This is a genomic window from Paracoccus sp. NFXS7 (assembly GCF_040148865.1).
Lineage (GTDB): Bacteria > Pseudomonadota > Alphaproteobacteria > Rhodobacterales > Rhodobacteraceae > Paracoccus > Paracoccus marcusii.
This window is the reverse complement of the sequence record NZ_JAKEKV010000003.1, coordinates 165,260-277,527: the sequence shown is the minus strand read 5'-3', so window position 1 is coordinate 277,527 and position 112,268 is coordinate 165,260. Positions and strand designations below refer to the sequence as shown.

The 112,268-nt window shown below is 68.4% G+C and carries 109 protein-coding genes, 1 tRNA gene and 1 pseudogene (2 of these 111 running past the window's edge); 64 read left to right on the top strand and 47 right to left on the bottom strand.

Going from position 1 to position 112,268, the window contains the following annotated elements; genetic code table 11:
* The 3 genes from LZ686_RS08220 to recO all read left to right on the top strand — a co-directional run.
* A protein-coding gene (locus tag LZ686_RS08220; RefSeq protein WP_349375472.1) for a DUF1491 family protein crosses the window boundary here: on the top strand, positions 1-21 show its 3' end. 315 nt of this gene lie to the left of the window's left edge; only the last 21 of its 336 coding nucleotides appear in the window; its start codon lies beyond the left edge, outside the window; the stop codon is at positions 19-21.
* Between the two features lie 40 nt (positions 22-61).
* A complete protein-coding gene (rarD, locus tag LZ686_RS08215; RefSeq protein WP_349547470.1) occupies positions 62-994 on the top strand; it encodes an EamA family transporter RarD in 933 nt (310 codons plus the stop codon).
* Positions 995-1,092: 98 nt separating this feature from the next.
* Entirely contained in the window at positions 1,093-1,836 is a 744-nt protein-coding gene (recO, locus tag LZ686_RS08210) for a DNA repair protein RecO (RefSeq protein WP_139599373.1), read from the top strand.
* Between the two features lie 3 nt (positions 1,837-1,839).
* On the opposite strand, the gene LZ686_RS08205 is transcribed toward recO, so the two are convergent.
* The gene (locus LZ686_RS08205) at positions 1,840-2,295 is read right to left on the bottom strand and encodes an META domain-containing protein (RefSeq protein WP_052714564.1); all 456 of its coding nucleotides are present in this window, start codon (positions 2,293-2,295) and stop codon (positions 1,840-1,842) included.
* A gap of 81 nt (positions 2,296-2,376) precedes the next feature.
* Positions 2,377-3,975: an acyl-CoA dehydrogenase family protein gene (locus LZ686_RS08200; protein ID WP_502921991.1), complete on the bottom strand. Its 1,599-nt coding sequence runs from the start codon at positions 3,973-3,975 to the stop codon at positions 2,377-2,379.
* 179 nt (positions 3,976-4,154) lie between these two features.
* Here LZ686_RS08200 and LZ686_RS08195 point away from each other — a divergent pair, with 179 nt between their 5' ends.
* The 4 genes from LZ686_RS08195 to rnr are packed head-to-tail and all read left to right on the top strand — an operon-like array spanning position 4,155 to position 8,731.
* Positions 4,155-4,922: a sulfite exporter TauE/SafE family protein gene (locus LZ686_RS08195; RefSeq protein WP_046000800.1), complete on the top strand. Its 768-nt coding sequence runs from the start codon at positions 4,155-4,157 to the stop codon at positions 4,920-4,922.
* On the top strand, positions 4,922-6,061 hold the full coding sequence (dapE, locus tag LZ686_RS08190) for a succinyl-diaminopimelate desuccinylase (protein ID WP_349547468.1): 1,140 nt from the start codon (positions 4,922-4,924) through the stop codon (positions 6,059-6,061). Before LZ686_RS08195 ends, dapE begins: the two co-directional genes overlap by 1 nt.
* Positions 6,058-6,477, top strand: coding sequence for a GNAT family N-acetyltransferase (locus LZ686_RS08185; protein ID WP_046000802.1), 420 nt, complete (start codon positions 6,058-6,060; stop codon positions 6,475-6,477). Before dapE ends, LZ686_RS08185 begins: the two co-directional genes overlap by 4 nt.
* 4 nt (positions 6,478-6,481) lie before the next feature.
* On the top strand, positions 6,482-8,731 hold the full coding sequence (gene rnr, locus LZ686_RS08180; RefSeq protein WP_349547467.1) for a ribonuclease R: 2,250 nt from the start codon (positions 6,482-6,484) through the stop codon (positions 8,729-8,731).
* Here the strand turns inward: rnr and LZ686_RS08175 are convergent, their stop codons facing one another.
* Both LZ686_RS08175 and LZ686_RS08170 read right to left on the bottom strand, forming a co-directional pair.
* Positions 8,732-10,057, bottom strand: coding sequence for an HlyD family type I secretion periplasmic adaptor subunit (locus LZ686_RS08175; protein ID WP_349547466.1), 1,326 nt, complete (start codon positions 10,055-10,057; stop codon positions 8,732-8,734). It abuts the gene before it with no gap.
* The gene (locus LZ686_RS08170) at positions 10,054-11,805 is read right to left on the bottom strand and encodes a type I secretion system permease/ATPase (RefSeq protein ID WP_349547465.1); all 1,752 of its coding nucleotides are present in this window, start codon (positions 11,803-11,805) and stop codon (positions 10,054-10,056) included. Before LZ686_RS08170 ends, LZ686_RS08175 begins: the two co-directional genes overlap by 4 nt.
* 123 nt (positions 11,806-11,928) lie before the next feature.
* Here LZ686_RS08170 and LZ686_RS08165 point away from each other — a divergent pair, with 123 nt between their 5' ends.
* Positions 11,929-12,717: an MlaA family lipoprotein gene (locus LZ686_RS08165; protein ID WP_349547464.1), complete on the top strand. Its 789-nt coding sequence runs from the start codon at positions 11,929-11,931 to the stop codon at positions 12,715-12,717.
* Positions 12,692-13,309, top strand: a complete 618-nt coding sequence (locus LZ686_RS08160) for an MlaC/ttg2D family ABC transporter substrate-binding protein (protein WP_052715217.1) — start codon at positions 12,692-12,694, stop codon at positions 13,307-13,309. Before LZ686_RS08165 ends, LZ686_RS08160 begins: the two co-directional genes overlap by 26 nt.
* A 63-nt stretch (positions 13,310-13,372) precedes the next feature.
* On the opposite strand, the gene LZ686_RS08155 is transcribed toward LZ686_RS08160, so the two are convergent.
* The 3 genes from LZ686_RS08155 to LZ686_RS08145 all read right to left on the bottom strand — a co-directional run bounded on the left by LZ686_RS08155 (position 13,373) and on the right by LZ686_RS08145 (position 18,480).
* The gene (locus LZ686_RS08155; RefSeq protein ID WP_273744308.1) at positions 13,373-15,652 is read right to left on the bottom strand and encodes a transglycosylase domain-containing protein; all 2,280 of its coding nucleotides are present in this window, start codon (positions 15,650-15,652) and stop codon (positions 13,373-13,375) included.
* Positions 15,653-15,826: 174 nt separating this feature from the next.
* The gene (locus LZ686_RS08150) at positions 15,827-17,233 is read right to left on the bottom strand and encodes an ammonium transporter (protein WP_045983649.1); all 1,407 of its coding nucleotides are present in this window, start codon (positions 17,231-17,233) and stop codon (positions 15,827-15,829) included.
* Positions 17,234-17,478: 245 nt separating this feature from the next.
* Complete coding sequence (locus LZ686_RS08145; RefSeq protein WP_349547463.1) at positions 17,479-18,480, bottom strand: polyprenyl synthetase family protein; 1,002 nt, start codon at positions 18,478-18,480, stop codon at positions 17,479-17,481.
* 74 nt (positions 18,481-18,554) lie between these two features.
* On the opposite strand from LZ686_RS08145, the gene LZ686_RS08140 reads away from it, so the two are divergent.
* From LZ686_RS08140 to LZ686_RS08130, 3 genes are read left to right on the top strand one after another with little or no spacing between them, the layout of a single operon-like run.
* Positions 18,555-18,764 (top strand): putative signal transducing protein, encoded by a 210-nt coding sequence (locus LZ686_RS08140; RefSeq protein ID WP_045983647.1) that lies wholly within the window; start codon positions 18,555-18,557, stop codon positions 18,762-18,764.
* Positions 18,757-19,515: a tRNA1(Val) (adenine(37)-N6)-methyltransferase gene (locus LZ686_RS08135; protein ID WP_349547462.1), complete on the top strand. Its 759-nt coding sequence runs from the start codon at positions 18,757-18,759 to the stop codon at positions 19,513-19,515. The genes LZ686_RS08140 and LZ686_RS08135 overlap by 8 nt, the downstream gene beginning before the upstream one ends.
* A 59-nt stretch (positions 19,516-19,574) precedes the next feature.
* Complete coding sequence (locus tag LZ686_RS08130; RefSeq protein ID WP_064503545.1) at positions 19,575-19,739, top strand: YdcH family protein; 165 nt, start codon at positions 19,575-19,577, stop codon at positions 19,737-19,739.
* 81 nt (positions 19,740-19,820) lie between these two features.
* On the opposite strand, the gene phbB is transcribed toward LZ686_RS08130, so the two are convergent.
* The 3 genes from phbB to LZ686_RS08115 form a co-directional block, all read right to left on the bottom strand.
* A complete protein-coding gene (gene phbB / locus LZ686_RS08125; protein WP_045983645.1) occupies positions 19,821-20,546 on the bottom strand; it encodes an acetoacetyl-CoA reductase in 726 nt (241 codons plus the stop codon).
* A gap of 83 nt (positions 20,547-20,629) precedes the next feature.
* The gene (locus LZ686_RS08120; protein WP_045999935.1) at positions 20,630-21,802 is read right to left on the bottom strand and encodes an acetyl-CoA C-acetyltransferase; all 1,173 of its coding nucleotides are present in this window, start codon (positions 21,800-21,802) and stop codon (positions 20,630-20,632) included.
* 129 nt (positions 21,803-21,931) lie between these two features.
* Complete coding sequence (locus LZ686_RS08115) at positions 21,932-22,732, bottom strand: EAL domain-containing protein (protein WP_045983643.1); 801 nt, start codon at positions 22,730-22,732, stop codon at positions 21,932-21,934.
* Between the two features lie 111 nt (positions 22,733-22,843).
* Here LZ686_RS08115 and LZ686_RS08110 point away from each other — a divergent pair, with 111 nt between their 5' ends.
* Positions 22,844-23,419, top strand: a complete 576-nt coding sequence (locus LZ686_RS08110) for a DNA-3-methyladenine glycosylase I (RefSeq protein WP_045983642.1) — start codon at positions 22,844-22,846, stop codon at positions 23,417-23,419.
* Here the strand turns inward: LZ686_RS08110 and LZ686_RS08105 are convergent.
* Positions 23,397-23,945, bottom strand: coding sequence for a TlpA disulfide reductase family protein (locus tag LZ686_RS08105; RefSeq protein ID WP_045983641.1), 549 nt, complete (start codon positions 23,943-23,945; stop codon positions 23,397-23,399). The two genes, LZ686_RS08110 and LZ686_RS08105, sit on opposite strands and share 23 nt — an antisense overlap.
* 23 nt (positions 23,946-23,968) lie before the next feature.
* Here LZ686_RS08105 and argH point away from each other — a divergent pair, with 23 nt between their 5' ends.
* From argH to LZ686_RS08085, 4 genes are all read left to right on the top strand, one after another.
* Entirely contained in the window at positions 23,969-25,369 is a 1,401-nt protein-coding gene (gene argH, locus LZ686_RS08100; RefSeq protein ID WP_349547461.1) for an argininosuccinate lyase, read from the top strand.
* Entirely contained in the window at positions 25,366-25,533 is a 168-nt protein-coding gene (locus tag LZ686_RS08095; RefSeq protein WP_164871393.1) for a hypothetical protein, read from the top strand. Before argH ends, LZ686_RS08095 begins: the two co-directional genes overlap by 4 nt.
* Positions 25,534-26,799 carry a diaminopimelate decarboxylase gene (lysA, locus tag LZ686_RS08090; protein WP_045983639.1) on the top strand — a complete coding sequence of 422 codons (1,266 nt, stop codon included), beginning with the start codon at positions 25,534-25,536 and terminating at the stop codon, positions 26,797-26,799.
* Positions 26,800-26,882: 83 nt separating this feature from the next.
* Complete coding sequence (locus LZ686_RS08085) at positions 26,883-29,342, top strand: DUF4175 domain-containing protein (protein ID WP_349547460.1); 2,460 nt, start codon at positions 26,883-26,885, stop codon at positions 29,340-29,342.
* A 4-nt stretch (positions 29,343-29,346) separates the two neighbouring features.
* Here LZ686_RS08085 and LZ686_RS08080 read toward each other — a convergent pair whose 3' ends face one another.
* Positions 29,347-30,174, bottom strand: a complete 828-nt coding sequence (locus tag LZ686_RS08080; RefSeq protein ID WP_349547459.1) for a zinc-ribbon domain-containing protein — start codon at positions 30,172-30,174, stop codon at positions 29,347-29,349.
* Positions 30,175-30,287: 113 nt separating this feature from the next.
* Between LZ686_RS08080 and LZ686_RS08075 the strand changes: the two genes are divergently transcribed.
* From LZ686_RS08075 to LZ686_RS08065, 3 genes are read left to right on the top strand one after another with little or no spacing between them, the layout of a single operon-like run.
* Positions 30,288-30,962 (top strand): cell division ATP-binding protein FtsE, encoded by a 675-nt coding sequence (locus LZ686_RS08075; protein ID WP_273744316.1) that lies wholly within the window; start codon positions 30,288-30,290, stop codon positions 30,960-30,962.
* Positions 30,962-31,873, top strand: a complete 912-nt coding sequence (locus LZ686_RS08070) for a cell division protein FtsX (protein ID WP_349547458.1) — start codon at positions 30,962-30,964, stop codon at positions 31,871-31,873. The genes LZ686_RS08075 and LZ686_RS08070 overlap by 1 nt, the downstream gene beginning before the upstream one ends.
* A complete protein-coding gene (locus LZ686_RS08065; RefSeq protein WP_349547457.1) occupies positions 31,870-32,682 on the top strand; it encodes a lysophospholipid acyltransferase family protein in 813 nt (270 codons plus the stop codon). Before LZ686_RS08070 ends, LZ686_RS08065 begins: the two co-directional genes overlap by 4 nt.
* On the opposite strand, the gene LZ686_RS08060 is transcribed toward LZ686_RS08065, so the two are convergent.
* The 3 genes from LZ686_RS08060 to LZ686_RS08050 all read right to left on the bottom strand — a co-directional run bounded on the left by LZ686_RS08060 (position 32,667) and on the right by LZ686_RS08050 (position 35,509).
* A complete protein-coding gene (locus tag LZ686_RS08060; protein WP_045999942.1) occupies positions 32,667-32,897 on the bottom strand; it encodes a hypothetical protein in 231 nt (76 codons plus the stop codon). The two genes, LZ686_RS08065 and LZ686_RS08060, sit on opposite strands and share 16 nt — an antisense overlap.
* 357 nt (positions 32,898-33,254) lie before the next feature.
* Positions 33,255-34,217, bottom strand: a complete 963-nt coding sequence (locus LZ686_RS08055; RefSeq protein WP_045982486.1) for an acetyl-CoA carboxylase carboxyltransferase subunit alpha — start codon at positions 34,215-34,217, stop codon at positions 33,255-33,257.
* A gap of 107 nt (positions 34,218-34,324) precedes the next feature.
* Positions 34,325-35,509, bottom strand: a complete 1,185-nt coding sequence (locus LZ686_RS08050) for a MalY/PatB family protein (RefSeq protein ID WP_339817921.1) — start codon at positions 35,507-35,509, stop codon at positions 34,325-34,327.
* Between the two features lie 78 nt (positions 35,510-35,587).
* Between LZ686_RS08050 and def (LZ686_RS08045) the strand changes: the two genes are divergently transcribed.
* The 4 genes from def (LZ686_RS08045) to LZ686_RS08030 all read left to right on the top strand — a co-directional run bounded on the left by def (LZ686_RS08045) (position 35,588) and on the right by LZ686_RS08030 (position 38,002).
* A complete protein-coding gene (gene def / locus LZ686_RS08045; protein ID WP_045999944.1) occupies positions 35,588-36,109 on the top strand; it encodes a peptide deformylase in 522 nt (173 codons plus the stop codon).
* Positions 36,102-36,617: a peptide deformylase gene (def, locus tag LZ686_RS08040; RefSeq protein WP_349547456.1), complete on the top strand. Its 516-nt coding sequence runs from the start codon at positions 36,102-36,104 to the stop codon at positions 36,615-36,617. Before def (LZ686_RS08045) ends, def (LZ686_RS08040) begins: the two co-directional genes overlap by 8 nt.
* Positions 36,618-36,619: 2 nt before the next feature.
* The gene (def, locus tag LZ686_RS08035; RefSeq protein WP_139599542.1) at positions 36,620-37,120 is read left to right on the top strand and encodes a peptide deformylase; all 501 of its coding nucleotides are present in this window, start codon (positions 36,620-36,622) and stop codon (positions 37,118-37,120) included.
* Positions 37,121-37,264: 144 nt separating this feature from the next.
* Positions 37,265-38,002 carry a calcium-binding protein gene (locus LZ686_RS08030; RefSeq protein WP_349547455.1) on the top strand — a complete coding sequence of 246 codons (738 nt, stop codon included), beginning with the start codon at positions 37,265-37,267 and terminating at the stop codon, positions 38,000-38,002.
* A gap of 48 nt (positions 38,003-38,050) precedes the next feature.
* On the opposite strand, the gene LZ686_RS08025 is transcribed toward LZ686_RS08030, so the two are convergent.
* Positions 38,051-38,719 carry a GntR family transcriptional regulator gene (locus LZ686_RS08025; protein WP_349547498.1) on the bottom strand — a complete coding sequence of 223 codons (669 nt, stop codon included), beginning with the start codon at positions 38,717-38,719 and terminating at the stop codon, positions 38,051-38,053.
* 171 nt (positions 38,720-38,890) lie between these two features.
* Here LZ686_RS08025 and LZ686_RS08020 point away from each other — a divergent pair, with 171 nt between their 5' ends.
* From LZ686_RS08020 to fmt, 8 genes are all read left to right on the top strand, one after another.
* Positions 38,891-39,802: a sugar phosphate isomerase/epimerase family protein gene (locus LZ686_RS08020; RefSeq protein ID WP_349547454.1), complete on the top strand. Its 912-nt coding sequence runs from the start codon at positions 38,891-38,893 to the stop codon at positions 39,800-39,802.
* Positions 39,799-41,505 carry a dihydroxyacetone kinase family protein gene (locus LZ686_RS08015; protein ID WP_349547453.1) on the top strand — a complete coding sequence of 569 codons (1,707 nt, stop codon included), beginning with the start codon at positions 39,799-39,801 and terminating at the stop codon, positions 41,503-41,505. Before LZ686_RS08020 ends, LZ686_RS08015 begins: the two co-directional genes overlap by 4 nt.
* A 58-nt stretch (positions 41,506-41,563) precedes the next feature.
* Complete coding sequence (locus tag LZ686_RS08010) at positions 41,564-42,622, top strand: 4-hydroxythreonine-4-phosphate dehydrogenase PdxA (protein WP_295168714.1); 1,059 nt, start codon at positions 41,564-41,566, stop codon at positions 42,620-42,622.
* A gap of 58 nt (positions 42,623-42,680) precedes the next feature.
* The gene (locus tag LZ686_RS08005; RefSeq protein WP_349547452.1) at positions 42,681-43,682 is read left to right on the top strand and encodes a tripartite tricarboxylate transporter substrate binding protein; all 1,002 of its coding nucleotides are present in this window, start codon (positions 42,681-42,683) and stop codon (positions 43,680-43,682) included.
* Positions 43,683-43,743: 61 nt separating this feature from the next.
* Positions 43,744-44,259, top strand: coding sequence for a tripartite tricarboxylate transporter TctB family protein (locus LZ686_RS08000; RefSeq protein WP_295168720.1), 516 nt, complete (start codon positions 43,744-43,746; stop codon positions 44,257-44,259).
* Between the two features lie 12 nt (positions 44,260-44,271).
* On the top strand, positions 44,272-45,780 hold the full coding sequence (locus LZ686_RS07995) for a tripartite tricarboxylate transporter permease (RefSeq protein ID WP_349547451.1): 1,509 nt from the start codon (positions 44,272-44,274) through the stop codon (positions 45,778-45,780).
* Positions 45,777-47,177: an SAF domain-containing protein gene (locus LZ686_RS07990; RefSeq protein WP_349547450.1), complete on the top strand. Its 1,401-nt coding sequence runs from the start codon at positions 45,777-45,779 to the stop codon at positions 47,175-47,177. The genes LZ686_RS07995 and LZ686_RS07990 overlap by 4 nt, the downstream gene beginning before the upstream one ends.
* Positions 47,178-47,230: 53 nt before the next feature.
* On the top strand, positions 47,231-48,124 hold the full coding sequence (gene fmt / locus LZ686_RS07985; protein ID WP_349547449.1) for a methionyl-tRNA formyltransferase: 894 nt from the start codon (positions 47,231-47,233) through the stop codon (positions 48,122-48,124).
* A 102-nt stretch (positions 48,125-48,226) separates the two neighbouring features.
* Here the strand turns inward: fmt and secA are convergent, their stop codons facing one another.
* On the bottom strand, positions 48,227-50,938 hold the full coding sequence (secA, locus tag LZ686_RS07980) for a preprotein translocase subunit SecA (RefSeq protein WP_349547448.1): 2,712 nt from the start codon (positions 50,936-50,938) through the stop codon (positions 48,227-48,229).
* A gap of 204 nt (positions 50,939-51,142) precedes the next feature.
* Here secA and LZ686_RS07975 point away from each other — a divergent pair, with 204 nt between their 5' ends.
* The 4 genes from LZ686_RS07975 to LZ686_RS07960 all read left to right on the top strand — a co-directional run bounded on the left by LZ686_RS07975 (position 51,143) and on the right by LZ686_RS07960 (position 53,868).
* On the top strand, positions 51,143-51,979 hold the full coding sequence (locus LZ686_RS07975; protein ID WP_045981740.1) for a peptidylprolyl isomerase: 837 nt from the start codon (positions 51,143-51,145) through the stop codon (positions 51,977-51,979).
* Positions 51,979-53,223: a bifunctional glutamate N-acetyltransferase/amino-acid acetyltransferase ArgJ gene (gene argJ, locus LZ686_RS07970; RefSeq protein WP_349547447.1), complete on the top strand. Its 1,245-nt coding sequence runs from the start codon at positions 51,979-51,981 to the stop codon at positions 53,221-53,223. The genes LZ686_RS07975 and argJ overlap by 1 nt, the downstream gene beginning before the upstream one ends.
* A complete protein-coding gene (locus LZ686_RS07965) occupies positions 53,220-53,618 on the top strand; it encodes a (deoxy)nucleoside triphosphate pyrophosphohydrolase (protein WP_127897813.1) in 399 nt (132 codons plus the stop codon). Before argJ ends, LZ686_RS07965 begins: the two co-directional genes overlap by 4 nt.
* A gap of 121 nt (positions 53,619-53,739) precedes the next feature.
* Positions 53,740-53,868, top strand: a complete 129-nt coding sequence (locus LZ686_RS07960) for a hypothetical protein (RefSeq protein WP_045981737.1) — start codon at positions 53,740-53,742, stop codon at positions 53,866-53,868.
* A gap of 162 nt (positions 53,869-54,030) precedes the next feature.
* Here the strand turns inward: LZ686_RS07960 and infB are convergent, their stop codons facing one another.
* From infB to pip, 6 genes are all read right to left on the bottom strand, one after another.
* Complete coding sequence (gene infB, locus LZ686_RS07955; RefSeq protein ID WP_148911454.1) at positions 54,031-56,586, bottom strand: translation initiation factor IF-2; 2,556 nt, start codon at positions 56,584-56,586, stop codon at positions 54,031-54,033.
* An 8-nt stretch (positions 56,587-56,594) separates the two neighbouring features.
* On the bottom strand, positions 56,595-57,218 hold the full coding sequence (locus LZ686_RS07950; protein WP_045981736.1) for an RNA-binding protein: 624 nt from the start codon (positions 57,216-57,218) through the stop codon (positions 56,595-56,597).
* Between the two features lie 22 nt (positions 57,219-57,240).
* Complete coding sequence (nusA, locus tag LZ686_RS07945) at positions 57,241-58,866, bottom strand: transcription termination factor NusA (RefSeq protein ID WP_045981735.1); 1,626 nt, start codon at positions 58,864-58,866, stop codon at positions 57,241-57,243.
* A 3-nt stretch (positions 58,867-58,869) separates the two neighbouring features.
* Complete coding sequence (gene rimP, locus LZ686_RS07940; protein ID WP_045999958.1) at positions 58,870-59,502, bottom strand: ribosome maturation factor RimP; 633 nt, start codon at positions 59,500-59,502, stop codon at positions 58,870-58,872.
* Positions 59,503-59,632: 130 nt separating this feature from the next.
* Positions 59,633-60,097, bottom strand: a complete 465-nt coding sequence (gene tspO / locus LZ686_RS07935) for a tryptophan-rich sensory protein TspO (RefSeq protein ID WP_341872756.1) — start codon at positions 60,095-60,097, stop codon at positions 59,633-59,635.
* On the bottom strand, positions 60,094-61,086 hold the full coding sequence (gene pip, locus LZ686_RS07930; RefSeq protein ID WP_045999959.1) for a prolyl aminopeptidase: 993 nt from the start codon (positions 61,084-61,086) through the stop codon (positions 60,094-60,096). Before pip ends, tspO begins: the two co-directional genes overlap by 4 nt.
* Before the next feature lie 51 nt (positions 61,087-61,137).
* On the opposite strand from pip, the gene ubiG reads away from it, so the two are divergent.
* Entirely contained in the window at positions 61,138-61,878 is a 741-nt protein-coding gene (ubiG, locus tag LZ686_RS07925) for a bifunctional 2-polyprenyl-6-hydroxyphenol methylase/3-demethylubiquinol 3-O-methyltransferase UbiG (RefSeq protein ID WP_273744334.1), read from the top strand.
* Between the two features lie 4 nt (positions 61,879-61,882).
* Here ubiG and LZ686_RS07920 read toward each other — a convergent pair whose 3' ends face one another.
* From LZ686_RS07920 to LZ686_RS07905, 4 genes are read right to left on the bottom strand one after another with little or no spacing between them, the layout of a single operon-like run.
* On the bottom strand, positions 61,883-62,371 hold the full coding sequence (locus LZ686_RS07920) for a MarR family winged helix-turn-helix transcriptional regulator (RefSeq protein ID WP_273744335.1): 489 nt from the start codon (positions 62,369-62,371) through the stop codon (positions 61,883-61,885).
* Complete coding sequence (locus LZ686_RS07915; RefSeq protein WP_349547497.1) at positions 62,346-63,215, bottom strand: carbon-nitrogen hydrolase family protein; 870 nt, start codon at positions 63,213-63,215, stop codon at positions 62,346-62,348. Before LZ686_RS07915 ends, LZ686_RS07920 begins: the two co-directional genes overlap by 26 nt.
* An 8-nt stretch (positions 63,216-63,223) precedes the next feature.
* Entirely contained in the window at positions 63,224-63,481 is a 258-nt protein-coding gene (grxC, locus tag LZ686_RS07910; protein ID WP_045981364.1) for a glutaredoxin 3, read from the bottom strand.
* 29 nt (positions 63,482-63,510) lie between these two features.
* Positions 63,511-64,245 carry a ComF family protein gene (locus tag LZ686_RS07905; protein WP_127897819.1) on the bottom strand — a complete coding sequence of 245 codons (735 nt, stop codon included), beginning with the start codon at positions 64,243-64,245 and terminating at the stop codon, positions 63,511-63,513.
* A 31-nt stretch (positions 64,246-64,276) separates the two neighbouring features.
* Between LZ686_RS07905 and LZ686_RS07900 the strand changes: the two genes are divergently transcribed.
* The 3 genes from LZ686_RS07900 to dalA all read left to right on the top strand — a co-directional run bounded on the left by LZ686_RS07900 (position 64,277) and on the right by dalA (position 66,743).
* On the top strand, positions 64,277-65,101 hold the full coding sequence (locus LZ686_RS07900) for a class I SAM-dependent methyltransferase (RefSeq protein ID WP_295166911.1): 825 nt from the start codon (positions 64,277-64,279) through the stop codon (positions 65,099-65,101).
* Entirely contained in the window at positions 65,098-66,138 is a 1,041-nt protein-coding gene (gene hemH / locus LZ686_RS07895) for a ferrochelatase (RefSeq protein WP_194886209.1), read from the top strand. Before LZ686_RS07900 ends, hemH begins: the two co-directional genes overlap by 4 nt.
* Positions 66,139-66,227: 89 nt before the next feature.
* Complete coding sequence (gene dalA / locus LZ686_RS07890) at positions 66,228-66,743, top strand: divisome-associated lipoprotein DalA (protein WP_045999965.1); 516 nt, start codon at positions 66,228-66,230, stop codon at positions 66,741-66,743.
* A 42-nt stretch (positions 66,744-66,785) separates the two neighbouring features.
* Here dalA and LZ686_RS07885 read toward each other — a convergent pair whose 3' ends face one another.
* The 6 genes from LZ686_RS07885 to hslO form a co-directional block, all read right to left on the bottom strand.
* Entirely contained in the window at positions 66,786-67,307 is a 522-nt protein-coding gene (locus tag LZ686_RS07885; RefSeq protein WP_045981359.1) for a L,D-transpeptidase family protein, read from the bottom strand.
* Positions 67,308-67,371: 64 nt separating this feature from the next.
* Positions 67,372-68,595, bottom strand: coding sequence for a class I SAM-dependent RNA methyltransferase (locus tag LZ686_RS07880; RefSeq protein ID WP_349547446.1), 1,224 nt, complete (start codon positions 68,593-68,595; stop codon positions 67,372-67,374).
* Positions 68,592-70,436, bottom strand: coding sequence for an ABC transporter ATP-binding protein (locus LZ686_RS07875; RefSeq protein WP_349547445.1), 1,845 nt, complete (start codon positions 70,434-70,436; stop codon positions 68,592-68,594). Before LZ686_RS07875 ends, LZ686_RS07880 begins: the two co-directional genes overlap by 4 nt.
* Entirely contained in the window at positions 70,433-71,578 is a 1,146-nt protein-coding gene (locus LZ686_RS07870) for a CCA tRNA nucleotidyltransferase (protein ID WP_349547444.1), read from the bottom strand. The genes LZ686_RS07875 and LZ686_RS07870 overlap by 4 nt, the downstream gene beginning before the upstream one ends.
* Positions 71,575-72,159 carry an NUDIX hydrolase gene (locus tag LZ686_RS07865; protein ID WP_349547443.1) on the bottom strand — a complete coding sequence of 195 codons (585 nt, stop codon included), beginning with the start codon at positions 72,157-72,159 and terminating at the stop codon, positions 71,575-71,577. The genes LZ686_RS07870 and LZ686_RS07865 overlap by 4 nt, the downstream gene beginning before the upstream one ends.
* Positions 72,156-73,184, bottom strand: a complete 1,029-nt coding sequence (hslO, locus tag LZ686_RS07860) for an Hsp33 family molecular chaperone HslO (RefSeq protein WP_349547442.1) — start codon at positions 73,182-73,184, stop codon at positions 72,156-72,158. The genes LZ686_RS07865 and hslO overlap by 4 nt, the downstream gene beginning before the upstream one ends.
* A 153-nt stretch (positions 73,185-73,337) precedes the next feature.
* Here hslO and LZ686_RS07855 point away from each other — a divergent pair, with 153 nt between their 5' ends.
* The gene (locus LZ686_RS07855) at positions 73,338-73,781 is read left to right on the top strand and encodes an NUDIX domain-containing protein (RefSeq protein ID WP_349547441.1); all 444 of its coding nucleotides are present in this window, start codon (positions 73,338-73,340) and stop codon (positions 73,779-73,781) included.
* Here the strand turns inward: LZ686_RS07855 and LZ686_RS07850 are convergent.
* Complete coding sequence (locus LZ686_RS07850; protein ID WP_045999970.1) at positions 73,778-75,064, bottom strand: PP2C family protein-serine/threonine phosphatase; 1,287 nt, start codon at positions 75,062-75,064, stop codon at positions 73,778-73,780. The genes LZ686_RS07855 and LZ686_RS07850 overlap by 4 nt on opposite strands.
* 122 nt (positions 75,065-75,186) lie before the next feature.
* Here LZ686_RS07850 and LZ686_RS07845 point away from each other — a divergent pair, with 122 nt between their 5' ends.
* A complete protein-coding gene (locus LZ686_RS07845; protein ID WP_252928448.1) occupies positions 75,187-75,546 on the top strand; it encodes an Hpt domain-containing protein in 360 nt (119 codons plus the stop codon).
* Here LZ686_RS07845 and ilvA read toward each other — a convergent pair whose 3' ends face one another.
* The gene (gene ilvA / locus LZ686_RS07840; RefSeq protein WP_045983339.1) at positions 75,547-76,788 is read right to left on the bottom strand and encodes a threonine ammonia-lyase IlvA; all 1,242 of its coding nucleotides are present in this window, start codon (positions 76,786-76,788) and stop codon (positions 75,547-75,549) included.
* 38 nt (positions 76,789-76,826) lie between these two features.
* Positions 76,827-77,555, bottom strand: a complete 729-nt coding sequence (locus tag LZ686_RS07835; protein ID WP_349547440.1) for a hypothetical protein — start codon at positions 77,553-77,555, stop codon at positions 76,827-76,829.
* 105 nt (positions 77,556-77,660) lie between these two features.
* Here LZ686_RS07835 and LZ686_RS07830 point away from each other — a divergent pair, with 105 nt between their 5' ends.
* Positions 77,661-78,890, top strand: a complete 1,230-nt coding sequence (locus LZ686_RS07830; RefSeq protein WP_148911464.1) for an argininosuccinate synthase — start codon at positions 77,661-77,663, stop codon at positions 78,888-78,890.
* The gene (mog, locus tag LZ686_RS07825; RefSeq protein ID WP_349547439.1) at positions 78,887-79,423 is read left to right on the top strand and encodes a molybdopterin adenylyltransferase; all 537 of its coding nucleotides are present in this window, start codon (positions 78,887-78,889) and stop codon (positions 79,421-79,423) included. The genes LZ686_RS07830 and mog overlap by 4 nt, the downstream gene beginning before the upstream one ends.
* A 77-nt stretch (positions 79,424-79,500) precedes the next feature.
* On the opposite strand, the gene LZ686_RS07820 is transcribed toward mog, so the two are convergent.
* Entirely contained in the window at positions 79,501-80,220 is a 720-nt protein-coding gene (locus LZ686_RS07820) for an LrgB family protein (RefSeq protein WP_045999975.1), read from the bottom strand.
* The gene (locus LZ686_RS07815; protein ID WP_148911467.1) at positions 80,213-80,593 is read right to left on the bottom strand and encodes a CidA/LrgA family protein; all 381 of its coding nucleotides are present in this window, start codon (positions 80,591-80,593) and stop codon (positions 80,213-80,215) included. The genes LZ686_RS07820 and LZ686_RS07815 overlap by 8 nt, the downstream gene beginning before the upstream one ends.
* Positions 80,594-80,749: 156 nt before the next feature.
* Between LZ686_RS07815 and LZ686_RS07810 the strand changes: the two genes are divergently transcribed.
* The 4 genes from LZ686_RS07810 (at position 80,750) to LZ686_RS07795 (ending at position 86,691) form a co-directional block, all read left to right on the top strand.
* A complete protein-coding gene (locus tag LZ686_RS07810; protein WP_349547438.1) occupies positions 80,750-84,199 on the top strand; it encodes a chromosome segregation SMC family protein in 3,450 nt (1,149 codons plus the stop codon).
* Between the two features lie 43 nt (positions 84,200-84,242).
* Positions 84,243-84,698, top strand: coding sequence for a RidA family protein (locus LZ686_RS07805; protein WP_045981051.1), 456 nt, complete (start codon positions 84,243-84,245; stop codon positions 84,696-84,698).
* Positions 84,698-85,447, top strand: coding sequence for a glycerophosphodiester phosphodiesterase family protein (locus LZ686_RS07800; RefSeq protein ID WP_349547437.1), 750 nt, complete (start codon positions 84,698-84,700; stop codon positions 85,445-85,447). The genes LZ686_RS07805 and LZ686_RS07800 overlap by 1 nt, the downstream gene beginning before the upstream one ends.
* 101 nt (positions 85,448-85,548) lie before the next feature.
* Positions 85,549-86,691, top strand: a complete 1,143-nt coding sequence (locus LZ686_RS07795; protein WP_349547436.1) for a GNAT family N-acetyltransferase — start codon at positions 85,549-85,551, stop codon at positions 86,689-86,691.
* 75 nt (positions 86,692-86,766) lie between these two features.
* On the opposite strand, the gene LZ686_RS07790 is transcribed toward LZ686_RS07795, so the two are convergent.
* Positions 86,767-87,252, bottom strand: coding sequence for a peroxiredoxin (locus LZ686_RS07790; protein ID WP_127897835.1), 486 nt, complete (start codon positions 87,250-87,252; stop codon positions 86,767-86,769).
* A gap of 74 nt (positions 87,253-87,326) precedes the next feature.
* On the opposite strand from LZ686_RS07790, the gene LZ686_RS07785 reads away from it, so the two are divergent.
* Both LZ686_RS07785 and rsmD read left to right on the top strand, forming a co-directional pair.
* Positions 87,327-88,529, top strand: a complete 1,203-nt coding sequence (locus tag LZ686_RS07785; RefSeq protein WP_349547435.1) for an NAD(P)/FAD-dependent oxidoreductase — start codon at positions 87,327-87,329, stop codon at positions 88,527-88,529.
* A 76-nt stretch (positions 88,530-88,605) separates the two neighbouring features.
* Positions 88,606-89,181: a 16S rRNA (guanine(966)-N(2))-methyltransferase RsmD gene (rsmD, locus tag LZ686_RS07780; protein ID WP_349547434.1), complete on the top strand. Its 576-nt coding sequence runs from the start codon at positions 88,606-88,608 to the stop codon at positions 89,179-89,181.
* Between the two features lie 150 nt (positions 89,182-89,331).
* On the opposite strand, the gene LZ686_RS07775 is transcribed toward rsmD, so the two are convergent.
* Positions 89,332-90,525 carry a pyridoxal-phosphate-dependent aminotransferase family protein gene (locus LZ686_RS07775; RefSeq protein ID WP_349547433.1) on the bottom strand — a complete coding sequence of 398 codons (1,194 nt, stop codon included), beginning with the start codon at positions 90,523-90,525 and terminating at the stop codon, positions 89,332-89,334.
* 297 nt (positions 90,526-90,822) lie between these two features.
* Between LZ686_RS07775 and LZ686_RS07770 the strand changes: the two genes are divergently transcribed.
* From LZ686_RS07770 to dinB, 3 genes are read left to right on the top strand one after another with little or no spacing between them, the layout of a single operon-like run.
* Positions 90,823-92,487 (top strand): ABC transporter ATP-binding protein, encoded by a 1,665-nt coding sequence (locus LZ686_RS07770; RefSeq protein ID WP_139598554.1) that lies wholly within the window; start codon positions 90,823-90,825, stop codon positions 92,485-92,487.
* Positions 92,484-93,203 (top strand): CAF17-like 4Fe-4S cluster assembly/insertion protein YgfZ, encoded by a 720-nt coding sequence (gene ygfZ / locus LZ686_RS07765; RefSeq protein WP_349547432.1) that lies wholly within the window; start codon positions 92,484-92,486, stop codon positions 93,201-93,203. The genes LZ686_RS07770 and ygfZ overlap by 4 nt, the downstream gene beginning before the upstream one ends.
* Positions 93,200-94,279 (top strand): DNA polymerase IV, encoded by a 1,080-nt coding sequence (dinB, locus tag LZ686_RS07760; RefSeq protein ID WP_349547431.1) that lies wholly within the window; start codon positions 93,200-93,202, stop codon positions 94,277-94,279. Before ygfZ ends, dinB begins: the two co-directional genes overlap by 4 nt.
* On the opposite strand, the gene LZ686_RS07755 is transcribed toward dinB, so the two are convergent.
* The 3 genes from LZ686_RS07755 to efp all read right to left on the bottom strand — a co-directional run bounded on the left by LZ686_RS07755 (position 94,276) and on the right by efp (position 96,331).
* Positions 94,276-94,641, bottom strand: coding sequence for a DoxX family protein (locus LZ686_RS07755; protein ID WP_045999986.1), 366 nt, complete (start codon positions 94,639-94,641; stop codon positions 94,276-94,278). The genes dinB and LZ686_RS07755 overlap by 4 nt on opposite strands.
* Positions 94,638-95,621 (bottom strand): MBL fold metallo-hydrolase, encoded by a 984-nt coding sequence (locus LZ686_RS07750; RefSeq protein ID WP_349547430.1) that lies wholly within the window; start codon positions 95,619-95,621, stop codon positions 94,638-94,640. The genes LZ686_RS07755 and LZ686_RS07750 overlap by 4 nt, the downstream gene beginning before the upstream one ends.
* Before the next feature lie 146 nt (positions 95,622-95,767).
* Positions 95,768-96,331 carry an elongation factor P gene (gene efp / locus LZ686_RS07745; RefSeq protein WP_042251708.1) on the bottom strand — a complete coding sequence of 188 codons (564 nt, stop codon included), beginning with the start codon at positions 96,329-96,331 and terminating at the stop codon, positions 95,768-95,770.
* Between the two features lie 372 nt (positions 96,332-96,703).
* Here efp and LZ686_RS07740 point away from each other — a divergent pair, with 372 nt between their 5' ends.
* Positions 96,704-97,030, top strand: coding sequence for a DUF6280 family protein (locus LZ686_RS07740; protein WP_042251710.1), 327 nt, complete (start codon positions 96,704-96,706; stop codon positions 97,028-97,030).
* A gap of 50 nt (positions 97,031-97,080) precedes the next feature.
* Here LZ686_RS07740 and LZ686_RS07735 read toward each other — a convergent pair whose 3' ends face one another.
* Positions 97,081-98,034, bottom strand: a complete 954-nt coding sequence (locus LZ686_RS07735) for a 1-phosphofructokinase family hexose kinase (RefSeq protein ID WP_045999988.1) — start codon at positions 98,032-98,034, stop codon at positions 97,081-97,083.
* A 1-nt stretch (position 98,035) separates the two neighbouring features.
* Positions 98,036-98,443 (bottom strand): metallopeptidase family protein, encoded by a 408-nt coding sequence (locus tag LZ686_RS07730; protein WP_045981063.1) that lies wholly within the window; start codon positions 98,441-98,443, stop codon positions 98,036-98,038.
* An 80-nt stretch (positions 98,444-98,523) separates the two neighbouring features.
* Between LZ686_RS07730 and gltX the strand changes: the two genes are divergently transcribed.
* The gene (gene gltX, locus LZ686_RS07725) at positions 98,524-99,846 is read left to right on the top strand and encodes a glutamate--tRNA ligase (RefSeq protein WP_349547429.1); all 1,323 of its coding nucleotides are present in this window, start codon (positions 98,524-98,526) and stop codon (positions 99,844-99,846) included.
* A gap of 654 nt (positions 99,847-100,500) precedes the next feature.
* The gene (locus tag LZ686_RS07720) at positions 100,501-101,289 is read left to right on the top strand and encodes a Hint domain-containing protein (protein ID WP_349547428.1); all 789 of its coding nucleotides are present in this window, start codon (positions 100,501-100,503) and stop codon (positions 101,287-101,289) included.
* An 81-nt stretch (positions 101,290-101,370) separates the two neighbouring features.
* Here LZ686_RS07720 and LZ686_RS07715 read toward each other — a convergent pair whose 3' ends face one another.
* Positions 101,371-104,130, bottom strand: coding sequence for a hypothetical protein (locus tag LZ686_RS07715; protein WP_349547427.1), 2,760 nt, complete (start codon positions 104,128-104,130; stop codon positions 101,371-101,373).
* A 273-nt stretch (positions 104,131-104,403) separates the two neighbouring features.
* Between LZ686_RS07715 and LZ686_RS07710 the strand changes: the two genes are divergently transcribed.
* The 3 genes and pseudogenes from LZ686_RS07710 to LZ686_RS07700 form a co-directional block, all read left to right on the top strand.
* The gene (locus tag LZ686_RS07710) at positions 104,404-104,652 is read left to right on the top strand and encodes a hypothetical protein (RefSeq protein WP_349547426.1); all 249 of its coding nucleotides are present in this window, start codon (positions 104,404-104,406) and stop codon (positions 104,650-104,652) included.
* A 170-nt stretch (positions 104,653-104,822) separates the two neighbouring features.
* Complete coding sequence (locus tag LZ686_RS07705) at positions 104,823-104,993, top strand: hypothetical protein (protein ID WP_217844894.1); 171 nt, start codon at positions 104,823-104,825, stop codon at positions 104,991-104,993.
* A gap of 1,159 nt (positions 104,994-106,152) precedes the next feature.
* Positions 106,153-106,599 (top strand): annotated as a pseudogene (locus LZ686_RS07700) (transposase); the annotation flags it as partial.
* A 327-nt stretch (positions 106,600-106,926) separates the two neighbouring features.
* Here LZ686_RS07700 and LZ686_RS07695 read toward each other — a convergent pair.
* Positions 106,927-107,003 (bottom strand) — tRNA-Arg (locus LZ686_RS07695).
* 110 nt (positions 107,004-107,113) lie between these two features.
* Between LZ686_RS07695 and LZ686_RS07690 the strand changes: the two genes are divergently transcribed.
* The 5 genes from LZ686_RS07690 to uvrC all read left to right on the top strand — a co-directional run.
* Positions 107,114-108,139 carry a LacI family DNA-binding transcriptional regulator gene (locus LZ686_RS07690; RefSeq protein WP_045981069.1) on the top strand — a complete coding sequence of 342 codons (1,026 nt, stop codon included), beginning with the start codon at positions 107,114-107,116 and terminating at the stop codon, positions 108,137-108,139.
* A 44-nt stretch (positions 108,140-108,183) separates the two neighbouring features.
* A complete protein-coding gene (locus LZ686_RS07685; protein WP_349547425.1) occupies positions 108,184-108,993 on the top strand; it encodes a S49 family peptidase in 810 nt (269 codons plus the stop codon).
* Between the two features lie 105 nt (positions 108,994-109,098).
* Positions 109,099-110,031 carry a calcium/sodium antiporter gene (locus tag LZ686_RS07680; protein WP_045981070.1) on the top strand — a complete coding sequence of 311 codons (933 nt, stop codon included), beginning with the start codon at positions 109,099-109,101 and terminating at the stop codon, positions 110,029-110,031.
* On the top strand, positions 110,028-110,807 hold the full coding sequence (locus LZ686_RS07675) for an SDR family oxidoreductase (RefSeq protein WP_349547424.1): 780 nt from the start codon (positions 110,028-110,030) through the stop codon (positions 110,805-110,807). The genes LZ686_RS07680 and LZ686_RS07675 overlap by 4 nt, the downstream gene beginning before the upstream one ends.
* 300 nt (positions 110,808-111,107) lie before the next feature.
* Positions 111,108-112,268 carry the 5' portion of an excinuclease ABC subunit UvrC gene (gene uvrC, locus LZ686_RS07670; protein WP_349547423.1) on the top strand. 690 nt of this gene lie beyond the right edge of the window, so 1,161 of the gene's 1,851 nt are visible here — the first part of the coding sequence; it begins with the start codon at positions 111,108-111,110; its stop codon lies off the right edge, out of view.

Here is a 112,268-nt window from a genome sequence, read left to right as displayed (position 1 = left end):
GATCGCGACGGGCTGTTCTGACCTCTGGCGGGGTCGCCGTTTGCAGAATATGCATCACGCCATGAGCAGCACCCCGCAAACCGATTCGCCCAAGGGCCTTGCCTATGCCGTCGCGGCCTATGGGCTGTGGGGGTTTCTGCCGATCTACATGAAGGCGCTGGCCCATCTGCCCGCGGCCGAGATCATCGCCCATCGCATCGTCTGGTCGCTGCCCATCGCGGCGGCCGTCCTGTTGTGGCAGGGCCGCGCGGCCGAGGTCGGCCAAGCCCTGCGCCAGCCGCGCCTGCTGGCGATGGCGGCGCTGACGGCGGTTCTGATCTCGGTCAACTGGATGATCTATGTCTGGGCGATCTCGAACGATCACGCGCTTGACGCGGCGCTTGGCTATTACATCAACCCGCTGTTCAGCGTGTTTTTGGGCGCGACCCTGCTGGGGGAACGGCTGACGCGGGGGCAGGTCGCGGCCATCGCGCTGGCGGCCACCGCGGTGATCGTGCTGACCGTGCAGGCGGGCAGCCTGCCGGTGGTGGCGATCGGCCTGACGCTGTCCTGGGGCCTCTATGCCTATTGCAAGAAAAGCCTGCCGCTTGGCCCCAACCAGGGCTTCACACTGGAGGTGCTGCTGCTGACCCCGCTGGCGGCGGGCTTCCTGATCTGGCAGACGCTGCAGGGCCAGTCGCATTTCACTGGCGCCGGCTGGGGCCAGGCGCTGTTGCTGCTGGGATGCGGGCCGGTCACGGCGATCCCGCTGCTGTTCTATGCCAACGGGGCCAAGCTGATCCGCCTGTCGACCATCGGCATCCTGCAATACATCGCGCCGACGATGATCTTTCTGTGCGCGGTGGTGCTGTTCGGCGAACCCTTCGACGGGGCCCGCCTGATCGCGTTCCCGATGATCTGGGCGGCGCTGGTCATCTATTCCGTGACGCTGGTCCGCCAGGCGGGCCAGAGACGCCGCGACCGTCGCGACCTGGCCGCCCGGCGCATGCAATAGGCACCCCATGCCGGCGGGGCGCGCGACCGTGGCCCGCGTGACGCCCTCTGGCCCCCGCAGGCCGGATCGCGCAAGCTGTGTCGGCGGACCCGGAGGCTGTGATGGAATGGCAGGCAGAAGGCACCGTGATCGGCCGCCGTCCCCATGGCGAGACGGCCGTCATCATCGACGTGCTGACCCTTGAACACGGGCGCCATGCTGGGGTCGTCCCCGGTGGGGCATCGCAGAAACGCGCCGCCATGCTGCAGCCCGGCGCGCGGCTGACCCTGCGCTGGCGCGCGCGCCAGTCGGACCAGCTGGGCAGCTTTGCCGCCGAGCCGCTGCGCATGCGGGCGGGGCTGATGGCCGATCCGACCGCGCTTGCCGGCCTGAACGCCGTCTGCGCGCTGCTGGTCTTTGCGCTGCCCGAACGCGATCCGCACCCGATGCTGGTCCAGCGGACCGAGGCGCTGCTGGATCAGATCGAGGCGGGTGCCGACTGGCCGCCCGCCTATCTGGCGTGGGAGATGCTTCTGCTGGACGAAATGGGGTTCGGCTTGGACCTTGCCAGCTGCGCGGTGACCGGCGCGACCGAGGGGCTAGCCTATGTCAGCCCAAGATCAGGCCGTGCGGTCAGCCGGCAGGGGGCGGGGGACTGGGCCGACCGCCTGCTGCCACTGCCGGCGGTCATGGGCGGGGCGGGCGACAATCGCGGCCGCGACCTGGCCCAGGGGCTGGCCATCACCGGGCATTTCCTTGAACGGCGGATGGCGCCCGACCTGGTCGGACGCCCCTTGCCCGCCGCGCGGGGGCGGCTTGTGCGGCGCCTGCTGCGGCCCGCCGCGGGGCCGCAGGACGGCTGAGGCCTACTGGTTGCCGCGGGCGGCCGACAGCGCGTCGGTGGCCTGTTCAGCGGGGCGGCCGCTTTCGAAGATCAGCCAGGTCGGGCCCTTGATGCGCAGAACGCCGCCATAGAACTCCATCGAATTGGCCTGCTGCAGCGCCTCGAAGAAGCGCTGTTCGACGGCCAGATCCTTGCAATCGGTGACACCGGTCGTCTGCAGCGGCTCGAAGGCGACGGCGGGCAGGGGGACGGTGTTCTTGGCCGCATAGCCGTTGCACGGCCCGCGACCGGACACGCCCTCGGGGCGGGTCGTCAGGGTGATGTTGCGCAGCGGCACGGTGCCGTTGCCGATGCCCACCAGCACATAGTCGTTGGCCGGGATGCCGCCCATCGGGTCGCCCGCCGGTTCCGAGCAGGCGGACAGGGTCAACGTGGCGATGGCGGCCAAGGCAAGGGCGGGGCGGATCGTCAGGGACATGGGCAGGCTCCTATGGGCGCAGACAAGCGGGGCTGAGGTGGTCTAGCGTCATTTTCGGCGCCGATCCAGCCCGCGCGCGCATCAGCCCAACAACCTGCGCGCGATCACCTGGGCCTGGATTTCTGCCGCGCCTTCGAAGATGTTCAGGATGCGGGCATCGCACAGCACCCGGCTGATCGGATATTCCAGCGCGAAACCGTTGCCACCGTGGATTTGCAGGGCATTGTCGGCCGCCGACCAGGCCACGCGGGCACCCAGCAGCTTGGCCATCCCGGCCTCGACATCGCAGCGGTGACCGTGATCTTTTTCCCACGCGCTGAAATAAGTCAGCTGCCGCGCGATCATGATTTCGACAGCCATCATCGCCAGCTTGTCGGCCACGCGGGGAAAGGCCGCCAGCGGCTTGCCGAACTGCCTGCGGTCCAGCGCATAGCGCAGCCCCAGGTCCAGCGCGTTCTGCGCCACCCCGATCGCGCGCGCGGCGGTCTGGATGCGGGCGGATTCGAACGTCTCCATCAGCTGCTTGAAGCCGCGGCCCGTCTCTCCGCCCAGAAGGTTCGCGCCGTCGACGCGGAACCCGTCAAAGGCAAGCTCGTATTCCTTCATCCCGCGATAGCCCAGGACCTCGATCTCTCCGCCGGTCATGCCGGGGGTGGGAAAGGGGTCGGCATCGGTGCCGGGGGTCTTTTCGGCGATGAACATCGACAACCCGCGATAGTCGTCGGTCGCGGGATCCGTGCGCGCCAGCAGGGTCATGATATGCGTGCGGGCGGCATGGGTGATCCAGGTCTTGTTCCCGGTCACCACCCAATCGTCGCCGTCCCGGACCGCGCGGGTGCGCAGGCTGCCCAGGTCGCTGCCGGTGTTGGGTTCGGTAAAGACCGCGGTGGGCAGCGTCTCGCCGCTGGCCAGGCGCGGCAGCCAGTGCGCCTTCTGCGCCTCGGTGCCGCCGCACAAGATCAGCTCGGCCGCGATCTCGCTGCGCGTGCCAAGAGAGCCCACGCCGATATAGCCGCGCGACAGCTCCTCGGACACGACGACCATCGCGGCCTTGGACAGGCCCAGGCCGCCGAATTCCTCGGGGATGGTCAGGCCGAAGACGCCCAGTTCGGCCAGTTCGCTGATGATCTCCATCGGGATCAGCTGATCCTGCAGGTGCCAGCCATGGGCATGGGGGGCGACCTTGTCGTCGCTCCACCGGCGGAACTGGTCGCGGATCATCTCCAGATCCTCGTCCAGGCCGCTGGCGCCAAAGATCGCGGCGCCAGCGTCGCGCGCCATCAGGGCGGCCAGTTCGGCCCGCGCCTCGGGCGTGTTGCCCGCCATCAGCGACAGCGCCTGTTCCGACGGCTGCCACGTCACGCCCAGATCGGACAGGCGCGCGAATTCGGTCTGGCTCATCGGTATGCCGCCCAGGATCTGGGTCAGGTATTCGCCCATGCCGATGCTGGTGATCAGCGCCTCGACGGGGCCGTCCACGCGCGCCGACCAGTCGGCCAGCTGGCGCAGCGACATGACATAGGTGGCCAGCCAGGACAGGGCATGCGCCGCATGCTGGTGCCGCTCCAGCGCGTCGGCGTCGACGCGGCCGTCCACCGTCACGCGGGCGCGCAGGGCCTCCTTGGCGCGGGCCAGCAGATCGTCCAGTTCGGACAGGACGGTCTGGGACTGATGGGTCATGTCTTTCATCGATTCATCCTTTCGCGGCATTGCAGCATGGGTAGCGCCTTCGCACCTGCAGCGCAACAATTTTGCGTCGAGTGACCGACTTGCGACCTAATGTGTCGCACTGGATTCGCGTGTCGCTGATCCGTCAAAGCGGCCTTTTCCTTTCCCGGCGTCGCGGTTAGCGTGCCCCCATGTTCGGACTGGAGCCTTGGCAATTCGTGGCGGCCTTCGGGGTTACCGCCTTCGCGGGCTTCGTGAAGGGGGCCCTGGGCTTTGCCATGCCGATGATCATGATCTCGGCCTTCGGGTCGATCATGCCGGCGCCGGTGGCCCTTGCGGCGATGATCCTGCCGACGCTGTTCACCAACATCCAGCAGGCCGTGCGCGACGGGCGGCCCGCCGCCGTGGCCTCGGCCGTCAAGTTCCGCCTGCACATCGCGATGGTCGGCATCTTCATCTGCGTCTCTGCCGGGTTCGCGGCGGTGATCCCGCAATGGGTGATGTACGCGCTGCTGGGCGTGCCCATCACGCTGTTCGCCCTGTGGCAGCTGTCGGGCCGCCCGCTGGTCCTGAACCTGCGCCACCGCAGGCGGGCCGAGGGGTGGTCGGGCGTCATCGGCGGACTGTACGGCGGCATCTCGGGCATCTGGGGGCCGCCGCTGATCGTCTATCTGCTGTCGGTGGGCACCGAAAAGCGCGAACAGGTGCGGGTGCAGGGCGTCGTGTTTTTGATCGGCGCGGTCGTCCTGACCGTGGCGCACCTGTTTTCCGGCCTGCTGAATGCATCGACCCTGCCCCTGTCCGCGGTCCTGTGCATCCCGGCCTTTGCGGGGATGATGGCGGGGTTTGCGCTGCAGGACCGGCTGGATGTCGAACAGTTCCGCCGCTGGACGCTGCTGCTGCTGATCCTGACCGGGCTGAACCTGATCCGCCGCGCCTTTGATCTCTGGAGCCTGTGATGCCTGACGCCGCCGACCTGACCGCCCGCCTGATCCGCTGCCCCTCGGTCACGCCCGAGGAGGGCGGCGCCCTGGTCCTGCTGCAGGAGGTGCTGGAGGAGGCGGGCTTCGACTGCCACCGCGTCGATCGCAACGGCACGCCGAACCTGTTCGCGCGATGGGGCGCCAAGGGGGCGCGGGCCATCGGCTTCAACGGGCATACCGACGTGGTGCCGCCGGGTGATCCGGCATCCTGGACGCATCCGCCGTTCTCCGGCCACTGGGACGCGGACGACGTGATCTGGGGCCGGGGTGCCACCGACATGAAATCCGGCGTCGCGGCCTTTGTCTGCGCCGCGGTGGATTTCGTGCGCCAGACGCCCCCGGACGGGGCCGTGATCCTGACCATCACCGGCGACGAGGAAGGCCCGTCCCGCGACGGTACCATCGCCCTGCTGGACTGGATGGCCGCGAACGACGAACGCATGGAAGCCTGCATCGTCGGAGAGCCGTCGAACCCCGAGGTGATGGGAGAGATGATGAAGATCGGCCGGCGTGGATCGGCCACCTACACCATCACCGCCAAGGGTCGTCAGGGGCATGCCGCCTATCCGCACAAGGCGCTGAACCCGTTGCACACGCTGACCCGCTATCTGGCCGACCTGACCGCCGAACCGCTGGACCAGGGGACGGATCATTTCGACCCCTCGGGGCTGCAGATCACCACGATCGACTGCGGCAACCCCGCGTCGAACGTGATCCCGGAAAAGGCGGTGGCGGTGGTCAACATCCGCTTCAACGACCTGCATACCGGGGCGGGCCTGCTGGACCGCCTGCGCGACCGCGCGGCGGCGGTGCAGGCGCAGACCGGCGTGATGCTGAGCGTCGAGGCCCAGATCTCGGGCGAGGCGTTCCTGACCGCGCCCGGCCCCTTCGTCGACATGGTGCGCGGCGTCGTCCAGCAGGAGACGAACCGGCAGCCGGTCCTGTCCACATCGGGCGGCACCTCGGACGCGCGCTTCGTCAAGGATCACTGCCCGGTGGTGGAATTCGGGCTGGTCGGTGCCCACATGCACCAGGTGGACGAACGTGTCCCCGCCCAGCAGGTTCGCCAGTTGCAGGTGATCTATCAGCGTATCCTGGAAAGGTTCTTTGCATGACCATCGTCGAGACGACCGACCTGGCCGCCTGCCACGCGCTGCGCCGCACCGTCTTCATCGAGGAGCAGAACGTCCCCGAGGCCGAGGAGATGGACGACCTGGACGGCGACGCCGTCCACCTGCTGGCGACCGATGCGGAGGACCGTCCGGTCGCGACCGCGCGCCTGCTGGTCAAGGACGACATCGGCAAGATCGGCCGCGTCTGCGTGCTGGCCGACCAGCGCGGCACCGGCATGGGGGCCGCCTTGATGCGGGCCGCCATCGACGCGCTGGCCGCGCGCGGCGTGCGCCAGGTGCGGCTGGGATCGCAGACCCATGCGATGGGTTTCTATGAAAAGCTGGGCTTTGTCGCCGAGGGCCCCGTCTATGACGACGCGGGCATCCCGCATCGCGACATGGCCCTGGACCTGAAGTGAGCCGATGACCCAGACCCAGATCCCCAGCAAGGCGCAAATCCTCGAATGGGTGTCCGACAATCCGGACGCCAATTCCAAGCGCGACATCGCCAAGGCCTTCGGCATCAAGGGCGCCGCGCGGATCGAGCTGAAGCGGCTGTTGAAGGAGCTGGAGGCCGAGGGCCATCTGGAGCGCCGCCGCCGCCATTACCTGGACGCCGAGACGCTGCCGCCGGTGACGGTCCTGGAACTGCTGGCGCCGGACGGGTCGGGCGATCTGTTCGCGCGACCGCTGGAATGGTCGGGGACCGGGCCGATGCCGCGGATCCTGTACGCGCCGCTGAAGGCCGATCCGGCCCTGGGCCGCGGCGACCGGTTCCTGGGCCGGCTGATGCCGGTTCTGGGCGAGGACTATCAGTACCGCGCCCGCCTGATCCGCCGCATCACGGCCAGCGCGAACCGCATCACCGGCATCTTCCGCAAGGACAGCGAGGGCGGCCGCATCCTGCCCATCGACAAGGGCCAGGACAAGGAATGGCGCGTCCGTGCCGACGCCACCCTGGACGCCGAGAACGGCGAACTGGTGCAGGGCGAACAGATCGGCCCACGCGGCCGCATGGGCCTGCCGCAGGCGCGCATCATCGAACGTCTGGGCGATCCGTCGGCGCCCCGCGCGGTCAGCCTGATCGCGATCCACCAGCACGGCATCCCCGACGAATTTCCGCAAAAGGCGCTGGACGAGGCCGAGGCCGCCAAGCCCGCGCCGCTGAAGGGGCGGGACGACCTGCGCCATCTGCCGCTGGTCACCATCGACCCGTCGGACGCGCGCGACCACGACGATGCGGTCGCGGCCTTCGTCGAGGAGGACGGCGGCGCGACGATCTGGGTCGCCATCGCCGACGTGGCCCATTACGTCCGCCCCGGCAGCGCGCTGGACCGCGAGGCCTGGGGGCGCGGCAACTCGACCTATTTCCCCGACCGCGTGGTGCCGATGCTGCCAGAGGCGCTGTCGGCGGACCTGTGTTCGCTGCACGAGGGCGTCGACCGACCCGTCCTCGCGGTCGAGATGCGGCTGGACGCGCAGGGCAACAAGACCGGCCACCGGTTCCACCGCGCCATGATGAACAGCCGCGCCAGCCTTGCCTATGAGCAGGCGCAGGCGGGCGCGGACGGGGTGCCCGACGCGCAGACCGCGCCGCTGATGGACGACGTGATCCGCCCGCTGTGGCATGCCTATGGCCTGCTGAAGGGCGCGCGCGAGCGCCGCCAGCCGCTGGAACTGGACCTGCCGGAACGCCGGATCGAGCTGTCGCCCGAGGGACGCGTCACGGCCGTGGCGTTCCGCGAACGCCTGGACGCGCACAAGCTGATCGAGGAGTTCATGGTCCTGGCCAACGTGGCCGCCTCCGAGGAGCTGACCCGTCACAAGCGCCCCCTGCTGTTCCGCGTCCACGAGGAGCCGAGCCTAGCCAAGATGGACGCGCTGCGCGAGGTGGCCCAGGCCTCGGGGTTCACGCTGGCCAAGGGGCAGGTGCTGCACACCAGCCACCTGAACCGCCTGCTGTCCCAGGCCGAGGGCAGCGATTTCGACGAACTGATCAACATCAGCACGCTGCGGTCGATGACCCAGGCCTATTACCACCCCGAGAATTTCGGCCATTTCGGCCTGTCGCTGAAAAGCTATGCGCATTTCACCTCGCCCATCCGGCGGTACGCCGACCTGGTGGTGCACCGGGCGCTGATCAGTGCGCATGGCTGGGGCAAGGACGGGCTGACCGAGGATCAGGTCGAACGCCTGCCCGAGACCGCGACCCATATCAGCGAGACCGAGCGGCGATCCATGGCCGCGGAACGCGACACGACCGACCGCTATCTGGCGGCGTTCCTGGCCGAACGCGTGGGCACCGAGATGACCGGCCGCATCAGCGGCATCCAGAAGTTCGGCGCCTTCGTCAAGCTGGACGAGACGGGGGCCGACGGGCTGCTGCCGATCCGCGCCATCGGGCAGGAGTATTTCCACTTCGACCCCGACCGCCAAATGCTGATCGGCAGCGACACGGGCCTGGAGATCGGCATCGGACAGCGGGTGACCGTGCGCCTGGCCGAGGCGCTGCCCCTGACCGGGGGGCTGCTGCTGGACCTGCTGGAGCTGGAGGGCGCGACCCTGCCGCGCGGTCCGTCCAAGGGACGCCGCGGCGGTGGACCGGGTCGCATGGCCGTCAAGTCGCGGCTGGCCGAGATCAAGCGCGCCACCAAGCGGCGGCGCAAGCGCTGATCAGCTTTCGCGGAACGCGCGATTGAAGTAGTCGGCCAGCGGCTTCATCAGGTAGGCCATCGGGCTGCGGTCGCCGGTCTGGATATAGACCTCGACCGGCATGCCGGGCACCAGCGCCAGCCCGCCCAGCTTGTCCAGCTGGTCGGGCGGGATCGAGACCTCGGCCCGGTAATAGGGGGTCCGCGTCGCCTCATCCATCAGGGCATCGGCGGAGATGCGGTCCAGCCGCCCGTCGATTTCCGGCGTGGTGCGCGACGAGAACGCGGAAAAGCGCAGGACGACCGGCTGGCCCAGCTGGATCTCGTCGATGTTGATCGTCGCCACGCGCGCGCCTATCACCAGCGGGCGGTCCTGCGGGATGATGTAGAGCAGCGGGTCGGCGGGCCGGATCACCGACCGCGGCGTGGTGACCTGCATGTTGTAGACGACGCCCGACACGGGGGCGCGGATCTCCAGCCGGTCCAGCTGTTCGGTCAGGCTGCGGCGGCGTTCGGCCAGCTCCAGCTCGCGATAGCCCAGATCGCCCAGTTCCGTCTCGGCCATCTCGCGGCGTTCGGCGGCCAGGCGCAGGCTCTGGATCTGCAGTTCGGTCTGGCGGATCGCGGCCGAGGCGCGGCTGGCCTGCAGCGACCCCAGTTCACCGTCGATGCGCGCGGCCTCGCGCTCGAGGGCCAGCACGCGGCTGGCCTGGGCCAGCCCCCGGTCCAGCAGGCTCTGCTGGTCGGTCAGCTCGCGCCCGATCAGGTCGCGCTGCGTGCCCAGGGCGGCGAACTGGGCGTCGATGCCATCGACCTCGGAATCGATCTGGTCGGATTGCTTGGCCAGCTGGTCCAGAGACTGGCGCAGCGTGTCCAGCCGCGTGCGGAACAGGCTGGTCTGTCCCGCGATCAGATCCTGCAGCGCCGGCGACGCGGTCGCGGCCTGCACCAGTTCGTCGGGAAAGGTGATCGTGTCGGCATCGGCGCGTTCGGCCTCCAGCCGGCCGCGGCGGGCCAGGATCTCGAAATACTGGCCCTCGACGATGGTGTGCTCGGTGCGCAGCAGCGTGCCGTCCAGCGTCAGCAGCAGATCGCCCGCGGCGACGGTGCTGCCCTCGGATGTGGCGATGTCCTGGACCACGCCGCCATCGGGATGCTGGACGATCTGGCGCTGCTGTTCGACCTCGACCTGGCCACCCGCCACGACCGCGCCCGAGATGCGCGTGGACATCGCCCAGACCGTGAAGCCGCCCACCAGCACCAGCACCGCCACCACGCCCGCGATGATCGGGCCGCGCACCGGCCAGCGCCGGTCGCCCGAGGCCGCGCGTGTCCGACCGCGGCTCATGCGACGCCCCCACCCTGGCCCGAGGTCTGGGCCTGACGGATCTGGGCCGAATTCTGCACCATCTGTTCCAGCACCTTGTCACGCGGGCCGAAGGCGCGGCGGACGCCGCCCTCCAGCACCAGCAGGTTTTCGCATTCGTTGATCGCGGCGGGACGGTGGGCCATGATGATGACCGCGCCGCCCTGCGACTTCAGCCGCCGGATCGCGGCATTCAGCGCCTCGGACCCCAGGTTGTCCAGGTTCGAGTTCGGCTCGTCCAGAACCAGCAGCACGGGGTCGGGATAAAGCGCGCGGGCCAGGCCGATGCGCTGAATCTGGCCGCCCGACAGACGGCCCGCCGTCTGGCTGATGCGCGTGTCGTATCCCTGCGGCAGGTCCAGGATCATCTGGTGCGCGGCGGCCGCCTGTGCGGCGCGCACCACCTGGTCGGGGTCGGGGCGGTCGGAAAGGCGGGCGATGTTTTCGGCGATCGTGCCGTCGAACAGCGTCACCTGCTGGGGCAGATAGCCGATCAGGCCGCCCAGCACGTCGGGGTGGTACTGGTCCAGCGTCGCGCCGCCCAGACGGATGCTGCCGCCGCCCACGCGCCACGCGCCGATCAGCGCCCGCGCCAGCGTCGACTTGCCCGCGCCCGACGGGCCGATGACCCCCAGGGCCGTGCCAGGCGCCACGCCGAAGCTGACGCCGCGCAGGGTGGCCTGCCCCTCTCCCGGCGGGGCGACCGAGAGGTTGCGCACCTCCAGCCGGGCCTCGGGGCGGGGAAGGGGGGTGCGGACTGGATCGGCCGGTTGGCGCGACAACAGGCCCGCCAAGCGGCCCCAACCGTCCTGCGCGGCCTGGACCGACGGCCAACCGCCGACCAACTGGTCCACCGGGGCCAGCGCGCGGCCCATCACGATGGAGCTGGCGATCATCGCGCCGGGCGTCAGTTCCTGGCGCAGCACCAGCCAGGCCCCCGCTGCCAGCATCGCGCTTTGCAGAAACAGCCGGAAGGTCCGCGAAAAGACGCTGAACCCCGCCGACAGGTCCCCGGCGCGAACCGCATTGTCCTGTGATTCAGACCGGGCCAGGCGCCAGCGGGCGAAGGTGGCGCCACGCATGCCCAGGGCGCCGATCACCTCGCCCTCGTCGCGATAGAGGTCCGCCATGCGCTGCGCCTGCGCGCCGGACTGGGCCGAACCCTGCAGCGGCGCGCGGGTCAGGACGCGGTTCAGGATTGTGGTGCCGACCAGAATCCCGCCGCCGACGGTCGCGACGATGCCCAGGACCGGGTGGAACAAGAAGACCGCCGCCAGGAACAGCGGTGCCCAGGGCAGGTCGAAGAAAGCCAGCATGACCGGCGACCCGATCAGCCGCTGGACGGAATCCAGGTCGCGCATCCCGCCCGCCGTGGCGGCCGATTCGTCGCCGCGCAATGCGCCCTCGCGCAGGGCGGCGTCGAAGACGCGACCCTCCATCCGGTCCTGGAACCGCGCGGCGATCCGCTGCATCACGCGGTTGCGGATGATGTCGATGGCACCCATCAGCGCGAAGAGGAAGATCACCAGCACGAACAGCGCGGTCAGCGTCTCGACGCTGCGCGAGGCCAGCACACGGTCATAGACCTGCAGCATGAACAGCGGCCCGGTCAGCATCAGCAGGTTCACGACAGCCGAGAAGACCCCCACCGACAGGAACAGCGGCCACCCCGTGGCGCGCGCCTGGCGCAGTTCCCGGGCCCCGTCCGTCAGGTTCGCAGCCTTGGCCATACGTCTTGCCCCGAAAATGCCGCGCCGATGGCGGGGCTTGCCTCGTTACCGCGGCGACCATATCACCACGCAGGGCTTATGCCAGCCTGCCGCGACCCTCGCATCGAAAGGTTAAGGATTCCCTTGCGCCCCAACAGCCCCCCCGTCATGGCCCTGCTGCTGACGGCGCTTGTCGCCGCCGGATGCGCGCAGGCGCCCGTCCAGAAGGACGGCATCACCATCAACGACCCGTTCGAGGCGCAGAACCGCCGCATGCATGCCTTCAACAAGGGGCTGGATGCGCGGGTGATCGGCCCGGTCGCGAACCGGCTGAAGGGCAGCGACGACGACGCGCCGCGCGATCCCAATGCGCCGATCGGGCTGTTGCAGATGGTCATCAATGCCGGGCGCAACCTGTCCTTGCCCGTCAAGGTCGTGAACGGGCTGCTGCAGGGCAAGCCCCGCGATGCGGGCGCGAACCTGACCCGGTTCGCGGTCAATTCGACGGTCGGGCTGGGCGGCGTCTTCGATCCGGCCGCCAACAGTTTCGGCGTGACGGAACGTGACACCGATTTCGGCCAGACGCTGGCGGTCTGGGGCGTCCCCGAAGGCGCCTATCTGGAACTGCCCGTGCTGGGCCCGTCGACGCAGCGCGATGCGGTGGGGCAGGTCGTCGATCTGCTGATCGATCCGCTGTACCACGTCTTTGACGGTCGGGATGCCGCGACGGTATTCGCCCTGCGGGTCGCGTCAAAAGCCGGTGATCGGGCGCGCTTTGGGGATACGGTGGATGGCATTCTGCAGGGCAGTGCGGATAGCTATGCGCAGACGCGGCTGATCTGGCTGATGAACCGCCGTTTTGACCTGGGAGAGACCGGTGACGATTACGACCCCTATGACGATGCGGATGTCATCGACCCCTATTCGGACTGACCGCCGGGGGCTGCTGGGCCTGATCGGATGCGCGTCGCTGACGGCGGTGCTGCCCTGGCGTCCCGCCCATGCGCTGGACGCGGATGGTGCACACGCGCTGATCGACCGGTCGCTGGCCGAGGTCTATCAGGTCATCAATTCGGGCCAGCCCGCCCCCCAGATGTATCAGCAGTTCGAGGCGATCTTTGCCCGCTATGCGGATGTGGATGTCATCGCGCGTTCGGCGCTTGGTCCGGCTGCGCGCCAGACCGATCCGGCGACCTTTGCAGAATACCGGCAAGCGTTCCAGGGCTATATCGGCCGCAAGTACGGCGCCCGGTTCCGAGAGTTCATCGGATCGCGGATCGAGGTGACGGGGTCGCGGCAGCTGAAAAGCTTTTATGCGGTGACGTCGGTGGCGTACCTGAACGGGCGCGCGCCGCTGGAGGTCGAATGGCATGTCTCGGACCGCTCGGGGCAGGATCTCTATTTCAACATCATCATCGAGGGCGTGAACATGCTGGCCAGCGAACGGGCCGAGATCGGCGCCATGCTGGCCCGTCGGCAGGGTGATGTCGCGGCGCTGGCCGCCGATCTGCGTCAGGCGGGCTGACCGCACCGGCCCTCGAAAAAGCCGCCCGGTCGCAGGACCGGGCGGCTTTTTCATGTCCGGGGGTCAGTTTCCGCCCAGGATCCCGTTCAGGGCGCGGGACAGGGCGTCGTCCGAATCGGCGCCCACGCTGCTGCCGGGCGTGACGGGGGCCCCGCCCTGGACCTCTCCGGGGGCGGTGATCACGCGGCCGCTGTTCTGCGCCTCGATCCCGTTCATCACCCCGGCCAGCGCCGCGGCCAGCGGATCGTCGGCCGAGCCGCTGGTCACCACCTGCGGGGTGGTGCCGCCGCTGGACATGATGATCCCGCTGCCGTCGGGCGACACGGTCGACAGGGGCAGCTCGGGCAGCCCGTCATGGATCTCCAGCATCACTGCCTGCCAGATCTCGGCCGGCAGACCGCCGCCGGTAACCCCGGTCAGGGGCGTGTTGTCGTCGTTGCCCATCCAGACGCCGGTCACGTACTGTTCGGTGAAGCCCACGAACCACGCGTCGCGATAGCTGCTGGTCGTGCCGGTCTTGCCCGCCACGGGACGGTCGCCCAGCTGTGCGCGCCCGCCGGTGCCGTTCGAGATCACCTGCTGCATCATGTAGATCAGCTGGCCCGCCGCGCGCTGGCTGATGACGCGTTCACCAAAGCCGCCGGTCTGGCCCATCAGTGGGCGGTCGTCGCCCTGCATTGCGACCTCGACCACGCCGTAGGGCGCGACCGACGTGCCGCCGTTCCGGATGCCGGCATAGGCGCCCGTCAGCTCCATCAGGGTCGCCTCGGATGCGCCCAGGCCCAGGGACGGGCTGGTGGTCAGGTTGCTGACGATGCCGAAATCGCGCGCCACGCGGATCACCTGATCGCGTCCGACGACCTCCTGCAGGCGGATGGTCGAGGTGTTCAGCGATTGCGCCAGGGACTGGGTCAGCGTGACCATGCCGCGATAGTTGCGGGTATAGTTCTGGGGCGACCAGTTGCGCCCGCCGGGAATGCGGATGGTCAGGGGGCCGTCCTCGATCCGGTCGCTTGGCGAATACCCGGCCTCCAGCGCGGCTGCATAGACGAAGGGCTTGAAGCTGGACCCGGTCTGGCGCTTGGCCTGGGTCGCGCGGTTGAAGACACCGTTCACGCGCGTGTCGCGCCCGCCGATGATGGCACGCACCGCGCCGTCGGCGGACATCACCACGACCGCGGCCTCGGCGGTCGAGCCGTCCTTGACCTTCTCGTCGAACACCTTCTGCAGGGCGCGTTCGGCTGCCCGCTGGATGCGCTGGTCAAGCGTGGTCGTGATGGTCACGTCCTCGGTCGTCTCGCTGGTCAGGAAGCCGGGGCCGGATTCCATCAGCCAATCCGCAAAGTAACCGCCCGCCCGGGCCGATGCCGCCTGCGACAGGGTCGCGGGGTTGGCGCGGGCCTGGGCCAGCTGCTGGTCGTCCAGATAGCCTTCCTGGCGCATCAGTCCCATGACGACGCTGGCGCGGGCCTGGGCGCGTTCCAGGCTGGCGGTCGGGGCATAGCGGCTGGGTGCGGGCAGCAGGCCCGCCAGCATCGCGGCCTCGGACACGTTCAGATCGGCCGCGGGCTTGTTGAAATAGACCTGGCTCGCGGCCTCGAACCCACGGGCGCCGCCGCCCAGATAGGAGCGGTTCATGTAGATCGAGAGGATCTCCTCCTTGCTGTACTTCGCCTCCATGGCGAAGGCATAGGGGATCTCCTTGATCTTGCGCCAGATGCCGCCCGACCGGCATTCGGCCTCGAACTCGGCCTCGTTGGCAAAGCGGGTGGGATCGAACGTGTCGCCCAGGCACAGCAGCTTGGCGACCTGCTGGGTGATGGTGGAACCGCCGTTCCCCTCCAGCGGGCCGCGGCCCTCGGCCATGTTGATGCGGATGGCGCTGGCGATGCCGCGCGGGCTGACGCCGAAATGGCGGAAGAACCGGCGGTCCTCGGACGACAGGACGGCCTGCTGCAGCACCTCTGGGATCTGGTCGCTGGTGACGGCGCCGTATGTCTCTCCGCGCCAGGCGAAGACGCGGCCGTCGCGGTCCAGCATGGTGACGCTGCCTCGGGCGCGACCGTCGAACAGGTCCTGCGCCTCGGGGAGGCTGACATAGAAATAGGCGCTGGCGGCGCCGATGATCAGCGCGACCGTCATGGCCAGGCGCCAGATCGACCCCCAGACGATGCGCCAGGCCAGCGTCACCAGACCGGCGATCCATCCCAGGATGCCGCCGCGCCGCGGCTTTCCGTGCCGCTTGACCTTGCGGGGCGTGGCCTTGGCCGGCGCGGGTTGGCTGCGCTTGTCGGCAACAGGGCTTTTGCCCGAACGGGGCGGGGTACCGGTAGGTCGTTTCATGCGTCGGGTGCCTGCGTGACTGCGTGGCCGGTTGGTCCGGCGGAATTGGCATCCAGCTTACAGCAAGTTTGCGTCGGGGGGAATTGGGCTGACCGAAGCGTGATTTTCCCCGCCTGCCGGTCATGCGAAAGGCCCGGCCGCAGGGGCCGGGCCTTTGCCGTGGGGCGGGCCCGATCAGTTGTAGGCGTTCTCGCCGTGGGTGGTCACGTCCAGGCCCTGGCGTTCGTCGCTGTCGCTGACGCGCAGGCCGATCAGCGCCTTGACGATATGGATCGCGATGAAGGACACGACCGCCGACCAGACGATGGCGATGATCACGCCCAGGGTCTGGTTCCAGACCTGCGCGCCCATCGCGTATTCGCCCACCGCGCCGGTGGAATAGTCGAACACGCCGCCGCCGCCCAGGGACGGGGCCGCGAAGACGCCCGTCAGGATCGCGCCGACGATGCCGCCGACGCCGTGGATGCCGAACACGTCCAGGCTGTCGTCGATGCCCATGCGGGGCTTGACCGAGATGACGAACCACATGCAGACCAGGCCGGCGATCAGGCCGATCGCGATGGCTCCCATGGGTCCGACGAAGCCCGCGGCGGGCGTCACGCCGACCAGGCCCGCGATGGCGCCCGAGATGCCGCCCAGCAGGCTGGGATGGCCGCGCATCATCCATTCGCCGAACGACCAGGCCAGCACGGCGGCGGCGGTGGCGACGGCGGTGTTGATCATCGCCAGCGCGGTTAGGCCGTTGGCCTCGAGGTTGGAGCCCGCGTTGAAGCCGAACCAGCCGACCCACAGGATGCAGCCGCCGACCAGCGTGAAGGTCAGGTTATGTGGCGCCAGCAGCTCCTTGCGATAGCCCAGGCGGGGTCCTGCGACCATGGCCGCGACCAGCGCCGCGACGCCTGCGTTGATGTGGATCACCGTGCCGCCGGCAAAGTCCAGCGCGCCGTGCCCGAACAGCAGACCCGAGGGCGCGTCATAGGCCGACGGGCCGCCCCACCACCAGACCATGTGGGCCATCGGGATGTAGGAGAAGCAGAACCAGATCACCACGAACAGGATCACCGCCGAGAACTTCAGCCGTTCGGCCGTGGCACCCACGATCAGCGCCGAGGCGATGCAGGCGAAGGCCATCTGGAAGATCACGAAGGCCAGTTCCGGGACGTACACGCCGGTCGAGAAGGTCTCGGCCAGGGCATCGGTGCCCACGCCCGCCAGGAACGCCTTGGACAGTCCGCCGATATAGGGGGTGAAGAAGGTCGCGTCCTCGGCGCTGCCGGCACCGGTGAAGGCCAGCGAATAGCCGAAGGCGACCCACAGGATCGCGATGATCGAAAAGATGGTCAGCACCTGCATCAGCACCGACAGCATGTTCTTGGCGCGCACCAGGCCGCCATAGAACAGCGCCAGGCCCGGCAGGGTCATGAAGATGACCAGGACGGCCGACATCATCAGCCAGGCGGCATCGCCCTTGTCGACGATGGGTGCCGCCGCCTCGACGACCGGGGCCGCGGCGTCCTGCGCGAAGGCTGGGACGGCGGACAGGGCCGCCGCCAAAAGACCATATGCGGAAAGCTTTCTCATACTTCTCTCATCCTTAACATCACCCCACGGGCCGCAGCTGCGGCGAACTTCGCCCCTTGGATTGGCAGAATGCAGCCGCTTGCACAGGCCGCAGGCACTGATTCAGGGCGTCCAGACCGGTCATGCTGGGAAAATGGGCTGTAATGCAGGGCGATGCCCGAAATTCAGGCGCGCCGCGTGCGGCCGCGGCAGCCCCGAAAGGGCCGCCGAAAACGCAGGGTGGGAGAGGACGAAAAGGGGGTCGGTCAGGCCACGCGGCTGACGACGAAATCCGCGAGGTCGGCCAGCATGTCGCGAATCGGATGCGCGGGCAGCACCTGCAGCGCCGCGCGGGCCCGTGCGGCATGGGCCAGCGCATCGGCGCGCGCGGCCTCCATCGCACCGTGACGGGCCAGCAGCGACAGCGCGTGCTCCAGGTCGCCGTCGCGCTGGTCGCCCGCCTCGATGGTGCGGGTCCAGAAGGCGCGTTCCTGGGCATCGGCCTTGGCGATGGCCTTGATGACCGGCAGGGTCAGCTTGCGTTCGCGGAAATCGTCGCCCACGTTCTTGCCGATCGTCTCGGTCGCGCCGCCGTAATCCAGCAGGTCGTCGACGATCTGGAAGCTGATGCCCAGGGCGTCGCCGTAATCGAACAGCGCCTGAACCTCATCGTCGGGCGCACCGGCGATGACGCCGCCCACCTCGGTCGCGGCGGAAAACAGCGCCGCCGTCTTGCCGCGCACCACCTGCAGATAGACGGATTCGTCGGTTGCCAGGTCCTGCGCCGCGGTCAGCTGCAGCACCTCGCCCTCGGCGATGGTGGCGCTGGCATTGGCCAGGATCTCCAGCGTGCGCAGGTTGCCGGGTTCGACCATCAGCTGAAAGCTGCGCGCGAACAGGTAATCTCCGACCAGCACGCTGGACTTGTTGTCCCACAGCAGGTTCGCCGTCGGGCGTCCGCGCCGCTGCGCGCTTTCGTCGACCACGTCGTCATGCAGCAGCGTGGCGGTGTGGATGAATTCGACCGTCGCGGCCAGGTGGACATGCCACGGGCCGGGATAGCCCAGCAGCTTGGCCGCGGCCAGCGTCAGCATCGGGCGCAGGCGCTTGCCGCCGGCCTCGATCAGATGCGCCGTCACCTCGGGGATGCGGGGGGCATGGCGGCTGGCCATGCGGTCGCGGATCAGCGCGTTGACCGCCTCCATTTCGGCGGTCAGGGCCTCGCTCAGCCGATCCAGCGGTTTGCGGACGTTGTCCTGCACAGTCATGCCATACCCCGTGTCTGCGACCGTGCATTGCCACGGCATCGACAAATGCGCAACCGCCGCTTAACGTCGCGCCCATGAAAGAGCTTTTCCGCAGCAACGATCCGGTCCGCATGTCCGCCGCCACCAGCCTGCTGGAATCCGAAGGGATCGCCACCTTTCCGATGGATCAGCACATGAGCGTGCTGGAGGGATCAATCGGCGTGCTGCCCGCGCGGCTGATGGTCGCGGACCGCGACGAATTCATGGCCCGCGCCATCCTGCGCGACAACGGGCTGGATGACTGACACCCGCATCGACGGATTCCTGGACGGGCGGCTGCGCATCAGTCAGCCCGCGCGCGGCTATCGCGCGGGGGCGGATGCGGTGATGCTGGCCGCGGCCTGTCCCGCGCGGCCGGGGCAGGCGGTGCTGGAACTGGGCTGCGGGGCGGGGGTGGCCAGCCTGTGCCTGGGCTGGCGGGTGCCGGACCTGGTGATCACCGGGCTGGAGCGGCAGCAGTCCTATGCGGACCTGGCCCGCGGCAATGCCTACGCGAACGGCATCGCGCTGACGGTCCTGACCGGCGATCTGACCGACCCGCCGCGGGATCTGCGCGACGCCTCCTTTGACCATGTGATGATGAACCCGCCCTATTTCCTGGGCGGCACGGCCGCGCCCGACGCGGGCCGCGCCCTGGCCAGACGCGAGGAGACGCCGCTGGCGCAGTGGATCGACGCGGGCCTCAGGCGGTTGCGGCCCGGCGGCTGGCTGACGGTGATCCAGCGGGCCGACCGCCTGGACGGGGTGATGGCCGCGCTTGGCGCGCGTGCCGGGGCGGTGACGATCCTGCCCATCGCCGCGCGGGCGGGCAGCCCCGCGGGGCGCGTCCTGGTCGCGGCGCGAAAGGGCGCGCGCGGTCCGCTGCGCCTGCTGGCACCCCTGATCACCCATGCCGCCCCCCGCCACGACCGCGATGCCGAGGATCTGACCCCCCTGGCTGCCCAGGTTCTGCGCGATGGTGCGCCGATCGCGATGGGAATTGCGAAAGCCGCGTGACAGAATCAACAAGCTGTGGTGCACTGGACTGGTTCGAGACAACTATAGAGGAGTACGCGATGACGGTTGCTTCCCATGTCGAGGAGCTTCGCAAGAAGCATCAGAACCTTTCGGTTGCCGTGGAGAGGGCCCAGAGGAGCCCCAGTGCCCGCGACCACGAAATCACCGCGATGAAGCGCGAGAAACTGCGTCTCAAGGAGCAGATCAACAGACTGGGTCACTGACCAGTCGCCGACCCGACACCAAACGGAAAAAGGCCCGCGCAGATCGCGCGGGCCTTGCCGTTCCAGCAGTGCGGTCCGACGTCAGACGAAGAACTGGCCGCCATTCGCGCTGATCGTGGACCCGGTGATGAAGCCCGCATCGTCCGCGGCCAGGAACACCACGGCGCGGGCGATCTCCTCGGGTTCGCCAAGGCGGCCGACGGGGATCTGCGGGATGATGCGTTCGTTCAGCACCTTTTCGTCGATGGCGCGCACCATCTCGGTGCCGATGTAACCGGGGCAGATGGCGTTGACGGTGATGCCCGCGCGCGCGCCCTCTTGGGCCAGCGCCTTGGTGAAGCCCAGGTCACCCGCCTTGGCCGCGGAATAGTTCGCCTGGCCCGCCTGACCCTTCTGCCCGTTGATCGAGCTGATGTTGATCACGCGGCCGAACTTGGCGTTGCGCATGCCGTTCCAGACGCCGTGGGTCATGTTGAAGACGCCGGTCAGGTTGGTGTCGATGACCTCTTTCCACTGCTGGGGGGTCATCTTGTGGAACATCGCGTCGCGGGTGATGCCGGCGTTGTTGACCAGCACGGCGATGGGGCCCAGTTCGGCCTCGACCTGCTTGATGCCTTCGGCGCAGGCGTCGTAATCGGCGACCGACCATTTGTAGGTCTTGATGCCGGTCTCCTCGGTGAAGGCGCGCGCGGCGTCGTCGTTGCCGGCGTAATTGGCCGCGACCGTATAGCCCGCATCCTTCAGCGCCTTCGAGATGGCGGCGCCGATGCCCCGCGATCCTCCGGTGACCAGTGCGACTTTCGACATGTTTCCCCCTCCTTCTTTAGGTTCTTGAAATATTGCTAATCAATGAAGTTTCGGCGCGCAAGATCATTGCGCGCCGAATTGGCTCAGCGTTCCAGGCACATGGCGACGCCCATGCCCCCGCCGATGCACAGCGTGGCCAGGCCCTTTTTCGCGTCGCGGCGGCGCATCTCGAACAGCAGTGTGTTCAGGACGCGCGCGCCCGAGGCGCCGATCGGGTGACCGATGGCGATGGCGCCGCCGTTGACGTTCACGATGGACGGATCCCATCCCATGTCCTTGTTCACCGCACAGGCCTGGGCGGCAAAGGCCTCGTTCGCCTCGACCAGGTCCAGATCGCCGACCGACCAGCCGGCCTTCTCCAGCGCGCGGCGGCTGGCCGGGATCGGGCCGGTGCCCATGATCGCCGGGTCCAGGCCCGCGGTGGCATAGCTTGCGATGCGCGCCAAGGGCGTCAGGCCGCGGCGCGCGGCCTCGTCCTCGGTCATCACCATGACCGCGGCCGCGCCGTCGTTCAGACCGGATGCATTGGCCGCGGTGACCGATCCGTCCTTGGTAAAGGCGGGGCGCAGCTTCTGCATCGCCTCGATCGTGGCGCCGTGGCGGATGTATTCGTCCTTGTCGACGACCGTCTCGCCCTTGCGGGTCTTGACGGTATAGCCGACGATCTCGTCGTCAAAGCGGCCTTCCTTCTGGGCGGCTTCGGCCTTGTTCTGAGAGGCCAGCGCGAATTCGTCCTGCTGGTCGCGGCTGATCTGCCACTTGGCGGCGACGTTCTCGGCCGTCTGACCCATGTGATAGTTGTTGAACGCGTCCCACAGTCCGTCGCGGATCATCGTGTCGATGAACTGCATGTCACCCATCTTCTGACCGGCGCGCAGATAGGCGGCATGCGCCGACAGGGACATGCTTTCCTGACCCCCGGCCAGCACCACGCGGGCGTCGCCCAAGATCACCTGCTGCGCGGCCAGCGCGACGGCGCGCAGGCCCGATCCGCAGACCTGGTTGATGCCCCAGGCCGAGGATTCCTGCGGCAGGCCGGCCTTGATATGCGCCTGGCGGGCGGGGTTCTGGCCCTGCGCGGCAGTCAGCACCTGGCCCAGGATCGTCTCGTCGACCTCGGCCGCGTCGATGCCGGCGCGGGCGACGACCTCGGCCAGGACGGCTGCGCCCAGGTCGTGGGCGGGGACATTTGCAAAGGCCCCCAGGAAACTTCCGACCGGGGTGCGGGCGGCGGAAACGATTACGGCTTTGGTCACAGCAGACTCCTTCGCATCAGTGCCGGACGAACCGGCCTGGGGTCAGGATGCTGTTTCGGGACGCTACGTCAAGTCGAAGCCTTGGGACTTTCGGATGATGGCCCCCGCCCGGATGGGCGGAAGTCGCCGTCAGCGGCTGGCCAAGGACGGGGGTTTCTTCCAGGGCGGGGCGATGGTCGGGGCCCCGAAATAGTAGCCCTGCAGGCAATCGATGCCGATATCGATCAGGAAGGCGGCCTCGTCCGCGGTCTCGACCGATTCCGCCACGGTGAACATGTCGAAATGATGCGCGATGGATTGCAGCGCGCGCGTCAGGACCTGATTGTCGGGCTTGGTCGCGATCTCGCGGATGAACTGGCCGTCGATCTTGATCATGTCGAAGCAGAAGTCGCGCAGATAGCGGAACGAGGTATAGCCCGCCCCGAAATCGTCCAGCGCCAGGCTGATGCCGTATCCCTGCACCTCGGCCATGAAGGTCTGCACCTCCTCGGGCATGCCCATGGCGCTGCTTTCGGTGATCTCCAGGATCAGGCGTTCGCCCAGGGTGGTGTCGTCGGACACCCCGCGGCGCAGGGTATTGATCCATTCGGGATAAAGGATCGAGCGTGCCGACATGTTGATCGACAGGCGCAGGCCCGGATCCTCGGCTAGGGTCTGCAGGCCCAGGGACAGCGACAGGCAGTCGATCTTGCGGCCCAGTTCAGTGACTTCGGCCTGGGGCATGAAATCGCGCAGGGGCACCAGGCGGCCGCTGTCGTCGATGATGCGGATCAGCCCCTCGTAAAAGGCGGGGGTCTTGGTGCGCTGCGCCTGGACGATGGGCTGGAAGGCCAGCGTCGCGCTGCCCTTTTCCACCGCCGACGTGACAGCCGCCAGGGTGATGCGGTCCTGATGGCGGATCGCGTCCTCTAGGGGCGAGCTGTTGTCCATAATTCTGTCGCTCACGGGCGGCCTCTTACCGAGTCGGGTCTGCTTGCAGTCTGCCCATATTGGCTTAACCTGCCGTGAATCGTGATCTCTTTCTCAGGTTTGGGTTAACAGATGATGGACCGTTGCGGATGGTGCGGCGATCTGCCGGTCTATGTCGCCTATCACGACACCGAATGGGGCGTGCCCGAACACGACCCGCGCGCGCTGTGGGAAAAACTGGTGCTGGACGGGTTCCAGGCGGGCCTGTCCTGGATCACCATCCTGAAGAAACGCGATGCCTTTCGTGCCGAGTTCGACGGGTTCGACCCCGAACGCGTGGCGGCGTGGGACGCGGCGCGGATCGACCGTGCGCTGACGAACCCCGGCATCATCCGCCACCGCGGCAAGATCGAGGCCACCGTGCGCGGCGCCCGCGCCTTTCTGGACATCGAGGCGTCCGAAGGGTTCGCCCCCTGGCTGTGGTCCTTTGTCGGCGGCGCGCCGATCCAGAACGACTGGCCGGACCTGGGACACGTCCCCACCGACACGCCAGAATCGCACGCGATGTCCAAGGCGTTGAAGGCGCGCGGTTTCGGGTTCTGCGGTCCGGTGATCACCTATGCCTTCATGCAGGCCACGGGCATGGTGAACGACCATGTCGTGACCTGCCACAGGCATGGTCCCGTCAGGGCGCTGTCAGCTGGGTGACCAGCGTCTTGGCGGCATCCGAATCCCATTCGGCGTCGCCCAGATAGCGGGCGACCTCGCGGCCCTCGCGGTCGATCAGCACCGTCACGGGCAGGCCCACGACGCCCATCTCGCGCGCGACCTGCTGGCGCGGGTCCAAAAGGACCGGCAGGTTCTCGACGCCGACCTCGGCATAGAAATCGTCGATGCGCTCGACCGCGTTGCGTCCGGTGGCGATCGTCACCACCTCGAAGTCGTCGCCGCCCAGTTCGGCCTGCAGGCGGTCCAGGGCGGGCATCTCCTCGCGGCAGGGCGCGCACCAGGTGGCCCAGAAGTTCAGCAGCACGACCTTGCCCTGCCAGTCGGCCAGGGTGTGGGTGCCGCCGTCGCGGTCGGTGAACTCGGCGGCCGCCACGGGGGCGGGGTCTTCGGCCACGACCAGCTTGTCCAGCCCCCCGTCGCGCGCCGCCTGCCAGTCGGGGCCTGCGGCGAAGGCGGTGTTTGCACCGAAAACAAGGGCCGTATAAAGCAGGGCGGAACGCAGCATGTGACCTCCGAAGGACGTACTTGATGACCGACCGGCCCCAGACCACCGCCAACAGCATGTGGGGCGGGCGCTTTGCCGCCGGTCCCGACGCGATCATGGAGGCGATCAACGCCTCGATCGGGTTCGACCGGCGGCTCTACGCCCAGGATATCCGGGGCAGCCGGGCCCATGCGGCGATGCTGGCCGCCACGGGCATCATCAGCGATAGCGATGCCGAGGCGATCGGGAAAGGCCTGCTCACCGTCTTGTCAGAAATCGAGGCCGGCCAGTTCGCCTTCCGCACCGACCTGGAGGACATCCACATGAACGTGGAGGCCCGCCTGAAGGAGGTCATCCGCGAACCCGCAGGCCGCCTGCACACGGGCCGGTCCAGGAATGACCAGGTGGCGACCGATTTCCGGCTGTGGGTGCGCGACCAGTGCGACGCGGCCATCGACGGGCTGACCGCGCTGATCCGCGCGGCTTTGTCGCAGGCCGAACGCGGCGCCGATTGGGTCATGCCGGGCTTCACCCATCTGCAGACCGCGCAGCCGGTGACCTGGGGCCACCACATGATGGCCTATGTCGAGATGTTCGGCCGCGACCTGTCGCGGTTCCAGGACGCCCGCAAACGCATGAACGAATCGCCCCTGGGGGCCGCGGCGCTGGCGGGCACGGGCTATCCGATCGACCGGGACATGACCGCCGCGGCGCTGGATTTCGACCGTCCCATGGCCAACAGCCTGGACGCGGTCAGCGACCGGGATTTCGCGCTGGAGTTCCTTGCGGCCAGCAGCATCTGCGCCGTCCACATGTCGCGCCTGGCCGAGGAGCTGGTGATCTGGTCGTCGGCCCAGTTCCGGTTCGTGTCCATGTCGGACAAGTGGTCGACCGGGTCGTCGATCATGCCGCAGAAACGCAACCCCGACGCGGCCGAGCTGATCCGCGCCAAGATCGGCCGCATCCTGGGGGCGACCGTCGCGCTGTTCACGGTGATGAAGGGCCTGCCCTTGGCCTATTCCAAGGACATGCAGGAGGACAAGGAGCAGGTCTTCGACGCCGCCGACACGCTGATGCTGGCGCTGGCCGCGATGACCGGCATGCTGTCGGACCTGACCGCGAACCGCGACCGGCTGGAGGCCGCGGCGGGGGCCGGGTTCTCGACCGCGACGGATCTGGCCGACTGGCTGGTGCGCGAATTGGGCCTGCCGTTCCGCGACGCCCATCACGTCACCGGATCGCTGGTGGCCCTGGCCGAACAGGGGGGCGTCGATCTGCCCGATCTGTCGCTGGCGCAGATGCAATCGGTGCATGGTCAGATCACCGACGATGTGTTCAATGTGCTGGGCGTGCACAATTCCGTCGCCTCGCGCCAAAGCTATGGCGGCACGGCGCCCGCGCAGGTGCGCGCGCAGATCGCCCGCTGGAAGGAGAAACTGGCATGAGAAACACGGTCATCATCGTCGTCGTCCTGGTCGTGGTCGTGGCCGTCCTGGCCAGCTGCGGCGTCGACGGCGCCCCGCAGCGCCCGGTCGAGAAGCCCCTGCAGCAGCAGATGGGCGTCACCGTCAGCGGCGATGCCCGGTTCGGCGTGTCGGCCGAGCTGTAGATGGACCACTTCCTCTACAGGAACGGCGAGCTCTACGCCGAGGACGTGCCCCTGTCCTGCATCGCGCAGCAGGTCGGCACGCCCGTCTACGTCTATTCCGCGGCCACGCTGACGCGGCATTTCGGCCTGTTCCGGCAGGCGCTGGACTGGACCGACCACCTGGTCTGCTTTGCTGTCAAGTCGAACAGCAACCTGGCCGTGCTGAAGCTGATGGGCGATCTGGGCGCGGGCATGGACGTGGTGTCGGGCGGGGAATACGCCCGCGCCAAGGCCGCCGGCGTGCCGGGCGAGCGGATCGTGTTCTCGGGCGTGGGCAAGACCATCCCCGAGATGCGCATGGCCATCGAAGGCGGCATCCGGCAGTTCAACATCGAGAGCGAGCCCGAGATGCGTGCCCTGTCCGCACTGTGCGTCAGCATGGGCGCCACGGTGCCGGTGGCGATCCGCGTGAACCCCGACGTGGACGCCAAGACGCATGAGAAGATCGCCACGGGCAAGTCCGACAACAAGTTCGGCATCCCGATTTCCCGCGCCATGGCCGTCTATGCCGAAGCCGCGTCCCTGCCGGGTCTGCGCGTCGTGGGTGTGGACGTGCATATCGGCAGCCAGCTGACCGATCTGGCGCCCTTCCGCGCCGCCTATCTGAAGGTGGCCGAACTGACCCGTGCGCTGCGCGCCGAGGGGCACGACATCACCCGCCTGGACCTGGGCGGTGGCCTGGGCATCCCCTATCGCCGCGACAACAGCGCGCCGCCTTTGCCCATCGAATACGGGCAGGTGATCCGCGAGACGGTGGGGGATCTGGGCTGTCAGATCGAGATCGAGCCGGGCCGCAACATCGTCGGCAATGCGGGCGTCCTGCTGTCGCGGGTGATCTATGTGAAGAACGGCGAGGATCGCGACTTCCTGATCGTGGACGCGGCGATGAACGACCTGCTGCGCCCGGCCATGTACGGCGCGCATCATGACATCGTCCCGCTGGTCGAGCCCGCTGTCGGCGCGCCGGTCCGGCCCTATGACGTCGTGGGTCCGGTCTGCGAATCGGGGGATACCTTCCAGAAGGGGGCCGATCTGCCCGAACTGGCGGCAGGGGGGCTGGTCGCGTTCCGGTCGGCCGGGGCCTATGGTGCGGTGATGGCGTCGGAATACAATTCCCGCCCGCTGGTCCCCGAGGTGCTGGTGCAGGGCGATCACTTCGCCGTCATCCGGGCACGCCCCACGTTTGAGGAAATGCTGGCACGGGATAGCATCCCGGCATGGCTTTGATCGGGCGACAGCACGACACCGACAGCCCGGGGGCCGTCAGCCCCCGGACCCCCGAGGGTATTTTCACAACGGAGACGGGGCCGGTGGCCCGTGCCCTGCGCCTGACCCGCGCGGGCATGGCATGGGAACGCGCGGCGCGGGCCTTCTGGCCGCTGACGACGCTGCTGTTCTTCGGCATCGCGGCGCTGTGGCTGGGCGCGGTGGCGGCCTTGCCTCAGGTGCTCCTGCCTTGGCTGGCGGGCCTGTGGCCCCTGGCGGTCGTGATCGCGGCGGTGCGGGGCGGATGGCGCTTTCGCCGCGTGCGCCGGGCCGAGGCGCTGGCCCGGCTGGACCGCACCCTGCCCGGGCGCCCGCTGACCGCGCTGTCCGACCGTGCGGCGATCGGCGGCGAAGGGCCGCTGTGGCAGGCGCATCTGGCGCAGATGCGCGATGCCGCGCTGGCCGCGCGCGCGGTGCGCCCCGATGCGGACCTTGCCCGGCGTGACCCGTTCGCCCTGCGGCTGGCGGGGCTGGTGGCGCTGGTGATGGCGCTGATCTTCGGGGGGGCGGGCCAGATGGGCCTGGGTCTGCGCGCCCTGGCCGCGACGATGGCCACGCCGCAGCCGGGCGCCGCGCCGCCGCAGGGGCCAGTCTGGGAGGGCTGGGCCGAACCGCCCGCCTATACCCGCCGCCCGACCCTGTACCTGAACGCCCTGGACGAGGGGCAGGTTCTGGACCTGCCCCAAGGCAGCACGGTCAGCTTTCGCCTCTATGCCCAGGGGGCAGAGGTGACCCAGGACATCGGACCCGTCACGTCGGACGATTCGACGGCGCCGGCATTCCGGGCCGACCGCTCTGGCAGCATCGACGTCCAGGGACGTCGTTTCGCCGTGACCGTACAGCCCGATGCCGTCCCGGTGATCCGCGCGGGCGCCGCGCCCACGCGCCGCGCCGACGGGCGGATGATCCAGGATTATCACGCCGGGGACGATCACGGCGTCATCTCGGCTCAGGCGGTCATCGCGCTGGACCTGGACGCGGTCGATCGCCGCTTTGGCCTGACCGTTGCGCCCGAGCCGCGCGACCCGGTGGCGCTGGACCTGCCCCTGCCACGGGGCGACCGCCGCGCGGTGCAGGGACAGCTGGCCGAGGACCTGTCGCGCCACCCCTGGGCCAACCTGCCCGTGACCGTCACACTGCGCGCGGTGGACGGGATCGACCAGGCGGGCCAGTCCGACCCGATGGCGCTGCCGCTGCCGGGGCGGCGGTTCTTCGATCCGTTCGCGGCCACCCTGATCGAGCTGCGCCGCGACCTGCTGTGGTCGCGCCAGAATGCCGGGCGCAGCGCCGAGATCCTGCGCGCCGTCACCTGGCAGCCCGAGGGGTTCGTCGAGGACGATCTGTATGCCGAGCTGCGCGCGGCGGTGCGGCTGCTGGACGGGGACGAGCTGACCCCGGAAGCCCGCGACCGTCTGGCCGAGGCCCTGTGGGAGGCCGCGATCCTGTTGGAGGATGGCGGTCTGTCGGATGCGCTGGAACGGATGCGCGCCGCGCAGGAGCGCCTGTCAGAGGCGATCCGCAACGGGGCCAGCCCCGACGAAGTCCAGCGGCTGATGGACGAGCTGCGCGAGGCGACCGACGCCTATACCGACATGCTGGCGCAGGAAAGCCAGCCGCAGGATCAGGCCGACAGCCCCGACCGGGGCGGCCAGCAGGGCCAGACCATCACCGCAGACCAGATCCAAGAGATGATGGACGAGATCCAGCGCCTGATGAACGAGGGCCGCATGGCCGAGGCGGAGGCCCTGCTGGACCAATTCAACCGGATGATGGAGAACCTGCAGGTTCAGCAGAGCCAGGGATATGGCGAGGGAGAGGGCCGGCAGGGTAGCCAGCCGATGAACCGCCTTGCCGACACGCTGCGCGAGCAGCAGGAGCTGTCGGACGAGGCGTTCCGCGACATGCAGCGCCAGTTCGGCCAAGGCCAGCAGCCCGGTGACGAGGGCCAGGACGGCGGCAGCATGGCCGACCGCCAGCGCGCGCTGCGCGAGGAGTTGGGCCAGCAGCAGGGGTTGATGCCCGGGCAGGGGTCACCCGAGGGCGACGCCGCGCGGCGCCAGCTGGACGAGGCCGGGCGCGCGATGGAGGATGCCGAACAGGCCCTGCGTGACGGCGACATGGCCGGCGCGATGCAGCGCCAGGCCGATGCGATCCAGTCCATGCGCGAGGGGATGCGCGCTCTGGGCGACATGATGGCCCAGGAGGGACAGGAGGGACAGGAGGGCCAGCAGGGCGGCGAGGGGCAGCAGCCCGGCCAGCAACCCGGCCAGTCGGCGCAGGGCAGCCAAGGGCAGCCCTATCAGGGTCGGCCGCAGTTGGACCCCCTGGGCCGCGAGAGCATGGGCGGCGGCAATGTCATCACCAACGGCGATCCGCTGGCCGAGGGGTTGGACCCCGCACGCCGTGCCCGCGACCTGCTGGACGAGATCCGCCGCCGCAGCGGGCAGCCGGACCGCCCGCAGGACGAACGCAATTACCTGGGCCGGTTGCTGGACCGGTTCTGACGGCTCAGCCGCCGACGCGGGCCGCCAGCCATTGCCTCAGTGCGTCCAGCCCGTCGCGCGCCGCAGCCAGCGTCCCCGACAGCGGCCAGCCGCGCGCCTCGGCCACCGGGGCCAGCAGATAGACCGCCAGCACCGCTGCAGCCGCCAGCAGAGCCAGCGTCATGCCCGCGCCGAAGCCGCGGCCCTGGCGCATCACCCGGATGGGCGTGGCCGTGGCACGGCGATGCACCGTGGTTTCGGCCTGCTGACGCAATTCGGGCTGGCGCAGGTCCGGCTGGCGCCGTTCAGGTTCACGGGCGTCACGGGCGTCACGGGCGTCACGGGCGTCACGGGCGTCACGGGCGTCACGGGCGTCACGGGCGTCAGGGCCACGGGGGACCTGGGCGCGGGGCGCATCCGGAATCGCGGGGCTCGGCGCCGCGATGACCGGCGCCGCGATGGCCGGGGACGGCGGGGGCAGGGCCGCGGGCATTGGGGGCAGCGTCACGGTGGTCGCGGGCCAGTCGATCTCCTCGGCGCCGGGGCGCGGGTCGTCCTGCTGTTCGGCGTCGCGCAGGCGGCGTTCGTGATCGACCTCGCTTTTCAGCATGTCCAGCACGTCCGGTGACAGGCGCGTGCGGGCCGGCGGCAGGGGTCGGGGCGTCTCGTCCTGGTCGGGGCGCCTGCTGAAGAAGCGGCCCAGATCCAGCCGTCCCCCGGCGGCCGGGGGATGGGCCTGCCAGACATGGCCGCAGGCGGGGCATTCGACCTCGCGGCCGCCCTGGGGAATGGCGTCGGGGGGCAGCGCATATTCGGCGCGGCAACCCGGACAGATCAACTTGAATTCAGCCATGCCACCCTCGCATTCATCGTGCGGCTGTTCTATCAAGCGCGGGTCCGGCTTCCAAGTCGCGCCGGGCGCCAAGGGCCCGCACCAGACGGGTCGCAGCGGAAAAGAGGTGGCGCTTGATCGAGATGCGGGATGTCGGCTTCGGCTATCAGGGCCAGGACGAGCTGTTGTCGGGCATGACGCTGACCCTGCAGCCGGGCATGTTCCATTTCCTGACCGGACCGTCCGGGTCGGGCAAGACCACGCTGCTGCGGCTGTGCTTTGCGGATCTTCTGCCCAGTTCGGGCCAGATGACGGCCTTTGGCCAGGACATGCGCGAGCTGTCGCGCGACGGCATCGCCGATCTGCGCCGCCGCGTGGGCGTGGTCCACCAGGACCCGCAGTTCCTGGATCATCTGCCCCTGGCAGAAAACATCGCGCTGCCCCTCTCCATCGCCGGAGAGGAGGTGGACATGGACGCGCTGCGCGATCTTCTGGGCTGGGTCCAGCTGTCCCAGCACGCCCGCGCCCTGCCGCCGTCGCTGTCGGGCGGCGAGCGCCAGCGGGCGGCGCTGGCCCGCGCGGTGATCCTGTCGCCGGACCTGGTGCTGGCGGATGAACCCACGGGCAACCTGGACTGGGACATGTCCATGCGGCTGATGCAATTGCTGATCGAGCTGAACAAGTCGGGCAAGACCGTTCTGGTGGCGACCCATGACCTGAACCTGATCCGCGCCACCAAGGCGCAGGTGACGGCGCGCGTCCTGCGGATCACCGGCGGCAGCCTGCATCTGGCGGGGGCGGATCTCTGATGGGACGGCTGAATATCGGAAGCCTGTGGAAGGGCCTGACGGGTGACAAGGACGGCGCCGGCGACCGCATCGTGCCGCCGACCGGGTTCACGGCGCAGCTGACGCTGTTTTCCGCAGGCGCCATGGCGTTCCTGGCGGTGTTCGCGCTGGCGCTGGCGCTGGCGACGGGGCGGCTGGCCGACCGCTGGTCCTCCGAACTGGCCGGCAGCGTGACGGTCCGCGTCAGCGCGCCGGTGGCGGAACAGGACGCGCTGGTGCAATCGGCGCTGTCGATCCTGCAGACCACGCCGGGCGCGGGCACCCCGCGGCTGTTGCCCGAAGACGAGCTGGCCCAGCTGCTGGAGCCGTGGTTCGGGCCGGACATGCCCGTGGACGCGCTGCCCGTGCCCGCCCTGATCGACCTGCCCGTCGAGGGCGAGTTCGATGCCGAGGGCCTGCGCCTGCGCCTTGAGGCCGAGGTGCCGGGCGCGGTGCTGGACGATCACACCGAATGGCGCCGGCCGCTGGTCTCGGCCGCGAACCGGCTGCGGATGCTGGGCATCGTGTCGCTGATGCTGATCGGGGCCGCCTCGGCCGCGATGATCACGCTGGCGGCCAAGGCCGCGCTGGCCGCGAACGTCCAGGTGATCCGCGTCCTGCGCCTGATCGGCGCGCGCGACCTGACCATCGCCACGGCCTTCGTGCGTCGGTTCACCCGGCGCGCCGCGATGGGGTCCGCCGTCGGCACCGTGCTGGGCATGGGCGCGATCGCCATCCTGCCCGATGCCAGCGCCGCGGGCGGGTTCCTGACCGGGCTGGGCTTTCAGGGCGCCGACTGGCTGATGCCGCTGACCATCCCGCTGATCGCGGCGGGGGTGGGCTTTGTCGCCACGCGGTGGGCGGCGCTGAAGATGCTGGAGGCCGTGCGATGACCGACGGGGCGCGTCCCGGCGCGCTGACCCCCTGGCAGTACGTCCAGAACGTGCTGTTCTATGTCCATGTCGCCTGCGCCACGTTGATCATCGGCCTATTCGGCCTGCCTGCGCTGCGCCACGGGCGGGCAGGCGCGAACCGCATCGCCACGCGCTGGATCGCCTACATGGTCTGGGCCGCGCGCATCCACCTGCGCCTGACCTGCGAGATCCGCGGCACGCCGCCGACCCATGACTGCATCGTCGCGGCCAAGCACCAGTCGTTCTGGGACATCATGGTCATCGCCCATGCCGTCCCCCGCCGCGCCTTCATCATGAAGCGCGAGGTGATGCGCGTCCCGGTCATGGGCTGGTACGCGTGGAAGACCGGCTGCATCCCCATCGACCGGTCGCGCGGGCGCGACGCGATGGCCGCGATCAGCAGCACCATCAACCAGCGCCTGTCGGCCGAGGGGCTGGGCCAGCTGATCATCTATCCCGAGGGCACGCGCACCCTGCCGGGCCAGCGCAAGCCCTACAAGCAGGGCGTGGCCACGATCCGTGAGGGGACCGGCCTGCCGGTCGTGCCCGTCGCGGTGAACACCGGCATGTTCTGGCCGCGCAGCGGGTGGGGCATCCGCCCCGGCCGCGCGGTGGTCGAGTTCCTGCCGCCCATCGATCCCACCATCCCGGCGGAGGGTTTCCTGCCCCGCCTGCGGGCCGAGATCGAGACCCATTCCGACCGCCTGATGGCCGAGGCCGGGCTGGTCCTGCCGGAACCGGGCGACGCCGATGACGCCACCCGGAACCGCTCTCACCTCAGGTCGTAGTAGCGCGGGACATGCGGCCCCTGCGGCGGCAGCCCGATGTCGCGCCGCATGTGCGGGGACATCAGGTACGGATCGGGCGGCCGCGGCCGCCTGCGCCGTGGCAGCAGCGCCGCGCGGATCGCGGCCCATAAGACCGCAGTCGCGCCGTGTCGGGCGATCAGGCGGTGCATCGCGGGACGCAGGCGGGCGCTTTGCGGATGAAGATCGGCAATCATCGTCAGTCTCCGGATAGGGGGACCGGACAGGGCGGTGCCTTGTGCGGTCGATGGGGTTCAGGGAAGGGATGACGCCATGCGGACAGGCCCGCGGATCGCGGTCGTGTCAGGTCATGATGTCAGCGTGGTCTGCCTTGCGGCGGTCAGGCGCCTTGTCGCGACGACGAGGTACGCATCGAACCGGTGCGGGTCAGGGCGGGGGCATTGGCATATGATGTCATGAGCCCCTCCTTTCGCGCATGCGTTGCGGGCAGGAGTGCAGGCTGGCCCAGCCTTGCATTTCGCGCAAGACGGCAAAACGCGACAGCCGCCCCAAGACGGGACGGCTGTTGCAGGTCGGTCACAGTATCGTGTGCGTTAGGCCGCAAGCCCCTTGGAGCCCATCGCCAGGAACTTGGCGCGGCGGTCCTTGATCAGCTGGTCGGGTTTCATGTCCGACATCTCGGCCAGCATCGCGGTGATCTCGGCACCCACGGCGGCGATCGCCTCATCGGGTGCGCGTTGCGCCCCGCCCAGGGGTTCGGCGATGATGCGGTCGATCACGGCCAGCTTCTTCAGGTCCTGCGCGGTCAGGCGCAGCGCCTCGGCCGCGTCGCGCATCTTTTCGGCGTCCTTCCACAGGATCGACGCGCAACCTTCCGGAGAGATGACCGAATAGATCGAATGCTCCAGCATGGCGATGCGGTTCGCGGTGGCAAAGGCCACGGCCCCGCCTGACCCGCCTTCGCCGATGATGACGCTGACCAGCGGCACGCCGATCTCAAGGCATTTCATGGTGCAGCGGGCGATCGCCTCGCTTTGCCCCCGTTCCTCGGCACCCTTGCCGGGATAGGCGCCGGGCGTGTCCACCAGCGTGATCACGGGCAGGCCGAAACGGTGCGCCATGTCCATCAGGCGGATCGCCTTGCGGTATCCCTCGGGGCGGGCCATGCCGAAATTGTGGTGGATGCGCGACTTGGTGTCGTTGCCCTTCTCATGGCCGATCACCACGCAGGGCGCGTCGTTGAAACGCGCCAGGCCGCCCATCACCGCGTGGTCGTCGCCAAAGGCGCGGTCGCCCGCCAAGGGCGTGTATTCGGTGAACAGCGCCTGGATATAGTCGCTGCAATGCGGGCGGTCGGGATGGCGGGCGACCTGCGTCTTCCGCCAGGGGTCCAGGGTCTTGTAGAGGTCGCGCAGCAGGTCCGACGACTTGCGGTCCAGCGCCGCGGCCTCCTTCTCGACGTCGAGGGTGCCGTCGCCCTTGCGGGCCATGGCGCGAAGTTCCTCGGCCTTGCCCTCGATGTCGGCGAGCGGTTTTTCGAAATCCAGATAGACCATGCGGCATGCCTTTGGGGTTCGGGTTTGGCGCTATATAGGTCGGTGCGGGACGGGTTGCAACGCGGGCGCGGCGGCCGGCATGCGCGGGGCCGGGCGCCGCGCCCGCGTCACTGCAGGTCGGCGAAGGCCGCGCGCAGCCGGTCCGCCGCCTCGATCACCCGCGCCCGCGGCGTCGCGATGTTGAAGCGCATGAACCCGTCGCCGCCCAGCCCGAAGGTCGCGCCGTGATTGGCCGCGATCCGGGCGTCGTCCTGGATGCGACGGGTGATTTCCGCGTCGGTCATGCCGGTGTCGCGGAAATCGACCCAGGACAGATAGGTCGCCTGCAGGGGCATCGACCGCAGGCCGGGAATCGCGTTCACCGCCTGATCAAAGATCCGCCGGTTGCCGTCCAGGTAATCGACCAGCGCATCGACCCAGGCCGCGCCCTCGGGCGAATAGGCGGCCGCGACCATGTCCTGGCCCAGCATCGCCGGAGAGATCCCCGCGGCGGCCAGCGCGCCCTGGAACCGTGCCCGCAGGTCGGGGTCGGGGATGATCGCGTTGCCGATATGGGCGCCCGCGATGTTGAAGGTCTTGGTGGCGGCGGTCAGCGTCACAAGGCGCGGCAGGATGTCGGGTGCCACGGTCGCCATCATCCGGTGACGGGGGCCGCCCGGCAGGACCAGGTCGGCATGGATGTCGTCCGAGATCAGGATCAGGTCGTGGCGGTCGCAGAAATCGGCGACCTGGCGCAGTTCGGCTTCGGACCAGACGCGGCCGCCGGGATTGTGCGGCGAACACAGGATCATCATCCGTTCGCGCCCCGTCAGCATCCCTTCCCACGCGTCCCAGTCCAGGGCGTACTGGCCGTCGGTCATCGCCAGGGGCAACTCGACCAGGTCGCGGCCGGCGGCGCGGATCACCCGGCCGAAGGCGTGATAGACCGGCGCCATCACGACCACCCCGTCGCCGGGCCGCGTATAGGCGTTCAGCGCCATCGCGACCGCGTTGACCAGCCCCGCGCAGGTCAACACCCATTCGGGCCGGATCTGCCAGCCGTGGCGATGCGCCATCCACCAGCCGATCGCCGCCAGATAGGGCGGGTTCGCGCCGGGATAGCCATAGACGCCATGCGCCGCGGCGCGGTCCACCGCCGCCTGGACCGCCGCGGGGGGCGCGAAATCCATGTCGGCCACCCACATGGCCAGGCCGTCATCGGCGCCCACGCCGTATGCGGCCTGCATGTCGTCCCACTTGCTGCAATGCGTGCCGCGGCGGTCGATGATGCGGTCGAAATCGGGCTGGGTCATGGGGGCTCCTGCGGGCTGCGTCACCCTAGCCTAGCGGGGTTGTTGCTTATGGTGAAGGCTTGCCCTAAATCCCTTGCCATGAGCCTGAGACCCATCCTGATCCATCCCGATCCGCGCCTGAAGAAGGTGGCCCAACCCGTGGCCCGCATCACGCCCGAGATCGAGACATTGGCCGCGGACATGCTGGCCACCATGTACGAGGCGCCCGGCATCGGCCTGGCCGCGCCGCAGATCGGCGTGGGCCTGCGCGTCTTCACCATGGATGCCAACCGCGACCCCGAGGCGCCGCGCGCGCCCCTGGTGCTGGTCAACCCCGAGGTGACCTGGGCGTCGGACACGCCCAACACCTATGAGGAGGGCTGCCTGTCCATTCCCGACCAGTACGGAGAGGTCACGCGCCCCGCGCAGATCCGCATGCGCTGGCTGGGGCTGGACGGCAAGACCCACGAACGCGAGTTCGACGAGCTGTGGGCCACCTGCGCCCAGCACGAGCTGGATCACCTGGACGGCGTGCTGTTCATCGATCACCTCTCCGCCATCAAGCGGCAGATGATCACCCGCAAGATGGTCAAGCTGAAGCGGGACCTGGCCCGTGCCTGATCGCACGGGTGCCAGCGGCTGGATGCGCCCCGACCTGCCGGGGGATCTTGGCCGCGGCACCCTGCGCGACATCGTCCTGTGGCCGGACCCGCGCCTGCGCCTGCGCGCGGAACCCGCCGGCTACATGACCGGCCCCGAACTGCGCGTGCTGGCCGCCGACCTGCTGGCCACCATGTATCACGCCCAGGGCCGCGGCCTGGCCGCCCCGCAGATCGGCGTGCTGCGCCGGATCTTTGTCATGGATGCCGGCTGGAAGGACGGCGCGCCCGCCCCCCTGGTCCTGATCGACCCCGAGATCCTGGTCCGGTCGCCGCAGACTGAGACCGCGCCCGAAGGGTGCCTGTCCATTCCCGGCCACCCCGTCGACGTCACGCGGCCTGCCGCCATCGGAATCGGCTGGTATGATCTGGACGGCCGCTATCAGGTGCGCGACATGCAGGGTCCCGCCGCCCGCATCGCCCAGCACGAGGTCGATCACCTGGACGGCCTGTTGATCGTGAAGGACTGACCATGGCCGCGCGCGCGTTCCTGCCCTATGCCGACCCCCGCCTGCATCGCGCCGCCGCGCCGGTGGCAGAGATCACCGAATCCGTCCGCATGATCTGGGACGACATGGTCGACACCATGGAGGCGATGCCCGGCGTGGGCCTGGCCGCGCCCCAGATCGGCATCATGATGGCGCTGGCCGTCGTCGATGCCTCCGGACCGCGCGGACAGGCGGTCCGCATGGCCAACCCCCGGATCCTGCATGCCAGCGTCAAGCTGCGCGAGCACGAGGAGGCCAGCCCCAACCTGCCCGGCGTCTCGGCCCCGATCAGCCGCCCCCGGGCGGTCACGGTGCGGTTCCTCAACCAGGACGGCGTCGAGGAGGACCGCGATTTCGTCGGCCTGTGGGCCACCAGCGTCCAGCACCAGATCGACCACCTGGCCGGGCGGATGTATGTCGATCACCTGACCCCCCTGCGCCGCAAGATGCTGGTCGCGCGGTCGGCCAAGCTGCACCGCCGCTGATTTTTTTCGTCGTTATGGAATAGAACGACCCGTCGTGCCGTTCTGCTGTCGAATGGCCTGAAAGGCCGTCCGTGCAGCGGGGACCGGCGTCGCGCCCCGTTGCAAGATCGCCGCGGCGCCGGGATTTTCAGAAGGATGCACCCCATGGCACGACTGTTCGGAAATGACGACGACAACCGCCTGATCGGCACCAACGTGGCCGACCTGATCTTTGGCCGGTCGGGCGACGACGCGCTCTATGGCTTTCGTGGCAACGACACGATCGACGGAGGCGAGGGCAACGACCGCATCTGGGCCGGCGAGGGCGCGAACCGCGTGTCCGGCGGCTCGGGGAACGATCGCATTTGGGCGGGCGCGGGCAGCGACGTGATCGCCGCGGGCGAGGGCAATGACATCGTCGCCGCCGGCAACGGCAACAACCGCGTCTGGGGCGGCGATGGCGACGACGTCCTGTACGCCGGCGCCGGGCGCGACACGCTGGACGGCGGTGATGGGAACGACCGCATGGCGTCGGGGGCGGGCAACGACATCCTGACCGGGGGCGAGGGTGACGACCGGATGATCGCGGGCTTCGGCGCCGACCGCCTGATCGCCGGAGAGGGCAACGACACGCTGAACGGCGGGCTGGGCAACGACACGATGACCGGCGGCGAGGGGGCGGACGTGTTCGTCTTCAACGGCGGGCGCGATCGGATCACCGACTTCGAGAACGGCGACGACGACATCGACCTGCGCGCCCTGGCCAATGTCGACAGCTATGCCCAGATCCGCGGCGCCGCCGTGCAGAGCGGGTCCGACGTCGTGTTGAATTTCGGCCCCAACCAGCTGGTCATCGAGGATTTCCGCCTGAACCAGATGAGCAGCGACGATTTTTCCTGGTAAGATCCTTTGACGATCCCCCCGCGCAGGTTCGCCCTGCGCGGGGTTTTTTCATGTCTGCGCAGGCAGGTCGTCGCGCACCCGCTCCCACGCCAGGGTCAGGTGGCGGCCCAGGATGTCCGACAGTCCGTCCGCATCCCGCGCCTCCAGCGCCGCGATCATCCGTTCGTGCTCGGCGACCGCGCTGGCCCATTTTTCCGCTCCTTCGTGCCCGATGAATCGGACGCGCTTCAACCGGGTTTGCAGGCGGGCATGCACCTCGGACAGGGCACCGTTGTCGGCAAGTGCCACGATGGCGGTATGGATCGCCTGGTTCAGCTTGTAATAGGCCATGCGGTCGCGCCGGGCATAGCAGTCGAGCATTCTGTCATGCAGCGCCCGCACCCCCGCGATGCCCGCATCCGTCGCCTGCGCGCAGGCGATGATCCCCGACTGCTGCTCCAGGATGCGGATCACCTCCAGCATGTCGCGGACCTCGCGCGCGCCGAACTGCTTGACCACCGCGCCCCGTGCCGGGACCAGTTCGACCAGCCCCTCGGATGCCAGGTACTTGATCGCCTCGCGCAGCGGCGTGCGGGACACGCCCAGCTGCTGGCCGATCTGGCCCTCGTTCAGGCGGGTCCCGGGTGGCAGCTGCCCTTCGATGATCATGTCGCGCAGCCGCGACAGGATCGCGTCCAGCAGGGGCAGGCGTTCGATGCGGGCGTCTGTGTCTGACATGTCGGTCACCGGCGTCTCCGTTGGCGCGTCTCTCTCTGGCTATGACGGCGACGGTGGCAAGTCAATATTGCCTTCTGTGTGCTGTATACAGAATTATTGATACGCTTTCTGGGCCGTGCTAGCAAGAACCCGGGACGTGATTCGGGAGGGGGATCGATGTCGGGGAACACCATGCGTTGGACGCCGCAGGACTGGCCCATCGCCTGTGCGATGATCCCGTTCGCATCCGTCCAGGATGCCGGGCCGGCCGCCTGGGCACGCGATCTGGGGCAGGTCGCGGCGGCGGGGTTCGATGCGGTCGATCCGACCGACAGCTGGTTGAGGCTGGCCGATCTGGACGATGCTGGACGGGCGCGGTTCGTGGCGATCTGCCGTGACCTGGGACTGACCGTTCCGGCCATCTCGACCTCACGGCGCAGCGTGATCGACCCGGTGCAGGGTGACGACCATCTGGCCTATTGCCATCGTGTCATCGACTGCGCCGCCGATCTTGGCGCGGGGCATGTCAGCTTTGGCCTGTTCGGCCCGCTGAGCGACGCGCAGCGCGCCGCCCTGTGGTTCTGGACCAAGCCGGGGGTGACGAACCCCGACGACCCCGCCACCCGCGCCCTGGCCGTTGCCCGCATCCGCGACCTGGGCCGCCACGCCGCCGATCGCGGCATCCACGTCGCGCTGGAGATGTACGAGGACACCTATCTGGGCACCGCCTCCGACGCGGTCGCCTTCGTCACCGACGTGGACCTCCCGTCGGTCCGGCTGAACATCGATATCGGCAACCTGATCCGCCTGCATCGGCCCGTGCAGCCCTGGGCGGAGATGATCGCGCTGTGCGCGCCCTTCGCGGGCTACTGGCACGTCAAGAACTACTACCGGATGACCGACCCGTCGGGGGTCATCCTGTCCCATCCCGCGCCCATGATGGGCGGCACCATCAACTGGCGCGCGGCGATCAACACCGCGCTGGACCTGGGCTTTTCCAGCCCCTTCCTGGTCGAGCATTACGGCGGCGACGGACTTGGGGTCTGCGCCGAGAACCGCGACTACATCCGCCGCATCCTGGCGCAGAGAAGGACCCTGCCATGACCAAGATCGTGGACCGCCCCGAGGATTTCGCCGCGACCGCGCTGGCGGGGTTCTGCGCCGCCCATGCCGACCGGATCATTCCCGTCCCGCATGGCGCGTTGCGCGCATATGTCGGGGCGCCGAGCAAGGTGGCCTTGGTCGTGGGCGGAGGGTCGGGGCATTATCCGGCGTTCCTGGGCTATGTCGGTTCGGGCCTGGCCGACGGGGCGGTGGCGGGGGACGTGTTTGCGTCACCCTCGACCAGTGCGGTGGCCGGGGTGGCGCGGGCGGCGGACCTGGGCGGAGGCGTCATCCTGGGCTTTGGGAACTATGCGGGCGACGTGCTGAACTTTGGCGCTGCCGCCGAACGTCTGCGCGCCGAAGGGATCGATGCGCGCATCCTGGCCGTGACCGATGACGTGGCCTGCGCGCCCGCGACCGACGCGGCGCGCAGGCGGGGCGTGGCGGGCGACCTGCTGGTCTTCAAGATCGCCGGTGCCGCGGCCGAGGCGGGCCTGGACCTGGACACGGTGATGGATCTGGCCGGACGCGCCAATGCGCGGACCGTGTCCTTCGGGCTGGCCTTCGACGGCTGCACCCTGCCGGGACAGGCGGCACCCCTGTTCACCGTGCCCGAGGGGCAGGTCGCCCTTGGCCTGGGCATCCACGGAGAGCCGGGGATCGCCGCGCAGGCCATCCTGCCCGCCGCCGATCTGGCCCGGATGCTGCTGGAGCCGCTGCTGGCGGAACGGCCCAAAGGCCATGACGGCCGCGTGGCCGTGGTCCTGAACGGCCTTGGCCGCACGAAATACGAGGAACTGTTCGTCCTGTGGCATCATCTGACAGGGCTGATGACCGACGCTGGCCTGACCGTCATCGACCCCGAGGTCGGAGAGTTCGTGACCAGCCTGGACATGGAGGGGTGCTCTCTGTCGATCCTGTGGCTGGACGATGCGCTGGCCGATCTGTGGCGTGCGCCTGCTGATGCACCCGCCTTCCGCAAGGGGACCGTGGCTGCCCAGGGCGCGCGTCAGGTGGCCCGCGAAGGGGCAGCCATCGCAGCGGTTCCGCGCGGCGAACCCGCCAGTGCGGCGCAGGCCGGCTGCGTGGCCGACATCGTGGCGCGGTTGGCCCAGGCGCTGGCCGAGGCAGAGGCAGAATTGGGCCGCATCGACGCCATCGCAGGCGACGGCGATCACGGCCAGGGCATGGCGCGCGGGTCTGCGGCAGCCGCCGTTGCGGCACGCGATGCGGCGGCGCAGGGCGCGGGCGCGGGCACCGTCCTGTCGCTGGCGGGCGACGCCTGGGCGGATCGCGCGGGCGGCACGTCGGGTGCCCTGTGGGGCGTGGCCCTGCGTGCCTGGGGGCAGGCGCTGGGCGATACGGATGTGCCCGATGCGGCCCGCGTGGCCGCAGGGGCGCGGGCGGGAATCGACGCAGTGACCCGCCTGGGCGGCGCGCGGCCCGGCGACAAGACGCTGGTCGATGCCTTTGCGCCCTTCGTCGACACGCTGCAGGGGCAGGTTGCCCAAGGTGCCGCGCTGGCCACCGCCTGGGAGGCCGCAGCAAGCGCGGCGACCGCCGCCGCCGACGCCACCGCCGACCTGACACCGCGCCTTGGCCGGGCACGCCCGCTGGCGGAACGCAGCATCGGGCATCCCGATGCGGGCGCGATCTCGCTGGCGCTTTGCGCGCGGGTTGTGGCCGGGGCGCTGGCCCGCTGAATTCGGGCGGCGCGACCGACGCGCCGCCCACGAACTATCATTCCAGACGGAGAGACATATGCGCATTGCTTTGGCCTTGGGGGATGCCGGGGGCGTCGGCCCGGAACTGGCGGCGAAACTGCTGGCCCATGACGACATGAAGGCCTTGGACGTGATCGTCGTGGGCGATGCGCGGGTGCTGGAGATGGGCGCGCGCCATGCAGGGGTCACGCTGGACCTGCCGCGGATCGGCGCCGATCAGGTCGGCCCCGACATGGCGCCGGGCCATGTGCTTCTGGATCTGGCGAATTGCGCGGTGGACGGCATGACCCTGGGCCAGTCCAGTGCCCATGCCGGCGCGGCCAGCCTGCAGAATTTCGGCTGCGTGCTGCAGCTGGCAGGGGCGGGGATCGCGGATGCGGCCATGTTCACGCCCTTCAACAAGCATTCGATGCGCCTGGCCCGGCCCAGCTATGTCGACGAGATCGGCTTCATCGACGCGGTGCTGAACGCCGATCGCAGCGGGCGCGAGTTCAACGTCCTGGAGGAGGTCTGGAACGCCCGCGTGACCAGCCACATCCCGCTGCGCAAGGTGGCCGAGACGCTGACCACCGAACGCATTCTGGACAGCCTGCGCCTGACGGCCGAGGTGATGGCCGGTGCGGGCAAGCCCGGCGCGCGGATCGGCGTCGCCGCGCTGAACCCCCATGCGGGCGACGGCGGCAATTTCGGCCACGAGGATGACGAGATCCTGGCCCCCGCCGTGGCGCAGGCCGTGGCCCTGGGCATCGACGCCAAGGGGCCGATCCCGTCCGACACCGTCTTCGTGCGTGCCATCCGCGGCGAATTCGACGCAGTGCTGACCATGTATCACGACCAGGGCCAGATCGCGATGAAGCTGATGGGCTTTGACCGCGGCGTAACGCTGATCGCGGGTTACGGCTTTCCGATCGTGACGCCCGCGCATGGCACGGCCTTCGACATCGCGGGGCAGGGGCGCGCCGATCTGGGCGCGACGCTGACCGCCGCGCGGCTTGGCCGCGACCTGGCCGCGCTGAACCCTGCCCGCACGCCGCGCGCGCTGCCCGCGGGCTGGGCGCAGGCGGAAGTCGCCCCGACATTGCTGGTCGCCGAATAGGCGCCCGGTCTTCTTCCCGCCGCAAGCGGGTCGCATCATCTTTGGGAGGAGAGATAGAATGACCATCAAGACCGCATTGATCGCAGGCACCGTCCTGCTGGCCGCCGCCGTCCCGGCTCTGGCGGAATGGACCCCCGAACGCCCGGTGGAATTCGTCGTGGCATCCGGGGCCGGCGGCGGGACCGACAATTTCGCCCGCACCATCCAGGCTGCGCTGACGCGCAACGACATCCTGGACCAGAACATGGTCGTGCTGAACAAGGGCGGCGGTTCGGGGGCCGAGGCGTTCCTGTACGCCCGCCAGAACGCCGCCGATCCGCACAAGCTGATCTTCGGGACGAACAACGTCTATCTGCTGCCCCATGTGGCCCAGCTGGCCTATTCGGCCGAGGACCTGCAGCCCGTCGCAGCGCTGGCGCTGGACGAGTTCCTGATCTGGGTCAAGGCCGACGCCCCCTGGCAGACCTCGATGGAGCTGATCGAGGCGGCCAAGGCCGAACCCGGCGCCATCGTCTTTGGCGGCAGCCAGTCCAAGGACACCGACGAGACGCTGGTGGCGCTGATCGAACAGACCACCGGCGCCAATTTCAAGTACGTCCCCTTCAACGGCGGCGGAGAGGTCGGCGTGCAGCTGGCCGGCGGCCATATCGCCGCGAACGTCAACAACCCGAACGAGAACATCGGCCAGTGGCAGGCAGGCGCGATCCGTCCGCTGTGCGTGTTCTCGCCCGAACGGATGGCGGAATCCGAGCCGGTCAGCGGCGACATGGGCTGGCACGACATCCCCACCTGCGCCGAGCAGGGGCTGGAGATCGAGCGGTACCAGATGCCGCGCACCGTCTGGCTGCCCGCGGGCACGGACCCCGAGGTGGTGGCCTTTTACCAGGACGCCCTGACCCGCGTGGCCGAGACCCAGGAATGGAAGGACTACCTTGCCAAGACCTCGCAGACCGCGGCGGTGCTGACCGGGGACGACCTGACGGCCTTCATCGAGGAGAACGAGGCCGCGACCGTGACCGTCTTCGAGGCCGAGGGCTGGGTCACCGCCGCCGCACAGTAAGCGCATCGGGGCATCCGGGATCGTCCGGATGCCCCTTTTGCCCATGGGGAAAGGGAGGGTCATGACCGTCAGACGTTTTCATGCCGAGATCGGCACGGCAATCACCACCGGCGCATTGGGCGTGGCGGCCATCATCGGCGCCGCCGAACTGGGCACCGGGTGGAGCGATCATGGCCCGCAGCCGGGCTATTTCCCCTTCTGGGTGGCGATCGTCTTGATCGCGGGCAGCCTGTGGAACCTGGGCGGCGCGCTGGTCGCGCATCGCAAGGCTCAGCGCACGCCCCCCGACCCCCTGGATGACCCGGAGGAGCCGTTCCTGCCACGCCAGAACCTGATCCGCATCGCGACCTTCCTGGGGGCGATGACGGCCTTCGTCATCGGCATGCTGACGGTCGGCTTCTATGTCGCGGCGACCTTCTACATCGGGCTGACCGCCTGGCGGCAGGGCGGGTTCCGCCTGTGGAAAGGCCTGGCCATCGGCGCGGGTTTCGCCGTCAGCCTGTACCTGATCTTCGAGACGATCTTTCAGATTCCGCTGTTGAAGGGGCCGCTGGAGCCGCTTCTGGGCATCTATTAAGGGGCCGCGACAATGGGCAATTTCGATCTGCTGATGCACGGGTTTTCCGTGGCCATCACCCCGATGCACCTGATGCTGATGGTCGCGGGCGTGCTGATGGGACTGGTCGTGGGGGTGCTGCCGGGGCTGGGGGCGCCCAACGGGGTGTCGCTGCTGATCCCGCTGACCTTCGCGCTGGACCCGACATCGGCCATCATCCTGCTGACATCGATGTATTGGGGGGCGCTGTTCGGCGGGTCCACCACGTCGATCCTGTTCAACATTCCGGGGGAACCGTCATCGGTCGCCACCACCTTCGACGGCTATCCGATGGCGCGCAACGGACAGTCGACGCGCGCGCTGACGCTGGCCTTCGTGTCGGCGGGGGTGGGCGCGCTGATGGGTATTCTGGTCATCACCCTGCTGGCGGGCTGGGCGTCGCAATTCGCGCTGCGCTTCGGTGCGCCCGAATATTTTGCGGTCTATTTCCTGGCCTTTGCGGCCTTCATCGGCATGGGCAGCGCCGCCCCGATGAAGACGCTGGTGTCGCTGACGACCGGCCTGATCCTGACATCCGTGGGCATGGACAGCGTGACCGGTTCCATCCGTTTGACCTACGGGTTCTCGGACCTGCTGGGCGGGATCAGCTTCCTGGTGGTGGTGATCGGCCTCTTCGGCATCGGGGAACTGCTGGCCACCGTGCAGGAGGGGCTGCGGTTCCGCGGCGTGTCCTCCAGGATCGACCTGCGCGATGTTCTCAAGACCCTGGCCGAGCTGCCGAAATACTGGGCCACGACCCTGCGGTCGGGCCTGATCGGCATCTGGATGGGCATCACGCCGGGCGGGCCGACGGCGGCCAGCTTCATGTCCTATGGCGTGGCGCGCCAGGCATCGCGCAAGGGCGCGGCCTTCGGGTCGGGACGCCCCGAGGGGATTGTCGCGCCTGAAACGGCGGATCACAGCGCGGGCACCTGCGCGATGCTGCCGATGCTGGCCCTGGGCGTGCCGTCATCGGCCACCGCGGCGGTGATGATGGGTGGGCTGATGATCTGGGGCCTGACGCCGGGGCCGATGCTGTTCGCGACCCAGCCCGATTTCGTCTGGGGCCTGATCGCCAGCATGTACGTGTCGAACCTGCTGGGCGTGATCCTGGTCCTGGCCACCGTGCCGATGTTCGCGGCGCTGCTGCGCATCCCCTTCACCATCATCGGGCCGATGATCGTCGCGATCTGCTTCGTCGGCGCCTACACGGTGTCCGGGGCGACGTTCGATCTGTGGCTGGTGCTGATCTTCGGTTTCGTGGGCTTCATGTTCACCAAGCTGGACTATCCGCTGGCGCCATTGATCCTTGCCATGGTCCTGGGCCACAAGGCCGAGAACGCGTTCCACCAGTCGATGCTGCTGTCGGACGGATCGCTTGGCATCTTCTTTGCCAACCCGTTGGTGACAGGGATCATGATCGTGGCGCTGGCGCTGCTGATCCTGCCCAAGACGCTTGGCCTGGCGCTCAGCCTGCGCCGCAACCGCAAGGTGGTCGCATGAACCTGATTGGCCATTTTGCCGCCCGCCAGGCGCGCACCGTTCAGACCGCCATCATCGGGACCGGCGGGTTCGGGCGCAGCTTTCTGGCGCAGGCGCGCCATGTGGACGGGCTGGCCTGCCGGGTGGCGGTGGACCGCGATGCAGAGACGGCGGCGGCGGCGCTGGCATCTGTCGGCGTGGACCCCGCGCGGATCGCGGGCTGCGCCGATGCTGCGGCCGCGCGGACGGCTTGGGATGCGGGATACTGGATCGCCGCCGGCGATCTGGCCGCGGTGGCCGCCCTCCCGCTGGACGTCGTGCTGGAGGCCACCGGCGACCCCGAGGCGGGTGCCCGCCATGCGGAGATGGCCATTGCGGCGGGACATCACGTTGTCATGGTCACCAAGGAGACCGACAGCGTCATCGGCCCGATCCTGTCGCGGATGGCCCGCGACCAGGGCGTGGTCGTGGCGCCGGTGGACGGCGATCAGCCCAGCCTGCTGATCGGGCTTGCGACTTGGGCGCAGGTCATCGGCCTGCGGATCGTCGCGGCGGGCAAGTCCAGCGAATACGATTTCGTCTTCGATCCCGATACGGGGCAGGTGATCAGCAATGGCACGGCTGTGGCCGCGCCGGGGCTGGCCGACTGGCTGGACCCGGCGGATCGGCCCTGGGCCGATGTGGCCGCGGGCCGGGCGCACGCCCTGCGCGCGCTGCCGCAGCGCGCCGTGCCGGACCTGTGCGAACTGTCGCTGGTCGCCAATGCCCTGGGGCTGATGCCGGACCGTGCGGACCTGCACGCCCCCATCGCCCGCATCCCCGAGGTCGCGGACCTGATGACCGACCAGGGCGGGCTTCTGTCGGGGCAGGGGCGGCTGGACGTGTTCCACTGCCTGCGCTTGGCCGGCGAGGTCAGCTTCGCGGGCGGCGTCTTCGTCACCGTGGCCTGCGATGACGCCGCGACATGGGACATGCTGCGCAACAAGGGCCATGTCGTGTCCCGCGACGGGCGCACCGCGATGATCGGCCTGCCGCGCCACCTGCTGGGGCTGGAGGCCGCGACCACGGTGTTCGAGGCCGCCCTGCACAGCGTCTCCTCCGGCGCGCGCGCCCCGCGCCCGGTCGTGGATCTGACCGCCTTCGCCGATGCCGACCTGCCCGCCGGCACCGTCCTGCGGGCCGAGGGGCATCATCACAGCATCGCCCATGTATCAAGCCGCATGACGCCCGCGCGGGCGGTCGCGGACGATGCGCCGGTGCCGTACTACCTGGCCGCCGGGCGGACGCTGCGCCGCGACGTGGCGGCAGGGCAACCGATCCTGTGTGGCGACGTGGCACTGGATGAAGGCTCGACGCTCCTGCGGCTGCGCCGGATGCAGGACGCCGTCACCGATTGGGGGCTTGTCTCCGGGGCTTGAAGCCCGTCCGCCACGCGGGCATTGAGGGCAGGCACCAACCGGAGGCCTGCCCGATGCGCGTGATCTTCATGGGAACGCCCGACTTCTCGGTCCCCGCCCTGCGGGCCATCGCCGCGCGCCACGATGTGGTGGCGGTCTATTCCCAACCGCCCCGCGCGGCCGGGCGCGGGCAAAAGCCGCGCCCCTCTCCGGTGGCCCTGGCGGCGCAGGACCTGGGGATCCCGGTCCGCACCCCCGCCCGCCTGCGCGACCCGCAGGACCAGGCCGACTTCGCTGCGCTTGACGCGGATGTGGCGGTGGTCGTGGCCTATGGCCTGATCCTGCCGCAGCCGGTGCTGGATGCACCGCGCCTTGGCTGCCTGAACATTCATGCCTCGATCCTGCCGCGCTGGCGGGGGGCGGCGCCCATCCACCGCGCGATCCTGGCGGGGGATGCGGAAACCGGCGTCGCGATCATGCAGATGGAGGCGGGGCTGGACACCGGCCCGGTGCTGGCCCTGACCCGCACGCCCATCGCCGCGGACGACACCACGGCCAGCCTGCACGACCGGCTGTCGGCGATGGGGGCAGACCTGATCTGCGACGTGCTGGACCGCCTGCCGCTGCCTGCCGTGCTTCAACCGCAGGATGGCGTGACCTACGCCGCCAAGATCGACAAGGCCGAGGCGCGTATCGACTGGACCCTGCCTGCCGAACAGGTGGACCGCCAGATCCGCGGTCTGTCACCCTTTCCGGGGGCGTGGTGCATGATCGGGAACGAACGCGTAAAGCTGCTGGCCAGCACCGTCGTCCCGGGACAGGGTGACCCCGGAACGGTCCTGCCCGATTTCACCATCGTATGCGGCTCCGGGGCGGTGCGCATCACACTGGCACAACGTGCGGGCAAGCGGCCGATGACTCCTGTCGACCTGCTGCGCGGTTGGGCGCTGCCCCCCCGGTTGGGCTAGGGCTGCATCAGTGGCCCGTCGCGCCCGGGCGCGGTGGGGGCTTGCCCCCACCCGGCGGGCGCGACCGCCATCGCGGGACGCAAACGGCGCCCCGCGTGATGTTCAGATCGCGCCGTGACAGTGCTTGAACTTCTTGCCCGATCCGCAGGGGCACGGATCGTTGCGCGCAGGCATCCCCCAGGTCGACGGATCGGCCTCGTCAAAGCCCGGGCGTGGCGCGGAAGGAGCCTCGGGCGCGGCGGGCGCGGGCGCTGCCGCCTCGGGTTCCGCCGATGCCTCCTCCTGGACCTGCTGCTGCTGGCGGGCCATCTGGGCCGCCATCTCGTCGCGCTCGGCCTGCGTCAGGGGCCGGATCTGCGCCAGCCGCTGCGTCACGTCAAAGCGCAGGCCGTCCAGCAGCGTCTCGAACAGCTGGAAACCCTCGGTCTTGTACTCCGCCAACGGGTCGCGCTGCGCATAGCCGCGGAAGCCCACGACTGAACGCAGGTGATCCAGCGTCATCAGGTGCTCGCGCCATTTCTGGTCGATCTGCTGCAACAGGACCTGCTTCTCGATCTGAACCATGGTCTCGGGGCCGAAGGCCGCGGCCTTGTCCGCCATATAGGCGTCGCTTGCCTCGGTGATGCGTTCGCGCATCACGTCATGGTCCACGCCGTCCTCGGCCGCCCAATCCGCGACCGGCAGGTTCAGGTTCAGCCGCTCGCGGACCGATGTCTTCAGCCCCTCGGTGTCCCATTGCTCGGGATAGCTGCGGGGCGGCATGTGCTCGTCGATCAGGTCCTCGATCACCTGGTGCCGCATGTCGGCGGTGATCTCTCCGACCTCCTCGCTGTCCATGATCTCGCGGCGCTGGCCGAAGATCGCCTTACGCTGATCGTTCATCACGTCGTCGAACTTCAGCAGCTGCTTGCGGATGTCGAAGTTGCGGCCCTCGACCTTGGCCTGTGCGCGTTCCAGCGACTTGTTCACCCAAGGGTGGATGATCGCCTCGCCTTCCTTCATGCCGAGCGTCGACAGGACCTTGTCCAGACGCTCAGAGCCGAAGATCCGCATCAGGTCGTCGTCCAGCGACAGGAAGAACAGCGACCGTCCGGGATCACCCTGGCGGCCCGAACGGCCGCGCAGCTGGTTGTCGATCCGCCGGCTTTCGTGGCGTTCGGTGCCCAGCACGAACAGCCCGCCCGCCGCCAGGACCTTTTCCTTCTCTCCGGCATGCTCGGCCTCGATCCGGGCGCGCAGCTCGTCGGGATGGGCGTCCGGATCGGCCTTCAGGGCCTCCATCACCTTCATCTCGACATTGCCGCCCAGCTGGATGTCGGTGCCGCGACCGGCCATGTTGGTGGCGATCGTCACCGCGCCCAGCTTGCCGGCATCGGCCACGATCTGCGCCTCGGCCTCGTGCTGGCGGGCGTTCAGGACGTTGTGGGGCACGCCGTCCTTCTTCAGCATCTCGGACAGCAGCTCGGACTTCTCGATGCTGGTGGTGCCGACCAGGATCGGCTGGCCCTTGGCATGGGCCTCCTTGATCGCCTCGACGACGGCGGCGTTCTTCTCGGTCGCGGTGCGATACACGCGGTCATGGTCGTCGATCCGCGCGATGCCGCGGTTGGTCGGAACCTCGACCACGCCCAGCTTGTAGATCTCGGCGAATTCCTCGGCCTCGGTCGATGCCGTGCCGGTCATGCCCGCCAGGCGCTGATACAGGCGGAAGTAGTTCTGGAAGGTGACCGAGGCGAGGGTCACGTTCTCGGGCTGGATCTCGACGCCTTCCTTGGCCTCGATCGCCTGGTGCAGGCCGTCCGACAGGCGGCGGCCCTTCATCATCCGTCCGGTGAACTCGTCGATCAGCATCACCTCGCCGTCGCGCACCATGTAATGCTGGTCCCTCAGGAACAGCTTGTGCGCGCGCAGGGCCTGACTGGCATGGTGGACGATGGTGGTCGATTCCGGATCATAGAGGGTCTGCCCCTCGGGCAGGACGCCGTCGGCCTGCAGACGCGTCTCCAGGAACTCGTTGCCGTCCTCGGTGAAGGTCGCGTTGCGGGACTTCTCGTCCAGCTTGTAATGCTCCTCGGTCAGCAGGGGCACATAGGCATCAAGGATGCGGTACAGCTCGGACCGGTCCTGGCTGGGGCCGCTGATGATCAGCGGCGTGCGCGCCTCGTCGATCAGGATGCTGTCGACCTCGTCGACGATGGCGAAGTTGTGACCGCGCTGGACCATCTCGGCCACGCTGCCCTTCATGTTGTCGCGCAGATAGTCGAAGCCCAGCTCGTTGTTGGTGGCATAGGTCACGTCGCAGGCATAGGCGTCGCGTTTTTCGCCCTCGGGCTGGAACGGCACGACCACGCCGCAGGACATGCCCAGCTGGGCATAGACCTTGGACATCCATTCGGCATCGCGTTTCGCCAGATAATCGTTGACGGTGACGACATGGACGCCCTTGCCCGACAGCGCGTTCAGGTAGGCGGGAAAGGTGGCGACCAGGGTCTTGCCCTCGCCGGTCTTCATCTCGGCGATGTTGCCCTGATGCAGGAAGATCCCGCCCATCAGCTGCACGTCGAAAGCCCGCAGGCCAAGCGCGCGGCGCGCACCCTCGCGGCAGTTGGCGAATGCCTCGGGCAGGATGTCGTCCAGCGATTCGCCGCCTGCCACGCGCGCCTTGAATTCGGCGGTCTTGTCGACCAGCCCCTGATCGGACAATGCCTTGAAGCTGTCCTCAAGGGCGTTGATGCGGGCGACCAGCGCGCGCGTGCCCTTGACCTTGCGGTCATTGGGCGTGCCAAAGACCATCTTCGCCAGATTACCGATCATGTTACCTTCGCCATCACGTTGTCGGGAAGGGACGTCACCTGCGGCCCACTTGCCCGCGCCGGTCGCATTGCCGTATCAGGGGCGTTGAACGAACGCGGCGGCGGCGCCTTCCACGGAGTTGGTTTGGATGTAGGCGCAGCCCACCTGACTGTCAATGTTGGCCCGGCCCCCGCGGGGGTGCGCGCCGTGAAAGGACCCATCCCCATGACCCGATCGACTTTGCTGGCCGCAGCCGTGCTTGCCGCCCTTTCCGCCCCCGCCCTGGCGCAGGACGCCGATGCCGACCAGGTGGTCGCCACCGTGAACGGCCAAGAGATCACCCTGGGCCAGATGATCGTCATGAAGCAGTCGATCCAGGACCCGGCCATGGCCGAGATGCCCGACCAGGCGCTGTGGGACGTGATGCTGGACCAGCTGATCCGCCAGACCGCCGTGGCCGAATCCGCCGAGGACACCGCCGGCGTGCGCGCCCAGCTGGAGCTGCAGCGCCGCAACACCCTGGCCTCGGCCGCGGTCAGCCAGATCGCCCAGGCCGAGCCCACCGAGGAGGAGCTGCAGGCCAGCTATGACCGCCTGTTCGCCGATGCGGGCAGCGTGACGGAATACAACGCCGCCCATATCCTGGTCGACAGCCAGGAGAAGGCCGCCGAACTGAAGGCCGAGGTCGATGGCGGCGCCGATTTCGGCACCGTGGCCGAGGCGAACTCGACCGGGCCGTCGGGTCCGAACAAAGGCGACCTGGGCTGGTTCGCCGCCGACCAGATGGTGCCGCCCTTTGCCGAGGCCGTCGCCGCGCTGGAGCCGGGCCAGGTCAGCGACCCGGTCGAGACCGAATTCGGCTGGCACGTCATCAAGCTGAACGAGACCCGCCTGCGCGAGGCGCCCCCGCTGGCCGAGGTCCGTGACCAGATCAGCCAGATGGTCCTGCGCGAGAAGGTCGAGGCCCAGATCCAGAGCCTGGTGACCGCCGCCGACGTCAAGAAGACCGAAGGTCTGGACCCCGCCCAGCTGAACGCCACCGACCTGCTGGAGGCCGAGTGATGGGAAAGGCGGGTCTGCCCGTCTCTCCTCTGGCACCTGCGCGGTTTCCGGATCTGCCGGTGATCGCGGGCGTCGATTTCGCCAGCGCCGCCGCGGGCATCAAGTACCAGGGCCGCAGCGACGTCACGCTGATCCGCATCGCGCCGGGCAGCACGGTGGCCGGGGCCTTTACCCGGTCGTCCACGCGCGCCGCCTGCATCCTGGACAACCAGGCCAAGCTGGCGCAGGGGGGCGATGCGCCCGACGGCGCGGCGATCCTGATCAATTCCGGCAATGCCAATGCCTTCACCGGCGCGCGCGGCCAGCAGTCGGTCGATGCAGTCTGCGCCGCCGTCGCGGGCGCGCTGGACCTGCCGCAGGGGCGGGTCTTCACCTCGTCGACCGGCGTGATCGGCGAACCGCTGCCGCACGAGCGGATCGTGGCGATCGTGGGCGACCTGGCGCGCGGCCTGGACGCGGGCGGGGTGGCCGATGCGGCCCGCGCCATCATGACCACCGACACCTTCCCCAAGGGCGCGTCCGCGACCCTGGCCGACGGCACTCGCATCGCGGGCATCGCCAAGGGTTCTGGGATGATCGCGCCCGACATGGCGACCATGCTGGTCTATCTGTTCACCGATGCCACGTTGCCCGCAGCCGTGCTGCAGCAGGCGCTGTCCTCCGGGCTGGACGCGACCTTCAACGCGATCACCGTGGACAGCGACACGTCCACATCCGACGCGCTGATCCTGGCCGCGACGGGGCAGGGGGCGGGCGCGCCCATCACCGATCTGGACAGCGATGCGGGGCGCGACTTCGTGACCGCGCTGCACGGCGTGATGCGCGATCTGGCCCATCAGGTCGTCCGCGACGGCGAGGGCGCCACCAAGTTCGTCGAGATCGCCGTGACGGGCGCCGCGGATGCGGCCGACGCGCATCGCGTGGCGATGGCCATCGCCAATTCGCCGCTGGTCAAGACCGCCATCGCCGGACAGGATGCCAACTGGGGCCGCATCGTGGCCGCGGTGGGCAAGTCGGGCGCGCGCGCCGACCGTGACCGCCTGCGCATCGCGTTCGGGGACATGGTCGTGGCCCGCGACGGCTGGCGCGATCCCGATTATGACGAAGCCGCCGCCAGCGCCTACATGCGCAACCAGGACCTGCGGATCGCCGTCGATCTGGGCTTGGGCGACGCGTCGCGGACGGTCTGGACCTGCGATCTGACGCACGGCTATATCGACATCAACGCGGATTACCGGTCGTGAAGACCGTCCTGGTGTCCGCGGTGGCACTGATCGATCCCGACGGGCGGGTGCTTCTGGCACAGCGCCCGCCGGGCAAGTCCATGGCGGGCCTGTGGGAATTCCCCGGCGGCAAGGTCGAACCCGGAGAGACCCCCGAGGCCGCCCTGATCCGCGAGCTGGAGGAGGAGCTGGGCATCCAGACCTGGAACAGCTGCCTGGCACCGCTGACCTTCGCCAGCCACGCCTATGACACGTTCCACCTGCTGATGCCGCTGTTCGCCTGCCGCCGCTGGCAGGGAATTGTCCAGCCGCGCGAAGGGCAGCAGCTGGCTTGGGTCCGGGCACGCGATTTGCGCGATTACCCCATGCCTGCGGCAGACATTCCCCTCATCCCGGCCCTGCAGATGTGGCTATAGTGTCGCAAATTTGAGTGATCCGATTGCATTGTTGCTGAAAAAAGTCGTAGATGATCAAGTTGCGAACGATTTTTTAACCATTTCATGACTAACTTTGTTTAGGGCACAGAGGAGGCTTGACATGATTCGCACTATTTCCGTCGGCAGCTACATCTCGATCCAGGGTCTATTCGAGGGCTCGACCGCGGATGGGAACATCCTGGTCCGCGTCGGCAACCGCACTTTCGAGGGCAAGCCGGTCGGCCACTGACCGTTTCGGCGCACGGGGGAGCGTGGCGCCAAGGGAACCGCATGAACACCAAGGGGGTGATCCGAAAGGGTCACCCCCTTTTCCGTTCCATCCTGCCGGACCCTGGAACGCAAAAAGCCGGGCGATCGTATCGCCCGGCTTTCGCATGTCGCAGACGGTCGCTTACAGCGAGCGTTCGACCTCTTCGCGTTCAAAGATCTCGATGACATCGCCAGGGCGGATGTCGTCATAGTTCTCAAAGGCCATGCCGCATTCCTGACCGGACTGCACTTCCTTGACCTCGTCCTTGAAGCGCTTGAGCGTCTTCAGCGTGCCTTCGTGGATCACCACGTTGTCGCGCAGCAGGCGCACGCCGGCCGAACGACGGGCCACGCCCTCGGTCACCAGACAGCCGGCGACGTTGCCGACACCCGTGACGCGGAACACTTCCTTGATGGTCGCGTAACCGATGAAGTTCTCGCGAATCTCGTTGGACAGCATGCCCGAAGCGGCGGCCTTGATGTCGTCCAGCAGGTTGTAGATGATCGAGTAGTAGCGGATCTCGACACCCTTCTGGTTCGCGGCGTTGCGTGCCGGAGCGTTGGCCCGGACGTTGAAGCCGATGACCGGAGCGCCCGACGCCTCGGCCAGGCCGATGTCGGATTCGGTGATCGCACCCACGCCGTAATGCAGCACGCGGACGCGGACCTCGTCGTTGCCGACCTTTTCCAGGGCCTGCACGATGGCCTCGGCCGAACCCTGCACGTCGGCCTTGAGGACGACCGCCAGTTCGGACACGTTCACGTCCGCCTTGGCCTTGGCCATCATCTGCTCCAGCGTGGTCGCGGCACCGGCTGCGGCGCGCTTGTCCTTGGTCTGCTGGGCGCGGAACTCGGCGATCTCGCGGGCCTGGGCCTCGGTCTCGACCACGTTCAGCACGTCTCCGGCCTCGGGCGTGCCATTCAGGCCCAGAACCTCGACCGGGACGGACGGGCCGGCTTCCTCGACGCGGTCGCCCTTGTCGTTGATCAGGGCGCGGACCTTGCCCCACTGCTCGCCCACGACGAAGATGTCGCCGCGGCGTAGGGTGCCGTGCTGCACCAGGACGGTGGCCACGGGGCCGCGTCCGACATCCAGCTGCGCCTCGATGACCGCGCCCTGTGCGGCACGGTTCGGGTTGGCGCGCAGCTCCAGCAGTTCGGCCTGAAGCGCGATGGCCTCCAGCAGGTTGTCCAGGCCCAGGCCGGTCTTGGCCGAGACCTCGACATCCTGCACGTCGCCCGACATGGCCTCGACGACCACCTCGTGCTGCAGCAGGTCGGTGCGGACCTTCTGCGGGTCGGCCTCGTGCTTGTCGATCTTGTTGATCGCCACGATCATCGGCACGTTGGCGGCCTTGGCGTGGTTGATCGCCTCGACGGTCTGGGGCATCACGGCATCATCCGCCGCGACCACCAGCACCACGATATCCGTGACGTTCGCGCCCCGGGCACGCATCGACGTGAAGGCCGCATGGCCCGGCGTGTCCAGGAAGGACAGGACGGCGCCGCTGTCGGTCGTCACCTGATAGGCGCCGATATGCTGCGTGATGCCGCCGGCTTCGCCCGAAACGACGGAGGCCTTGCGGATCGCGTCCAGCAGCGAGGTCTTGCCGTGGTCGACATGGCCCATGATCGTGATGATCGGCGGGCGAGGCTGCATGTCCTCGTCACGATCGACCGTGGGGGCGATGACCTGCTCCACATCGCTGTCGCTGACGCGCAGGACCTTGTGGCCGAATTCCTCGATCACCAACTCGGCGGTATCGGCGTCGATGGGCTGGTTGGCAGTGACCATCATGCCCATCTTCATCAGCGCCTTGACCACGTCGGCGGCGCGTTCGGTCATGCGGTTGGCCAGCTCCTGGACCACGATGGTCTCGGGCAGGCGGACTTCGCGGAACTGCTTTTCGGGACGGGCGGACTGGCCCATCGCCTTCTGGCGGGTGCGTTCCTGCTTGCGCTTCATCGCGGCCATGCTGCGCTGGCGGCCGCCTTCGCCGTTCAGCGCCTGGTTCAGCGACAGCTTGCCGCCGCGACGGTTGTCGTCGGTGGTCTTGGCCTTGGCCGTCTTGTCGCGGTCCGTGCGCTCGACGCGGTCGGTCTTGCGGGCCACGCCGGTCGTAACGCCCTTGGTCTCGGCGCGCGAGGCGGCAGCCTCGATCGCGGCCTGATCGGGGGCGGCGGGCTTGGTCGCACCGGCCGAAGGCTTGGGACGCTCTTGGCGCGGCTCTGCCTTGCGGCGGGCCTCGTCGGCGGCATCCTGCGCGGCTTGGGCCTCGGCCAGGGCTTTGGCCTTGAGGGCCTCCTCGCGCTCGCGCTCCTCGCGGGCCTTGGCCTCGATCTCGGCGCGGCGGCGCTCGCGCTCCTCCTCCCGGGCCTTCTCGTCGGCCAGGCGCTTGGCGGCGTCATCAGCCTCGCGTGCCTTGGCGGCGGCAAGGGCCTTCAGGCGGCGCTCCATCTCGGCATCGGAGATGCCTGCGGGGCGCTTGGAGCTGTCGCCGGCCACGCGGGCGGTCAGCGGGTTCTTTTCTTTCTGCGCATCCGTCATCGGCGCGGCTGCCTTGGGCACCACGACGCGCTTGCGCTTGGTTTCGACGACGACGCTTTTGGTGCGACCGTGGCTGAAGCTTTGCTTGACTGCGCCGGGGCGATTACCGCCACCAAGGCCCAAGGGGGTTTTTCCGTCTTTGTCGCTCATCTGCGTCTTCATTCCTTCCCGACAGCCGTATTGCCGTCGTCATGCCCGCGCAGACCCGTTAGTCTGCCGGCTTCCAAGATCACCTTGTCCGTCAGGCCACCCTTCGCAAGCGCGCCGTGTATGACATGACTGCGCCCAAAGGACAAACCCAATTCTGATGCGGTCAGGCAGCCGAACCAGCGTCCGCCGGTGGGCGTCCACAGCTTGCCCTTGCCGCGGTCCGACCCGTCGCTGGCCTGAAGCAGCACCTTGGCGCGACCTTCGGCAAGCCAGCCCTTGACCTTTTCGAACCCCGCCACCGCGCGGCCCGATTTCCGCGTCAGCGACACCAGTTCGACCAGCCGGCGGGCGATCCCCGCCTCGACCAGATCGGCCAGGTCGGGGGCCGCCTGGACCGGAGCCTTGGCGGCACGAGAGAACAATCCCTTGGTCACCGCCTTGTTCAGGGCCGCCTTGTCGGCGGCGACCCAGATGCCGCGACCGGGCAGCTTTTCCGCCAAGTCGGGCACGACCTGCCCGTCGGGGCCGATCACGAAACGGATCAGGCCCCGCTTGGGTTGCACCTCGCCGGTGGCGATGCACCGGCGTTCCGGGTCGTCGTCCCGGTCCTTGTCATGTCCACCACGGCTCAATCTGTGCTCCGATCCGGGGCGATCAGGCCCCGGCCTCCTCGTTGTCGTCATCGTCCTGCAGGTCGTCTTCCGCATCCGTGTCGTCCAGCTCGGTCGGATCGACCCAGCCCAGCATCACGCGCGCGGTCATGACCATGGTCTGCGCATCTTCCAGCGTCACGCCATAGGGTTCCAGCAGGCCTTCGTCCTTGACGCGGGCACCGTTGACGGTGGTCCAGCCACCGGCCAGCTCCCAGTCGGCGCAGGTCGCGAAATCTTCCAGCGTCTTGACGTCGTCCTTGGCCAGCGCCTCTACCATCTGGGGTGTCAGACCCTCGAATTCAATGAGGCTGTCCTCGGCGCCCAGGGCACGCGCGGCATCCAGGGCGGCCTTGTTCTTGGCCTCCAGCACGTCGCGGGCGCGGGCCTGCAGTTCGGCTGCGGTGCCCTCGTCGACCCCGTCGATCGTCAGCAGCTCGTCCTGGTCGACATAGGCGACCTCCTCCAGGTTGGTGAACCCTTCGGCCACCAGCAGCTGGGCGAAGAACTCGTCCAGGTCCAGCTGCTCCATGAACAGCGCGGTGCGGGTGTTGAACTCTGCCTGACGACGCTTGGATTCCTCCTCGTCGGTCAGGATGTCGATATCCAGGCCGGTCAGCTGGCTGGCCAGGCGCACGTTCTGGCCGCGACGGCCGATGGCCAGCGACAGCTGCTCGTCGGGGACGACGACCTCGATCTTGTTTGCCTCCTCGTCGAAGACGACCTTGCTGACCTCGGCGGGCTGCAGCGCGTTGACCAGGAAGGTCGCCTGGTCCTCGTTCCACGGGATGATGTCGATCTTTTCGCCCTGCAGTTCGCCGACGACGGCCTGCACGCGGCTGCCGCGCATGCCGACGCAGGCACCGACCGGGTCGATGCTGCCGTCATGGCTGATCACGGCGATCTTGGCGCGCGAACCGGGGTCGCGCGCCACGGCCTTGATCTCGATCACGCCGTCATAGATCTCGGGGACTTCCATCTTGAACAGTTCGGCCATGAACTGCGGGTCGGTGCGCGACAGGAAGATCTGCGGCCCGCGCGTCTCGCGGCGCACATCCTTGATATAGGCGCGGATGCGGTCGTTCGGACGATAGCTTTCGCGGCCGATCTTCTCGTTGCGGCGCAGGATCGCCTCTCCGCGGCCGACGTCGACGATGATGTTGCCGTATTCCTCGCGCTTGACGACACCGTTGATGATGCTGCCGGCGCGGTCCTTGAATTCCTCGTACTGGCGGTCGCGCTCGGCCTCGCGGACGCGCTGCAGGATCACCTGCTTGGCGGATTGCGCGGCGATGCGGCCCAGTTCGACCGGGGGGACCTGGTCGATGATCTCGTCGCCGATCTGGGGGTTGTCCAGATAGGGCTTGGCCTGCTCGACCGTCAGTTCGGCCTGATAGTTCTCGACGGCATCGTCGGCCACGACCGTGCGCACGCGCGTGAAGGTCGCGTTGCCGGTCCGGCGGTCGATCTTGACGCGGATGTCCATCTCCGCGCCGTAGCGGGACTTGGCGGCGCGGGCCAGGCTGTCTTCCATCGCTTCGATGACCAGCTCGGGCTCGATCATCTTCTCGCGGGCGACGGCTTCGGCCGTCTGCAGCAGTTCAAGCTGGTTGGCAGAGGTGATGGCCATCACTCACTCCTTGGGTTGCACGGCGGTCGCGCCGTCATCATCGGTTTCGATCTCGTCGAAGGCGGTCTCGTCCAGGTTGTCGATCTCGACCCCGGCTTCCTTCTTCTGACGCAGCATTTCCTTGATCAGCTCGTCCGTCAGGACCAGCTTGGCATCCGACAGCAGGTCGAAATCCAGCCCGATCGTGTGGGTCTGGCCCTTGTCCTCGATGTTGATCAGCACCTCGGTGCCCTCGACGCCCGCCAGGACGCCCTTGAACTTCTTGCGCCCGTCGATCGCCTGGTTCAGGTCCAGCCGCGCCTCATAGCCCTCGAATGTCCCAAAGTCCTTCAGGCGGGTCAGGGGACGGTCGATGCCGGGGCTGGACACCTCGAGGTGATAGTTGTCCTCGATCGGGTCCTCGACATCCAGCGTGGCGCTGACCGCGGTCGAGATCTGGGCGCAGTCGTCCACGTTGATGCCGCCCTCGGGGCGGTCGGCCATGATCTGCAGCGTGGCGGTCTTGCCGCCCTGCAGGCGGACGCGCACCAGCTCGTATCCCAGATCCTCGATCACCGGGGTGATGATCTCGGCCAGGCGGCGGTCGATCGCGGTCTTGGCGATCAGGTCGTTCGTGACGGGCAGATCGTCGGACATCAGATCCTCTTGGACAGGAAAAAGGGGCCGTCAGCGGGCCCCATGCGGAAGTTCCGGTGGGCAGGGTTTGGACGCCTGCACCGCTGTTGATCGGTCCTATAGCCGGAGACGGGCGCGAATGCAAGCGATCTTAGGCGGCGGGTCGCGGCACGGCGGGGTTGTCGCGCCAGATGCGCCAGTTCAGTCCCGACGCGACGCCAAGCCAGGCCAGATAGGGCAGCAGCATCGCCCCCGCGATCCGGTCCAGCGACCAGAAGGTCACCGTCATGGCGGCGACCGTCACCAGCAGCGTGGCGATGATCGCCATGCCCAGGGCCATCCGCCGCGCCCCGAAGAAGACCGGCGTCCACAGCGTGTTCAGTGCGATCTGCGCCGCCCACAGGGCCAGCGCGGCCCCCGCGCCGGGCAGGCCGGCCACACGTGTCGCGGCCGCGGCCGACAGCAGGTAGATCAATGTCCAGGCCACGGGAAAGGCCCATTTCGGCGGGGTGAAGCCGGGCTTGCGCAGCCCGTCATACCATGCGCCGGGCTTGAAGATGACGCCGGTCGCAGCGGCGGCGACGCTGGCCAGCAGGAAGACCGGGAACAGGATCAACGGGGCGCCCTCCGGCTGCGGTCTTCGTCGCGGATGCCGTCCATGACGGCGGCCAGCTCTGCGGTGATGCGGGGTTCGGAGAGGGCGTGGCCCGATGCCGGGACCAGGCGCAGTTCGGCCCGGTCCCACCCCTGGGCCAGCCGGTGCGCGCTGACGGGCGGGCAGACCATGTCATAGCGGCCCTGGACGATGATCGCGGGCAGGTGTTCGATCCGCCCGCGGTCGCGCAGCAGCTGCCCCTCGTCCAGGAAGCAGCCGTTGCTGAAATAGTGATTCTCCAGCCGGGCAAAGGCGCGGGCGTAATCGGCGGGGGCATGGCCCGCGGCCTGCGACTGCAGCCCCGCCAGCGCGTTTTCCCACATCAGCCAGGGCTGCGCGAATCGCGCCTGACGGCCCAGGTCGTCGTCGAACAGCCGCCGGTGATAGGCGCCGATCATGTCCTGGCGTTCGGATGGGGGGATCGGCTCCTGAAAGCGCTCCCACAGGTCGGGAAAGAACCGCGCGGCGCCCCCGCCATAGAACCAGTCCAGTTCGGACCGCATCCCCAGGAACACCCCGCGCAGCACCAGCCCGGTGACATGGTCCGGATGCGCCTGCGCATAGGCCAGGGCAAGCGTCGCCCCCCAGCTGCCGCCGAACAGCAGCCAGCGGTCGATGCCAAGGCGCGCGCGGATCAGGGCGATGTCGTCGATCAGATGCGCAGTGGTGTTGGCCCGCACCGACGCGGTGGGCCGCGACCGCCCGCAGCCGCGCTGATCGAACAGCACCACCCGGTAATGCGCCGGGTCGAAAAAGCGCCGCATATAGGGGCTGCACCCGCCGCCTGGCCCGCCATGCAGCACCAGAACGGGCCGGCCCTGCGGGTTGCCGCATTCCTCGGCGTACAGGATGTGGCCGTCGCCCACGTCGATCTCGTGGCGGGCAAAGGGTTCGACCGCCGGGTGAAGGCGGCCATGTGACGCGGAGATTTGTCCTGCCAATCGGTCCATCCTGCCACTATAAGCACAGACAACGCCGCCCGCCAGAAGGACCGCCCCCCAATGACCACGCCCAGCAGCATCGACCAGGCCGAGATCGCGAAATTCGAGGCGATGGCCGCCGAATGGTGGGATCCCAACGGCAAGTTCCGCCCCCTGCACCTGATGAATCCGCTGCGGCTGGACTATATCCGCGACCAGATCGCGGCCGAATACGGGCGCGACCGGCGCAGCCTGCGGCCCTTCGCGGGGCTGCGGGTGCTGGACATCGGCTGCGGCGGCGGGCTGGCCAGCGAACCGATGGCGCGCTTGGGCGCGGATGTGGTGGGCGCGGATGCGACCCAGGTGAACATCGCCGTGGCCCAGACCCATGCCGACCAGCAGGGGCTGGCGATCGATTACCGCGCCACCACGGCCGAGGCGCTGGTCGCGGCGGGCGAACGCTTTGACGCGGTTTTGGCGCTGGAGATTGTCGAACATGTCGCCGACCCCGCGGCCTTCGTCGCGACCTGCCACGACCTGCTGCGCCCCGGCGGGCTGCTGATCCTGTCGACGCTGAACCGCACCGCGCGCAGCTTCGGCGCGGCGATCATCGGGGCGGAATGGATCATGCGCTGGCTGCCGCGCGGCACGCATGACTGGGCACGCTTCATCACGCCGGACGAATTGGCCGCCCATGCGCAGGCGGCGGGGCTGATGGTCGCGGACCGCAAGGGGATGGTGTTCAACCCGATCACCTTCGGCTGGTCGATGTCGGATCGCGACCTGGCGGTGAACTACATCATGACGGCACGTCGGGCCTGAGGCCTCAGGGCTTGGGCGGGTCGGCCTCCAGCCGCAGGCGCAGCTCGCGCAGGACGGGCAGGGCGCCGCGCACCCGTTCCGCGCCGATGTCGCGCACCACGCCCGCGATCAGCGGCATGAAGCCCGCGATGGCCTGATCGCGCGCCGCCCGGCCCGCCGTGCTGATTGACACGAACTTGCGCCGTGCATCGTCCCAATCGGGGCGGATGTGCACATGGCCCGCCCATTCCAGCCGCGCCAGCGTGTTGGTCATCGCGCCCCGCGTGATGTGGAACGCCGCCGCCAGCTGGGCGGGGGTGCGTTCCTCGTTCACGTGGGCCAGAAGGTTCAGCACCGAAAAATGCGAAATCTGCATCCCCTTGGGCAGCGCCTTGCCGATCAGGTTGCGCGACAGCTGGTCGGCGATCAGCACCTCGGCGAACAGGCTTGCGGCCAGCCGGTCGGTGGACCGGGCCTCGGCGGCTTTGTCAGGGTTGGGCGCAGGTGTCGTCATGGCCTTCCGGGGCCGCAAAGGGCCTGTCGTGATACAGCGAGGGAATGCGAGACCGTGCCTCATCCACCGCCGAAAGGTCAAGGGATACAATGGTGATGCCGGGATCGTCCCCGCCATCGGCCAGCACCCGGCCCCAGGGGTCGACGACCAGCGAATGGCCGTGGCTGCGCCGGGCGGGGCGGTCCTGGCTGTGGGGCGCGGGGTGGGTGCCGCATTGCGCGGGCGCCAGCACAAAGCACCCTGTCTCGATCGCGCGGGCGCGCAGCAGGGGCTCCCAATGGGCGGCCCCCGTGACCGGGTTGAAGGCCGACGGCACGGTCAGGATGCGCGCGCCTGCCTGCGCCAGCGACCGGTACAGGTGCGGAAAGCGCAGGTCATAGCAGACCGTCATGCCAAGCACCGTCCCGGCCGCGGGGGCCGTGACCGCCCGGTCACCGGGGCGATAGGCGGCGCTTTCGCGATAGGATTCGGTGTCGCTGATGGTCACGTCGAACATGTGCAGCTTGTCATAGCGCGCCGCGACCGTCCCGTCGGGGGCGATCAGCAGGCTGCGGTTCGCGAACCGCCCGTCCGCGTCGCCGCTGGCCAGGGCCAGTGATCCGACCAGCAGCCAGATGTCCAGCGCGCGCGCCTCGGCCCGCAGGGCGGCCAAGGTCGCGTCCTGATCCTCGGGGCGCAGCAGCGCGGCCTGACGCGTGCGGTCGGGGGACAGCAGGTTCGTCGCCTCGGGCGTCAGGACCAGCCGCGCGCCCCCGCCCGCGGCCTTGCGGATCAGGGCGATCGTGGGGCCAAGATTCGCGACCGGGTCGTCGCCGACCGTCAGCTGGATCAGCCCGACGGTCAGCGCGCCCATCAGGCGGCGCCCTTGAGCAGCGGGTCCAGCTTGCCCGACCGCTCCAGCGCATAGAGGTCGTCGCAGCCGCCGACATGCGTGGTGCCCACGAAGATCTGCGGCACGCTGCGCTTGCCCGCGCGCTTCGTCATCTTGTCGCGAAGCGCCGGGTCGGCGCCGACGTCGATTTCCGTATAGGACGCACCCTTCTGGTCCAGAAGCTGCTTGGCGCGGATGCAGAAGGGGCAGGTGCGGGTGGTATAGATCTCGATGCTCATGGCGGTCCTTTTTGGTGGCTGCCCCCTATCTAGTGATCCTTGACCGCGCGTGCCAGCACCGCCACCGAAACCGGTCCCGATCCCGCCGCCAGCAGCGCCAGCGCCGCCGCGTGGATCGTGGCCCCCGACGCCATCACGTCGTCGATCAGCATCACCGGCCGCCCCGCCACGCCTGCCGCGCGACGCGGATGCACGGCCAGGGCGTCCTGCTGGTTGGCATAGCGGTCGGCGACGCCGCGATGGTCCTGCGCCTGCGTGTGGCGCACCCGCACCAGCAGGTCGGCCTGGTGATCCAGCCCCAGGGTGCGCGCCACCCGGCCCGACACCTGCGCGGATTGGTTGTACTTGCGCTTCGCCAGGCGGCGCAGGTGCAGGGGCACCGGGGCCACGATCATGCCGGGCATCGCCAGCGGCGCCGCCGCCCGCGCCAGCCACGCGGCCATGGGCGGGGCCAGGTCCAGCCGATCGCCATGCTTCAGCGCCAGGATCAGCCTGCGCGCGGTGCCGCCATAGACCATCGCCGCGCGCCCCCGCGTCCAGGGCCGCACCGCGCCCAGGCAGTCGTCGCAGACCAGCACCATGTCAGTGCCCGACCCGTCATCGGGCAGCGGCGCCCCGCAGCAATCGCAGCAGGCGCCGGTGATGAAGGCAGCCTCGGGCCAGCAGTCGGCGCACAGATGCACGGCGCCCGCGCCCCCGTCGGCCACCCCCGCGCCGCAGGACAGGCATTGGGGCGGATAGAACAACCGCAGCGCGGCTTTCATCGCCCCCGAAAGCACCTTATGTTCCCGTCCCATGAGTGACCCCAGACCCGCCCTGACCGACCGCATCGCCCTGACCCGCCAGCGCCGCCGCGCCCAACGGGACGGCATGGTCGACCTGTTCCACCAGATCGCCGCGGACGAGATCCACGATAGGCTGGCCGAGGTTAACAGAACCTTTACGGCCCCTGCCCTGGTGACCGGTTTTCCCGACATCTGGGGCCCGCGCTTTCCCGATGCGCGGGTGGTGGCGGACGACCCGGTGCTGGACCTGGAACCAGGCGCGCATGACCTGGTGATTCACGCCCTGTCGCTGCATTGGGCGGACGATCCGGTCGGGCAGATGGTGCAGTGCCGCCGCGCCCTGCGCGAGGACGGGCTGTTCATCGGCGTCCTGTTCGGCGGCCAGACCCTGTCCGAACCCCGCGCCGCCCTGGCCCAGGCCGAGACCGAGATCACCGGTGGCCTGTCGCCCCGGATCCTGCCGATGGGAGAGATCCGCGACCTGGGCGGCCTGCTGGCCCGTGCGGGACTGGCGTTGCCGGTGGCCGACCTGCTGCCACAGCGCGCCAGCTATCGCGACCTGTTCCATCTGGGCCGCGACCTGCGTGCGATGGGCGAGGGCAACGCGATGGCCGCGCGCCTGCGCCGGCCCACCCCGCGCGCCGTGCTGGCCCGTGCCGCCGATCTGCTGGCCGCCCACAGTCCCGACCGCGACGATCCGTCCCGTGTCGCCGTCACCTTCGATCTGGTCTTTCTGACGGGCTGGGCGCCCTCGGACAGCCAGCCAAAGCCCCTGCGCCCCGGATCGGCCACCACCTCGCTGGCCGATGCGCTGACAAAACTCAGGAAGTCATGATGAGACCCACCCACGCGCCTGCCGACCATCCCGCGGTCAAGCCTGCCAAGACCGGCATCCTGATCGCCAATCTGGGCACGCCGGACGGCTATGACTACTGGTCGATGCGCCGCTATCTGAACGAGTTCCTGTCCGACCGCCGCGTCGTCGACGTGAACCGCCTGATCTGGCAGCCGCTGCTGCAGGGGGTGATCCTGACCAAGCGGCCGTTCAGTTCCGGCAAGAACTACAAGCTTATCTGGAACCACGAGGCGAACGAAAGCCCGCTGCTGACCATCACCAAGGCCCAGACCCGCGCGCTGGCGCAGATGGCGCATGACGAATGGGGCGATCAGGTGATGGTCGATTTCTGCATGCGCTATGGCAATCCATCGACCGGGGACGTGGTGCGACGGATGGTCGATGCGGGCTGTCGGCGGATCGTGTTCCTGCCGCTTTATCCGCAATATGCGGGGCCGACCTCGGCCACGGCCAACGACCAGCTGTTCCGCGTCCTGATGAAGGAGACCTGGCAGCCCGCCGTGCGCACGGTCGAGCCCTATGTGAACCGCCCCGACTACATCAAGGCGCTTGCCGACAGCGTGCGCCGCGCGCTGGACGGCAAAGTGCCGAAGAAGCTGGTCGCCAGCTATCACGGCATGCCCAAGCGCTATCTGATGCAGGGCGATCCCTATCACTGCCAGTGCCAGAAGACGTCGCGCCTGCTGCGCGAGGAGCTGGGCTGGCCCGAGGGGATCATCGACACGACCTTCCAGTCGGTCTTCGGCCGCGAGGAGTGGTTGAAGCCCTATACGGTCGAGCATGTGGCCGAACTGGCCAAGCAGGGCCATACCGACATCGCGGTGATCTCTCCGGCGTTCTCGTCGGACTGCATCGAGACGCTGGAGGAGATCAACGGCGAGATCAAGGAGGCCTTCGAGGAGGCCGGGGGGCACGAATTCCAGTACATCCCCTGCCTGAACGACGACCCCGCCCATATCCGCGTCATGCTGGAGGTGGTGCGCGAGAACATCGGCGGCTGGGTGCAGCCGCGCTGAGCGTCGGCGCGTTCACGCCAAGTTGGGTTTGATCCGGTGCGAGGCATTGGATAGGACTAGGCCATGTGCGCGAGGAGAGTGGCCGGAACATGAAGAAAATCAACGCGCTTGCGATTCTGGGCCTGATCGTGCTGGGTGCGTGCGGCCCGCGCAACCTGGCGCCTGCGCCGATGGCCATGCCCATGGACCCGGCCGCGGCGGCGGCGCCGGTGGTCGACGACAACGCAGCAATCGCGGGGCGCGTGCTGCAGCAGATCAACACGCTGCGCGGCAACATCGGCCTGTCCCCGCTGCAGCCCAGCCCCGCGCTGGAGGCAGCGTCGCTGGTCCATTCGCGCGACATGTCGGCCCAGAACCGGGCCTGGCACTGGGGGTCGGACGGATCGTCGCCCCTTGACCGGGCGCAGCGTCAGGGGTTCGGCGGAGAGATCATCGGCGAGAACATCTCGGAGACCTACGAGAACGAGATCGAGACGCTGGCCGCATGGATGTCCACGCGCGACACCCGCGACGTGATCATGGACCCGACCGCGACGCAGCTGGGCTTTGCTTGGTTCAAGGAGCCGTCGGGCAAGGTCTGGTGGACGCTGCTGACCGGACGCTAGGCCTCGGGCGGCCCCCATGCGGGGCCGCATCGGTCGCGGGGGTCAGGGATAGATGACGACCGGCGTGCCGGGCATCAGCATCGCATAGATTTCCTGGATTTCCTCATCGGTGACGGCGATGCAGCCGGCCGTCCAGTCGCGCTGGCGGGGGAACAGGTTGTTGCCCTGGGGGCCGCGGCCGTGGATGAAGATGTCGCCGCCCGGATCCATGCCGTACTGCTCGGCGAAGGCACGGTCGTTGGGGTTCGGATACGAGATGCCCACCGACAGGTGGAACGCGCTGCGCGGGTTGAAGCGGTCGATGTAATAGACGCCTTCGGGGGTCTTGCCGTCGCCCGAGAACTGCTTGTGCCCCACCGGCTGGTTGCCCAGGCTGATGTCATAGGACCGGACCGGCGTGCTGCCGCTGAACAGGTGCATGCGACGCTGACCCTTGTTCACCTGCACCTGGGTGATCGGCGGCCCGGAATAGCGCTGGAACTTGCTGGGTTGCTGCGGCTTTCCACAGGCAGCCAGCAGGGCCAGCATCGAAATCGTGAACGTCCGACGGGTGGTTCTGATCATCACTGCCTCTGAAGCGTTTTTGATTTTTTATGGGCCCGGAATATCACGGATACACCATGCCTGCCTAGCGGTGCGTTAACGCCGCCACCAGTTCGACATGCGGGGAAAACCGGAACTGGTCGACCACCCACAGCCGATCGATGCCATAGCCGGCATCGGCCAGAATCCGCGCATCCTTGGCAAAACTGACGGGGTCGCAGGACACGGCCGCCACCACCGGGACGCGAGCGGCGGCGATCTGACGCATCTGCGCCTCGGCCCCGGCGCGGGGCGGGTCGATCACGATCGCGTCAAACCGGCCCAGTTCATCGGGCATCAGCGGCCTGCGGGCCAGATCGCGGACCTCGGTCGTGACACGGTTCAGGCCGGACGTGGCCCGCCACGCCGAATCAAGGGCGGACAAGGGTGCGGCCAGCCCCTCGACCGCATGGACGGAGGCCCGTTCCGCCAAAGGCAGCGTGAAGGTCCCGCAGCCCGCGAAAAGATCGGCGACCTTTGACGCGCCCGCCACGGTGTCGCGCACCGCAGCCAGCAGTGCGGCCTCGCCCTGGGTGGTGGCCTGCAGGAAGGCACCGGGCGGGGGGACGACATGCGCGCGCCCCATCGGCAGGGCGGGCGCGCGGCGGGTGATGGCCTGGCCATCCCAGTCCAGCCGCGCCAGATCGCCCTCGTCCGCGAGGGCGGCCAGAGCCTGGAACAGCGCAGGGTCCATCGGCTTGCCGCCACGCACGGCGACGTCCAGCCCGGCCGGACCATGGATGACGACCAGCGACAGTTCCGCCGTGCGCGACGCCCCGGCGATGACGATGCGGCGCAGCAGCGGCAGCGCGGACAGGATCTGCGGGCGCAGCACGTGGCATTCGGTCAGATCGACGATCACGTCGGATGCGCGGCCATGAAACCCCACGGTCGCACCCTTCTTCGTGCGCCGCCCCGACAGCACGGCCCTGCGGCGGCTGTTCGGCGCCGACACGTGGACCTGCGGCAGAGGCGCCGTGATCCCCTGGGCCGCCAGCGCGGTCAGCACGACCTGGGTCTTCCAGGCGGTGGTGAAGGCGTCGGTCGCGTGCATCAGCGAACAGCCCCCGCAGGCGCGGTAATGGCCGCAGACGGGGCGGATGCGGTCCGGGGACGGGGTGACGATGCGCGGGGCGGCGATGCGGCCGTCCAGGGCCTCGCCCTCGACGACCTCTCCGGGCAGGACCAGGGGGGCCAGCGCGCGGGCGTCGCCCGACAGGGCCACGCCGTCGCCCTTGCGGCCAAGCCGCTCGATCGTCCATTGGGTCATTCGGCAGCCTCTTCGGTGCCCAGGAAACCGCCCGACTGGCGGTTCCAGTAGCGGGCATAGCGGCCGTCGCGGGCCAGCAGGTCGTCATGACCGCCCTGTTCGACGATGCGCCCGTCCTCGATCACCAGAATGCGGTCCAGTTCGGCGATGGTGGACAGTCGGTGCGCGATGGCCAGCACGGTCTTGCCGCGCATGGCGCGGGTCAGGGCATCCTGGACCTGGGCCTCGACCTCGCTGTCCAGCGCACTGGTCGCCTCGTCCAGGACCAGGATCGGCGCGTCCTTGAGGAAGGCGCGGGCGAGGGCGATGCGCTGGCGCTGGCCGCCCGACAGCTTGACGCCGCGTTCGCCCAGATAGGCGTCATACCCGGTGCGGCCCGCGTAATCCTCCAGCGTCAGGATGAAGTCGTGCGCCTCGGCCGCCTTGGCGGCGGCCACGACCTCGTCCTGCGTCGCGTCGGGGCGACCGTACAGGATGTTGTCGCGGGCGGATCGGTTGAACATGGCGGTGTCCTGGGTGACCATCGCCACCTGGCGGCGCAGGCTTTCCTGGGTCACATCGCGCAGGTCGTGGCCGTCGATGCGGATGGTGCCCCGTTCGACATCGTAGAGCCGCAGCAGCAGGCCGACCAGCGTGGTCTTGCCAGCGCCGGACGCGCCGACGATGCCGATCTTCTCTCCGGCCGGGATGGTCAGCGTCAGGTCGCGGATGCCGCCCGCGTCGCGGCCATAGGCGAATTCGACATGGTCGAACTCGATCCGGCCCTGCACGCGCGACAGGGTCCGGGCGCCGGGGCGGTCGGTCAGGGCATGGGGCGGTGACAGGGTCTTCATCCCGTCCTCGACCTCTCCGATGCTGCCCCACATGCCCATCAGGGCCATGCTGACCCACCCGGTCATCTGCGACAGGCGCATGGCGATGGCACCGCTGGCGGCGACGTCGCCCACGGTCGCGGTGCCGTCGCGCCACAGCAGGATCGCGCCGCCGACCAAAATCACCGGCAGGATCCCCGCCACGACCATCAGCGACAGCCGGAACCAGGTCGAGACGACGCCGAAATCCAGCGCGCGTTCGCGGAACCCGGCCATCGCGCCCAGGGCGGCCTGATCCTCATGCTGTGCATGGGCGAACAGCTTGACCGTCTTGATGTTGGTGATGGTGTCGACGACCTGTCCGGTGACATTGGCCCGCGCCGATGCGCGCGCGCCCGATTTCGCGCGGATGCGCGGCAGGAAGAACCGGATCAGCGCGAAATAGGCCGCCAGCCAGACCAGCAGCGCCACCGCGCCCCAGCCATCGACGGCCAGCAGGAAGGCCGCCGATCCCAGCACGGATGCCAGGGCGAATGCCACCACGTTCACCATCTCGGATGCGACATCGGTCACCGCGCGCGCGGTCTGCATCTGCTTTTGCGCCAACCGCCCGGCAAAGTCGTTGTCGAAGAAGGTGACCGCATGTCCCATCGTCCAGCGATGCAGGCGCGACAGCACCAACGGCAGGATGTTCGGTCCGATGATTACGTTCGAGCTGGCCGTGGACAGGCCATAGATCGCCGGGCGCACCACCAGGAAGAACCCCGCGAACAGCGCGACCAGGCTCCAGTTCTGGTCCCAGAAGACGCCGGGCGCGCTGGTCGTGACCGCATCGACGACCATCCCCAGCAGCAGCGCCGAGACGACATCCGCCACCCCGCCCAGGGCGGAGGCGATGGCGGCAAACCCCAGCCCCGGCCAGGCGCCCGACAGGCACCAGCGGAAGAAGGCCATCAGCGTGGCGGGCGGCGCGCCCTCGGCCGGGCGAAAGGCGTCGACCATGCGGCCGAAGCGGGTGTGCAGGCTCATTCGTCGTCCTTCCCGGCCAGGCGGGCCGCGTCGATCAGGGCAGGGGCGGGCAGGGTGAAGGCCGACGCGATCCACGCCTCCTCCGCGGCCTTCAGCGCCCGTCCCAAGGCAGGCCCCTGCAGCGGGGCCAGGTCGGCGGCGGCCACGGGCAGGGGGGACCGGGTCGCCCGCGCGATGCGGGCCTGCCAGTCGGGGGGCAGCGGGTGGCCGTCGGCGGCCATCAGGGCGGCATGGTCGGTCGCGGCATCCGCGCCCAGGTGCCATGCCGCGCGGTCCAGCGACCAGCCTCGTGCCCGGTCAAGCGCCGCCAGCGCGCGCTGATCGGCGCGCGACAGGCGCAGGTCGGGCTGGACCGGACCAAGCGCCGCCAGACGGCGCAGCCAGCCGCCGGGTGCGGGTTCGGCGTCCAGCAGCGCCTGCAGGCGCGCGGCATCGGCACCGGGCAGCAACTGATGCAGCACCCCCGTCCGGTCCATCAGCGCGACCGCCGGGCCGGGGTCGGGCGCGTCCAGCAGTTTCTTCAGTTCCGCCCCGATGCGTTCGCGGGCGATGCGCGACAGGCCGTCGCGATGCGCGCCGCAGGCGGCAACGGCGGCCGGGTCGGCATCCTGCCCATAGCGGGCCAGAAAGCGGAAGAAGCGCAGGATGCGCAGGTAATCCTCGGTGATCCGCGCGTGGGCGTCGCCGACAAAGCGCAGGCGACGCGCGGCCAGATCGGGCAGGCCGCCCATCGGATCGATCACCACCCCGTCGCGGCCCGCGTAAAGCGCGTTGATCGTGAAATCGCGCCGCGCCGCGTCCTGGGCCAGGTCGGTCGAGAACGCGACCACGGCATGGCGACCGTCGGTGTCGACGTCCCGGCGAAAGGTCGTGACCTCGAACCCGCGCCCGCCGGCGATCAGCGTCACGGTGCCGTGGTCGATGCCCGTGGGCACCGCACGGAGGCCCGCAGCATGTGCCAGCCGGGTCACTCGGTCGGGCAGGGCGTCGGTCGCGATGTCGATGTCGTCGATGGGTTGGTCCAACAGCGCGTTGCGCACCGCGCCGCCCACCAGATAGGCGTGATCGCCCTCTGCCTGCAGCGCGTCCAGCACCCGGATCAGGGCGGCATCCTCCAGCACATGCGCGGGCAACCGGGTCATAGGCGCCGCGCCAGTCCCAGCAGGATGCGCGCGGTCGCGCCCCACAGGTAATAGGGCCCGAACGGCGCCGCGTGATAGCTGCGCCAGCCGCCGCGCCAGCGCCGGCGTTCGACGCGATAGCGGGCGGGGTCGGCGACATGCGCAAAGGGCAGGTCGAACGCCTCCTGCACCTCTCCGGCGTCGGGGACGGGGGCGAAGGGGCCGTCGATCACGGCCAAAACCGGGGTCACGGAAAAGCCTGTGACGGTGCGGTGCGGCGGCAGGCAGCCCAGCACGCGCACCTGGGAGGGGTCCAGGCCGATCTCCTCGCGCGCCTCGCGCAGAGCGGCGGCGACGGCATCGGCGTCGCCCGGATCGACCTTGCCGCCGGGCAGGGCGATCTGGCCGGGATGGTGGCGCAGCCCCGACGCGCGCTTGGTCAGGACCAGGCGCCCGTCATCGGCGCGAAACGCCGCCAGCACCCCCGCCGGGCGCAGGGGCGCGTCCGGCGGCGCGGCTTCGGGGTTCAGGTCATAGTCGGAGCTGGGGTCCGCCGCGCGACGCAGGGCGTCGCGCAGGCGGGATTCGGACCACTCCGTCACTCGGCCGCCTTGTCGCTGTCGCTGTCGGGCAGGGGGTTGCCGTCGGCATCCACCGTCGCTTCGAAGCCCAGGCTTTGCGGGTCGAAGACGTAATGCGCGCCGCAGAACTGGCAATCGGCGGTCACGGTCCCCTCCGGGGTGGTCATGTGCCCGATGTCCTTGGCCGAATAGATCGACAGCGTGCCCCGCACCCGGTCGGCGTCGCAGGAACAGCCGAACTCCACGCGGTGCGCGTCAAAGACCCGCGGCGTCTCCTCGTGGAACAGGCGCAGCAGCAGGTCGGTCGGGCCGACAGTGGGGCCGATCAGCTCCAGCGTCTCGACCGTGTCCAGCAGGATGTTGGCCCGGCTCCAATCCTCGGATTCCGCGCCCTGCAGGATGTCGGCCGCCTCGATCAGCCCGCCCTCGCCGCTGCCGCCCTCGGTCGGCTGCGCCGGATTGCCGGGCAAAGTCTGCAGCATCATGCCGCCGGCGCGCCACTGCGCGTCCTGACCGGACAGGCGCGACTGACCCGATGCCAGCTGGAACCGCGTCGGCAGCTGTTCGGATTGCGCGAAATAGGTCTGCGCGCAGGCCGACAGCGATCCGCCCGTCAGCGGCGTGATGCCCTGATAGGGGGTGCTGCCCGGTCCCTGGTCGATCAGGATGGCGAAATAGCCCTCGCCGATCTGCTCGAAGGGGGTGCGGGCGTCCAGGCGGTCGGCATCGAAGCTGGCCCAGGCCCGGATGCGGGCGGGCTTGCCCTCGCCCTCGGGGGCGAAATAGTCGGCGGCCAGCGTGCGGATCGCGCCGTTGCCGCGCACCTGCAGGCTCAGCTTCCAGCGCAGCTTGACGGTCGGGCCGATCAGCGCGGTCAGCAGCGCGATCTCGGCGACCATGGCGCTGACGGCGGGCGGATAATCGTGACGCGACAGGATATGGTCCAAGACGCCGTCCAGACGCACCACGCGGCCCCGGATGGAGCTGCGGTCAAGTTGAAAGGGCAGTACGGTGTCGTCCCAGGCGATCTGGTTGATCTTGCTCATGATTGATCCTTGAGGTGGTGTCGGCGCCGACATTGCGCGCCCGGTTGCGCCCAATATAAGGCATTTTCCGCCGATCCCAAGGGGGCCCGGGCACGCCGCTTTCCGCCACGCCCGGTCCGGGCTATCACGGGCGGGCAATCAGACAGGTGCCCCATGATCCCGCGTTTCGGACAACCGCCGCTGACCGGACCCCGCTATCGCCGCAGGCCCGGCGCGTATGCGATCCTGTGGCGCGACAGGCGCATCCTGCTGACGCATCAGCAGGCGCCCGAACCTGAATTCCAGCTGCCCGGCGGCGGCATCGACCCCGGAGAGCACGCCCTGGCGGCCCTGCACCGCGAGGTGGCCGAGGAGACCGGCTGGACCATCGGCGCGCCGCGCTATCTGGGCAGCTATCGGCGGTTCTGCTTCATGCCCGATTACGACATGCACGCCGAAAAGCGCTGTCAGATCTGGGTGGCACGGCCGATCAGCCGCCTGTCGCCGCCGACCGAACCGGGACACAGTGCGCATTGGATGACGCCCGCGCAGGCGATGGACGCGCTGGCTGATCCGGGGTCGCGTGCGGCGCTGTCGGGATGGCTGGCGGGACGCTAGCCGTCGTCCAGGCGGATGACCTTGCCCGTGCCACGAAACTCGACCAGCACCGCGGACATGTCGTCCTGCCGTTCGCCGCGGCAATATTCCGACACCGACCAGGCCATCGATTCCAGGAAGGAATGGCCGTTCAGGAAGGCGTTGGTGCGCATCACCGCCTCAAGCCCGTCATTGCCCAGCTGGCGGCCGTTGGGGGTCGTGGCCTCGGTGATGCCGTCGGATGCGATCAGCAGACGGTCGCCGGGACCAAGGGTGATGTCGATCTCGTCGAAAAGCGGGCTTTCGAAGACGCCGATCGGCATGCCGCCCGCGCCCAGATGCGTCACCGTGCCGTCGGCCCGTTGCAGCGCGGGGTGGGGGTGCCCCGCCTGGACCATGCGCAGGTGCCCTGTCATGTGGTTCAGCTCGGCATAGATCATGGTGAAGTAGGTGTCGGTGTTCATCTCCTCCAGCATCATCGTGTTGAAGAAATGTGCCAGCGCCGCCGGCCCCCCCGCATCCGCCCCGCCAAGCGCGCCGCGCAGCGCGATGTTCTGGTCGGACGACCCCGACAGGTGCACCGACAGCTGCGCCGTCAGCAGCGCCGCGGTCACGCCATGCCCCGATACGTCCAGCGCATAGAGGCCAAGCCTGTCGTCGCCGATGGGAAAGAACCCCACCAGGTCGCCGCCGATATGGCCCGCCGGGCGCAACAGCAGGCTGATCTCGATCTGGCCGAACCGCCCGGAGCGTTCGCGCACCAGCCCCTGCTGCAGCTTGCGCGCCTCGCGCAGGTCGCGTTCCATCGCGGCCTGGGTCTCGGACAGCTGCGACAGGGCCTGGCGCAGCTGGGTGTTGCTGGCGCGCAGCTCCTCCTCGATGCGCAGGATGCGCTCGCCGGCGGCAAGGCGCGCCAGCAGTTCCTGGGGCGCCACGGGCTTGGTCAGGAAATCGTCGGCGCCGGCCTGCAAGCCCTCGGTGATGGCATGGGCGTCGGCATTCGACGTCAGCAGCACGAAATAGCCATAGTTCGGGCGCGACAACTGGCGGAACGCGGCGCAGAACTGCAGGCCGGTCATCTCGGGCATTACCCAGTCCGACAGCACAAGGTCCGGGGCCAGCCTTTCGCACAGCTGCAGCGCCTCGGCCCCGTTGGCGGCCTCGATCACGTCATAGCCGCCGCGTTTCAGCAGCCGCGCCAGCAGCCGGCGTTGCGCGGCGCTGTCATCGACCAGCAGCACCAGCCGCTTCTGCTTGGGCGGTGCCGTGTCGGAGAGGGGAGAGGGGCGATTCGCGGCTGTCATGGGACCATGCATAGCGTGCCGGTCGTAAATTTCGGGTAAACCGCCCCGTTTCTCGCGGTTAAACTTTTCGCAACGCGGCCGCGCTAGACAGGGGCATGTCAGCGATTCGAAGGGTTTGGGGAATGATCGATTGGAACCGCGTGATCGAGCTGCGCGACGAGCTTGGCCCCGAGGAGCTTTTGCCCATCATCGACATGATCCTGGTCGAGATCGAGGCGCATCTGTTCGCGTTGGACAGCCGCACCCTGCACCTGGCCGAGGACCTGCACCTGCTGCGCGGCCTGGCGCTGAACATCGGCTTCACCGAGTTCTGTGCCCAGTGCCTGCGCGCCGAACAGCAGCTGGCCCGCGGCGACCAGACGGCCCTGGCCCCCGCGGCACTGCGCGCCAGCTTCGGCCATACAAAGCAGCTGTTCCTGCGCGACCTGCCGCATGTCATGGACGGCGACCAGGGCGGTCAGGTCGCCGCCCGGGCGTCGTGATCAGACCAGCAGTTCCGACAGGATGCCGTCGTTCGTGATGTCGCGATAGGCAAAGCCCGATCGGTCCAGCCGCGCCATCAGCGTGATCAGGTTGGCCGGGTCCGACGTCTCGATCCCGATCAGAACCGAACCGAAGTTGCGGGCGGATTTCTTGAGGTATTCGAACCGCGCGATGTCGTCGTTCGGTCCCAGCAGGTCCAGGAAATCGCGCAGCGCGCCGGGGCGCTGCGGCATGCGCAGCACGAAATACTTCTTCACGCCCTGGAACCGCTGGGCCCGCTCCTTGACCTCGGGCAGGCGCTCGAAGTCGAAATTGCCGCCCGAACAGACCGCGACGACGGTCTTGCCGGACAGGTCGCCCAGATCACCCAGCACGTCCAACGCCAGCGCGCCCGCGGGTTCCAGCACCACGCCTTCGGTGTTCAGCATCTCCAGCATGGTGCGGCAGATGCGGTCCTCGGGGGCCAGATAGACGTCGGCGGGGGTAAAGCGCTGCAGCGCCTCGAAGGGCAGGGCCCCGATGCGCGCGACCGCGGCACCGTCGACGAAGCTGTCCACCGCCGGCAGGGCCACGGGCGCCCCCTCCTGCAATGCGGCCTTGAGGCTGGCGCCGCCCAGGGGTTCGGCAAAGGCAAAGCGGGTGTCCGGCGCCTGGGTCGCCAGCAGCTTGGTGACGCCGGCAGACAGGCCGCCCCCGCCCACGGGCAGCACGACCAGGTCGGGCGCGCGGCCAAGCTGCGCCAGCATCTCCATGCCAACTGTGGCCTGCCCCTCGATCACGTCGGGGGCGTCGAAGGGCGACAGGAACTGCGCGCCCTGTTCGGCGCAGAAGGCCTGGGCCGCGGCCAGGGTCTGGTCGAAATAGTCGCCCTTCAGCACGATCTCGATCGCGTCTCCGCCGAACATGCGGGTCTTGTCGATCTTCTGTCCCGGCGTGGTGATCGGCATGAAGATCGTGCCGCGCGCGCCGAAATGGCGGCAGGCATAGGCCACGCCCTGGGCATGGTTCCCCGCACTGGCGCAGACGAAATGCCCGGGCGCGCCGGGCGTGACCTGCTTGCGCATCGCGTTGAACGCCCCGCGCAGCTTGTAGCTGCGCACGGGGGTCAGGTCCTCGCGCTTGAGCCAGATGTCGGCGCCGTATTTCGCCGACAGATGGTCGTTGCGTTGCAGGGGCGTAGGCTCGAACAGGTCGCGAAGCGCGGCCTCGGCCAGACGGACGGCGGCGACAAAGTTTTCCATGCCCCGCCCATGCCGCGAAACGGGCCTGTTGGCAAGGGTCAGCGCAGCGCGCGACCCTCGACGAAATGCCCCCAGAGCGTGGTGATGATCGACAGCGACAGCAGGGTGCCCAGCCAGGCAGCCAGAAGCGTGGCCACCAGCCCCACCAGACCGGGGATCTGCGACGCAAGGTTCAGAATGGTCTGCAGGATCTGGCTGAACACGGCCAGAAGGAGCAGGGTGCCCAGACAGGATTCCGTCCCCTTCCAGCCGGTCGTCAGCGGCTTTGCGGCGCCGATGGCCGCCCCGGCCAGCCCTGTTCCAAGGCGCAGGCCGATGATGGCCACCGCGATCCCGATGATCAGGCTGGCCAGCATGGTGACGTAGATGCTGCCGTTCAACGCCGAGGTCAGCGCCACGATGAGGATCATGGGCATGAAGACGATCAGCATGATGACGAGGCTCATCCTGACCGCCGCCCAGAAATAGCGCGCCTCGGAACCTCCGATGCTGCGAAAGACCTTCGGGCATTCCCCCAGGAGGACGTGACGATGCCAGGATGCAGCCAGGCTGACGAAGGCCAGCACGAAGGTCGCGACGATCGCCACTGCCACCACTGCGACAATGATCCCGGGCGGATCGCCCACAGCTAGGGCCTGGCGCGCGGCCATCCCGATGCCGATGCCGAGGGCGGCCAGCAACAGCGGCAGAACCGACAGCGTCAGCGCCGCGCCCAGATTGCCGGTCAGCTGCAGAATGGAATGGCGGAGAAGGCGAAAGGCCAGCATCAAATCACTCGTTTGAAATCGCCCAGACCCTAATCGCCCCCGAACCCTTGTGACAACGCGCAAATCGCCGTATTCCCGCTGAAACTTCGACGAAGGGTTAACCGCATGTCCGACGCGCCGAAAAAAGTCGTCCTCGCCTATTCGGGGGGGCTTGATACCTCGATCATCCTGAAATGGCTGCAGACCGAATACGGCTGCGAGGTGGTGACCTTCACCGCCGATCTGGGCCAGGGCGAGGAGCTGGAGCCCGCGCGCGAAAAGGCGCTGATGCTGGGCATCGCGGCCGAGAACATCCACATCGTCGACGTGCGCGAGGAATTCGTGCGCGATTTCGTCTTCCCGATGTTCCGGGCCAATGCGCTGTACGAGGGGCTGTATCTGCTGGGCACGTCGATCGCGCGGCCGCTGATCTCTCAGCATCTGGTGCGGATCGCGCAGGAATCGGGCGCGGATGCGGTGGCGCATGGCGCGACGGGCAAGGGCAACGACCAGGTCCGGTTCGAGCTGTCGGCCTATGCGCTGGACCCGTCGATCAAGGTGATCGCGCCCTGGCGGGAATGGGACCTGACCAGCCGCACCAAGCTGATCGAGTTCGCCGAGAAGAACCAGATCCCCATCGCCAAGGACAAGCGCGGCGAGGCGCCCTTCAGTGTGGACGCGAACCTGCTGCACACCTCGAGTGAGGGCAAGGCGCTGGAGAACCCTGCCGAGGCCGCGCCCGATTACGTCTATCAGCGCACCGTGAACCCCGAGGACGCGCCCGATCAGCCCGAGTTCATCGAGGTGACCTTCGAGAAGGGCGATGCGGTGGCGATCAACGGCGAGGCCATGTCGCCCGCCACGATCCTGACCAAGCTGAACGAACTGGGCGGCCGGCACGGCATCGGCCGTCTGGATTTCGTCGAGAACCGCTTTGTCGGCATGAAGTCGCGCGGCATCTATGAGACGCCGGGCGGCACGGTTCTCTTGGAAGCCCATCGCGGGATCGAGCAGATCACCCTGGACAGCGGTGCGGGCCACCTGAAGGATTCGATCATGCCGCGCTATGCGGAGCTGATCTATAACGGCTTCTGGTTCTCGCCCGAGCGCGAGATGCTGCAGGCCCTGATCGACAAGAGCCAAGAGCATGTGACCGGCACGGTGCGGCTGAAGCTCTACAAGGGTCTGGCGACCTGCGTGGGCCGCTGGTCGGATCACTCGCTGTACAGCGAGGCGCATGTGACCTTCGAGGACGACGCGGGCGCCTATGACCAGAAGGACGCGGCAGGCTTCATCCGCCTGAACGCGCTGCGCCTGAAGCTGATCGCGAACCGCAACGCCCGCGTGGCGAAATGACCGCCGGGGCCGCCCGCATCGCCATCGTGACCGTCAGCGACCGCGCGTCGCGAGGCGAGTACGAGGACAAGGGCGGCCCCGGCGCCGAGGCCTGGCTGCGGGGTGTCGTCACCTCGCCCATGGCCATCGAACGCCACATCATCCCCGACGGCCGCGACAGCGTCGCCAGCACCCTGCGCGATCTGGCCGATGGGGGCGCGGACCTGATCCTGGTGACCGGCGGCACCGGCCCCGCACCGCGCGACCTGACGCCCGAGGCCGTGGCCGACGTGATGGACAAGGAACTGCCCGGCTTCGGAGAGGAGATGCGCCGCGCCTCCCTGCGCGAGGTACCGACCGCCATCCTGTCGCGCCAGACCGCGGCGATCCGCGGGCGCAGCCTGATCATCACCATCCCCGGCAAGCCTTCGGCCATCGCCACCTGCCTGGATGCGGTCTTTGCCGCTGTCCCCTACTGTCTGGACCTGATGGGTGCGGCGCGCATCGAGACCGATCCTGCACGGATCCAGGCCTTTCGTCCCAAATCGACCTGACCGCCCATAAGGGCCGGCAAACGGGGTATTTGGACAAAGGAGACCGACTTCTTCTTTGTCAAAATACCCGAAAGCGCCTAGCCGCCGAACAGACGCAGGGCCAGCGGGGCGATGATCGCCGTCAGCACCGCGTTCAGGCCCATGCCGATGCCCGAAAACGCGCCTGCCGTGGCGTTTACCTGAAACGCCCGGGCCGTGCCGATGCCATGCGCGGCGACGCCCACCGCAAATCCGCGCGCGCGCCAGTCGCGGATCTTCATCGCGTTCAGCAGAGGCGTGACCACGATCGCGCCGAAGATGCCCGTCAGCAGAACCAGCGCCGCGGTCAGCGTGGGCTGACCGCCCAGCTGTTCGGCGATGCCGATGGCCACCGGCGCGGTGGTGGATTTCGGTGCAAGCGAGGCCAGGACCGATCCCTCGATCCCGAAGGCGCGGGCGATCAGCAGAGCCGAGACGACCGCGACGCCGGATCCGGCCAGCAACCCTGCCAGCATCGGCCACGCCGCGCGCCGCACGCGGGGCAGGTTGTCATAAAGCGGCAGCGCCAGCGCCACGGTGGCCGGCCCCAGCATGAAATGCACGAACTGCGCGCCGTCGAAATAGGTGGCGTAGTCGGTCCCCGTCATCCCCAGCAGCACCGCCAGCAGGATCACCGCGATCAGCACGGGGTTGGCCCAGCTGGCGCGGCCCAGCCTGCGCGACACTGCGTCGCCCGCGAGGTACGCGACCAGCGTGGCGGTCAGCCACAACAGCGGCCCCTGCGCCAGATAGGACCAGATCAGGACCGGATCACTCACGCCCCTGGTCCCTCAGGGCGGCGCGTTCCTCGGATCCGGTCAGGCGGGCCACCGCGGTGAAGGCCCAGGCCCCTGCGGCGATGGCCAGCACCGTCGATCCCGTCAGGGCGGCGGCCAGCCCCAGCCCCTGTTCGCGCAGCAGATCCCAGTGGGCCACGATGCCGACGCCCGCAGGCACGAAAAACAGCGACAGATGCGCCAAGAGTCCCGTCGCCGTGGGGCGGATCGCCTGCGCCAGGTCGGGGCGCAGGATGAAGGCCGCGACCATCGCGATCAGTCCGACCACCGGGCCGGGCAGGGGCAGGCCCAGGCCGCGCGAGGTGATCTCTCCGATCAGCTGGAACGTCAGGATGATGGCAAGGCTGCGGATCATGCCGCCAGAGTAGCGTGCGGCCCCCGGTCGCGCCAGTGGCGACGCCGCGCATCTTGTGGATAAGTATCCCGGCGGGGCGACATCTTGCGGTCCGGTTGACTTGTCCCCCCTGCGGATGGACAATCCGCCAGCCTTTTCGAATCTGGACCCGACCCCTTGCGCTTTGACCGCCTGCGACTGAACGGCTTCAAGAGCTTCGTGGACCCGACCGATCTGGTCATCCGCGAGGGGCTGACGGGCGTGGTCGGGCCGAACGGCTGCGGCAAGTCCAACCTGCTGGAGGCCCTGCGTTGGGTCATGGGCGAAAACCGCCCCACCGCGATGCGCGGCGAGGGGATGGAGGACGTGATCTTTGCCGGCACCACGCGCCGCAATGCCCGTGCCCATGCCGAGGTTTCGCTGAGCGTCGACAACCGCGACCGTCTGGCGCCTGCGGGCTTCAACGAGGACGATCAGTTCGACATCACCCGTCGCATCACCCGCGACGCGGGCAGCGCCTACAAGATCGCCGGCAAGGACGTGCGGGCGCGCGACGTGCAGATGCTGTTTGCGGATGCCTCGACCGGGGCGCACAGCCCGGCGCTGGTGCGGCAGGGTCAGATCAGCGAACTGATCAGCGCCAAGCCCAAGTCGCGTCGCCGCATCCTGGAGGAAGCGGCGGGGATCTCGGGGCTTTACGCGCGCCGCCACGAGGCGGAGCTGAAGCTGAACGGGGCCGAAGGCAACCTGACGCGCGTCGACGACACGCTGGACCAGCTGTCGTCCCAGGCCGCGACCCTGGCCCGGCAGGCGCGTGCGGCGGCGAAGTACCGCGAGATCGGCGCCGCGCTGCGGCTGGCCGAGGGGCTGCTGCTGTATCGCCGCTGGTCGGATGCCGAGGCTGCGCGCCTTGCCGCGGCGCAGGCCCTGGCCGAGGCGGTGCGGGCCGCCGGTCAGGCGGGTGCCGCCGCCGAGGCCGCCGTCCTGCGGCGGGCCGAGACCGAGGCCGCCCTGCCGCCGCTGCGCGAGGAGGAGCAGATCGCCGCCGCCTTGGTCCAGCGGCTGGCCGTGGAGACCGAGGCTCTGGCCGAGGCCGGGCGGCGCGCGACCCAGGCCATCACCGCGCTGTCAGGGCGTCTGGCGCAGCTGGACCGCGACATCGAGCGCGAGCAGGCGCTGAACCGCGATGCCGAGGAGGTCGTGCGCCGCCTGACCTGGGAGGCCGAGCAGCTGCGTGCGGGCGGCGAGGGTCACGACGCGCGGCTGGACGCCGCCACAGCCCAGGCCGAGGCCGCCGCCGAGACGCTGCACGAGGTCGAGGCCCGGCTGGCCGAGCTGACCGACGAATCCGCCCGCCTGGCCGCCCGCCATCAGTCAGCCGAGCGTCTGGCCCATGACCTGCGCGCCATGTTCGACCGCGCCGACCGGGCCGCCGCCGAGGCAGCCGAGGCGCTGGCCGCCGCCGATGCCGCCGGAGAGGCCGCGGCCGCCGCGCTGGACCGGGCGGATGCCGCGCAGGATCAGGCCCGCGACCGCACCGAGGCCGCCGAGGATGCGCTGGCCGAGGCCGAGGCCGGGCGGGCCGCGCTGGAGACCCGGGAGGCCGCCGCCCGCCAGGCCCGCGCCGCCGCCGAGGGCGAGGCCGCGGCCCTTGCCGCCGAACGCACCGCCCTGCAGAGGCTGGTCGATCGCGGCCGGTCCGGGGGCGCCACGCTGCTGGATCAGGTGGCCGTCGCGCGGGGGCACGAGGCCGCATTCGGGTCCGCCCTGGGCGACGATCTGCGCGCGGGCGTGGGCGGCGACGGATCGGGCTGGCACGACCTGCCGGGCTGGGACGATCCGCAGCCTTTGCCCGACGGCGCCGTGCCGCTGGCACCGCATGTGCGCGGCCCGGATCTGCTAGCGCGGCGGCTGTCGCAGACGGGGCTGGTGCTGGACGCGGGGCAGGGGGCCGCGCTGCAATCGATGCTGTCGGCGGGACAGCGGCTGGTGACGCCCGAGGGCGACCTGTTCCGGTGGGACGGGCTGCGGGTGATGGCGGGGCAGGCGCTGTCCTCGGCCGCGCTGCATCTGCAGAAGGTCAACGAGTTGGCCCATGTGACCGAGCAGGCCGAACGCGCGGAGGCCCGCGCCGAGGGGGCCCGCGAGACCCATGAGGCGGCCCGCGCCGATCTGGCCCAGGCCGCCGAGGTCGAGAAGTCGGCCCGCGATGCGCGCCGCGAGGCCGAGCGCCTGCTGTCCGAGGCCGCGCGCGCCGCGACGCGGGCGGAATCCGATCTGGCCATGGCCTCCAGCCGCGCCGACGGGGCGCGGGCGGAACTGGCGCGCCACCGCGCCGATGCCGCCGACGCCCAGGGCCGCCTGACCGAGGCCGAGGCGCAGCTGGCCGCGCTGCCCGACCGCGGCGACGCCGCGGCGGCCGTGGAACATGCCCGCACCGGCGTCGAGGGCGCGCGCATCGCCACGATGACCCGCCGCGCCGCGCTGGACGAATTGCGCCGCGAGGGGCAGGCCCGCACCAAGCGCCTGCAGGAGATCGCCAAGGAGGAATCGGGCTGGCGGCTGCGGCTGGAGCAGGCTGGCACGCGCGCCGCGGAACTGTCGGCCCGCCGCGAGGCCACCGCCGATGAGCTGGCCGAGGCGCAGGACCAGCCCGCCATCCTGGCCGAGCAGGAGGAGGCGCTGGTCACGCGCGGGGTGCAGCTGGAGACGCGGCTGACGGCGGCCCGCGCCGCGCTGACCTCCGCTGAGGACGCCGCACGCGCCGCCGCCCTGGCCGAGCGCGAGACAGAGCGGCAGGCGGGCGACGCCCGCGAGGCCCGCGCCGCGCGCGAGGCCCGCCAGGAGGCCGCCCGCGAGGCCGAGGCCCTGGCCCGCACCCGCATCCGCGAGGAGACCGAGCAGGGCCCCGACCAGCTGCGCGCCGCCTTGGGCGAGGTCGACCCGACCGCCCCCGTCGACCGGCTGGAACAGGAGATCGCCCGCCTGCGCGGCGCGCGCGAGGCCCTGGGCGCGGTCAACCTGCGCGCCGACGAGGACAAGCGCGCCCTGGAGGCCGAACGCGACGGTCTGGCCGCCGAGAAGACCGACCTGGAGGAGGCGATCCGCAAGCTGCGCGCCGGGATCGGCAGCCTGAACCGCGAGGGGCGCGAGCGCCTTCTGGCCGCGTTCGAGACGGTGAACGCCAATTTCGCCACCCTGTTCACGACGCTTTTCGGGGGCGGCGAGGCGCGCCTGGTGATGGTCGAATCCGACGACCCGCTGGATGCGGGGCTGGAGATCATGTGCCAGCCGCCCGGCAAGCGTCTGTCGACGCTGAGCCTTTTGTCCGGGGGCGAACAGACGCTGACCGCGATGGCGCTGATCTTTGCGGTGTTTCTGGCCAATCCCGCGCCGATCTGCGTGCTGGACGAGGTCGACGCGCCGCTGGACGATGCCAATGTCAGCCGATTCTGCGACCTTCTGGACGAGATGACCCGCCGGACCGACACGCGGTTCCTGATCATCACCCACCATGCGGTGACGATGGGCCGGATGGACCGGCTGTTCGGCGTCACCATGGTCGAGCAGGGCGTCAGCCAGCTGGTCAGCGTGGACCTGAAACGCGCCGAGGCTCTGGTCGCCTGACGCGACCCGCGCTAGGGTCCGGGCGAAACCAAGCGAGGATCCCATGAGCGTCGAACAGACCCTGGCCGAAAAAGGCATCACCCTTCCCGCAGCACCCATGCCGGCGGCGAACTATGTCCCCTTCGTGCAGACCGGCAACCTGGTCTTCATCTCGGGGCAGATCAGCGCGGACGACAATGGGCTGATCACCGGCAAGCTGGGCGACACGACCAGCTTGGAGGACGGCGCCGCCGCCGCGCGCCGCTGCGGGCTGGCGCTGATCGCGCAGCTGAAGGCCGCGATCGGCAACCTGGACCGCGTGACGCGGGTGGTCAAGCTGACCGGATTCGTGAACTCGACCCCCGACTTCACCGATCAGCCCAAGGTCATCAACGGCTGTTCCGACCTGATGGTCGAGGTCTTCGGAGAGGCCGGGCGTCATTCGCGCGCCGCGGTGTCCGCGCCGTCGCTGCCCTTCGGCGTCGCGGTCGAGATCGAAGCCGTCTTCGAGGTTCGCTGATGCTGGACCCGCGCTTTCTGACCGTGCCGATCACCCATCGCGGCCTGCATGGCGCGGGGGTCCCCGAAAACAGCCTTGCCGCCGCCCGCGCCGCGATCGAGGCGGGCTACGGCATCGAATGCGACATCCAGCCCGGCCCGGACGGAGAGCCGCTGGTCTTTCACGATTATCGGCTGAAGCGGCTGACCGGGGCCGAGGGCGTGATCGGCGCGACCGACGCGCAGACGCTGGCCGGCCTGCGCCTCTTGGGCACGGACGAGCCGGTGCCGACGCTGGCCCGGTTCCTTGACCTGGTCGCGGGCCAGGTGCCGCTGCTGATCGAGATCAAGGACCAGGACGGCGCCTGTGGGCCAGATGTCGGCCCGCTGTCCACGCGCGTGGCCAAGGTGCTGGCAGGCTATGACGGGCCGGTGGCGGTCATGTCCTTCAACCCGCACATGATCGCGGCCTTCCGCGCCGCGGCTCCGGACGTGCCGGTGGGCTTGACCACCTGCGCCTTTCCCGAGGGCGACTGGCCGCAGGTCGCGCCCGCCCGACGCGAGGAGCTGGCGCAGATCCGCGATTTCGATGCGGTGGGGGCGTGCTTCATTTCGCATGACAAGGGCGATCTGGACAATCCGCGCGTCGATGCGCTGCGCGCACAGGGCGTTCCGGTGCTGACCTGGACCATCCGCAGCGCCGACGAGGAAGAGACCGCCCGTCGCGTCGCCACGAACATCACCTTCGAAGGCTATCGCGCGGCGATCTGACGCATTTTCGCTGCACAAATACCAAAGGGGCGCCGACCTGCGGCGCCCCGCGACACCGGCGGGCCCTGACAAGCCGCGCCCCGCAACCTATCTTCCGGGGCATGACCGACATGATGACCCTGACCACCCATCCCTCGATCGCCGCCATCGACCCAGAGGTCTGGGACGCTCTGGGCGACGGCAATCCCTTTACCACGCACCGCTTCCTGTCCGCGCTGGAGCAGTCCCGATCCGTGGGCACCGGCACCGGCTGGCAGCCGCTGCACCTGACGCTGGAACGCGACGGGCAGATCGTCGCCGCGGCGCCGCTTTATGCCAAGTCGCACAGCCAGGGCGAATACATCTTCGACCATGCCTGGGCGCAGGCCTATGTGCGGGCGGGCGGGCGCTATTATCCTAAGCTGCAATGCGCGGTGCCCTTCACCCCCGCCACCGGCGCGCGCCTGCTGGCCCGCGACGACGAGGCCCGCGCGGGCCTTCTGGCGGGTCTGATGCAGGTGGCCGAGCGGCTGGACGTGTCGGGGGCGCATGTCACCTTCTGCACCGAGCACGAGGCCGATCTGGGCAAGGCGGCGGGGTTCCTGCCGCGCGTGACGCAGCAGTACCATTGGCTGAACCGGGGCTATGCCAGCTATGACGATTTCCTGGGGGCGCTATCCTCGCGCAAGCGCAAGGATCTGCGCAAGGAGCGTGCCCGCGCACAGGCGTTCGGCGGCACGATCCGGCACCTGACCGGCGACGACCTGAGGCCGCATCACTGGGACTCGTTCTGGGAATTCTATCAGGACACCGGGGCGCGCAAATGGGGGCAGCCCTATCTGACGCGGGCCTTCTTCGACCGCATCCAGGACACGATGCGCGACGACATCCTGCTGGTGCTGGCGGAGGTCGACGGCCGGCCCATCGCGGGGGCGCTGAACTTCCTGGGGCCGGAGGCGATCTATGGCCGCTACTGGGGTTGCGTGGCCGACCACGCCTTTTTGCATTTCGAGCTGTGCTATCACCAGGCCATCGACCATGCGATCGCGCATGGACTGGGCCGGGTCGAGGCAGGGGCGCAGGGGGATCACAAGCTGGCGCGGGGATATGAGCCGGTGCCGATCCATTCGCTGCACTGGGTGCGCGATCCGGGCTTCCTGCGCGCGCTGGAAAACTATCTGGATCAGGAACGCGACGCGATGGGCGCCGAGATCGAGGCGCTGGCCGAGTTCACCCCCTTCCGCAAGGGCGATCTGTCTCCGTGAGCGGGCCCTTGCGTCCCGCGAAGGGCCGGGGGGCCAGCCCCCCGGACCCCCCGGTGTCGTGCCATGGGTCTGCGGTCAGACCTTTTCCAGCAGGGCCTCTCCGGCGCTGACGCTGCAGGTGCCGGGGCTGTCCTCGACATCCATCGATTTGACCACGCCGTCCTGGACATAGGCCGCAAAGCGCTTGCAGCGGCCGAAGAAGCCGACCGGAGGGGCGGTGAAGTCCAGGCCGAGGGCCTTGGTCATGCTGCCGTCGGCATCGGCCAGGACCTCGATCCCGGCCTCGGTCGCGCCGGTCTGATCGGCCCAGGCCTTGGCCACGAAGGGATCGTTCACGGTGATGCAGACGATGCGCGACACGCCCTTGGCGCGGAACGCGTCGGCGCTGCGCACGAAGCTGGGCATATGCGCGTTCGTGCAGGTGCCGGTGAAGGCGCCCGGCAGGCCAAACAGGGCGACCTTGCCCTGCATCAGGTCGGCGGTGTCGACGGTCTCGGGGCCGGCCTCGCCCACGCGCAGCAATTGGCCCTGGGGCAGCGTGTCCCCGGCGGTGATGGTCATCGCATTCTCCTGAATTGCAACGGATTCGCGGCGAATATAGGGTGCCTCCGGTGAACAGACCAGAGAGGCGGCAGATGCGCATCGTGATCGTGGGCGGGGGGCAGGCGGCAGCGTCGATGGCGGCGCGGCTGCGGGCCAAGGGCCACGAGGGGCCGCTGACCGTGATCGGAAACGAGCCCGCCGCCCCCTATCAGCGCCCGCCTTTGTCCAAGGCCTATCTGCTGGGCCAGATGGGGCTGGACCGCCTGACGCTGCGCGCGCCCGAATGGTGGCGCGACCAGGGGATCGCGCTGCACCTGTCGGAAACCGCGCTGTCCATCGACAGGGCGGGGCAGGTCCTGACGACCGATCGGGGCACGTATTCCTATGACGCGCTGGCGCTGACCACGGGCGCGTCGCCGCGGCGCCTGCCCGCGGCGATGGGCGGCGACCTGCCCGGCACGCATGTGATCCGCAGCCTGGCCGATGTCGACGCGCTGGCGCCGCAGATGCGCGAGGGGCGGCGCCTGGTGGTGATCGGCGGCGGATATATCGGACTGGAGGCGGCGGCGGTCGCGCGCAAGCTGGGCCTGGAGGTCACGCTGATCGAGGCGGCACCGCGCATCCTGGGCCGCGTCGCGGCCGCCCAGACCGCGGACCTGATCCGCGCGCTGCACCGGGCGTATGGTGTCACCATCCTGGAAGGCACGGGGATCAGCCGCATCACCGGAGACGACCGGGCGACCGGGGTCGCGCTGACCGACGGCCGGCAGATCGACGCGGATCTGGTGATCATGGGCATCGGCGTGCTGCCGGAAACCGCGCTTGCCGGCGCGGCGGGGCTGGATCTGGACAACGGCATCGCGACTGACCTGCACGGCCGCACGTCGGATCCGTCGATCTGGGCCGCGGGCGATTGCGCTAGCACGCCCTGGCAGGGCGGGCGGCTGCGGTTGGAGAGCGTGGGCGGGGCGATCGACATGGCGGAATGCGTGGCCGACAACATGCTGGGGCTGACGCGGGACTATGTGCCCAAGGCATGGTTCTGGTCGGACCAGTTCGATGCCAAGCTGCAGATCGCGGGTCTGAATACGGGTCATGATCAGGTCGTCACGCGGGCGGGGCAGGGCGATCACGCCGCATCGGTCTGGTATTACCGGCAGGGGACCCTGATCGCGGTCGATGCGCTGAACGACGCTCGCGCCTACATGATCGGCAAGCGCCTGATCGAGGGCGGGATCAGTCCGGACCCGGCGGTGATATCGACCGTCGCGGACCTCAAGGCGCTTATGGCATGACCGGGTCCTGTTCGCAGGTCGGCCCAGGGGGGTGCGGGGGGCAGGATGCCCCCCGCCGCCACCGCGGGACGCCATCATGAGGATCGTCGGCGGCACGCTGCGCGGCCTGAAGCTGGCAGACCTGGGCGCAGGCGATCCGGCGGCGCATCTGCGCCCCACGACCGATCGCGTCCGCGAGGCGATCTTCAACCTGCTGATCAACGGCACGCACGGCAATCCGCTGCCGGGCGCGCGGGTGCTGGACCTGTTCGCCGGGACCGGGGCGCTGGGGCTGGAGGCATTGTCGCGGGGTGCGGCCCACGCGACCCTGGTCGACGACGGCGCCCGCGCTCACGTCCTGATGCGGCAGAATGTCACCAAGGCCAGGGTGCAGGACAAAGCGAGCCTGCTGCGCCGCGATGCGACCAGGCTGGGGCGGCATGCAGGGCCGACGTTCGACGTCGTGTTCCTTGATCCGCCCTATGGCCAGGGACGCGGAGAGGTCGCATTGGCCTCTGCCATGCAGGGCGACTGGATCGGCGCGGGGGCGTGGATCATCTGGGAAGAATCGCGCGCGCCCACGCTGCCCGCTGGAGTCACGCTGCTGGACCGGCGCAGCTATGGCGATACGGTGGTGACCTTGGCGCGCGTCGCAGCCAACGAAGCTGCGTAAAGGCCACCTTTTGGTGTCGTATCCAACCTGAGGCGAACGCCCGTCACCTGCACGCAGTCGCACCGGTCCGAACGGTCGACCGCCGCGCGTGGCGCCTGACGGCGCGGGGCCGTTCGGTGGCGCCGGGCCTGCCTTCGGCGGCACGGCGCGTCAGTGCCGGCCGCCGTCGGCGGTTCCTGCCGAACGGGCGATGCTGGCCGCTGCCGCCTCCAATGCGCCGGTGCCGTGCGGGATGCCAAGGGCGGTCAGCCCCGCTTCGATCGCGCCGAGCGTGCCCAGCAGGACGCCCGCGTTGGTGTGGCCCATATGCGCGATGCGCAGCGCACCCGACGGGTCGGGCGCGCCCAGGCCCACGCCCAGTGTCACCCCGCATTCGCGCGTCACCCAAGCCCGCAGCGCGTCGGCCCCGGGCAGCGTCACCGCGGTCACCGAACAGGCCCGGGCGGCGGGATCGGCCACCGACAGGCGGATGCTGCCGCCGACCGACCAGGCGTCGACCGCGGCCCAGGTGGCGCGGGCCAGTCGGTCGTGGCGCGCCCAGGTGGCCTCCAGCCCTTCTTCGTCCAGGATCATCGTCAGCGCCTCGGACAGGGCGAAGATCTGCTGGACGGGCGGCGTGCCGCCCCACCAGCGCCACAGCGCGTCCGACCCCGCGCGCAGGTGCCAGTCCCACCACGGAGACGTCAGCGACGTCCGCCCGCGCGCCGCCGCCCGGTCGGAAAACCACACGAAGACCGTGCCGGGCGGGCACATCAACCCCTTCTGGCTGGCGGCGATCAGCACGTCGACGCCCCAGTCGTCCATCCGCATCGGCGCGCAGCCCAAAGACGCGATGGCATCCACCACCAGCAGCGCCGGGTGATCGCCCATCGCCGCCCGGATCGCGCGGATGTCGGCCAGGGTCGCGCTGGCCGTGTCGGTCTGGCACACCATCACGGCGCGGATGCGGCCCTGCGGGTCCTGGGCCAGGCGGGCCGCCAGGCGCGCGGGATCGGGGGCCAGCGCGCCGAAGTCCAGCCGCTCGACCGTGACGCCCAGACCTTCGGTCATCTCGGCCCAGGACCGGCCGAAATGGCCGCTGGTCAGCACCAGCGCCAGGTCGCCGGGGGCGAACATGTTGGCCGACGCCGCCTCCCAGCCGGCATGGCCGTTGCCGATATAGGGCGCCAGGTTTGCCCGCGTCCCCGCCAGGCGCTTCAACTGGGCCATGACCTGCAGGTTCACTTGCGCCAGCTCGTCGGCATAGATGTCGGGCGAGGCGCGGTGCGCCGCGTTCAGCACGCGGGCCGGCACCGGCGAGGGTCCGGGAATGGCAATCAGGTCGGGTCCGTGGGCAAGGCTCATCGCAAGCGTTCCTTCACATCGTGCAAGATCGGTACGGCCACACCCCGTCCGCGTCAACGGGGGGTGGCCTTGTGGCGCAAGGTCGGAACGGGGTATGGCTGGGCGTGATCGAAAAGGGCGCCCGCGCCCGCGACCGAAAGGCCCGACAGACACGTGGACCCGCGCCAGGACAGCCCCTCCCGATTGATTGCCGCCGCGACGCGCGGCGCGACCGTGCCGCCCGCCCCGGATGCGTCCAAGGTGCCGGGCCTGCTGCGGCGGCTGTGGGACGACTATCTGCGACAGCACTGGGGCAAGATGGCGCTGGCCTTCTTCCTGATGACGCTGGAGGGCTCCACGCTGGCGCTGATCAGCTGGATGCTGAAGCCGCTGTTCGACCTGGTCTTCATCGGCAAGCAGCCGGGTGCGATCTGGTGGGTGGGGGCGGCGATCTTCGGCATCTTCCTGCTGCGGGCGGTCACGCTTGTGGCCAGCCGGGCCCTGTTGACGACGATCTCTCTGGCGGTGTCCACGACCATGCAGACGCAGCTGCTGGCGCATATCCTGACGCTGGACAGCCGCTTTTTCCGAGACAATTCGCCCGGCGCGATGATCGAGCGGATCCAGGGCGACACGATGGCGGTCCAGGGGGTCTGGGCCACGCTGATCACGGGGGCCACGCGCGACGCCATCAGCCTGGTGATGCTGTTCGGGGTGGCGCTGAGCATCGATCCGATCTGGACGCTGGGGGCGCTGGTGGGCGCGCCGATCCTGATCATGCCCGCCGCGATGGTGCAGAGATACATCCGCCGCAAGGTGCGCCAGAACCGCGTGAACGCCAGCCTGCGCGCCACCCGGCTGGACGAGGTGCTGCACGGCATCGCCTCGATCCGGCTGAACCGGGCCGAGGCGGACCAGACCGCCCGCTTTGCGGCCATCGTGTCTCGCATCCGCGCATCCGAGACAAAGGTCGCGGCGACATCCAGCGTGATCCCGGCGCTGACCGACGTGGTGACGGGCATCGGCTTCGTCGCGGTGCTGGCGCTGGGCGGCAATCAGGTGATGGACGGTGATCGCAGCGTCGGCGACTTCATGGCGTTCTTCACCGCGCTGGCGCTGGCGTTCCAGCCGATGCGCCGCCTTGGCGGGATCGCCGGCGTCTGGCAGACCGCCGCCGCCAGCCTGGAGCGCATCTATCACGTCTTCGACACCCGTCCGACGGTCGTGTCCGGCCCCCGCACCGCGCCGCCCGACACGACCGAGATCGTTCTGGACGACGTCTGGCTGTCCTATGACGGGCAGGTCGTGCTGCACGGGCTGTCCTTCACCGCCAAGGCCGGCCAGACCACCGCGCTGGTCGGCCCGTCGGGGGCGGGCAAGTCCACGGTCTTCAACCTGCTGACCCGGATGGTCGACCCGGACCGCGGCTTGGTCAGCCTGGGCGGTGCGCCGGTCAGCGACTATGACCTGGGCGTGCTGCGCGACCAGTATTCGACCGTGGCCCAGGAATCGGCCCTGTTCGACGAGAGCCTGCGCGACAACATCCTGATGGGCCGCCCCGACGCATCCGATGCCGACCTGCAGGCCGCGCTGAAAGCCGCGAATGTCAGCAACTTCCTGGACGATGGCCGCACGCTGGACAGCCCCGTGGGCCCGCGCGGGTCGGCCCTGTCGGGCGGACAGCGCCAGCGCGTGGCGATCGCCCGGGCCCTGCTGCGCGACGCACCCGTGCTGCTGCTCGACGAGGCGACCAGCGCCCTGGACACGGCCAGCGAACGTCTGGTCCAGGATGCGCTGGACCACCTGTCGCGCGGACGCACCACGCTGGTCATCGCCCACCGCCTGTCGACGATCCGCAACGCCGACAAGATCGTCGTAATGGAATCGGGACGGGTTGTCGAACAGGGCAGTCATGACCAGTTGATGGCCAAGGGTGGCGCCTATGCCCGCCTTGTCGCGCTGCAATTCGGAGACAATGAATGACCCGCCAGATCATCCGCCTGACCGGCGAGGACCGCCTGCCTTTCCTGCAGGGGCTGGTGACCAACGATGTGGCCCGCGCCCCGGTCTGGGCCGCGATCCTGACGCCGCAGGGCAAGTACCTTGCCGATTTCCTGGTCGTGCTCGACGGCGACGCGCTGCTGATCGACGTCGATGCGCGGCTGGCCGAGGACCTGCTGCGCCGCCTGTCGATGTACAAGCTGCGCAGCAAGGTCGCGCTGGACCTTGTGGACATGCCCGTCGCACGCGGCACCGGTCCCGCACCCGAGGGCGCGGTGGCCGACCCGCGGCATCCGGCCCTGGGCTGGCGGCATTACGGCGCGGCGGGGGATGACGGCACGGATTGGGACGCCATCCGCGTCGCGCATTGCATCCCCGAGACATTGGTCGAGCTGATCCCTAACGACACCTATATCCTGGAAGCCGGGTTCGAGCGTCTGCACGGCGTGGATTTCCGCAAGGGCTGCTATGTCGGTCAAGAGGTCACCGCGCGGATGAAGCACAAGACCGAGTTGCGCAAGGGCCTGACCGTGCTGCGGATCGAGGGTGCCGCCCCTGTCGGCACGCCGATCACCGCCGAGGGACGAGAGGTCGGCGCGGTCTTCACCCAGTCCGGCGGGCGGGCCATCGCCCATGTCCGCCACGACCGCGTGGCCCCCGAGATGCAGGCCGGCGAGGCGCGGCTGTTCCCGCTGTGACCGACCCCGCGCCGGGGCCGCGCAAGATCATCCATATCGACATGGATGCCTTCTTTGCCTCGGTCGAGCAGCGCGATTTTCCGGAACTGCGCGGCAAGCCGGTTGCCGTGGGCGGGTCTGCCGCGCGGGGTGTGGTGGCCGCCGCCAGCTATGAGGCGCGGGTGTTCGGGGTGCGGTCCGCCATGCCGTCAGTGACGGCGGCCCGGCTGTGCCCAGACCTGATTTTCGTGCGGCACCGGTTCGACGTCTACAAGCAGGTCAGCCAGCAGATCCGCGACATCTTCTTGGACTATACCCCCCTGGTCGAGCCTTTGTCCCTGGACGAGGCCTATCTGGACGTGACCGATTACCTTGACGGGCGCACCGCGACCAAGATCGCGTCCCAGATCCGCGCCCGCATCCGCGAGACCACGGGCCTGACCGCCAGCGCGGGCGTCAGCTACAACAAGTTCCTGGCCAAGCTGGCATCCGACCAGAACAAGCCCGACGGTCTGTGCGTGATCACGCCAGAACAGGGGCCGGGCTTCGTGCTGTCCCTGCCGGTGGGCAAGTTCCACGGCGTGGGGCCGGCGACGGCGGCCAAGATGCAGGCGATGGGCATCGCCACCGGGGCCGACCTGCATGCGCAGGACCTGGATTTCCTGCTGCGGCGGTTCGGCAAGTCGGGGCGGTACTACTGGAACATCGCGCGGGGCATCGACCACCGCCGGGTCAGCCCCGACCGCATCCGCAAGTCCGTGGGGGCGGAAAACACCTATTCCGCCGACATCATGGCGCTGGACGCCGCGCAGGAGGCGCTGGAGCCTTTGGCCGCCAAGGTCTGGTCCGCCGTCGCGCGCCACGACCTGCGGGGGCGGACCGTGACGCTGAAGGTCAAGTTCAGCGATTTCCAGCAGATCACGCGCGCCCGCAGCCTGGGTCATGCGGTGACCTCGCAGGACGAGCTGCTGTCCATCGCGCGCGATCTGGCGGCGGGCGTGCTGCCCGATCCGCGCGGCGCGCGCCTGCTGGGCGTGACGCTGTCGGGGTTCGAGGCCCCCGATGACGGCCCCGCCCAGCTGTCGCTGTTCGATTAGCGCCAGCGCACCCACCGGCCCGGACCCTGCGCCGCCAGGATCAGCAGGCCCCCCGCCACGGCCCAGTTCTTGACCACGATGGTGACCTGCCACGGGTCGGCGCGCAGCTGCCAGTGAAACCAGCTGGTGCCGATGCAATAGACCGCCAGCAGCAGCGCCCAGGTCCGCACGCGCGGTCCCAGGATCAGGCAGATGCCCGCGACCAGGTTGAAGGCCGCGACCGGCCAGACCAGTACGCCGGGCAGGCCCAGGCTTTCGATCATGCGGATGACCTGCGTCGGGTCGCCGACCTTCTGAAGCGCGCCGCCGATGAACAGGACCGCTATCAGCAGGCGGCCGGTCAGGTTCAGGGCGCTGTTCATGCGCGGGTTGCGAACCAGTCCTCGGGCACCCAGGCAAAGGCGTCGCCGCGCGCCTCGACATGGCCGATGCCGGGAAAAGGCAGGTGCGTGCCCGCCACCGCGATCCGGTCGGCGGTGACCATCTGCAGCAGGTTCCGCCGGGTCGTGGCCGCCTGGCCTGCGTCGGTGTCGAAGGCCACGCCGGCATCCGGGTGGCGGAACTGCAGCGCGGCCAGGGCGGCGGCATCGCCCAGGATGATCATCTGTGCGTCGCCATCCGACAGGCGCAGGCCGCTGTGGCCCGGCGTGTGGCCGGGCAGGGCCATCGTGGTGATGCCGCCGCCCAGGTCCGCCTCTCCGGCAAAGGTCTGGACGCGGTCGCCATAGGCGTCGCGGACCCCGCGGGCCAGCGCGAAGAAGGGCTGGAGATCGGCGGGCGCGGCGCTGGCCGTCGCCTCGTCGGTCCAGAAGGCCAGCTCGTCCTCGTTCACGTGCAGCGCGGCATTGGAAAAGACCGCGCCCGCATCGCCCACCAGTCCGCCCGCATGGTCGGGATGCAGGTGCGTCATCACGATCCGGGTGATCTGGTCGGGTGTCACGCCCAATGCCGTCAGCGAGGCCGCCAGATGCCCGGTGGTGGGACCGAAGGCCGACCCGCCGCCCGCATCGACCAGCGTCAGCTGATCGCCCTGGCGGATCAGATGCACGCTGACCGGCACGCGGATCGGCTGTTCGGGGTCCAGATAGGCGGCACGCAGGGCCGCGCCATAGGCCGCATCGTCCAGGTTGACGACCAGATCCTTGGCAAAGTCGAAATGCCCGTCGGCGATGGTGGTGACGGTGGTGTTGCCCAGGGTGCGGGTATGCACGGTCGGCAGAAAGGCCGGGATCGCGGCGGCGGCCGGTTCCTGGGCAAAGACCAGGCCGCGGCCCAGGAACGGCATCGCGACGGCGGCGCCCGCGGCGGTCAGCATCAGGTGGCGGCGGGACAGGACGGTCACGGGCATCTCCTTTTTCGGGGTTTGTGCGATCTTTCCCGCGAAGCGATGCCCGGCACCACGCCCCATCACCGCGTTCACGCAAAGGTGAGAACGCGACGCGCCCCGCAGGGGGCCTGCGGGGCGCGCGTGTCAGGTCGGGCCGTGGATCAGGCGCGTTCGCTGTATTCGAACATCTCGGTGTTGACGACGATCGCCTCGCCCTCGCCCACGAAGGGCGGGATCATGATGCGCACGCCGTTGTCCAGGATCGCCGGCTTGTAGCTGTTGGCGGCGGTCTGGCCCTTCACGACCGGCTCGGTCTCGGCGACGGTGCAGGTGACCTTCTGCGGGATCGAGACCGACAGGGCCTCCTCGCCGTAATATTCGATGGTGGCGGTCATGCCGTCCTGCAGGAAGGGGCGGCGGTCGCCCAAGAGGTCGGCGTCCAGTTCGGTCTGCTCGAAGGTCTCGCTGTCCATGAAGACCAGCTTGCCGTCGGATTCGTACAGGAACTGCTGGTCCTTCTGGTCCAGGCGGACGCGCTCGACCTTGTCCTCTGACCGGAAACGCTCGTTCAACTTGCGACCGTCGCGCAGGTTCTTCAGTTCGACCTGGGCAAAGGCGCCGCCCTTGCCGGGCTTGACGTGGTTCACCTTGACGGCGCCCCACAGGCCCCCGTCATGTTCCAGGATGTTGCCGGGGCGGATTTCATTGCCGTTGATCTTGGGCATGGGATGGGTCTCGTGCGTTTGCGGAAATTTCGGGCCGTCCTGGCATTGCCAGCCGTTGAACGACAATTCTGGCCCCCTATATCGAGGGCTGCGGCATCAGGCAACCAGAACGGAACTGCGGCGTTGTCAAGGTGCCAACAAGATCATCGCCACGTCACTGGCGCAGTGGGGTCACGATTTTTCCCGCAATTTGCGCGACATGCAGTAAGGACATGGCAGACATGCGAGTGAAGGGATACCGAATCGGCGGGCCGAACGGCTAAGGCAGCAGGCACCGTCAGAGAAGCGGATTCAAGAAACAGGGGAAACGTCAAGTTTTCCCATAAGGCCCTGACTCCCGATCGGGGCCGCAAGAGAATGGACGAAAACAAGATGCGCGATTTTGTCGACGGCTCGGCCTTCAATTTCGAACAGGGCCAGCGTGCCCGCAAGCTGTTTGCAGCAGTGGTGCTGGCAGCCTTGGATGATGCCATTGCTGATGACAAGAAATACGGCAACGGCCCCGAACAGATCGCCCGTTGGGCGCGCTCGCGCGATGGACGCGAGGTGCTGTCGTGCGCCGGGATCGACCCGAACGAGCGTGTGGTCAAGGGCCTGATGGAATTTGTGTCCAAGGGCGTGCGCACCTCGGTCGCGCTGTCGCGCGAGGAGAGCGAGCGCCGCATGGCCGCCGAGGCCGAGGAAGCCGAAGCCGCCTGAAACCTGCGCGCATCGACGATCAGGGCCGCCCGCTTGGGCGGCCTCTTTTGTTACAGCCGTGTCACCACGCGCTGTGAATAGAAATGGCGGACGTCGGCGGCGTTGCACAACTCGGTCGCGGGCGTCATGACCGCCGCCGAGGCGGCCGCCGCGCCAAGGGCCAGCGCCTCCTGCATGGGCCAGTCGCGCGCCGCAGCCAGCACGAAGCCCGCGACGAAGCTGTCGCCCGCGCCCACGGCGCTGACCACGCGCACCGGCGCCGCCGCGGCATGCCAGGCGCCGTCGGGTCCGGCGATGACCGACCCGTCCGCGCCACGCGCCACGATCACCGATTTCGCCGCCCCGTTGCGCACCAGCCCCGCCGCGAATTCGGCGCTGTCGCTGCGCAGGGGCAGGGGGCGGCCCGCCAGGCCCTCGGCCTCGTGGCTGTCCATACGCAGCACGTCGACGGGAATGGACGACCCCGCCAGGGCGCGCAGCGCGTCCCCCGAGGTGTCCACCAGCAGCCGCGCCCGCCCGTCCTTGAGCCTGACAGTCAGCATCTGTTCGAACCCCGGCGCGATGCCCGGCGGGTTCGACCCCGACACGACCACCCAGCCCCCGGCCAGCGCGGCCTCGGCGATGGCGGCGATGGTGCTGGCCAGCTGGGTCATGTGCCATTCGGGGCCGGGCATGACGAACCGGTACTGCCCGCCCGTCGCGCGGTCGGTGACGGCCAGCGACTGGCGGGTTTCGCCCGGCGCGGTCAGGCGCAGCACCTTGAGCCCCGCCGCCTTCAGCATGTCGGCCATGCGCTGGCCCGTCGCGCCGCCCAGGGCCACCATCGCGGTCGATTGGCCGCCGATGATCTTGATCGCCCGGCTGACATTGATGCCGCCGCCGCCCGGATCGACGACCGGCTTGTCGCAGCGCAGCTTGAGGTCGGGCACGACGCTGTCGGCGGCGGTCGACAGGTCCAGCGCCGGGTTCAGCGTGACGGTCAGGATGGGGGCCTGACCGCTCATCTCATTCCCACCAGCGGTCGATGGTGGCGATGTCGTCGTCGGACCAGCCGAAATGATGCGCCATCTCGTGCGTGACGATATGGGTGACCAGATCGCCCAGGGTCACGTCGCCACGCGACGCCCATTCGTCCATGATCGGGCGGCGGTACAGCCAGATGATGTCCGGCCCGCCCGGCTGGTCGCTGATCGATTTCTCGGTCACGGGGATGCCGTCATAGATGCCGGTCAGGTCGAACGCATCGTCGATCTGCAGCTCGTCCAGCACGTCCTCGGGGGCGAATTCGGCGACGCGGATGGCGACCTGTGCCGCGGCTTCGCGGAATTCGGGGGGCAGGGTGGTCATGGCGTGCCGGGCCATGGCCTCGATCTCGGCCGCGTCGGGGGCCGTGCGGCCGTTCCAGTCACTCATTCCAGCGCCTCCTGCATGGTCCCCCCGATATGGACAAAAATGCCCGGCTGTGAAAGAGCAACAGCAACAGGAGACGCCCCATGACCATCACCCGTTTCGCGCCCTCGCCCACCGGCCATATCCACGTCGGCAACCTGCGCACCGCGCTGTTCAACTATCTGATCGCCCGCAAGGCCGGCGGCACCTTCATCCTGCGCCTGGACGACACCGACCAGGAACGCAGCAAGCAGGAATATGTCGACGGCATCCAGCGCGACCTGGAATGGCTGGGCCTGCACTGGGACCGGGTCGAGCGTCAGTCCCTGCGCATGGACCGCTATCGCGCCGAGGCCGACGCGCTGCGCGCCTCAGGCCGCCTCTACGAAGTCTTCGAGACCCCGGTCGAGCTGGACCTGAAGCGCAAGAAGCTTTTGAACATGGGCAAGCCGCCGGTCTATGACCGCACCGGTCTGTCGCTGTCGGATGCCGACAAGGATCGCCTGCGGGCCGAGGGGCGCGAGGGATACTGGCGCTTCCTGCTGGATCAGAACCGGATCGAATGGACAGACGGCATCCTGGGCGACATCTCGATCGACGCCGCATCCGTCAGCGATCCGGTGCTGATCCGGGCCGACGGCCAGGTGCTGTACACCTTTGCCAGCAGCGTGGACGATACCGACATGGGCGTGACCCATATCGTGCGCGGGTCAGACCATGTGACCAACACCGCCACCCAGATCCAGATCATCCAGGCCATCGGCGGCACGCCCCCGGCCTTTGCCCATCACAGCCTGCTGACCGGCGCCAAGGGCGAGGAGCTGTCAAAACGCATCGGCGCCCTGTCGCTCAAGGACCTGCGCGAGGCGGGCGTGGCCCCCGAGGCGCTGATCGCGCTGATGGCGCGGTTGGGGTCGGGCGTGCCGGTCGGATTGGCCTCGCTGGACGAGTTGGCAGAGGCCTTCGATCTGGGCCAGTTCGGCGCATCGCCCACCAAGTTCGATGCCGAGGATCTGTGGCCGCTGACGCGCGAACGCAACCAGGCGCTGCCCTTCGCGGCGGTGGCCGACCGCATCGCGGCCCTGGGCGTGCCGGACGATCAGGCCGAACGCTTCTGGCGCGTGGCGTCCCAGAACATCACGCGCCTGGACGACCTGGGCGACTGGTGGCGGATCTTCAGCGAGGGTGCGGAGCCCCAGATCGACCCCGAGGATGTCGACTTCATCGCGCAGGCCATGACCTTGCTGCCTGCGGGCCCCTTCACCGACGCGACCTGGGGCGAATGGACCGCGGCTGTCAAGGAGGCCACGGGCCGCAAAGGCAAGGGCCTGTTCATGCCGCTGCGCAAGGCCGTGACCGGCCAGGCGCATGGCCCGGACATGTCCGACGTCATGCCCCTGCTGCAGATCGTCAAGGCGCGTCCCTGACCCATCCACCCCACGATCCGAACGGGTCAGGCCAAAGCCGGGCCCGTTCGCGTTGACGGCATCGAATGGTGCGTCCCGCACCAATGCCGGGCGCAGTGCCTGACAAGCGATGCGCGCTAAATACAATCCGAAGACATTATACTGCCGATACCTGCACCGTAATTGTCGGTGAATTTCGGATCATCATCTTGGTATTGTCGTGGCTGATGCGCATTCTAAAAAGTGCGCGCTGTTCATTGGCAAATTTGAGCGTCATCCACTGTCGTTTTGATTTCACTCCTTCCGCCTGCCAGTCGTTATCAGCGCCTGCCATTGGAACAGGCGCTGATAACCACTGGACAGTCGTGGGCCAGGGGCGGTCAGCTCAGCAAGACCGCGATGTCGACTGATTCCGAAGGAAATTGGCGCAGAGTATCGTGCTTTTGCTGAATGTGGAGCGCCTCGGCATAAACACCCGAACGCGGGCGTTTCCGGGGACCGGAACCACCTGTATAATTGGATAGGCATCTGAATATTCAACCCACTGTAATGACACTTAACTAAACCCTGAATTGCGTTACTGCACAATTCTCGCCTTAAATTGCCGCTTTTATCGGCAGCAGAGGGCGTTCATCTTGCGCGACAATCAGTCACAAGTGAATTGGATCGCACAGTATGCGTATCAGCGATAAGCGCACCGCGCCGGCCAAAGGCAACCGCTTCGGCCGTGACGACCGCGTTTCCCAGGGTTCTGCAAAATCGTCCCGTCGCCTGCTTCAGGCGCTGACGGCCGGCGTCGCGGCCTTCGGCAGTTCCGTTGCGGCCTATGCAGGCGGTTACGTGGCGCCCATCGTGGAATTCACCCCCGCCGCCACGCCCGTCGCGGCCGTTGGCAATGCGCCCAATTACTGGCTGGCGCTGATCCCGCTTGCGCTGCTGTATCTGGGGACGCGCGGCGGCGATGATGTCGGATCCAACCCGCCGCAGAACATCGGCGGTCCGTGCTTTTGCGAAGGCACGCTGATCCTGGCGGACAACGAATGGGTCAAGGTCGAGACCATCCAGGCCGGCGACATCATCACCACCTCCAAGGGGCCGCAGCGCGTCCTGTCGGTCGGATCATGGCAGCCGACGCAGTTCCGCGACCGTCCTAGCATCGTCGCCGGCGTTCGTCTTTCGGCCAATCATGGCGTGCAGATCGACGGCTTCAATGTCGAGGCCGGCGCGGTCAGCAGCAAACGCGGTCTAATCGACGGCCGCAGCTATTTCCATATCCTGGTCGAGGATCACAGCTGGCTCTCGGTCAAGGCCGATGACGCCGGGACCGTGCTGGTCGCGGAAAGTCTGCAGATGACCAAGGATCTGAAGCTGGCCAAGGACTTTCCGCATCTGGTCGATCACCATGCCGCGAACCCGGTCGCCCCGCGCCTGTCGCGGGCGGACGCCCTGCCTGCGGCGGCCTAACACCGGATTCGGACCCATCCCATGCAATAGACCATGCCGCGCACGATGGCGGGGCATGGTTCATTCCTTGGCGTCTGACCGTCAGGGCATCGTGGGCAGCGCAAAGCCGTGGATGGTCATCCGGCTTTCGCGGGCATAGTCCTCGGTGGCCCAGCCGGCCCAGGCAGCATGACGTTCGATCGTCGTCAGCGTCGCCATTCTCGTCGTGAGGTCCCAGATGAAGCCGGACGCCATGTCGGCATGGCGCACCGTCTCGAACACCTTGCCGTCGATCGAGAACACGCAGCGGTCGGCGAACAGCTCGAACTCCAGGCGCTGCGGCACGCCCGGCTTGAACTCGCCCAGCGCCAGCGTGCGGCGGTCGGACGATGCGCGGCCACCCCCGGTGCGGGGCATGTGGACGGCCGGCGCCCAGCCGATCACACCGTTGCGCTTGACCAGTTCGAAATCAAGCTCCTTGCCGTTGTCCGCGTGGGTAAAGAAGGCATTGACGGCGCTGCTGGTGTGGCTGGTGACCACCGCGCCCCACTTGCCGATGGCGGCGGATGGGCGGTTCAGCTGCATCGCACCGTTCCGCCACTGGCCCCCCTCCATCGCTGCGCTGATCGAGACGGACTTGTCGGTGTTGTAGGTGACGCGGGCCGGCGTGCCCAGGCTGCCGCCCACGCCGTTGCCCCGGTCGCCCCCGGCCCAGTTCGGCAGGAAGATGTTGATGCCCCCCGCGCTGCTCCAGTCAAAGGACAGCGCGCGGTCGATGGTAAAGTCCTGCACGGCGCGATAGCCCGTAGGCAGCAGCGGCGCGACCGGCGCGGGCTGGACAGGTGCCGGCTGCACGGGTGCAGGCTGGACCGGCGCAGGAGCCGGGGTGACGGGCGCGGGTTGTGCTGGAGTCGGCGCGGGGGTCGGCGCGGGGGTAGGCGTCGGCGTGACCGGTGCGGGCGTGACCGGTGCCGGCTGAACGGGTGCGGGCGTCACGGCCGGCTGCGCAGCCAGATAGGCTTGCAGGTCCGTGGTCGTGGCCTGCAGGGCCGCCAAGACGTCGGTCAGTTTCTTGCGATCGCTCATGTTCGGTTCCTGGGGCGTCGGAGTCGGGGTGGGATTAGGCGTCGGGGTCGGCGTTGGCGTTGGAGTAGGAGTAGGAGTTGGCGTTGGTGTCGGCGTCGGGGTTGGAGTGGGTGTAGGCGCCGGGGTCGGCGTAGGAGTAGGAGTAGGAGTAGGAGTTGGCGTGGGTGTCGGTGTCGGTGCCGGAGTGGGAGTAGGAGTCGGAGTGGGCGTCGGGACCACCACTGGTTCCATCAGCGCCGCGACCGCGGTCCAGGCCGGGTTGCGGTCGCCCAGCCAGCGCTGCAGGCCGTGGCAGACATTCGCGTCCGGCAACCGGCATTCGACCGACATCGCCATCGGCCCGTCGAACCCTTGGGTCCGCAGCGCGGCGATGGTGGCGGCATAGACCGCGCCCATCTGCGCACTGACCGAGAACGCATGCAGGAACGCCCGCGTGGCGGTGGTGCCTCCGACGCCGTTCAGATGGTTGCCGACCTCGTAGGCGCCCAGCTCCATGCCATACTTCGTCGCCTCGGTGCGGTAATGGCGCCACTTGGGGGTCAGCGCCCTGACGGTACGATCGGCCGCCCAGTTCGCGCCCGTCAGCATCTGGTCGCGCATCCGGTCGAATGCCGCGCTTTGCGACAGGGTCGTGCGCCAGCCGTCGATCTGGGCCACGCGCGCGCCATAGGCCATGCCGCCGTCAACCTGGGCATGCACGGTCAGCATGTCGATCACCGAATGCGGCGCGACATAGGTCGGCAGCCCCCGTGTCCCGCTGCGGTCCCGCCACAGCGGGGCGACCAGGATGTCGGCCTCGCCGCCGACCCAATCGGCCTGGTGCTGGACCACGGTGTGCAGCCGGGTGTCGTTGCCCCAGACCGCGCGCCAGGCCTGCGCCATCTGGGTGGCGCGCATGCCGTACCAGTTGCGGAACTCGGACCCCGTGGCGGTGCCAAAGGCCAGGCGGCCCTGCTCGGCGCAGTAATGCGCCTGGGGCGTGCCAGAAAAGTCCCAGGTCTTGGTGCTGTATTCGACATAGACGTGCCGCGGCGCGGGCATCAGCGTCCGGATCAGCGTGGCACACTGGCGGAAATGATCATCGGTGGCCGCGGTCGGAAGGCACAGCCACATGTCCGCGCCGACCTGGTTGCACAGCGCGGCCATCCACTCGTAGGGCACGAAGCGGTGAAAGATCTCGTCGGTCGGCAGGGCGCGGCTGGCCCAGTTGGTGATCCGCAGACCACCCTGGTCCGCGCTGGTCAGGATGCCGACCCATTCGTCGAACCGCAGCGCGCCAAAGCCGCGCACCGTGTCCAGATACTGGCTGCGAAAGATCGCGCCGCGGTCGGCGTCGGGCCAGTCGTCCCGGTGGTTCAGGCGGATGTTGCGGATCTGCCCGCCGGCAGGGTCAATGGTCCGGACGATGATGTCGACCCAGCTGGACCCGTTCGCGGTGAAGTCGAAATAGATTTCGTTCGGCAGGGACCGGTTGATGTTCGTGCCGCCGATGACGTCGATCGTGCAAGTCCCCTGCCAGCGCAGGCGCCAGCGACCGGTCCCGCCGGCCTGGGCCGGCATGTTGTGGAAGACGCGGGTCCGGAAGCCCCCCGAGTTCGGCGGGATCGAGATCAGCCGCCCACCGGCAGTCATGTGCCCTGCGGCCACCAGTGCGTCCCATTGCAGGCCGCCCCGGTCCGACTGCCACGACCAGGCCTGCTTGAACGCGTTGACGAATGGGCGGGAGCTTTCGCTGTTGATGACCCCGAGGCGGGCCGCGATCTTTCCGGTCGGCATGGTGACGTCTCCGATCTGCGCTGTTTGCAGGGCCCGTTACACAGCCTTTGCGGTAATACTTCCTTAACCATGCGGGCGTTGCCTGTGCCGAGTCGCCGGCAACGGATCCGCAACGGTCAAGGGGAGGACTGGGCGCTGTACGGTCGCGCGTCGCGCCAGCCTCCGCACGGCCAAGCGAACGTTGCGGTACCTGCCGGGCGGATCGCGGACCCATTCCCGCCATCGCGCGTTCGGATGAGGGCTGCACATAAGCAGGCCGACAAGGAGTTAACGATGACCCATGCAACCCTGACCCTAGAAGACGGCCCCGAACTGTGGGGAGAGATCGTCGATACAGGTGGCGATTATATCCGGATCCGCACTACGACCGAGATGACGCAGGATCAGCTGGCACAATATGCCGAAGGTCTGATCGAGATCGACGGCAAGATGCAAAAGGTGATGCTGGAAAGCGCGATCCCGCTACCCGATGACGAGGAGATCATCGAGCTGACAATGCGCCGCTTCACGCCGTCGGCCTGACGGCGGAAGATGGGGCACCATTTCACCTAATGCGCAAGATGTCGCAGGGTCACAGATACCTTACTTGCCGGCATCCGTCGAAGCGTGGTGAATGCATTCCGTGCAAATTATTAATGATCGATCTTTTACACCCCGCCACGTGATTTGACGCAGCAACTGGAGAGATATCGTTGGCCCGACTGTTTACCGAGGATGAATTGCGCCTGATCGATGACGCGCTGTCGTCCTATCAGCACAACAGCGCCTATCGCACGGTCCGCGCAAAGGTTGCAGCACTTGTAGCGGAGGATCAGCGCGACCGAGTAGTCGTCATCCCCCTGCCCAAGGTCCGGCATCCTTGATCATGCTATGCCGGCGTACATCCAGCCCTGCTGAAATATATTGCGCTATATATTCACAAAGAACTTGTGTGTAGGGTAATTGCATGAGGGCAACAGAATGGACGGTTAGATCAAAAATAGCAATTTATAAATGGAATATAGAGCTAAATAAATTTTACAGTTTGTGTTTGTGGACTTATTTATAAAACGGGTATCCCCGACTTAAATATATTATTATAGAATTTTGATCATAACGGCTTTTTTGGTAACAAATTCCTGAATTAGTTACTGTTTTATTAAATAATGAATTATTATTATTAGCGCAATGTGTTTTTTTAAGTATCTCAACTGAAAAAGGCATGCTCACCTAATTGAACGGCGCAATGATAAACGCTGATTTGGCGCCGTTAATATATTTAAATATAATAATTTATGTATGGTTTTGGCATAGGTTATGTCGGTGCATGCTGTTCAAAGAATCCCTCAGCTTGATGGTAATGTGTGGCGCCATGTCGATCGTTAGACTTAAGCTTCCTCCTTGTCGCTGTGGATTGGAAATCAGGCTTTGCTTTCGCGCGTATACTGCATAAGAAAGATTTCTGTTTTATTTACTGTATCTTGAGCCGCGGTGAAATGTGCTGCTTCCGCCGGCTCTGCTACACAAATTCTGCAAGGGATTTATCTTATGAACCCAGCTTGGTAACTGGGCTACATGAGCAATCCGACACCCCCAGTTTACAGGACCAGGAACTGGCCGGCCTGCAATGAAGCGCCCAAGCGCCGTAGTTCGCTACGATCTGGTTCGACCCCGAGGTGAACCGGAATGCCGCGCCATCAGGCAAGTGTGACCGCCAATAGGTCTACGACGATACCGTCATCCATACTTGTCTGATGATGAAGGATCTGTTCGACATGGCATTACGGCAGATCGAGCCATCGAAACGACACTGGTCCGAGTGATCTTGGCGAGTGGCTTCTTCTAGAGCCTGTTGCATCTCATGGGTTCTAATTGAGCTATGCCGGAGTTCGGCACGCTATTGCGCAGCCAGAGGACGCTGGCCGTGAATAGCCCATATCGTGGCCCCAACGGCCCGCTACACCTGATGATCGATAGCACGGCGTCAAGGTCGAGGGTGAGGGCGAGTGGAACCCACGCAAGCATGGGGAGGATTACCGGTCCAAGCGGCGGGTCTGGCGCAAGGGATATCTTGAAATCAATGAGCAAACGCTGGAGGTTCGGGCCGTCGAGGTCACTTGGAGTCATACCGGTGATGCCCCGGTGCTGCCGGATCTGCTTAACCAGATCCCGGCGGACAAGGCCATCGGAAGCATCACTACAGATGGTGCTTTCGATACCCGTGAATGCCACAACGCCATCCCTGACCGCGGGGCGAATGCCGTCATCCCCCCTGCAAAAACGTTAAGCCGTGGAAGGCTGTTTCTTCGGGTACCGGACCCAGAAGCCAGGCCCGGCGAGCTTCGAAATACCTCAGCCGCGCGATCTGGCGAAACTGGACTAGATATTACCGGATATTACCGGCGACGCCGCATCGAGACCAAGATGCACTGCGCTAAATTGCTGGATCAATGCCTCATGGCACGGAACTTCGACCAACAGGGGTTGTGATAAAAATCCAATACAGTTGTTTATGTTGGTTCAGGCGAGAACGAGCAAAGTTCCAATCAAGCTGTTAACAGATCTCTTGTTCGTCCCTCTCGCCTAGTCGCACATCGACTTACTCAGACGCAACTGTCTACGGATCTGTTCCTATGATCTAAGCGCAATGAACGGTCTCCTTAGCTAGCCTTAGCTGAACCAGCTATATCCTTCACTGTCTGTAAGCGCTCGACCTTCAATCGGGCGCTTTTGTGATCGCCTTACCTTGCGCGAACTTTACCTGGCCCACGATCGCAACTGGCAAATCCAAGAGTCTATCTAACTAACTGGTGGTTATGGTGACCCCGACAGGACTCGAACCTGTAACCTGCCCCTTAGGAGGGGGCTGCTCTATCCAGTTGAGCCACGGGGCCTGCCGGGCATGCATACTCAAACCGGGGGGCGCTTGGCAAGCGGCGGCAGGGGCGGTTGTGGGCCGGTCTGTCCTTCGCTAACATCGGCCATCCACAGATCGGAACGCCCCATGCTGCCCATTCGACCGCGCCGCCCCCTGACCCTCAGAGACGTCTCCGAGGCGTCGGGCGTCTCGGAGATGACCGTCAGCCGGGTCCTGCGCAACCGGGGCGACGTGTCGGCGGCCACGCGTGAAAAGGTGCTGACCGCGGCCAAGACGCTCGGCTATGTTCCCAACAAGATCGCGGGCGGACTGGCCAGCCAGCGGGTCAACCTGGTCGCCGTGGTCATCCCGTCGCTGTCGAACCTGGTCTTTCCCGACGTGTTGGGCGGCATTTCGGCGGAACTGGACGATACTGGCCTGCAGCCGGTGATCGGTGTCACCAACTATTCCCCCGCGCGCGAGGAGATGGTGCTGTACGACATGCTGTCCTGGCGGCCCTCGGGCGTGATCCTGGCGGGGCTGGAGCACAGCAAGGCGGCGCGCGCGATGCTGCAGAACTCAGGCCTGCCGGTGGTCGAGATCATGGATGTCGACGGCGAGGGGATCGACACGCTGGTCGGCATCTCTCATATCCGCGCCGGGCGCGAGATGGCCGACCGTATCCTGGCGGCGGGCTATCGCCGCATCGGTTTCGTGGGCACCCACATGCCCGAGGATCACCGCGCCCGCAAACGCCTGCTGGGCTTCGAGGAGGGGCTGGCCGCCGCCGGCGTCCAGCTGGAGGCGCGCGAATACTATCAGGGCGGATCGTCCCTGCTGAAGGGGCGCGAGCTGACCGAGCGCATCCTGACGCGCGCGCCGGACCTGGATTTCCTGTATTTCTCGAACGACATGATCGGGGCAGGGGGGCTGCTGCACTGCATCGACCGCGGCTATGACGTGCCCGGCAGGCTGGGGCTGGCGGGGTTCAACGGGGTCGACCTGCTGGACGGGCTGCCGATGCGCCTGGCCACCACGGATGCGCGGCGCGTCGATGTCGGGCGGCGCGCGGCGCGGCTGGTGTCGGGCAAGGACGCGGCGCCCGACAACCGCATCATCGCGCTGACGCCGACCTTTCTGCCCGGCGACACGATCCGCGACATCCCCGCCTGACGTCCCGCCTTGTGGGCCGCCCCCGCGCGGCCTATCTGTGGGCGATGCGTATTCCCGTCGTCTCTCGCCTGCTGTCCCGCAAGCCCCGCGTCGCGGTCATCCGCCTGTCCGGCACCATCGGTGGTGCGGGGCGCGGCGGCGGCCTGAACGATGCGGCCCTTGCCCCCGTGATCGAACGCGCGTTCCGGCGCGGCAAGCCCCTGGCCGTGGCGTTGATCATCAATTCGCCGGGCGGGTCGCCCGTGCAGTCGTCGCTGATCGCGGCGCGCATCCGCAGGCTGGCGGATGAGACCGACATTCCCGTCCATGCCTTCGTCGAGGACGTGGCCGCATCGGGCGGCTATTGGCTGGCCTGCGCGGCCGACGACATCTGGGCGGACGAAAGCTCGATCCTGGGGTCGATCGGGGTGATCTCGGCCGGGTTCGGGTTCGACCAGCTGATCCAGCGATGGGGCATCGAACGCCGCGTTCATACGGCCGGCACGTCGAAATCGACGCTGGACCCGTTCCGCCCGCAGGATCCCGACGACGTGGCCCGCCTGCACGCGATCCTCGAACCGATCCACCAGGCGTTCAAGGACCATGTCCGCGCCCGTCGCGGCACCCGCCTGAACGCCGAACGCGACTTGTTTACCGGAGAGTTCTGGGCAGGGCTGGACTCCGTGCGCCTTGGGCTGGCCGACGGCATCGCTCATCCGGTCCCGCGGCTCAAGGCGCTGTATGGCGACAAGATCCGCTTAGAGGTGCACGGCATGCGCCGGCCGCTGCTGCGCCGCCTAGGCCTGTCCGCCGACCTTCTGATGGACGCGGCCGAGGATCGCGCCGCCTTCCAGCGGTTCGGCACCCGCGGATGATGCTGCGCATCGTCCTCCTGTTCCTGCTGGTCATGGTCGTCGTCGCCCTGCTGCGCGGACCGGGCCTGCGCCGTTTTCTGAAAAAATTCCTGGGGATCGACCATCGTGATCGTTGAACTGCTTCTGGTGCTGGGCGGACTGGCCCTTCTGGTTCTGGGGGGCGACCTGCTGGTCAAGGGCGCCGTCGGGCTGTCGCTGAAACTGGGCATGACGCCCTTGGTCGTGGGCCTGACCGTCGTGGCCTTCGGCACATCGGCGCCCGAGCTGCTGGTGTCGCTGTCGGCGGCGCTGAAGGGGTCCAGCGGCATTGCCATGGGCAATGTCGTTGGTTCGAACATCGCCAACGTGCTGGTGATCCTGGGCGTGACCGCGCTGGTGTCGGTGATCGTCACCAAGGGGCACGACCTGCGCGAAAGCTGGGGGATGATGATCGCGGCCTCGCTGCTGTTGATCGGCATCGCCCTGACCGGAGAGATCGGGCGCCTTGAGGGCGTGATCCTGCTGCTGGCGCTGGCCGCGGTCCTGTGGCGGCAACTGTCCACAGGCCGCGCCGAGGAGACGCAGGCCGACGGCGTGGACGGCGCGACCCTGGGCGCGGGCTGGGGGCGCATCGCGGTCTGGCTGGGCCTGGGCCTGGTGCTGCTGCCGGTCGGGGCGAACCTGCTGGTCAATGGCGCGACCGACATCGCCCGCGCCTTCGGCATCAGCGAGACCGTGATCGGGCTGACGCTGGTCGCGATCGGCACGTCGTTGCCGGAACTGGCGGCCTCGGTCGCATCCGCGCTGAAGGGTCGGGCGGACATGGCGCTTGGCAACGTGGTCGGCTCGAACATCTTCAACATCCTGGCCATCCTGGGGATCACCGCGGTCATCTCTCCGTTGCCCATCCCGCCCGAGATGCTGCGGCTGGATTTGTGGGTGATGCTGGGCGCGGCCCTGCTGCTGTTCCCGTTCCTGTTCCGCGGCATCAGCCTGACGCGGCCGGTGGGGGCGCTGTTCGTGGCGGGCTATGCCGCCTATGCCTGGGTGCTGCTGTGACGGGCGTCGCGCTGGTCACGGGGGCGGCCCGCCGCCTTGGCCGCGCGATGACGCTGGAACTGGCGCGGCGCGGCCATGACGTGGCGATCCACTATGCCGGCTCGGCCGACGATGCCGAGGGCACGGCCGCTGACGCACGCGCCCTGGGCGTGCGGGCGCAGACCTTCCAGGTCGACCTGCTGGACGCCGATGCGACCGCCGCGCTGGTCCCGGATGTCGCATCGGCGATGGGGCCGCTGACCGTGCTGGTCAACAACGCCTCGATCTTCGAATACGACACGATGCGCAGCGCGACGATGCAGGGTTGGGACCGGCACCTGGGGTCGAACCTTCGCGCGCCCTTCCAGCTGATGCAGGCCTTTGCCGCGCAATGCCCCAAGGCGCGCCCGGACGAGAACGGCGAACCTCAGGCCGCGGGCCTGGTGGTGAACATGGTCGATCAGCGGGTGCTGAAGCCCACGCCAGAGTTCATGACCTATTCCATTGCCAAGGCCGCGCTGTGGTCGCTGACGCGCACCGCGGCACAGGCCCTGGCAGCCGACATCCGCGTGAACGCCATCGGTCCTGGTCCGACCCTGCAGGGCGCCCGCCAGAGCGACCGCCATTTTGCCGCCCAGAGGGCTGCGACGGTGCTGGGCAGGGGGGCGGATGCCCAGGGGATCACCGACGCCCTGGGGTACTTCCTGGACGCGCGTGCGGTCACCGGACAGCTGATCTGCGTCGATGGCGGACAACATCTGGGGTGGCGCACGCCCGACGTCCTGGGGCCGGAATAGGCCCGATCCGGAACGATCGGATCATTTTGTCCACGGCACCCCGGCAGACCCCTGCAAGATGCGGATTCTGCAAGATTTTTCTGTCCACAACGGGCCTGAATAAAAATTATCAAGCAATAACAATGCCATTGCGATCTGCCTAAAATAAGGGCAACTTCACGGAACTGTAACGATTGCTGGCCCTGCGGGGTCATCCTCACAGCCCACCCACAGAATTATCCACAGATTCCGTGGAAAGCTTCCTTCTTGCCTTCGGTCCCCGGAACTTGCAGCGGGCCCGAGAATCACCAAGTTCACGTCATGACCCAGAAAACCGGCCACGCCCTCATCCAGGATTACCTTCGCACGCTGGACAGCAGTCCCGGCGTCTATCGCATGCTGGATGCCCAGCAGGCGGTTCTTTACGTGGGCAAGGCGCGCGACCTGCGGGCGCGGGTGTCGAACTATGCCCGGCCGTCGGGCCATTCGGGGCGCATCGCGCGGATGATCCGCGAGACGGCCTCGATGATGTTCCTGACCACGAACACCGAGACCGAGGCGCTGCTCCTGGAGCAGAACCTGATCAAGCAGCTCAAGCCGCGCTACAACGTGCTTCTGCGCGACGACAAGTCGTTCCCGAACATCCTGGTGGCCAAGTCCCACGACTATCCCCAGATCAAGAAGCACCGCGGCGCGAAGTCGGAAAAGGGCGACTATTACGGCCCCTTTGCCAGCGCGGGGGCGGTCAACCGCACGCTGACCCAGCTGCAGCGCGTGTTCCTGCTGAGGAACTGCACCGACAGCGTGTTCGAGAGCCGCACCCGCCCCTGCCTGCTGTTCCAGATCAAGCGGTGCAGCGCGCCCTGCGTGGGCCGCATCAGCGCGCCCGACTACAACGCGCTGGTCAATGACGCGGAACGGTTCCTGCAGGGCAAGACCACGACCATCCAGTCCGATCTGGCCGCTGAGATGGCCCGCGCGGCCGAGAACATGGAGTATGAGCGCGCGGCCGCCCTGCGTGACCGCATCAAGGCGCTGACCGCGGTGCAGTCGGTGCAGGCGATCAACCCCAAGGGCGTGGCCGAGGCCGACATCGTGGCCCTGCATATGGAGGGGGGGCAGGCCTGCGTGCAGGTCTTCTTCATCCGCGGCAATCAAAGCTGGGGCAACCGCGACTTCTATCCGCGCCTTGGCGGGGCCGAGAGCCCGGACGAGGTGATGCAGGCCTTTCTGATGCAGTTCTATGACAGCACCCCGCCGCCGCGCCAGATCCTGCTGTCCCACCCGCCCGAGGACCCGGACCTGACCGCCGAGATCCTGTCCGAACGCGCCCGCCGCAAGGTCGAGGTGGCCGTGCCCCTGCGCGGCGAGAAATCCGACCTGGTGACCAACGCGCTGCGCAATGCGCGCGAGAGCCTGGCGCGGCGCATGTCCGAAAGCGCGACCCAGCTGCGCCTGCTGGAGGGTCTGGCCGACGCGTTC

Bases quoted from the DNA above. Each gene is read 5' to 3' on its own strand.
- rarD (WP_349547470.1), top strand. From the start codon at position 62: ATGAGCAGCACCCCGCAAACCGATTCGCCCAAGGGCCTTGCCTATGCC.
- LZ686_RS08205 (WP_052714564.1), bottom strand. From the start codon at position 2,295: ATGTCCCTGACGATCCGCCCCGCCCTTGCCTTGGCCGCCATCGCCACG.
- LZ686_RS08200 (WP_502921991.1), bottom strand. From the start codon at position 3,975: ATGACCCATCAGTCCCAGACCGTCCTGTCCGAACTGGACGATCTGCTG.
- LZ686_RS08195 (WP_046000800.1), top strand. From the start codon at position 4,155: ATGTTCGGACTGGAGCCTTGGCAATTCGTGGCGGCCTTCGGGGTTACC.
- dapE (WP_349547468.1), top strand. From the start codon at position 4,922: ATGCCTGACGCCGCCGACCTGACCGCCCGCCTGATCCGCTGCCCCTCG.
- LZ686_RS08185 (WP_046000802.1), top strand. From the start codon at position 6,058: ATGACCATCGTCGAGACGACCGACCTGGCCGCCTGCCACGCGCTGCGC.
- rnr (WP_349547467.1), top strand. From the start codon at position 6,482: ATGACCCAGACCCAGATCCCCAGCAAGGCGCAAATCCTCGAATGGGTG.
- LZ686_RS08175 (WP_349547466.1), bottom strand. From the start codon at position 10,057: ATGAGCCGCGGTCGGACACGCGCGGCCTCGGGCGACCGGCGCTGGCCG.
- LZ686_RS08170 (WP_349547465.1), bottom strand. From the start codon at position 11,805: ATGGCCAAGGCTGCGAACCTGACGGACGGGGCCCGGGAACTGCGCCAG.
- LZ686_RS08160 (WP_052715217.1), top strand. From the start codon at position 12,692: ATGTCATCGACCCCTATTCGGACTGACCGCCGGGGGCTGCTGGGCCTG.
- LZ686_RS08155 (WP_273744308.1), bottom strand. From the start codon at position 15,652: ATGAAACGACCTACCGGTACCCCGCCCCGTTCGGGCAAAAGCCCTGTT.
- LZ686_RS08150 (WP_045983649.1), bottom strand. From the start codon at position 17,233: ATGAGAAAGCTTTCCGCATATGGTCTTTTGGCGGCGGCCCTGTCCGCC.
- LZ686_RS08145 (WP_349547463.1), bottom strand. From the start codon at position 18,480: ATGACTGTGCAGGACAACGTCCGCAAACCGCTGGATCGGCTGAGCGAG.
- LZ686_RS08140 (WP_045983647.1), top strand. From the start codon at position 18,555: ATGAAAGAGCTTTTCCGCAGCAACGATCCGGTCCGCATGTCCGCCGCC.
- LZ686_RS08135 (WP_349547462.1), top strand. From the start codon at position 18,757: ATGACTGACACCCGCATCGACGGATTCCTGGACGGGCGGCTGCGCATC.
- LZ686_RS08130 (WP_064503545.1), top strand. From the start codon at position 19,575: ATGACGGTTGCTTCCCATGTCGAGGAGCTTCGCAAGAAGCATCAGAAC.
- phbB (WP_045983645.1), bottom strand. From the start codon at position 20,546: ATGTCGAAAGTCGCACTGGTCACCGGAGGATCGCGGGGCATCGGCGCC.
- LZ686_RS08115 (WP_045983643.1), bottom strand. From the start codon at position 22,732: ATGGACAACAGCTCGCCCCTAGAGGACGCGATCCGCCATCAGGACCGC.
- LZ686_RS08110 (WP_045983642.1), top strand. From the start codon at position 22,844: ATGATGGACCGTTGCGGATGGTGCGGCGATCTGCCGGTCTATGTCGCC.
- LZ686_RS08105 (WP_045983641.1), bottom strand. From the start codon at position 23,945: ATGCTGCGTTCCGCCCTGCTTTATACGGCCCTTGTTTTCGGTGCAAAC.
- argH (WP_349547461.1), top strand. From the start codon at position 23,969: ATGACCGACCGGCCCCAGACCACCGCCAACAGCATGTGGGGCGGGCGC.
- LZ686_RS08095 (WP_164871393.1), top strand. From the start codon at position 25,366: ATGAGAAACACGGTCATCATCGTCGTCGTCCTGGTCGTGGTCGTGGCC.
- lysA (WP_045983639.1), top strand. From the start codon at position 25,534: ATGGACCACTTCCTCTACAGGAACGGCGAGCTCTACGCCGAGGACGTG.
- LZ686_RS08080 (WP_349547459.1), bottom strand. From the start codon at position 30,174: ATGGCTGAATTCAAGTTGATCTGTCCGGGTTGCCGCGCCGAATATGCG.
- LZ686_RS08070 (WP_349547458.1), top strand. From the start codon at position 30,962: ATGGGACGGCTGAATATCGGAAGCCTGTGGAAGGGCCTGACGGGTGAC.
- LZ686_RS08065 (WP_349547457.1), top strand. From the start codon at position 31,870: ATGACCGACGGGGCGCGTCCCGGCGCGCTGACCCCCTGGCAGTACGTC.
- LZ686_RS08060 (WP_045999942.1), bottom strand. From the start codon at position 32,897: ATGATTGCCGATCTTCATCCGCAAAGCGCCCGCCTGCGTCCCGCGATG.
- LZ686_RS08055 (WP_045982486.1), bottom strand. From the start codon at position 34,217: ATGGTCTATCTGGATTTCGAAAAACCGCTCGCCGACATCGAGGGCAAG.
- LZ686_RS08050 (WP_339817921.1), bottom strand. From the start codon at position 35,509: ATGACCCAGCCCGATTTCGACCGCATCATCGACCGCCGCGGCACGCAT.
- def (WP_045999944.1), top strand. From the start codon at position 35,588: ATGAGCCTGAGACCCATCCTGATCCATCCCGATCCGCGCCTGAAGAAG.
- def (WP_139599542.1), top strand. From the start codon at position 36,620: ATGGCCGCGCGCGCGTTCCTGCCCTATGCCGACCCCCGCCTGCATCGC.
- LZ686_RS08030 (WP_349547455.1), top strand. From the start codon at position 37,265: ATGGCACGACTGTTCGGAAATGACGACGACAACCGCCTGATCGGCACC.
- LZ686_RS08025 (WP_349547498.1), bottom strand. From the start codon at position 38,719: ATGTCAGACACAGACGCCCGCATCGAACGCCTGCCCCTGCTGGACGCG.
- LZ686_RS08020 (WP_349547454.1), top strand. From the start codon at position 38,891: ATGCGTTGGACGCCGCAGGACTGGCCCATCGCCTGTGCGATGATCCCG.
- LZ686_RS08015 (WP_349547453.1), top strand. From the start codon at position 39,799: ATGACCAAGATCGTGGACCGCCCCGAGGATTTCGCCGCGACCGCGCTG.
- LZ686_RS08010 (WP_295168714.1), top strand. From the start codon at position 41,564: ATGCGCATTGCTTTGGCCTTGGGGGATGCCGGGGGCGTCGGCCCGGAA.
- LZ686_RS08005 (WP_349547452.1), top strand. From the start codon at position 42,681: ATGACCATCAAGACCGCATTGATCGCAGGCACCGTCCTGCTGGCCGCC.
- LZ686_RS08000 (WP_295168720.1), top strand. From the start codon at position 43,744: ATGACCGTCAGACGTTTTCATGCCGAGATCGGCACGGCAATCACCACC.
- LZ686_RS07995 (WP_349547451.1), top strand. From the start codon at position 44,272: ATGGGCAATTTCGATCTGCTGATGCACGGGTTTTCCGTGGCCATCACC.
- LZ686_RS07990 (WP_349547450.1), top strand. From the start codon at position 45,777: ATGAACCTGATTGGCCATTTTGCCGCCCGCCAGGCGCGCACCGTTCAG.
- fmt (WP_349547449.1), top strand. From the start codon at position 47,231: ATGCGCGTGATCTTCATGGGAACGCCCGACTTCTCGGTCCCCGCCCTG.
- secA (WP_349547448.1), bottom strand. From the start codon at position 50,938: ATGATCGGTAATCTGGCGAAGATGGTCTTTGGCACGCCCAATGACCGC.
- LZ686_RS07975 (WP_045981740.1), top strand. From the start codon at position 51,143: ATGACCCGATCGACTTTGCTGGCCGCAGCCGTGCTTGCCGCCCTTTCC.
- argJ (WP_349547447.1), top strand. From the start codon at position 51,979: ATGGGAAAGGCGGGTCTGCCCGTCTCTCCTCTGGCACCTGCGCGGTTT.
- LZ686_RS07960 (WP_045981737.1), top strand. From the start codon at position 53,740: ATGATTCGCACTATTTCCGTCGGCAGCTACATCTCGATCCAGGGTCTA.
- infB (WP_148911454.1), bottom strand. From the start codon at position 56,586: ATGAGCGACAAAGACGGAAAAACCCCCTTGGGCCTTGGTGGCGGTAAT.
- nusA (WP_045981735.1), bottom strand. From the start codon at position 58,866: ATGGCCATCACCTCTGCCAACCAGCTTGAACTGCTGCAGACGGCCGAA.
- rimP (WP_045999958.1), bottom strand. From the start codon at position 59,502: ATGTCCGACGATCTGCCCGTCACGAACGACCTGATCGCCAAGACCGCG.
- pip (WP_045999959.1), bottom strand. From the start codon at position 61,086: ATGGACCGATTGGCAGGACAAATCTCCGCGTCACATGGCCGCCTTCAC.
- ubiG (WP_273744334.1), top strand. From the start codon at position 61,138: ATGACCACGCCCAGCAGCATCGACCAGGCCGAGATCGCGAAATTCGAG.
- LZ686_RS07920 (WP_273744335.1), bottom strand. From the start codon at position 62,371: ATGACGACACCTGCGCCCAACCCTGACAAAGCCGCCGAGGCCCGGTCC.
- grxC (WP_045981364.1), bottom strand. From the start codon at position 63,481: ATGAGCATCGAGATCTATACCACCCGCACCTGCCCCTTCTGCATCCGC.
- LZ686_RS07905 (WP_127897819.1), bottom strand. From the start codon at position 64,245: ATGAAAGCCGCGCTGCGGTTGTTCTATCCGCCCCAATGCCTGTCCTGC.
- LZ686_RS07900 (WP_295166911.1), top strand. From the start codon at position 64,277: ATGAGTGACCCCAGACCCGCCCTGACCGACCGCATCGCCCTGACCCGC.
- hemH (WP_194886209.1), top strand. From the start codon at position 65,098: ATGATGAGACCCACCCACGCGCCTGCCGACCATCCCGCGGTCAAGCCT.
- dalA (WP_045999965.1), top strand. From the start codon at position 66,228: ATGAAGAAAATCAACGCGCTTGCGATTCTGGGCCTGATCGTGCTGGGT.
- LZ686_RS07885 (WP_045981359.1), bottom strand. From the start codon at position 67,307: ATGATCAGAACCACCCGTCGGACGTTCACGATTTCGATGCTGGCCCTG.
- LZ686_RS07880 (WP_349547446.1), bottom strand. From the start codon at position 68,595: ATGACCCAATGGACGATCGAGCGGCTTGGCCGCAAGGGCGACGGCGTG.
- LZ686_RS07875 (WP_349547445.1), bottom strand. From the start codon at position 70,436: ATGAGCCTGCACACCCGCTTCGGCCGCATGGTCGACGCCTTTCGCCCG.
- LZ686_RS07870 (WP_349547444.1), bottom strand. From the start codon at position 71,578: ATGACCCGGTTGCCCGCGCATGTGCTGGAGGATGCCGCCCTGATCCGG.
- hslO (WP_349547442.1), bottom strand. From the start codon at position 73,184: ATGAGCAAGATCAACCAGATCGCCTGGGACGACACCGTACTGCCCTTT.
- LZ686_RS07855 (WP_349547441.1), top strand. From the start codon at position 73,338: ATGATCCCGCGTTTCGGACAACCGCCGCTGACCGGACCCCGCTATCGC.
- LZ686_RS07850 (WP_045999970.1), bottom strand. From the start codon at position 75,064: ATGACAGCCGCGAATCGCCCCTCTCCCCTCTCCGACACGGCACCGCCC.
- LZ686_RS07845 (WP_252928448.1), top strand. From the start codon at position 75,187: ATGATCGATTGGAACCGCGTGATCGAGCTGCGCGACGAGCTTGGCCCC.
- ilvA (WP_045983339.1), bottom strand. From the start codon at position 76,788: ATGGAAAACTTTGTCGCCGCCGTCCGTCTGGCCGAGGCCGCGCTTCGC.
- LZ686_RS07835 (WP_349547440.1), bottom strand. From the start codon at position 77,555: ATGCTGGCCTTTCGCCTTCTCCGCCATTCCATTCTGCAGCTGACCGGC.
- LZ686_RS07830 (WP_148911464.1), top strand. From the start codon at position 77,661: ATGTCCGACGCGCCGAAAAAAGTCGTCCTCGCCTATTCGGGGGGGCTT.
- mog (WP_349547439.1), top strand. From the start codon at position 78,887: ATGACCGCCGGGGCCGCCCGCATCGCCATCGTGACCGTCAGCGACCGC.
- LZ686_RS07815 (WP_148911467.1), bottom strand. From the start codon at position 80,593: ATGATCCGCAGCCTTGCCATCATCCTGACGTTCCAGCTGATCGGAGAG.
- LZ686_RS07805 (WP_045981051.1), top strand. From the start codon at position 84,243: ATGAGCGTCGAACAGACCCTGGCCGAAAAAGGCATCACCCTTCCCGCA.
- LZ686_RS07800 (WP_349547437.1), top strand. From the start codon at position 84,698: ATGCTGGACCCGCGCTTTCTGACCGTGCCGATCACCCATCGCGGCCTG.
- LZ686_RS07795 (WP_349547436.1), top strand. From the start codon at position 85,549: ATGACCGACATGATGACCCTGACCACCCATCCCTCGATCGCCGCCATC.
- LZ686_RS07790 (WP_127897835.1), bottom strand. From the start codon at position 87,252: ATGACCATCACCGCCGGGGACACGCTGCCCCAGGGCCAATTGCTGCGC.
- LZ686_RS07785 (WP_349547435.1), top strand. From the start codon at position 87,327: ATGCGCATCGTGATCGTGGGCGGGGGGCAGGCGGCAGCGTCGATGGCG.
- rsmD (WP_349547434.1), top strand. From the start codon at position 88,606: ATGAGGATCGTCGGCGGCACGCTGCGCGGCCTGAAGCTGGCAGACCTG.
- LZ686_RS07775 (WP_349547433.1), bottom strand. From the start codon at position 90,525: ATGAGCCTTGCCCACGGACCCGACCTGATTGCCATTCCCGGACCCTCG.
- LZ686_RS07770 (WP_139598554.1), top strand. From the start codon at position 90,823: ATGGCGCTGGCCTTCTTCCTGATGACGCTGGAGGGCTCCACGCTGGCG.
- ygfZ (WP_349547432.1), top strand. From the start codon at position 92,484: ATGACCCGCCAGATCATCCGCCTGACCGGCGAGGACCGCCTGCCTTTC.
- LZ686_RS07755 (WP_045999986.1), bottom strand. From the start codon at position 94,641: ATGAACAGCGCCCTGAACCTGACCGGCCGCCTGCTGATAGCGGTCCTG.
- efp (WP_042251708.1), bottom strand. From the start codon at position 96,331: ATGCCCAAGATCAACGGCAATGAAATCCGCCCCGGCAACATCCTGGAA.
- LZ686_RS07740 (WP_042251710.1), top strand. From the start codon at position 96,704: ATGCGCGATTTTGTCGACGGCTCGGCCTTCAATTTCGAACAGGGCCAG.
- LZ686_RS07735 (WP_045999988.1), bottom strand. From the start codon at position 98,034: ATGAGCGGTCAGGCCCCCATCCTGACCGTCACGCTGAACCCGGCGCTG.
- LZ686_RS07730 (WP_045981063.1), bottom strand. From the start codon at position 98,443: ATGAGTGACTGGAACGGCCGCACGGCCCCCGACGCGGCCGAGATCGAG.
- gltX (WP_349547429.1), top strand. From the start codon at position 98,524: ATGACCATCACCCGTTTCGCGCCCTCGCCCACCGGCCATATCCACGTC.
- LZ686_RS07720 (WP_349547428.1), top strand. From the start codon at position 100,501: ATGCGTATCAGCGATAAGCGCACCGCGCCGGCCAAAGGCAACCGCTTC.
- LZ686_RS07715 (WP_349547427.1), bottom strand. From the start codon at position 104,130: ATGCCGACCGGAAAGATCGCGGCCCGCCTCGGGGTCATCAACAGCGAA.
- LZ686_RS07710 (WP_349547426.1), top strand. From the start codon at position 104,404: ATGACCCATGCAACCCTGACCCTAGAAGACGGCCCCGAACTGTGGGGA.
- LZ686_RS07690 (WP_045981069.1), top strand. From the start codon at position 107,114: ATGCTGCCCATTCGACCGCGCCGCCCCCTGACCCTCAGAGACGTCTCC.
- LZ686_RS07685 (WP_349547425.1), top strand. From the start codon at position 108,184: ATGCGTATTCCCGTCGTCTCTCGCCTGCTGTCCCGCAAGCCCCGCGTC.